General features: G+C 71.9%; 102 protein-coding genes, 5 tRNA genes and 1 pseudogene (2 of these 108 running past the window's edge). 25 read left to right on the top strand and 83 right to left on the bottom strand.

Translation table 11 applies throughout. The features are described 5' to 3' along the window. The 6 genes in view from tkt to pgl are tightly spaced (at most 26 nt apart) and all read left to right on the top strand, a layout consistent with a single transcriptional unit that may run on beyond the window. Positions 1-1,370, top strand: partial view of a transketolase gene (tkt, locus tag RH861_RS09185; protein ID WP_310520725.1) — the 3' portion only. It extends 727 nt beyond the left edge of the window; the window shows 1,370 of its 2,097 coding nt (coding positions 728-2,097); the start codon falls outside the window, past its left edge; its stop codon occupies positions 1,368-1,370. 26 nt (positions 1,371-1,396) lie between these two features. After that, positions 1,397-2,509 carry a transaldolase gene (gene tal / locus RH861_RS09180; protein WP_067947428.1) on the top strand — a complete coding sequence of 371 codons (1,113 nt, stop codon included), beginning with the start codon at positions 1,397-1,399 and terminating at the stop codon, positions 2,507-2,509. After that, positions 2,506-4,110 carry a phosphoglucose isomerase-related protein gene (locus RH861_RS09175; RefSeq protein ID WP_310520724.1) on the top strand — a complete coding sequence of 535 codons (1,605 nt, stop codon included), beginning with the start codon at positions 2,506-2,508 and terminating at the stop codon, positions 4,108-4,110. Before tal ends, RH861_RS09175 begins: the two co-directional genes overlap by 4 nt. 13 nt (positions 4,111-4,123) lie before the next feature. Beyond that, positions 4,124-5,665, top strand: a complete 1,542-nt coding sequence (gene zwf, locus RH861_RS09170) for a glucose-6-phosphate dehydrogenase (RefSeq protein WP_310520723.1) — start codon at positions 4,124-4,126, stop codon at positions 5,663-5,665. Further along, a complete protein-coding gene (locus tag RH861_RS09165) occupies positions 5,662-6,636 on the top strand; it encodes a glucose-6-phosphate dehydrogenase assembly protein OpcA (protein ID WP_310520722.1) in 975 nt (324 codons plus the stop codon). Before zwf ends, RH861_RS09165 begins: the two co-directional genes overlap by 4 nt. After that, positions 6,633-7,403 carry a 6-phosphogluconolactonase gene (pgl, locus tag RH861_RS09160; RefSeq protein WP_310520721.1) on the top strand — a complete coding sequence of 257 codons (771 nt, stop codon included), beginning with the start codon at positions 6,633-6,635 and terminating at the stop codon, positions 7,401-7,403. The genes RH861_RS09165 and pgl overlap by 4 nt, the downstream gene beginning before the upstream one ends. Positions 7,404-7,490: 87 nt before the next feature. Here pgl and RH861_RS09155 read toward each other — a convergent pair whose 3' ends face one another. From RH861_RS09155 to RH861_RS09075, 17 genes are all read right to left on the bottom strand, one after another. Beyond that, a complete protein-coding gene (locus RH861_RS09155; protein WP_067947352.1) occupies positions 7,491-7,856 on the bottom strand; it encodes an RNA polymerase-binding protein RbpA in 366 nt (121 codons plus the stop codon). Between the two features lie 11 nt (positions 7,857-7,867). Next, a complete protein-coding gene (gene secG, locus RH861_RS09150; RefSeq protein WP_067947350.1) occupies positions 7,868-8,119 on the bottom strand; it encodes a preprotein translocase subunit SecG in 252 nt (83 codons plus the stop codon). A gap of 122 nt (positions 8,120-8,241) precedes the next feature. Then, positions 8,242-9,030 (bottom strand): triose-phosphate isomerase, encoded by a 789-nt coding sequence (gene tpiA / locus RH861_RS09145; protein WP_067947348.1) that lies wholly within the window; start codon positions 9,028-9,030, stop codon positions 8,242-8,244. Next, entirely contained in the window at positions 9,021-10,235 is a 1,215-nt protein-coding gene (locus RH861_RS09140; protein WP_310520720.1) for a phosphoglycerate kinase, read from the bottom strand. Before RH861_RS09140 ends, tpiA begins: the two co-directional genes overlap by 10 nt. 11 nt (positions 10,236-10,246) lie before the next feature. Continuing rightward, positions 10,247-11,251 (bottom strand): type I glyceraldehyde-3-phosphate dehydrogenase, encoded by a 1,005-nt coding sequence (gene gap / locus RH861_RS09135; RefSeq protein ID WP_248599716.1) that lies wholly within the window; start codon positions 11,249-11,251, stop codon positions 10,247-10,249. 96 nt (positions 11,252-11,347) lie between these two features. Then, positions 11,348-11,974: a superoxide dismutase gene (locus RH861_RS09130; protein ID WP_310520719.1), complete on the bottom strand. Its 627-nt coding sequence runs from the start codon at positions 11,972-11,974 to the stop codon at positions 11,348-11,350. Between the two features lie 145 nt (positions 11,975-12,119). Then, positions 12,120-13,100, bottom strand: a complete 981-nt coding sequence (gene whiA, locus RH861_RS09125) for a DNA-binding protein WhiA (RefSeq protein WP_067947340.1) — start codon at positions 13,098-13,100, stop codon at positions 12,120-12,122. Between the two features lie 43 nt (positions 13,101-13,143). Next, a complete protein-coding gene (gene rapZ / locus RH861_RS09120; protein ID WP_248599719.1) occupies positions 13,144-14,016 on the bottom strand; it encodes an RNase adapter RapZ in 873 nt (290 codons plus the stop codon). Between the two features lie 45 nt (positions 14,017-14,061). Beyond that, positions 14,062-16,005, bottom strand: coding sequence for an excinuclease ABC subunit UvrC (uvrC, locus tag RH861_RS09115; RefSeq protein ID WP_310520718.1), 1,944 nt, complete (start codon positions 16,003-16,005; stop codon positions 14,062-14,064). A 2-nt stretch (positions 16,006-16,007) separates the two neighbouring features. Beyond that, positions 16,008-18,962, bottom strand: coding sequence for an excinuclease ABC subunit UvrA (gene uvrA / locus RH861_RS09110; RefSeq protein WP_282573658.1), 2,955 nt, complete (start codon positions 18,960-18,962; stop codon positions 16,008-16,010). Between the two features lie 32 nt (positions 18,963-18,994). Next, positions 18,995-21,058 (bottom strand): excinuclease ABC subunit UvrB, encoded by a 2,064-nt coding sequence (gene uvrB / locus RH861_RS09105; RefSeq protein WP_310520717.1) that lies wholly within the window; start codon positions 21,056-21,058, stop codon positions 18,995-18,997. Between the two features lie 72 nt (positions 21,059-21,130). After that, the gene (gene coaE / locus RH861_RS09100) at positions 21,131-21,745 is read right to left on the bottom strand and encodes a dephospho-CoA kinase (RefSeq protein ID WP_310520716.1); all 615 of its coding nucleotides are present in this window, start codon (positions 21,743-21,745) and stop codon (positions 21,131-21,133) included. Positions 21,746-21,881: 136 nt separating this feature from the next. Continuing rightward, positions 21,882-23,330 carry a 30S ribosomal protein S1 gene (gene rpsA, locus RH861_RS09095; protein WP_067947329.1) on the bottom strand — a complete coding sequence of 483 codons (1,449 nt, stop codon included), beginning with the start codon at positions 23,328-23,330 and terminating at the stop codon, positions 21,882-21,884. 180 nt (positions 23,331-23,510) lie between these two features. Beyond that, entirely contained in the window at positions 23,511-25,184 is a 1,674-nt protein-coding gene (locus RH861_RS09090; RefSeq protein ID WP_310520715.1) for a DUF885 domain-containing protein, read from the bottom strand. Positions 25,185-25,249: 65 nt separating this feature from the next. Then, positions 25,250-27,937: a DNA polymerase I gene (polA, locus tag RH861_RS09085; protein ID WP_310520714.1), complete on the bottom strand. Its 2,688-nt coding sequence runs from the start codon at positions 27,935-27,937 to the stop codon at positions 25,250-25,252. A 95-nt stretch (positions 27,938-28,032) separates the two neighbouring features. Then, the gene (ppsA, locus tag RH861_RS09080; protein WP_310520713.1) at positions 28,033-30,366 is read right to left on the bottom strand and encodes a phosphoenolpyruvate synthase; all 2,334 of its coding nucleotides are present in this window, start codon (positions 30,364-30,366) and stop codon (positions 28,033-28,035) included. Between the two features lie 96 nt (positions 30,367-30,462). Continuing rightward, the gene (locus tag RH861_RS09075) at positions 30,463-31,068 is read right to left on the bottom strand and encodes an ANTAR domain-containing response regulator (RefSeq protein ID WP_067947321.1); all 606 of its coding nucleotides are present in this window, start codon (positions 31,066-31,068) and stop codon (positions 30,463-30,465) included. A gap of 36 nt (positions 31,069-31,104) precedes the next feature. Here RH861_RS09075 and RH861_RS09070 point away from each other — a divergent pair. Further along, positions 31,105-31,190, top strand: a tRNA-Leu gene (locus RH861_RS09070). Positions 31,191-31,254: 64 nt separating this feature from the next. Here the strand turns inward: RH861_RS09070 and pyk are convergent. From pyk to RH861_RS08920, 30 genes and pseudogenes are all read right to left on the bottom strand, one after another. After that, complete coding sequence (gene pyk, locus RH861_RS09065; protein WP_067947319.1) at positions 31,255-32,670, bottom strand: pyruvate kinase; 1,416 nt, start codon at positions 32,668-32,670, stop codon at positions 31,255-31,257. Positions 32,671-32,741: 71 nt separating this feature from the next. Next, positions 32,742-34,199: a glutamate synthase subunit beta gene (locus RH861_RS09060; protein WP_310520712.1), complete on the bottom strand. Its 1,458-nt coding sequence runs from the start codon at positions 34,197-34,199 to the stop codon at positions 32,742-32,744. Further along, the gene (gene gltB, locus RH861_RS09055) at positions 34,192-38,715 is read right to left on the bottom strand and encodes a glutamate synthase large subunit (RefSeq protein WP_310520822.1); all 4,524 of its coding nucleotides are present in this window, start codon (positions 38,713-38,715) and stop codon (positions 34,192-34,194) included. The genes RH861_RS09060 and gltB overlap by 8 nt, the downstream gene beginning before the upstream one ends. A 167-nt stretch (positions 38,716-38,882) precedes the next feature. Further along, positions 38,883-39,875, bottom strand: a complete 993-nt coding sequence (lgt, locus tag RH861_RS09050; RefSeq protein WP_374760968.1) for a prolipoprotein diacylglyceryl transferase — start codon at positions 39,873-39,875, stop codon at positions 38,883-38,885. 64 nt (positions 39,876-39,939) lie between these two features. Then, the gene (gene trpA / locus RH861_RS09045; protein ID WP_310520711.1) at positions 39,940-40,725 is read right to left on the bottom strand and encodes a tryptophan synthase subunit alpha; all 786 of its coding nucleotides are present in this window, start codon (positions 40,723-40,725) and stop codon (positions 39,940-39,942) included. Next, a complete protein-coding gene (gene trpB, locus RH861_RS09040; protein ID WP_310520710.1) occupies positions 40,722-41,927 on the bottom strand; it encodes a tryptophan synthase subunit beta in 1,206 nt (401 codons plus the stop codon). Before trpB ends, trpA begins: the two co-directional genes overlap by 4 nt. 1 nt (position 41,928) lies before the next feature. Then, positions 41,929-42,699 carry an indole-3-glycerol phosphate synthase TrpC gene (gene trpC, locus RH861_RS09035; protein WP_310520709.1) on the bottom strand — a complete coding sequence of 257 codons (771 nt, stop codon included), beginning with the start codon at positions 42,697-42,699 and terminating at the stop codon, positions 41,929-41,931. Positions 42,700-42,702: 3 nt separating this feature from the next. Beyond that, a complete protein-coding gene (locus tag RH861_RS09030; protein ID WP_067947304.1) occupies positions 42,703-42,933 on the bottom strand; it encodes a DUF6704 family protein in 231 nt (76 codons plus the stop codon). A 35-nt stretch (positions 42,934-42,968) separates the two neighbouring features. Next, positions 42,969-43,655, bottom strand: coding sequence for a Trp biosynthesis-associated membrane protein (locus RH861_RS09025; RefSeq protein ID WP_310520708.1), 687 nt, complete (start codon positions 43,653-43,655; stop codon positions 42,969-42,971). Positions 43,656-43,659: 4 nt separating this feature from the next. Continuing rightward, positions 43,660-45,195, bottom strand: a complete 1,536-nt coding sequence (locus RH861_RS09020; protein ID WP_067947300.1) for an anthranilate synthase component I — start codon at positions 45,193-45,195, stop codon at positions 43,660-43,662. After that, the gene (gene hisI, locus RH861_RS09015) at positions 45,192-45,620 is read right to left on the bottom strand and encodes a phosphoribosyl-AMP cyclohydrolase (RefSeq protein WP_082847050.1); all 429 of its coding nucleotides are present in this window, start codon (positions 45,618-45,620) and stop codon (positions 45,192-45,194) included. Before hisI ends, RH861_RS09020 begins: the two co-directional genes overlap by 4 nt. After that, on the bottom strand, positions 45,617-46,378 hold the full coding sequence (gene hisF, locus RH861_RS09010; protein WP_067947298.1) for an imidazole glycerol phosphate synthase subunit HisF: 762 nt from the start codon (positions 46,376-46,378) through the stop codon (positions 45,617-45,619). The genes hisI and hisF overlap by 4 nt, the downstream gene beginning before the upstream one ends. Positions 46,379-46,387: 9 nt before the next feature. Further along, the gene (hisG, locus tag RH861_RS09005; RefSeq protein WP_067947296.1) at positions 46,388-47,227 is read right to left on the bottom strand and encodes an ATP phosphoribosyltransferase; all 840 of its coding nucleotides are present in this window, start codon (positions 47,225-47,227) and stop codon (positions 46,388-46,390) included. A gap of 47 nt (positions 47,228-47,274) precedes the next feature. After that, positions 47,275-47,538 carry a phosphoribosyl-ATP diphosphatase gene (locus RH861_RS09000; RefSeq protein ID WP_067947293.1) on the bottom strand — a complete coding sequence of 88 codons (264 nt, stop codon included), beginning with the start codon at positions 47,536-47,538 and terminating at the stop codon, positions 47,275-47,277. A 9-nt stretch (positions 47,539-47,547) separates the two neighbouring features. Further along, on the bottom strand, positions 47,548-48,243 hold the full coding sequence (gene rpe / locus RH861_RS08995; protein WP_067947291.1) for a ribulose-phosphate 3-epimerase: 696 nt from the start codon (positions 48,241-48,243) through the stop codon (positions 47,548-47,550). Positions 48,244-48,252: 9 nt separating this feature from the next. Next, on the bottom strand, positions 48,253-49,644 hold the full coding sequence (locus RH861_RS08990) for an RsmB/NOP family class I SAM-dependent RNA methyltransferase (RefSeq protein WP_310520707.1): 1,392 nt from the start codon (positions 49,642-49,644) through the stop codon (positions 48,253-48,255). 89 nt (positions 49,645-49,733) lie between these two features. Beyond that, a complete protein-coding gene (fmt, locus tag RH861_RS08985; RefSeq protein ID WP_310520706.1) occupies positions 49,734-50,666 on the bottom strand; it encodes a methionyl-tRNA formyltransferase in 933 nt (310 codons plus the stop codon). 65 nt (positions 50,667-50,731) lie between these two features. Continuing rightward, positions 50,732-52,672 (bottom strand): primosomal protein N' family DNA-binding protein, encoded by a 1,941-nt coding sequence (locus RH861_RS08980; protein ID WP_310520705.1) that lies wholly within the window; start codon positions 52,670-52,672, stop codon positions 50,732-50,734. Positions 52,673-52,688: 16 nt separating this feature from the next. Beyond that, positions 52,689-53,882: a methionine adenosyltransferase gene (gene metK / locus RH861_RS08975; protein WP_067947283.1), complete on the bottom strand. Its 1,194-nt coding sequence runs from the start codon at positions 53,880-53,882 to the stop codon at positions 52,689-52,691. After that, positions 53,879-55,162 (bottom strand): annotated as a pseudogene (gene coaBC / locus RH861_RS08970) (bifunctional phosphopantothenoylcysteine decarboxylase/phosphopantothenate--cysteine ligase CoaBC); the annotation flags it as partial. The gene metK and the pseudogene coaBC, both read right to left, overlap by 4 nt. A 7-nt stretch (positions 55,163-55,169) precedes the next feature. Continuing rightward, on the bottom strand, positions 55,170-55,427 hold the full coding sequence (gene rpoZ / locus RH861_RS08965; protein ID WP_067947279.1) for a DNA-directed RNA polymerase subunit omega: 258 nt from the start codon (positions 55,425-55,427) through the stop codon (positions 55,170-55,172). 9 nt (positions 55,428-55,436) lie between these two features. Beyond that, positions 55,437-56,405 (bottom strand): guanylate kinase, encoded by a 969-nt coding sequence (gmk, locus tag RH861_RS08960; RefSeq protein ID WP_310520704.1) that lies wholly within the window; start codon positions 56,403-56,405, stop codon positions 55,437-55,439. Continuing rightward, on the bottom strand, positions 56,398-57,276 hold the full coding sequence (pyrF, locus tag RH861_RS08955) for an orotidine-5'-phosphate decarboxylase (protein WP_310520703.1): 879 nt from the start codon (positions 57,274-57,276) through the stop codon (positions 56,398-56,400). Before pyrF ends, gmk begins: the two co-directional genes overlap by 8 nt. After that, a complete protein-coding gene (gene carB / locus RH861_RS08950) occupies positions 57,273-60,566 on the bottom strand; it encodes a carbamoyl-phosphate synthase large subunit (protein ID WP_310520702.1) in 3,294 nt (1,097 codons plus the stop codon). The genes pyrF and carB overlap by 4 nt, the downstream gene beginning before the upstream one ends. Then, on the bottom strand, positions 60,566-61,762 hold the full coding sequence (carA, locus tag RH861_RS08945) for a glutamine-hydrolyzing carbamoyl-phosphate synthase small subunit (protein WP_310520701.1): 1,197 nt from the start codon (positions 61,760-61,762) through the stop codon (positions 60,566-60,568). Before carA ends, carB begins: the two co-directional genes overlap by 1 nt. Beyond that, complete coding sequence (locus RH861_RS08940; RefSeq protein ID WP_310520700.1) at positions 61,755-62,318, bottom strand: PH-like domain-containing protein; 564 nt, start codon at positions 62,316-62,318, stop codon at positions 61,755-61,757. The genes carA and RH861_RS08940 overlap by 8 nt, the downstream gene beginning before the upstream one ends. Further along, a complete protein-coding gene (locus RH861_RS08935; protein WP_310520699.1) occupies positions 62,315-63,688 on the bottom strand; it encodes a dihydroorotase in 1,374 nt (457 codons plus the stop codon). The genes RH861_RS08940 and RH861_RS08935 overlap by 4 nt, the downstream gene beginning before the upstream one ends. Continuing rightward, entirely contained in the window at positions 63,685-64,638 is a 954-nt protein-coding gene (locus tag RH861_RS08930; RefSeq protein ID WP_310520698.1) for an aspartate carbamoyltransferase catalytic subunit, read from the bottom strand. The genes RH861_RS08935 and RH861_RS08930 overlap by 4 nt, the downstream gene beginning before the upstream one ends. Further along, positions 64,635-65,174 carry a bifunctional pyr operon transcriptional regulator/uracil phosphoribosyltransferase PyrR gene (gene pyrR / locus RH861_RS08925; protein ID WP_067947264.1) on the bottom strand — a complete coding sequence of 180 codons (540 nt, stop codon included), beginning with the start codon at positions 65,172-65,174 and terminating at the stop codon, positions 64,635-64,637. Before pyrR ends, RH861_RS08930 begins: the two co-directional genes overlap by 4 nt. A gap of 163 nt (positions 65,175-65,337) precedes the next feature. Next, entirely contained in the window at positions 65,338-65,868 is a 531-nt protein-coding gene (locus RH861_RS08920) for a DoxX family membrane protein (protein WP_310520697.1), read from the bottom strand. Between the two features lie 228 nt (positions 65,869-66,096). On the opposite strand from RH861_RS08920, the gene RH861_RS08915 reads away from it, so the two are divergent. Continuing rightward, positions 66,097-67,401 carry a nucleotide disphospho-sugar-binding domain-containing protein gene (locus RH861_RS08915; protein WP_310520696.1) on the top strand — a complete coding sequence of 435 codons (1,305 nt, stop codon included), beginning with the start codon at positions 66,097-66,099 and terminating at the stop codon, positions 67,399-67,401. Here the strand turns inward: RH861_RS08915 and nusB are convergent, their stop codons facing one another. The 13 genes from nusB to RH861_RS08850 form a co-directional block, all read right to left on the bottom strand. Next, positions 67,402-67,815, bottom strand: a complete 414-nt coding sequence (nusB, locus tag RH861_RS08910; RefSeq protein WP_310520695.1) for a transcription antitermination factor NusB — start codon at positions 67,813-67,815, stop codon at positions 67,402-67,404. It lies immediately after the preceding gene. After that, complete coding sequence (gene efp / locus RH861_RS08905; protein ID WP_067947260.1) at positions 67,815-68,378, bottom strand: elongation factor P; 564 nt, start codon at positions 68,376-68,378, stop codon at positions 67,815-67,817. Before efp ends, nusB begins: the two co-directional genes overlap by 1 nt. 77 nt (positions 68,379-68,455) lie before the next feature. Further along, positions 68,456-68,893: a type II 3-dehydroquinate dehydratase gene (locus RH861_RS08900; protein WP_067947259.1), complete on the bottom strand. Its 438-nt coding sequence runs from the start codon at positions 68,891-68,893 to the stop codon at positions 68,456-68,458. 40 nt (positions 68,894-68,933) lie between these two features. Beyond that, complete coding sequence (gene aroB, locus RH861_RS08895; protein WP_310520694.1) at positions 68,934-70,022, bottom strand: 3-dehydroquinate synthase; 1,089 nt, start codon at positions 70,020-70,022, stop codon at positions 68,934-68,936. Then, on the bottom strand, positions 70,019-70,558 hold the full coding sequence (locus RH861_RS08890) for a shikimate kinase (protein ID WP_310520693.1): 540 nt from the start codon (positions 70,556-70,558) through the stop codon (positions 70,019-70,021). Before RH861_RS08890 ends, aroB begins: the two co-directional genes overlap by 4 nt. Next, a complete protein-coding gene (gene aroC / locus RH861_RS08885) occupies positions 70,551-71,765 on the bottom strand; it encodes a chorismate synthase (RefSeq protein ID WP_067947255.1) in 1,215 nt (404 codons plus the stop codon). Before aroC ends, RH861_RS08890 begins: the two co-directional genes overlap by 8 nt. Before the next feature lie 24 nt (positions 71,766-71,789). After that, positions 71,790-72,653, bottom strand: a complete 864-nt coding sequence (locus RH861_RS08880) for a shikimate dehydrogenase (protein ID WP_310520692.1) — start codon at positions 72,651-72,653, stop codon at positions 71,790-71,792. After that, positions 72,654-74,039: an endolytic transglycosylase MltG gene (mltG, locus tag RH861_RS08875; protein WP_310520691.1), complete on the bottom strand. Its 1,386-nt coding sequence runs from the start codon at positions 74,037-74,039 to the stop codon at positions 72,654-72,656. A gap of 163 nt (positions 74,040-74,202) precedes the next feature. Next, positions 74,203-74,670 (bottom strand): Holliday junction resolvase RuvX, encoded by a 468-nt coding sequence (gene ruvX / locus RH861_RS08870; RefSeq protein WP_310520819.1) that lies wholly within the window; start codon positions 74,668-74,670, stop codon positions 74,203-74,205. 2 nt (positions 74,671-74,672) lie between these two features. Continuing rightward, positions 74,673-77,330 (bottom strand): alanine--tRNA ligase, encoded by a 2,658-nt coding sequence (alaS, locus tag RH861_RS08865; RefSeq protein WP_310520690.1) that lies wholly within the window; start codon positions 77,328-77,330, stop codon positions 74,673-74,675. A gap of 70 nt (positions 77,331-77,400) precedes the next feature. After that, entirely contained in the window at positions 77,401-77,589 is a 189-nt protein-coding gene (locus tag RH861_RS08860) for a hypothetical protein (RefSeq protein ID WP_067947248.1), read from the bottom strand. 136 nt (positions 77,590-77,725) lie between these two features. After that, positions 77,726-78,349, bottom strand: a complete 624-nt coding sequence (gene rpsD / locus RH861_RS08855; protein WP_067947246.1) for a 30S ribosomal protein S4 — start codon at positions 78,347-78,349, stop codon at positions 77,726-77,728. A gap of 183 nt (positions 78,350-78,532) precedes the next feature. Then, positions 78,533-79,951 carry a replication-associated recombination protein A gene (locus RH861_RS08850; protein ID WP_310520689.1) on the bottom strand — a complete coding sequence of 473 codons (1,419 nt, stop codon included), beginning with the start codon at positions 79,949-79,951 and terminating at the stop codon, positions 78,533-78,535. Between the two features lie 126 nt (positions 79,952-80,077). Between RH861_RS08850 and RH861_RS08845 the strand changes: the two genes are divergently transcribed. From RH861_RS08845 to RH861_RS08835, 3 genes are all read left to right on the top strand, one after another. After that, on the top strand, positions 80,078-80,845 hold the full coding sequence (locus tag RH861_RS08845) for a peptidylprolyl isomerase (protein WP_310520688.1): 768 nt from the start codon (positions 80,078-80,080) through the stop codon (positions 80,843-80,845). 135 nt (positions 80,846-80,980) lie between these two features. Beyond that, positions 80,981-82,213, top strand: coding sequence for a DUF349 domain-containing protein (locus RH861_RS08840; RefSeq protein WP_310520687.1), 1,233 nt, complete (start codon positions 80,981-80,983; stop codon positions 82,211-82,213). A gap of 91 nt (positions 82,214-82,304) precedes the next feature. Then, positions 82,305-82,868, top strand: coding sequence for a hypothetical protein (locus tag RH861_RS08835; protein ID WP_310520686.1), 564 nt, complete (start codon positions 82,305-82,307; stop codon positions 82,866-82,868). Here RH861_RS08835 and RH861_RS08830 read toward each other — a convergent pair. From RH861_RS08830 to pdxS, 14 genes are all read right to left on the bottom strand, one after another. Continuing rightward, the gene (locus RH861_RS08830; RefSeq protein WP_067947240.1) at positions 82,847-85,099 is read right to left on the bottom strand and encodes a RelA/SpoT family protein; all 2,253 of its coding nucleotides are present in this window, start codon (positions 85,097-85,099) and stop codon (positions 82,847-82,849) included. The genes RH861_RS08835 and RH861_RS08830 overlap by 22 nt on opposite strands. A gap of 73 nt (positions 85,100-85,172) precedes the next feature. After that, positions 85,173-86,189 (bottom strand): protein translocase subunit SecF, encoded by a 1,017-nt coding sequence (gene secF, locus RH861_RS08825; RefSeq protein WP_067947238.1) that lies wholly within the window; start codon positions 86,187-86,189, stop codon positions 85,173-85,175. Further along, positions 86,189-87,931 carry a protein translocase subunit SecD gene (gene secD, locus RH861_RS08820; protein WP_310520685.1) on the bottom strand — a complete coding sequence of 581 codons (1,743 nt, stop codon included), beginning with the start codon at positions 87,929-87,931 and terminating at the stop codon, positions 86,189-86,191. Before secD ends, secF begins: the two co-directional genes overlap by 1 nt. Before the next feature lie 66 nt (positions 87,932-87,997). Next, positions 87,998-88,378, bottom strand: coding sequence for a preprotein translocase subunit YajC (gene yajC, locus RH861_RS08815; RefSeq protein ID WP_310520684.1), 381 nt, complete (start codon positions 88,376-88,378; stop codon positions 87,998-88,000). 67 nt (positions 88,379-88,445) lie between these two features. Then, complete coding sequence (gene ruvB, locus RH861_RS08810; protein WP_310520683.1) at positions 88,446-89,489, bottom strand: Holliday junction branch migration DNA helicase RuvB; 1,044 nt, start codon at positions 89,487-89,489, stop codon at positions 88,446-88,448. After that, the gene (gene ruvA, locus RH861_RS08805) at positions 89,486-90,106 is read right to left on the bottom strand and encodes a Holliday junction branch migration protein RuvA (RefSeq protein ID WP_067947230.1); all 621 of its coding nucleotides are present in this window, start codon (positions 90,104-90,106) and stop codon (positions 89,486-89,488) included. Before ruvA ends, ruvB begins: the two co-directional genes overlap by 4 nt. Beyond that, on the bottom strand, positions 90,103-90,717 hold the full coding sequence (gene ruvC / locus RH861_RS08800) for a crossover junction endodeoxyribonuclease RuvC (RefSeq protein ID WP_310520682.1): 615 nt from the start codon (positions 90,715-90,717) through the stop codon (positions 90,103-90,105). The genes ruvA and ruvC overlap by 4 nt, the downstream gene beginning before the upstream one ends. A gap of 4 nt (positions 90,718-90,721) precedes the next feature. Continuing rightward, positions 90,722-91,483 (bottom strand): YebC/PmpR family DNA-binding transcriptional regulator, encoded by a 762-nt coding sequence (locus RH861_RS08795; protein ID WP_067947228.1) that lies wholly within the window; start codon positions 91,481-91,483, stop codon positions 90,722-90,724. A gap of 122 nt (positions 91,484-91,605) precedes the next feature. Beyond that, complete coding sequence (locus RH861_RS08790) at positions 91,606-92,319, bottom strand: hemerythrin domain-containing protein (RefSeq protein ID WP_310520681.1); 714 nt, start codon at positions 92,317-92,319, stop codon at positions 91,606-91,608. Between the two features lie 84 nt (positions 92,320-92,403). Further along, on the bottom strand, positions 92,404-93,135 hold the full coding sequence (locus tag RH861_RS08785; protein WP_310520680.1) for a hemerythrin domain-containing protein: 732 nt from the start codon (positions 93,133-93,135) through the stop codon (positions 92,404-92,406). Positions 93,136-93,266: 131 nt separating this feature from the next. Beyond that, a complete protein-coding gene (locus RH861_RS08780) occupies positions 93,267-93,794 on the bottom strand; it encodes a DUF1697 domain-containing protein (RefSeq protein ID WP_310520679.1) in 528 nt (175 codons plus the stop codon). 25 nt (positions 93,795-93,819) lie between these two features. Continuing rightward, positions 93,820-94,467: a hypothetical protein gene (locus RH861_RS08775; protein WP_310520678.1), complete on the bottom strand. Its 648-nt coding sequence runs from the start codon at positions 94,465-94,467 to the stop codon at positions 93,820-93,822. A 32-nt stretch (positions 94,468-94,499) separates the two neighbouring features. Next, positions 94,500-95,153, bottom strand: a complete 654-nt coding sequence (gene pdxT / locus RH861_RS08770; protein WP_310520677.1) for a pyridoxal 5'-phosphate synthase glutaminase subunit PdxT — start codon at positions 95,151-95,153, stop codon at positions 94,500-94,502. Further along, a complete protein-coding gene (pdxS, locus tag RH861_RS08765; protein ID WP_067947213.1) occupies positions 95,147-96,037 on the bottom strand; it encodes a pyridoxal 5'-phosphate synthase lyase subunit PdxS in 891 nt (296 codons plus the stop codon). The genes pdxT and pdxS overlap by 7 nt, the downstream gene beginning before the upstream one ends. A gap of 112 nt (positions 96,038-96,149) precedes the next feature. Here pdxS and RH861_RS08760 point away from each other — a divergent pair, with 112 nt between their 5' ends. Beyond that, positions 96,150-97,505 carry an aminotransferase class I/II-fold pyridoxal phosphate-dependent enzyme gene (locus RH861_RS08760; RefSeq protein ID WP_310520676.1) on the top strand — a complete coding sequence of 452 codons (1,356 nt, stop codon included), beginning with the start codon at positions 96,150-96,152 and terminating at the stop codon, positions 97,503-97,505. Between the two features lie 7 nt (positions 97,506-97,512). Next, positions 97,513-98,364, top strand: coding sequence for a pyridoxal kinase PdxY (gene pdxY / locus RH861_RS08755; RefSeq protein ID WP_310520675.1), 852 nt, complete (start codon positions 97,513-97,515; stop codon positions 98,362-98,364). 9 nt (positions 98,365-98,373) lie between these two features. On the opposite strand, the gene RH861_RS08750 is transcribed toward pdxY, so the two are convergent. Together RH861_RS08750 and thrS are read right to left on the bottom strand one after the other, a co-directional pair. Then, entirely contained in the window at positions 98,374-98,943 is a 570-nt protein-coding gene (locus RH861_RS08750; RefSeq protein ID WP_310520674.1) for an HIT family protein, read from the bottom strand. Continuing rightward, complete coding sequence (thrS, locus tag RH861_RS08745; protein ID WP_310520818.1) at positions 98,940-100,838, bottom strand: threonine--tRNA ligase; 1,899 nt, start codon at positions 100,836-100,838, stop codon at positions 98,940-98,942. Before thrS ends, RH861_RS08750 begins: the two co-directional genes overlap by 4 nt. Positions 100,839-101,095: 257 nt before the next feature. Between thrS and RH861_RS08740 the strand changes: the two genes are divergently transcribed. Beyond that, the gene (locus RH861_RS08740) at positions 101,096-101,959 is read left to right on the top strand and encodes a sigma-70 family RNA polymerase sigma factor (protein WP_310520673.1); all 864 of its coding nucleotides are present in this window, start codon (positions 101,096-101,098) and stop codon (positions 101,957-101,959) included. On the opposite strand, the gene RH861_RS08735 is transcribed toward RH861_RS08740, so the two are convergent. Continuing rightward, positions 101,956-102,900 carry a glycosyltransferase family 9 protein gene (locus tag RH861_RS08735; RefSeq protein WP_310520672.1) on the bottom strand — a complete coding sequence of 315 codons (945 nt, stop codon included), beginning with the start codon at positions 102,898-102,900 and terminating at the stop codon, positions 101,956-101,958. The genes RH861_RS08740 and RH861_RS08735 overlap by 4 nt on opposite strands. A gap of 87 nt (positions 102,901-102,987) precedes the next feature. Here RH861_RS08735 and RH861_RS08730 point away from each other — a divergent pair, with 87 nt between their 5' ends. Genes RH861_RS08730 through RH861_RS08700 form a run of 7 tightly spaced genes read left to right on the top strand, consistent with a single transcriptional unit; the run spans position 102,988 to position 109,272 of the window. Further along, positions 102,988-103,533, top strand: a complete 546-nt coding sequence (locus RH861_RS08730) for a D-glycero-alpha-D-manno-heptose-1,7-bisphosphate 7-phosphatase (protein WP_310520671.1) — start codon at positions 102,988-102,990, stop codon at positions 103,531-103,533. After that, positions 103,520-104,629 carry a glycosyltransferase family 9 protein gene (locus RH861_RS08725; protein WP_310520670.1) on the top strand — a complete coding sequence of 370 codons (1,110 nt, stop codon included), beginning with the start codon at positions 103,520-103,522 and terminating at the stop codon, positions 104,627-104,629. The genes RH861_RS08730 and RH861_RS08725 overlap by 14 nt, the downstream gene beginning before the upstream one ends. Next, the gene (locus RH861_RS08720; protein WP_310520669.1) at positions 104,626-105,660 is read left to right on the top strand and encodes a glycosyltransferase; all 1,035 of its coding nucleotides are present in this window, start codon (positions 104,626-104,628) and stop codon (positions 105,658-105,660) included. The genes RH861_RS08725 and RH861_RS08720 overlap by 4 nt, the downstream gene beginning before the upstream one ends. After that, positions 105,660-106,907, top strand: a complete 1,248-nt coding sequence (locus RH861_RS08715; RefSeq protein ID WP_425549096.1) for a glycosyltransferase — start codon at positions 105,660-105,662, stop codon at positions 106,905-106,907. Before RH861_RS08720 ends, RH861_RS08715 begins: the two co-directional genes overlap by 1 nt. After that, positions 106,904-107,536: a D-sedoheptulose-7-phosphate isomerase gene (locus RH861_RS08710; RefSeq protein ID WP_310520667.1), complete on the top strand. Its 633-nt coding sequence runs from the start codon at positions 106,904-106,906 to the stop codon at positions 107,534-107,536. The genes RH861_RS08715 and RH861_RS08710 overlap by 4 nt, the downstream gene beginning before the upstream one ends. Then, on the top strand, positions 107,533-108,465 hold the full coding sequence (locus RH861_RS08705) for a bifunctional heptose 7-phosphate kinase/heptose 1-phosphate adenyltransferase (protein WP_310520666.1): 933 nt from the start codon (positions 107,533-107,535) through the stop codon (positions 108,463-108,465). Before RH861_RS08710 ends, RH861_RS08705 begins: the two co-directional genes overlap by 4 nt. Before the next feature lie 60 nt (positions 108,466-108,525). Further along, the gene (locus RH861_RS08700; RefSeq protein WP_310520665.1) at positions 108,526-109,272 is read left to right on the top strand and encodes an SDR family oxidoreductase; all 747 of its coding nucleotides are present in this window, start codon (positions 108,526-108,528) and stop codon (positions 109,270-109,272) included. Here RH861_RS08700 and RH861_RS08695 read toward each other — a convergent pair. Further along, on the bottom strand, positions 109,202-110,350 hold the full coding sequence (locus RH861_RS08695) for a glycosyltransferase family 9 protein (RefSeq protein WP_310520664.1): 1,149 nt from the start codon (positions 110,348-110,350) through the stop codon (positions 109,202-109,204). The two genes, RH861_RS08700 and RH861_RS08695, sit on opposite strands and share 71 nt — an antisense overlap. 171 nt (positions 110,351-110,521) lie before the next feature. Between RH861_RS08695 and rfaE2 the strand changes: the two genes are divergently transcribed. The 3 genes from rfaE2 to RH861_RS08680 all read left to right on the top strand — a co-directional run bounded on the left by rfaE2 (position 110,522) and on the right by RH861_RS08680 (position 113,568). Beyond that, positions 110,522-112,006, top strand: a complete 1,485-nt coding sequence (gene rfaE2, locus RH861_RS08690; RefSeq protein WP_310520663.1) for a D-glycero-beta-D-manno-heptose 1-phosphate adenylyltransferase — start codon at positions 110,522-110,524, stop codon at positions 112,004-112,006. Further along, positions 112,003-112,875, top strand: a complete 873-nt coding sequence (locus RH861_RS08685; RefSeq protein ID WP_310520662.1) for a glycosyltransferase — start codon at positions 112,003-112,005, stop codon at positions 112,873-112,875. The genes rfaE2 and RH861_RS08685 overlap by 4 nt, the downstream gene beginning before the upstream one ends. A gap of 63 nt (positions 112,876-112,938) precedes the next feature. Next, complete coding sequence (locus RH861_RS08680) at positions 112,939-113,568, top strand: hypothetical protein (protein WP_310520661.1); 630 nt, start codon at positions 112,939-112,941, stop codon at positions 113,566-113,568. A gap of 54 nt (positions 113,569-113,622) precedes the next feature. On the opposite strand, the gene RH861_RS08675 is transcribed toward RH861_RS08680, so the two are convergent. The 3 genes from RH861_RS08675 to RH861_RS08665 form a co-directional block, all read right to left on the bottom strand. After that, positions 113,623-113,697, bottom strand: a tRNA-Val gene (locus RH861_RS08675). A 31-nt stretch (positions 113,698-113,728) separates the two neighbouring features. Beyond that, positions 113,729-113,799, bottom strand: a tRNA-Cys gene (locus tag RH861_RS08670). A gap of 52 nt (positions 113,800-113,851) precedes the next feature. Continuing rightward, positions 113,852-113,924: transfer RNA gene (locus RH861_RS08665), tRNA-Gly, on the bottom strand. A gap of 293 nt (positions 113,925-114,217) precedes the next feature. On the opposite strand from RH861_RS08665, the gene RH861_RS08660 reads away from it, so the two are divergent. Beyond that, a tRNA-Val gene (locus RH861_RS08660) sits at positions 114,218-114,290 on the top strand. 58 nt (positions 114,291-114,348) lie between these two features. On the opposite strand, the gene RH861_RS08655 is transcribed toward RH861_RS08660, so the two are convergent. After that, positions 114,349-114,903, bottom strand: coding sequence for a type II toxin-antitoxin system PemK/MazF family toxin (locus RH861_RS08655; protein ID WP_310520660.1), 555 nt, complete (start codon positions 114,901-114,903; stop codon positions 114,349-114,351). Between the two features lie 42 nt (positions 114,904-114,945). Then, on the bottom strand, positions 114,946-115,343 hold the final stretch of the coding sequence (locus RH861_RS08650; protein ID WP_310520659.1) for an ammonium transporter. The gene runs 823 nt beyond the window's last position; the window shows 398 of its 1,221 coding nt (coding positions 824-1,221); the start codon falls outside the window, past its right edge; the stop codon is at positions 114,946-114,948.

The following is a 115,343-nucleotide window of genomic DNA, read 5'->3' as shown; positions in this document are numbered from 1 at the left end:
TCGAGGCCGCGAAGGCCGAGACCGGCAAGCCGTCGATCATCATCCTGAAGACGATCATCGGCTGGCCGGCGCCGAACAAGCAGAACACCGGCAAGATCCACGGTTCCGCCCTTGGAGCGGACGAGCTCGCCGCGACGAAGGAGGTGCTCGGCTTCGACCCCGAGCAGCACTTCGTCGTCGCCGACGAGGTCATCGGGCACACGCGCGGCAACGCCCGCGACCGGGCGGCCGAGGCCAAGCGCGGGTGGCAGCAGGCCTTCGACGCGTGGGCCGAGGCGAACCCCGAGCGCAAGGCACTGCTCGACCGCCTCGAGGCCGGCGAGCTGCCGGAGGGCCTCGAGGAGGTCCTGCCCGTGTTCGAGCCCGGGAAGGACGTCTCCACGCGCGCCGCATCGGGCAAGGTCATCAACGCGCTGGCGGGCCGACTGCCCGAGCTCTGGGGCGGTTCCGCCGACCTCGCCGAGTCGAACCTCACCACGATCAACGACGCGCCGTCGTTCATCCCGACCGAGCACTCGACCCACGAGTTCAGCGGCGACCCCTTCGGCCGGGTCCTGCACTTCGGCATCCGCGAGCACGCCATGGCGGCGATCGTGAACGGCATCGTGCTGCACGGCAAGACGCGCGCGTTCGGCGGCACCTTCCTCATCTTCAGCGACTACATGCGCCCCGCCGTGCGACTCGCGGCGCTCATGGGCGTGCCGTCGATCTACGTCTGGACGCACGACTCGGTCGCCCTCGGCGAGGACGGCCCGACGCACCAGCCCATCGAGCAGCTCTCGAGCCTGCGAGCCATCCCCGGCCTGTCGGTGGTCCGGCCCGCCGACGCGAACGAGACCGCGTACGCGTGGCTCGAGATCCTCAAGCGGCGCGGCGGGCCCGCGGGCATCGCCCTCACCCGGCAGAACATCCCCGTGTTCGAGCGTGGCGAGGGTGCGGCATCCGGCGACACCCTCGCCTCGGCCGCGAACGTCGCCCGGGGCGCCTACGTCCTGGCCGAGGCCGCGTCCGGCGAGCCCGACGTGATCATCCTCGCCACGGGCTCCGAGGTGCAGGTCGCCCTCGCCGCGCGCGACCAGCTCGCGGCCGAGGGCACGCAGGCCCGCGTCGTCTCGGTGCCGAGCCTCGAGTGGTTCGAGGAGCAGGACCCCGAGTACCGCGAGTCGGTGCTCCCGGCATCCGTCACGGCTCGCGTCTCGGTCGAGGCGGGCCTCGCGCTCACGTGGCACCGCTACCTCGGCTCGCGCGGCCGCGCCGTGTCCATCGAGCACTTCGGCGCCTCCGCCGACTACAAGACCCTGTTCCGCGAGTTCGGGATCACGGCCGAGGCCGTCGTCGCCGCCGCGAAGGAATCGCTCGCCTCCGCGTGAGGACGAGCATGAAGGAGACCATCCGCATGAGCACCAACACCCCCACCGCCGCCCTCTCGGAGGCCGGCGTCAGCATCTGGCTCGACGACCTCTCGCGCGAGCGCATCACCTCCGGCGGCCTCGAGCGGCTCATCGCCGAGCGCGACGTCGTCGGCGTGACCACCAACCCGACGATCTTCGCCGCGGCGCTCGCCAAGGGCGAGGCGTACGACCAGCAGCTGCGCGCGCTCGCCGCCGACGGCGCCGACGTCGACCGGGCCGTCTTCGAGACGACGACCGACGACGTCCGTGACGCCGCCGACGCGTTCCGGCCCGTGTACGACCGCACCGACGGCTACGACGGTCGCGTCTCGATCGAGGTCTCCCCCGACCTCGCCAACGACACCGACGCGACCATCGCCGAGGCCCACCGCCTGTGGGAGAAGGTCGACCGGCCGAACGTGATGATCAAGATCCCCGCGACCAAGGCGGGCCTGCCGGCGATCACCGCCGCGATCGGCGCCGGCATCAGCGTCAACGTCACGCTCATCTTCAGCCTCGACCGGTACCGCGACGTCATCGACGCCTACCTCGCCGGGCTCGAGCAGGCCAAGGCGGCGGGCATCGACCTGTCGACCATCCACTCGGTCGCATCCTTCTTCGTCTCGCGCGTCGACACCGAGATCGACAAGCGGCTCGACGCCATCGGCACCCCGGAGGCGCTCGCGCTCAAGGGGCGCGCGGGTGTCGCCAACGCCCGCCTCGCGTACGAGCTGTACCAGCAGCAGTTCGCGACCGAGCGGGCGACCGCGCTGCTCGAGTCGGGCGCCAACCGCCAGCGCCCGCTGTGGGCCTCGACCGGCGTCAAGGACCCGGCACTGCCCGACACCCTGTACGTGACCGAGCTCGTCGCGCGGGGCGTCGTCAACACGATGCCCGAGAAGACCCTCGAGGCCACCTACGACCACGGCGTCGTCGAGGGCGACACGGTGACCGGCGCCTACGCCGAGGCCGGCCGCGTGCTCGATGCCCTCGCGGGCGTGGGCGTCGACTACGACGACGTCACCGAGCTGCTCGAGCGCGAGGGCGTCGACAAGTTCATCGTGTCGTGGCACGAGCTGCTCGACACCGTGCGCGCCGCCCTGGAGGCCGCGCGATGAGCTTCCGCATCTCCGTCAGCGGCGCCGCCGCCGACGCCGTCCGGCGCGTCGTGCCCGAGCTCGTGGCCGACCGCGTCGCCTCCCGCATCACGGCGCTCGACGCCACGCTCTGGGGACCCGGGGCCGAGGACGAGGCGTCGAAGCGCCTCGGCTGGACCGAGGCCGTCGCCGTCTCCCGTCCGCTCCTCGGCGAGATCGCCGCCCTCCGGGACGAACTGCGCGCCCAGGGCGTCGAGCACATCGTGCTGGCGGGCATGGGCGGGTCGTCGCTCGCGCCCGAGGTCATCACGCGTACCGCGGGCGCGAAGCTCACCGTCCTCGACTCCACCGAGCCCGGCCAGGTGCGCGCCGCCCTCGCCGACCGGATCGGCCGCACGGCGCTCGTGGTGTCCTCGAAGTCGGGTTCGACCGTCGAGACCGACTCCCAGCGACGCGCCTACGAGCAGGCCTTCCGCGACGCCGGCGTCGACCCGGCATCGCGCATCATCGTCGTCACCGACCCCGGTTCCCCGCTCGAGGAGTCCGCGCGCGCCGCGGGCTACCGGGTGTTCACTGCGGATGCCACCGTGGGCGGGCGGTACTCGGCGCTCACCGCCTTCGGCCTCGTACCGTCCGGCCTCGCCGGCGTCGACCTCGACGAACTGCTCGCCGAGACGCAGGCCATCGAGCTGGCGCTCGCGGTCGACGCCGAGGAGAACCCCGGCCTCATCCTCGGTGCCGCCATCGCCGCGACCGAACCGCGCCGCGACAAGCTCGCCATCGTCGCCGACGGCACGCACATCGTCGGATTCGCCGACTGGGCCGAGCAGCTCATCGCCGAGTCCACGGGCAAGCAGGGCACCGGCATCCTGCCCGTCGTGCTCGGTGCCGACGCGCCGGAACTCGCCTCCGTCGCCGCCGACGTCCAGGTCGTGCGCCTCGTCGACGACGCGGGCGCGGAGGTGTTCGTCGAAGGCACCGACGGCGAGATCCGCGTGTCCGGCACGCTCGGCGCGCAGCTGCTCGTCTGGGAGTACGCGACGGCGGTCGCCGGCCGCATCCTCGGCATCAACCCGTTCGACCAGCCCGACGTCGAGTCGGCGAAGATCGCCGCCCGCGGGCTGCTCGACGCCCGGCCGGAGCCCGCTCCGGCCGCCTTCGTCACCGACGGCATCGAGGTCCGCGGCACTCCCGACGTGATCGGCGCCGCGAGCGACCTGTCCTCGGCGATCGAGGTGCTCCTCGAGGAGCTGCCCGCAGACGGCTACCTCTCGGTCCAGGCGTACGTCGACCGGGTCGCGCACCCCGAGGTCGAGGAGCTCCGCGACGTGCTCGCCGCGCGCACCGGTCGACCCGTCACGTTCGGTTGGGGACCGCGCTTCCTGCACTCCACCGGCCAGTACCACAAGGGCGGCCCGGCTCACGGCGTCTTCCTCCAGCTCGTGCAGCGCCCGGTGGAGGACCTCGCGATCCCGGATCGTCCCTTCACGTTCGGCGAGCTCATCGCCGCGCAGGCCTCGGGCGACGCGTCGGTCCTCGCCGAGCACGGCCGCCCGGTGCTGACGCTGACGCTCACCGATCCGAGCCGTGACGTCCAGGCGTTGCGCGCCGCGATCGGCTGAGTCGGGCACGCGCATGCAGCCGGTCGAGATCACGGCGACGCACAACCCGCTGCGTTCCCCCAAGGACTACCGCCTGAACCGGATCGCCGGACCGTCGAGCCTCATCATCTTCGGCGTCACGGGCGACCTCTCCCGCAAGAAGCTCATGCCCGCGGTGTACGACCTCGCCAACCGCGGACTCCTGCCGCCCGGCTTCGCGCTCGTCGGGTTCGCCCGCCGGGACTGGGAGGACCAGGACTTCGAGCAGGTCGTGCACGACTCGGTGCAGCAGTACGCACGCACCGAGTTCCGTGAGGACGTGTGGCAGCAGCTCGCCCGCGGCATCCGCTTCGTGCCGGGCGCCTTCGACGACGACGAGGCGTTCGAGCGCCTGCGGCGGACGGTGGACGAACTGGACCGCGAACGCGGCACCATGGGCAACCACGCGTTCTACCTCTCGATCCCGCCGAAGTCGTTCCCGGTGGTCACCGAGCAGCTCAAGCGGTCTGGTCTCACGGAGCAGAAGGACGGCCAGTGGCGGCGGGTCGTCATCGAGAAGCCGTTCGGCTCGGACCTCACGTCGGCGATCGAGCTGAACGACGTCGTCGCGTCGGTCTTCCCGCCCGACTCGGTGTTCCGCATCGACCACTACCTCGGCAAGGAGACGGTCCAGAACATCCTCGCGCTCCGGTTCGCGAACCAGCTGTACGAGCCGATCTGGAACGCCAACTTCGTCGACCACGTGCAGATCACCATGGCCGAGGACATCGGCGTGGGCGGCCGGGCCGGCTACTACGACGGCATCGGCGCGGCGCGCGACGTGATCCAGAACCACCTGCTCCAACTGCTCGCGCTGACCGCCATGGAGGAGCCGATCTCGTTCGACGCCGCCGACCTGCGCGCCGAGAAGGAGAAGATCCTCCGCGCGGTGCGCCTTCCGGCCGACCTCGCGACCGCCACCGCGCGCGGCCAGTACTCGGGCGGATGGCAGGGCGGCGAGAAGGTCGTCGGGTTCCTCGACGAGGACGGGATGAACCCCGACTCGACGACCGAGACCTACGCGGCCATGAAGCTGCTCATCGGCACGCGACGGTGGGCCGGTGTGCCCTTCTACCTGCGGGCCGGCAAGCGGCTCGGGCGCCGCGTGACCGAGATCGCGGTCGTGTTCAAGCGCGCGCCGCAGCAGGTCTTCGCCGACAGCCAGACCTCCCAGCTCGGGCAGAACGCGCTCGTGATCCGTGTGCAGCCCGACGAGGGCGTCACCATCCGGTTCGGATCGAAGGTCCCGGGCGCCGGGATGCAGGTCCGCGACGTCACGATGGACTTCGGCTACGGGCACGCCTTCACCGAGGCGAGCCCCGAGGCCTACGAGCGGCTCATCCTCGACGTGCTGCTCGGCGACCCGCCCCTCTTCCCCCGACAGGAGGAGGTCGAGCTCTCGTGGAAGATCCTCGACCCGATCGAGGAGTTCTGGGCCACGCAGGGTCGGCCCGAGCAGTACAAGCCCGGATCGTGGGGCCCGGACTCCGCCGACGAGCTCCTCGCCCGTGACGGACGCACCTGGAGGCGCCCATGATCGTCGAACTGCCCGAGACCACCACCAGCCAGGTCTCGAAGACCCTCGTCAAGATCCGCGAGGAGGGCGGCGTCGTCGCCCTCGGCCGCGTACTCACCTTGGTCATCGCGACGACCCAGGAGGGCGAGGAGGAGGCCATCGAGGCCGCCAACGACGCGTCGCGCGAGCACCCGATGCGCGTCATCGTGGTGTCCCGCGAGCCCGACGACGGCGATCCCGCCACCGATGACAGCCGCCTCGACGCGGAGATCCGCGTCGGCGGAGATGCGGGCGCGAGCGAGGTCATCATCCTCCGTGCCCGGGGCGACGCGGCGCAGGACGAGCAGAGCCTCGTGATGGGCCTGCTCCTGCCCGACGCCCCAGTGGTCACCTGGTGGCCCGGCGCCGCGCCCGCCGTGCCGGGCGACTCTCCGCTCGGCCGCATCGCGCAGCGTCGGATCACTGACGCGTCGACCCAGCCGGACCCGCAGGCGGCGCTGCACGCGCTCGCCGACAGCTACCAGCCCGGCGACGCCGACTTCGCGTGGACGCGCCTGACGCTGTGGCGTGCCCAGCTCGCGGCGGTGCTCGACCAGCCGCCCTACGAGCCGGTCACGGCGGTCCGCGTGCGCGGATCGATCGACAGCCCGTCAACCACCCTGCTCGCGGCATGGCTGTCCATGCAGCTCGGCGCGAGCACCGACTGCTCGCTGGTCGGGCTCGAGCACGGCTCGCACGGCATCCGCGGCGTGCACCTCGTCCGCTCGACGGGGACCATCGAACTCGTGCGCGACCAGCCCGGGGTGGCGACCCTGCGCCAGCCCGGCCAGCCCGTGCACGACGTGGCGCTCCCCCGCCGAAGCCTCCGCGACTGCCTTGCCGACGAGCTTCGCCGTCTCGACCCCGATGAGTTGTACGGTGAGGTGATCACGAGCGGTCTGTCGCTCATCGCCACGGGCCGGGACACCGACGACGAAGGAGTCACCGCATGACGAACGAGCGCCGCGTGCTCGTCCACCCCGACAAGGACACCCTGGCGGGTGCGGTCGCCGCCCGGTTCATCACGAAGGTGCTGGACCTGCTCGACGACCAGGACGTGGTGCACGTGGTGCTCACGGGTGGCAGCATGGGCGCCGCGATGCTCGAAGCGGTCCGCGACTCCCCCGCCCACAAGTCGGTGGACTGGGCGCGCGTCCACTTCTGGTGGGGTGACGAGCGATGGGTCCCGACGGGGCACGAGGATCGCAACGATCGCCAGTCGCGCGAGGCGCTGCTCGACTCCCTCGGCCTGCCGGACGGCAACCTGCACCCCTTCCCCGCCTCGGATTCCGGGATGTCGCTCGACGAGGCCGCCGAGGCGTACGCTGCCGAGCTCGGCCGGTTCGGCGCCGCCGGGTACCCGCACCCCGTGTTCGACATCGTGTTCCTCGGCGTCGGTCCGGACGGCCACGTCGCGTCGCTGTTCCCGCACCGCTCCGGCATCCAGGTGGTCGACCGACCGGTGATCGCGGTCCGCGAGTCGCCGAAGCCGCCGCCCGAGCGGCTCAGCCTCACGCGCCCGGTGATCAACGCCGCCCAGCGCGTCTGGCTCGTGCTCGCCGGGGCCGACAAGGCGTCGGCGCTCGGGCTGGCACTCGCGGGCGCCAGCCGCGACGAGGTGCCGGTGGCCGGCATCAAGGGGCGGCGCCGCACGGTCTTCTTCATCGACCAGGATGCCGCGGCGGAGGTCCCCGACTCGCTCATCGCGCGGGAGTACTGAGCCGCGACCCGACCGCATGACGAAGGCCGCCCCGGATTCCGGGGCGGCCTTCGTGTTCGTCTCGCGGCGGGCGCAGCGCGCGGGCGGTCAGTCCTTGGACTGGGTGCCGCGACGCTGCCGCAGCTGCTGGAGCGCCTCCTCGAGGAGCGCCTCCGCCTCTTCCTCGGTGCGCCGCTCCTTCACGTACGCCAGGTGGGTCTTGTACGGCTCGAGCTTCGCCACCGCGGGCGGGTTGTCCTTGTCTCGCCCGGCCGGAAGACCGGTGGACGGGCTGTCGATGACGTCGGGGATCTCCTCCTCGGGCAGGTTCGCGGCGAAGTACCGCACCGTCTCGTTGCCCTGGGCGTCCCAGTAGCTGACCGCGATGCGGTCGGCGTGGAAGCCGCGGTCCTGCTCGCCCATGGGGCCGGAGCCGACTCGCGAGCCTCGGATCGCGCTGTTTCCTGATGCCACGGTGACCTCCGTCAGATACCGGCGTCGAACTTCGTGATGAGTCCGAGCACCACGATGCACGTGACCCACACGAGGCCGAGGATGATCGTGATGCGGTTCAGGTTGCGCTCCGCGACCCCGGAGGCACCGAGGTTCGAGGTGACGCCGCCGCCGAACATGTCGGACAGTCCGCCACCACGGCCCTTGTGCAGCAGGATCAGGAGCGTGAGCAGGATGCTCGTGAGGCCGAGCAGCACCTGCAGGACGACCTGGAGAATCTCCACGGTGAAACCTTTCCGGGGCATGACCAAGTGTCGAATGCCGCCAGTCGAGTATAGCCGTCCGCGTCGCCCGGCCCGCGCCGTAGGCGGGCCGGGCGACGCGGAGCGGCGCGGACGTCGGCCGGTCAGGCCCCGACGTGCTTCTTGAAGCGGACGATGCTCGAGAACTCGTCGAGGTCGAGGCTTGCGCCACCCACGAGGGCACCGTCGACGTCCGGCTCGCGCAGGAACGACGCGATGTTCGCGGCCTTGACCGAACCGCCGTAGAGGATGCGCGTGGACGCCGCGACCTCGTCGCCGGCGATCTCGCCGAGGACGGCGCGGAGCGCCGCGGCCACCTGCTGGGCCTGCTCCGGGGTCGCGGCCTTGCCCGATCCGATGGCCCAGACCGGCTCGTAGGCGACCACGAGGCCCTTGCCCGCATCGACGCCGTCGAGGGCGGCACGCAGCTGGGCGACGGGCACCGCGCTCGCGCCGTGCTGCTCGAGGTCGTCGGCCGTCTCGCCCACGCAGAGCACGGGGATCAGCCCGTGACGGTGCGCAGCCTTGACCTTCGCGTTCACGTCGGCGTCGGACTCGCCGTGCAGCGTCCGCCGCTCGGAGTGGCCGATGATGACGTACCGGCAGTCGAGCTTGGCCAGGAACGCGCCCGACACCTCGCCGGTGTACGCGCCCGAATCGTGCTGCGACAGGTCCTGGCCGCCGTAGGCGATCGGCAGGTCGTCGGCCGACACGAGGGTCTGCACCGAGCGGATGTCGGTGAAGGGCGGGAACACGGCCACCTCGGCATCGGCGAAGTCGTGCTTCGCGTCGGCCAGCGACCACGCCAGCTTCTGCACGAAGGCGATCGCCTGCAGGTGGTCGAGGTTCATCTTCCAGTTGCCCGCGATGAACGGGGTGCGGCTCACTGCCATCCGAGGACCTCCAGTCCGGGGAGCTTCTTTCCCTCGAGGAACTCGAGGCTCGCGCCTCCGCCCGTCGAGATGTGTCCGAATGCATCGTCGTCGAAGCCGAGCTGACGCACCGCGGCGGCCGAGTCGCCCCCGCCCACGACGCTGAGGCCGTCGACCTCGGTGAGGGCGGACGCCACCGCGCGCGTGCCGGCGGCGAAGGGCGCGAGTTCGAACACGCCCATCGGCCCGTTCCAGAACACCGTCTTCGCGCCGCGGATCCGCTCGGCGAAGGCCGCTGCGGTGTCCGGTCCGATGTCGAGTCCCAGGCCGGACGCGCCGAACGCGGTCTCCTCGATCCCGTCGGCCGCCGTCACCTCGTGGGCCGCATCGGCCGAGAAGGATTCGGCGACCACGACATCGGTCGGCAGGACGATGTCGACGCCGCGTTCCGCGGCATCCGCGAGGTAGCCCTTGACGGTGTCGATCTGGTCCGCCTCGAGCAGGCTCGACCCGACCTTGTGGCCCTGGGCCGCCAGGAACGTGAACAGCATGCCGCCCCCGATGAGCAGGGCGTCGACCCGCGGGAGCAGGTGCTCGATCACGCCGAGCTTGTCGGACACCTTCGACCCGCCGAGCACGACGACGTACGGGCGCTCGGGGTTCTCGGTGAGTCGGTAGAGCACGTCGAGCTCGTTCGCGATCAGCAGGCCGGCCGCGCTCGGGCGGAGCTGCTCGAGCTCGTAGACGCTGGCCTGCTTGCGGTGCACGACGCCGAAGCCGTCGGAGACGACCGCGTCGGCGAACTCGGCGATCTGCCCCGCGAAGGCGGTCCGCTCGGCCTCGTTCTTGCTGGTCTCGCCCGGGTTGAACCGGAGGTTCTCGAGCACGAGCACCTCACCGTCGCCGAGGGCGGCGACCTTGGCCGCCGCGTCCTCGCCGACGGTGTCGGCGGCGAACGCCACGGGGACCTCGAGGAGCTCGTCGAGCCGCGCGGCCACGGGCGCGAGGCTGTACTTCGGATCCGGCGCGCCCTCGGGACGACCGAGGTGCGAGATGACGATCACCTTCGCGCCCTGGTCGACGAGCGCGGTGATGGTGGGGACCGACGCGCGCACGCGGCCGTCGTCCGTGATGACCCCGTCCTTCAGTGGGACGTTGAGGTCGCAGCGGACGACGACGCGCGTGCCGGCGAGCGGACCCAGGGAATCGATGGTTCGGAGGGTCACGTCGTCGCGCCTCAGAGCCGCTCGGCCACGTACTCGGTCAGGTCGACCAGGCGGTTCGAGTAGCCCCACTCGTTGTCGTACCACGCCGACAGCTTCACCTGGTCGCCGAGCACGCGCGTGAGCCCGGCGTCGAAGATCGCCGAGTGCGGGTCGGTCGTGATGTCGCTCGAGACGATGTCGTCCTCGGTGTACTTGAGGATGCCCTTCAGCGGACCCTCCGCGGCCTTCCGGTACGCCGCCTTGACCTCGTCGACCGTGACGGGACGCGAGGCGGTCACCGTGAGGTCGGTGATCGACCCGGTCGGGACCGGGACGCGCAGCGCGAACCCGTCGAGCTTGCCGCGCAGCTCGGGCAGCACCAGGCCGATCGCCTTCGCGGCGCCCGTGGAGGTCGGCACGATGTTGACGGCGGCCGCGCGGGCGCGACGGAGGTCCTTGTGCGGGCCGTCCTGCAGGTTCTGGTCGGCCGTGTACGCGTGGACCGTGGTCATGAGGCCGCGCTCGATGCCGAACTCGTCGTTGAACACCTTCGCCAGGGGCGCGAGGCAGTTCGTCGTGCACGAGGCGTTCGAGATGATGTGGTGGCTCGCGGGATCGTACGAGTCCTCGTTGACGCCCATCACGAACGTCGCGTCCTCGTCGGTCGCGGGCGCGGAGATGAGGACCTTCTTGGCCCCGGCGTCGAGGTGCTTGCGCGCATCGGCCGCCTTGGTGAAGAAGCCCGTCGACTCGATGACGATGTCGACGCCGAGCTCGCCCCACGGCAGGTTGGCGGGGTCGCGCTCCGCGAAGGCCTTGATGGGCGTGCCGTTCACGATCAGGTGCTCGTCGTCGTAGTCGACGGTGGCGTCGAGGCGACCGGTGATCGAGTCGTACTTCAGGAGGTGCGCGAGGGTCTTGTTGTCGGTGAGGTCGTTGACTGCGACGATCTCGAGGTCGGCGCCCTGGGCGAGGGCGGCGCGGAAGTAGTTGCGGCCGATGCGGCCGAAGCCGTTGATGCCGATCTTGACGGACACAGGTATCTCCCCTGTTGTGATGGGCGCGGCGCGCCTTCGAGATGGATCTGACCGGACGGCGGTGTCCCCGGACGGTGCCCGGGGACACCATCCGCGTTACGACAGTAGCAGCAGCCCTGAGGTCTTCTCAGTCGCCGTCTGGAGGCGCTGCTGGACGTTCTCCCAGTTCACGATGTTCCAGAACGCCTTGACGTAATCGGCGCGGACGTTCTTGTAGTCGAGGTAGTACGCGTGCTCCCAGACGTCGAGCATGAGCAGCGGGACGATGCTCGCCGGGAAGTTCGCCTGCTGGTCGAAGAACTGCACGATGACCAGGCGCTGGCCGATGGAGTCCCACGCGAGGACGGCCCATCCCGAGCCCTGCACGCCGAGGGCGGTGGCTGTGAAGTGCGCGCGGAACTTGTCGAAGGAGCCGAAGTGGTCGTCGATGGCCGAGGCGAGCTCGCCGGTCGGCTTGTCGCCCCCGTCCGGCGACATGTTGGTCCAGAAGATCGAGTGGTTGACGTGGCCGCCGAGGTTGAAGGCCAGGTCCTTCTCGAGCTTGTTGACGTTCGCGAGGTTGTCGGTGTCGCGCGCCTCCGCGAGCTGCTGCAGCGCGGTGTTCGCCCCGGTCACGTACGTCTGGTGGTGCTTCGAGTGGTGCAGCTCCATGATCGTGCCGCTGATCGACGGCTCGAGCGCGCCGTAGTCGTAGGCGAGTTCGGGGAGGGTGTAGTCAGCCATTGCTTCTCCTTGTCAGCAGCCGGGTGAACCGGACCTCTGCCCGGCGGACCGCGGCTTCCTCGATCCTATGCCCGCGACCGGCGCGGGCGATGGGGTTGACGGTGTGCGACACCGGCCGTCCGTTCGCCCTGCGCGATACGGTCGCTCAGTCGACGTCGAGGTCGGCCGGCAGGTTCGCCTCGGTGCCCGGAACGCCGAGCTCGATGGCGCGCTTGTCGGCCATCGCGAGCAGCCGGCGGATGCGGCCGGCGACGGCGTCCTTCGTCAGCGGCGGGTCGGCGTGGTGGCCGAGCTCGTCCAGGCTCGCGTCGCGGTGTGCCAGCCGCAGCTCGCCCGCGTAACGCAGGTGCTCGGGGATCTCGTCGCCGAGGATCTCCATCGCGCGTTCGACCCGGGCGCACGCGGCCACGGCGGCCTGGGCGGAGCGCCGGAGGTTGGCGTCGTCGAAGTTCACGAGCCGGTTCGCGGTCGCGCGCACCTCCCGCCGCTGGCGGAGCTCCTCCCAGTTGCGGACGGTCTCGGTCGCCCCCATGAGGGCGAGCATGCTGCTGATGGCCTCGCCGTCGCGGATGACCACGCGGTGCACGCCGCGGACCTCCCGGGCCTTCGCCGAGATCCCGAGGCGACCGGCCGCGCCGACCAGCGCCATGGCGGTCTCGCTGCCGGGGCAGGTGACCTCGAGCGCTGCGGAGCGACCCGGGTCGGTGAGGCTGCCGCGGGCCAGGAAGGCCCCGCGCCAGACGGCCGCGACGTCGTCGCGCGACCCGGTCGTGAGCTTGTTCGGGAGCCCGCGCACCGGTCGGCGCCGCGCGTCGAGGAGGCCCGTCTGCCGCGCGAGCGTCTCGCCGCCGTCGAGGACGCGCACGAGGTACTGGTTCGTGCGACGGAGCCCGGCCGCGTTGATCACGGAGACGTCGGGCCGCACGCCGTAGAGCTCGCCCAGGTCGCGGGTCACGCGTCGGGCGATCGCGGGCGAGTCCAGCTCGGCCTCGATCGCGATGCGCCCGGAGATGATGTGCAGGCCTCCGGCGAAGCGGAGCACCGAGGCGAGTTCCGCGGCGCGGACCGGGGTCTTGGTCACCTCGGTCCTGGCGAGCTCCTCTTTCACCTCTGCGGTCAGGGCCACGTGGTCGTCCTCTCTGTGGTTCGTGGGCGCGCGGGGCGCCGGGTCATTCTCGCCCGAGGTCGCGGTGCTTGACGCTGACCGCGAGGCCGGGGATGGCTCGGAGGCGCGCCGCGAGTTCCCGCGCCATCGCAACCGACCGGTGCTTCCCGCCGGTGCATCCGATCGCGATCGTGGCGTGCGGCTTGTTCTCGCGCTGGTAACCGGCGAGCACCGGTTCGAGTGCGGCGACGTACGAGTCCAGGAATTCGCGCGCACCGTCCTGCTCGAGGACGTAGTCGCTCACCGCACCGTCCTCGCCGGTCAGGTGGCGGAGGCGCTCGTCCCAGAAGGGGTTCGGGAGGAAGCGGGCATCGGCCACGAGGTCGGCGTCGGCGGGCAGCCCGTACTTGAAGCCGAAGCTCTGCACGGTGACCCGGAGACCGGCGCGACCCGCCTCGGCGAACGTGTCGGTGACGAGGTTCGCGAGCTGGTGGATGTTCAGGTCGGAGGTGTCGACGAGGATGTCGCTGGACTCGCGCACCTCCGCGAGGCGCGCCCGCTCGGCGGTGATGCCGTCGAGCAGCGTGCCGTCGCCCTGCAGCGGGTGCGGGCGGCGGACCGACTCGAAGCGGCGCACGAGCACCGCGTCGTTGGCGTCGAGGAACATCACGCGCACGTTGGTGTGCGAACGCAGGGCGTGCACGATGTCGCGCAGCTCGGAGAAGAATCCCCCGCCGCGGATGTCGACGACCGCGGCGATCCGCGGCAGCGACGTTCCGGCGCGCTCGGCGAGATCGACGAGCGGGCGGAGCATCTGGGGCGGGAGGTTGTCGACGACGTACCAGCCGAGGTCCTCCAACGCGTCGGCGACGGTGGAACGTCCGGCTCCGGACATCCCGGTGACGATGAGCATCTCCTGCCGTTCGCCGTCGGTCATGCGCGTCGCGTTCCCTTCCGTGCGTCGTTCCCCCGAACCACCAGCCTAGTCGGCCGGATCGGGGCCGTCGCCCCGGAGCCGCGCGCGCACGTTCGCCGCGAGGGCCGGTCCGATGCCGGGGACCTCGGCGATCGCGGCCTCGTCGGCGCCGCGCAGGCGGGCGACGGAACCGAAGTGCGTGAGGAGTGCCTTGACGCGGGCGGGCCCGAGCCCCGGCACCTCCGACAGCACGGTGGAGATGTCGCGCTTGCGCCGCTGCCGCTGGTGGCTGATCGCGAACCGGTGCGCCTCGTCCCGGATCCGCTGGAACAGGAACAGGGCGTCGCTGTTCCGCGGCAGGATGACCGGGAAGTCCGAGTCCGGGGTCCAGATCTCCTCGAGGCGCTTCGCGATGCCGCAGAGGGCGATCCCCTCCACGCCCGATTCGCGCAGGGCCCGCTCGGCGGCGGCGACCTGCGGCTGACCGCCGTCGACGACGAGCAGGTTGGGGCGATAGGCGAACTTCTTGCGGCGACCGGATGCCGCGGCATCCGTCGTCGCGTCGCCCGCGTCGCCCTCACCGTCGCCCGGCCCGGTCGCGCCGTCGCCTGCTCCCCCGTCCCCGTCGCGGCCGGCGAGGTACGCGAGGCGCCGGGTCAGCACCTGGTGGATGGAGTCGGTGTCGTCGCTCGAGTTCGGGATGGTGAAGCGGCGGTACTCGTCCTTGCGGGGCAGGCCGTCCTCGAAGACCACCATCGAGGCCACGATGTTCGTGCCGCTGAGGTGCGACACGTCGAAGCACTCGATGCGCAGGGGCGCGTCGGCCATGCCGAGCGCCTCCTGGATGTCCTCGAGGGCGCGCGAACGCGCGGTGAAGTCGGCGCTGCGCCGCGTCTTGTAGAGCATGAGCGCCTGCCGGGCGTTCTGCGTCGCGGTCTCGAGCAGGGCGGCCTTGTCGCCCCGCTGCGCGGCGCGCAGGCGCACCTTGCGGCCCCCGAGGCTGCTCAGCCACGTGGCGAGCGCCTCGGCATCCTCCGGCAGGGCCGGCACGACGACCTCGGACGGCGGCCGGATGTCGTCGCCGTACGCGTGCTGCACGACCGAGTCGACGAGGTCGCCGAGGGACATGTCGAGCTCGGTGTCGACGGTCCACGAGCGCTGGCCGCGGATGCGACCGCCGCGCACCATGAACAGGTGCACGGCCGCGGCGAGCTCGTCGTGGTCGATCCCGAAGACGTCGATGTCGACGTGGTCGCGGAGCACGACCGTGCTCTTCTCGAAGAACTGCTCGGCCGCCTGGAGCTGGTCGCGACGACGGGCGGCGGTCTCGTAGTCCTGCGCGGCGGCCGCCTCGCGCATCTGCTGGGTCAGCTCGGTGATGATGCGTCGGTCCTGGTTCTGCATGAACGCGACGAACCGCTGCACGTTGGCGCGGTGCTCCTCGATCGTGACCTTGCCCGAGCACGGGCCGAAGCACCGGCCGATCTGGCCGGCGAAGCACGGCTTGCCGGTCTGCATCGCGCGCTTGTAGTCGCTGTCCTTGCAGGTGCGGATCGGGAACAGCTTGAGCATGATGTCGAGCGTCTCGTTGACGGCCCAGACCTTGGGATAGGGCCCGAAGTACCGCGCGCCTCGGATGCCGGTGCGGCGCGTGACGATCGCGCGGGGCGCCTCGTCGGCGAGCGTGACCGCGAGGTACGGATAGCTCTTGTCGTCGCGGTACTTGACGTTGAACGGCGGATCGAACTCCTTGATCCACGTGTACTCGAGCTGCAGCGCCTCGACGTCGTTGCCGACCACGGTCCACTCGACGGATGCCGCGGTGGTGACCATGCGACGGGTGCGCTCGTGCAGGGTGCGGAGCGGCGCGAAGTAGTTGGACAGGCGGGCGCGGAGGTTCTTGGCCTTGCCGACGTAGAGGACGCGGCGATCGGCGTCGCGGAAGCGGTAGACCCCGGGCGCGGTCGGGATCTCCCCCGGCTTGGGCCGGTACGCGACGGTGCTGGGCATCGTCAGCTGGCGGCGACGGCCGGCTCCGCCGCAGCGTCGAAGATCTCGCGGAGGAAGTACCCGGTGTGGCTGTCGTGGTTGTCGGCGACGTCTTCCGGCGTGCCGACGGCCACGACCTGACCGCCGCCCGAGCCGCCCTCGGGGCCGAGGTCGATGATCCAGTCGGCCGACTTGATCACGTCGAGGCTGTGCTCGATGACGATGACGGTGTTGCCCTTGTCGACGAGCTTGCCGAGCACCTTCAGCAGCTTCCGCACGTCTTCGAAGTGCAGGCCGGTCGTCGGCTCGTCGAGCACGTAGACGCTGCGACCGTTCGATCGCCGCTGCAGCTCGGTCGCCAGCTTGACGCGCTGCGCCTCGCCGCCCGACAGGGTCGTCGCGCTCTGCCCGAGCTGGACGTATCCGAGGCCGACGTCGACGAGCGTCTTGAGGTAGCGGTGGATCGCCGAGATCGGCTCGAAGAACTCCGCCGCCTCGCTGATCGGCATCTCGAGCACCTCGGCGATGTTCTTGCCCTTGTAGTGCACCTGCAGGGTCTCGCGGTTGTAGCGCTTGCCCCCGCACACCTCGCACGCCACGTAGACGTCGGGGAGGAAGTTCATCTCGATCTTGATCGTGCCGTCGCCCGCGCAGGCCTCGCAGCGCCCGCCCTTGACGTTGAAGCTGAACCGGCCCGGCAGGTACCCGCGGGCCTTCGCCTCGGCGGTCTCTGAGAACAGGGTCCGGATGCGGTCGAACACCCCGGTGTACGTCGCCGGGTTGGACCGCGGGGTGCGACCGATCGGCGCCTGGTCCACGTGCACGACCTTGTCGAGGTGGTCGAGCCCGGTGACCCGCCGGTGCTTGCCCGGCACCTTGCGGGCGCCGTTCAACCGGTTGGCGAGCACCCGGTAGAGGATGTCGTTGACGAGCGACGACTTGCCGGACCCGCTCACGCCCGTGACCGCGGTGAGCGTGCCGAGCGGGAACGCGACGTCGACGCCGCGCAGGTTGTTCGCCTGGGCGCCCTCGACGGTGATCATGCGACCGGGGTCGATCGGACGTCGCTTCGCCGGGATCGCGATCTCCTTGCGACCCGACAGGTAGTCGCCCGTGAGCGACTCGCGGTTCTTCACGAGGTCGGCGTAGCTGCCGCTGTGCACGACCGTGCCGCCGTGCACGCCGGCGCCGGGACCGATGTCGACGATCCAGTCGGCCGTGCGGATGGTGTCCTCGTCGTGCTCGACGACGATGAGCGTGTTGCCGAGGTCGCGGAGCGCGACGAGCGTGTCGATGAGGCGTCGGTTGTCGCGCTGGTGCAGGCCGATGCTCGGCTCGTCGAGGACGTAGAGGACGCCGGTCAGGCCCGAGCCGATCTGGGTGGCCAGGCGGATGCGCTGCGCCTCGCCGCCCGAGAGCGTGCCGGCGGCGCGGGCGAGGTCGAGATAGCTGAGCCCGACCCGGATGAGGAAGTCGAGCCGGAGCTTGATCTCGCGGAGCACCTGTGCGGCGATGGCCTGCTCCCGGTCGGTGAGCTCGAGGCGGTCCATGAACGCGCGGGCGTCGTGCAGGCTGAGCCGGCAGACGTCGGCGATGGACGAGTCGTGGATCAGCACCGAGAGCACCTCGGGCTTCAGCCGGTCGCCCTGGCAGACCGGGCAGGGCACCTCGCGGAGGTACTCGGCCCATCGCGCGCGCTGCACGTCGGTCTCGGCCTGCAGGTACTGCCGTTCGATGTACGGCACGACGCCCTCGAACCCGGACGTGTAGCTCATCTCGCGGCCGTACCGGTTGCGCCAGCGGACCTTGACCTCGAAGTTGTCCCCGCGGAGGACCGCGTGTCGTGCTTCGACCGGCAGGTCCTCCCAGGGCGTATCGAGCGAGAAGCCGAGGTCGCGGCCGAGGCCGTGCAGCAGCTTCTCGTAGTAGTTGTAGAGGCTCTTGCCCTGCGAGGTCCACGGCAGGATGACGCCCTCGTTGATACTGAGCGACGGGTCGCCGAGCAGGAGGTCCTCGTCGACCGACATGCGCGTGCCGAGGCCAGAGCACTCCGGGCACGCACCGAACGGGGCGTTGAACGAGAAGGTGCGCGGCTCGATCTCGGTGAGCGCGATGGGGTGCTGGTTCGGGCAGCTGAGCTTCTCGGAGAAGGTCTGCCACGCCGCATCGCCCTCGCGGTCGACGTAGTTGATCTGCACGACGCCGTCGGTCAACCGCAGGGCGGTCTCGAGCGAGTCGGTGAGCCGGCCGAGGACCTCGTCGGATGCCACGAGCCGGTCGATGACGACGGAGATGTCGTGCTTCACCTGCTTCTTCAGCGTGGGCGGCTCATCGAGGCGGATCACCTCGCCGTCGACGACGGCGCGCGAGTAGCCCTGGCTCGCGAGTTCGCGGAAGAGGTCGACGAACTCGCCCTTCTTCTGCGACACCATCGGGCTGAGCACCTGGAACCGGGTGCCCGCCTCGAGTTCCATGAGCTGGTCGGCGATCTGCTGCACGGTCTGCCGCTGGATGCGCTCGCCGCACACCGGGCAGTGGGGCACGCCGATGCGCGCCCAGAGCAGTCGCATGTAGTCGTAGATCTCGGTGATCGTGCCCACCGTCGATCGCGGGTTGCGGTTGGTCGACTTCTGGTCGATGGAGACCGCGGGGCTCAACCCCTCGATGAAGTCGACGTCGGGTCGGTCGACCTGCCCGAGGAACTGGCGCGCGTACGCCGAGAGGGACTCGACGTATCGGCGCTGCCCCTCGGCGAAGATCGTGTCGAACGCGAGCGAGGACTTGCCCGAGCCGGACAGGCCCGTGAACACGACCATCGCGTCGCGCGGGATCTCGACATCGACGTTGCGCAGGTTGTGGACGCGGGCTCCGCGGACACTCAGGCGCGAATGGGCATCGAGACGTGAAACTGGCACCCTACGAGTGTACGAACGCCCTCCGACACGAACGCCGAGAGCGCACGTGCTGAGAGCGAACATACGTTCGACTCGGCGGGACGAGGGCGGATGCCTCAGCCGAGGTGCCCCGCCTTCTCCATCTGCCTGAGCTCGCGCTTCAGCTCGGAGACCTCGTCTCGCAGTCGGGCCGCGAGCTCGAACTTGAGCTCGCCGGCCGCCTCGAGCATCTGCTCGTTGAGGTCGCGGATCAGGTCCTCGAGGTCGTTGGCTCCGGCCGCGGCGATGCCCTCGCGGCGCATCGGGACCGGCGAGGTCTTCTTCGTGTCGCGTCCGCGCAGCAGCGCCGCGGTGTCGGCCTCCTCGCGCGCGAGGACCTCGGTGATGTCGGCGATCCGCTTGCGGAGCGGCGTGGGGTCGATGCCGTTCACGCGGTTGTACTCGAGCTGCTTGTCGCGGCGGCGGTTCGTCTCCTCGATGGCGGACTGCATCGAGTCGGTCATCACGTCGGCGTACATGTGCACCTCGCCGGAGACGTTCCGCGCCGCACGCCCGATGGTCTGGATGAGCGAGGTGGACGAGCGGAGGAACCCCTCCTTGTCGGCGTCCAGGATCGCCACGAGCGACACCTCCGGGAGGTCGAGCCCCTCGCGGAGGAGGTTGATGCCCACCAGCACGTCGTAGACGCCCGCTCGCAGTTCGGTCAGCAGCTCGACGCGACGCAGCGTGTCGACGTCGGAGTGGAGGTACCGCACCCGGACGCCGGCCTCGGTGAGGAAGTCGGTGAGCTCCTCGGCCATCCGCTTGGTCAGGGTCGTCACGAGCACGCGCTCGTCGCGTTCGGCGCGCGCCCGGATCTCCTCGAGGAGGTCGTCGATCTGCCCCTTGGTGGGCTTGACCACGATCTCGGGATCGACGAGCCCGGTCGGCCGGATGATCTGCTCGACGACGCCGTCCGCGATGCCCATCTCGTACTTGCCCGGCGTGGCCGAGAGGTACACGGTCTGGCCGATGCGGTCCTTGAACTCGTCCCACTTCAGGGGGCGGTTGTCGAGGGCACTCGGCAGGCGGAATCCGTGCTCGACGAGCGTGCGCTTGCGCGACGAGTCGCCCTCGTACATCGCGCCGATCTGCGGCACGGTCACGTGGGACTCGTCGATGACGACGAGGAAGTCGTCGGGGAAGTAATCGAGCAGGCAGTGCGGCGGCTCGCCCGCGGCGCGACCGTCGATGTGCCGGGAGTAGTTCTCGATGCCCGAGCAGAAGCCGATCTGCTCCATCATCTCGAGGTCGAAGGTGGTGCGCATGCGGAGGCGCTGGGCCTCGAGCAGCTTGCCCTCGCGCTCGAGCTCCTGCAGGCGCTCGTCGAGTTCGTCGCGGATCGTGCCGATCGCGCGCTGCATGACGTCGGTGCTCGCGACGTAGTGCGACCCGGGGAACACCGGCACGGCGTCGAGCTTCGCGATCACGGCGCCGGTCAGCGGATGCAGGCTGTAGAGCGCCTCGATCTCGTCGCCGAACATCTCGATGCGGATCGCGTGCTCCTCGTACACCGGGATGATCTCGATCGTGTCGCCGCGCACCCGGAAGTTGCCCCGCGAGAAGTCGACGTCGTTGCGCTGGTACTGCATCGACACGAACTTGCGGATCAGCCAGTCGCGGTCGACGCGCTGCCCCACCTGCAGCGGCATCATCGCGTTGAGGTACTGCTCGGGCGTGCCGAGGCCGTAGATGCACGACACCGTCGAGACGACCACGACGTCGCGCCGGCTCAGCAGCGAGTTCGTCGTCGAGTGACGCAGCCGCTCGACCTCGGCGTTGATCGACGAGTCCTTCTCGATGAAGGTGTCGGTCTGCGGGACGTACGCTTCGGGCTGGTAGTAGTCGTAGTACGAGACGAAGTACTCGACGGCGTTGTGCGGCATGAGCTCGCGGAACTCGTTCGCGAGCTGGGCGGCGAGGGTCTTGTTGTGGGCGAGCACCAGCGTGGGCCGCTGCACCTGCTCGATGAGCCATGCGGTCGTCGCGGACTTGCCGGTACCGGTCGCACCGAGCAGCACCACGTCGGTCTCGCCCGCGTTGATGCGCGCCGCGAGCTCGGCGATCGCCTGCGGCTGGTCGCCGCTCGGCGCGTACTCGCTGACGACCTCGAACGGGCGCACGGAACGGGTCGACTGCATGTGGTCAAGTCTAGGTTCGACCACCGACACCGATCCTGAGAGCGGATGCCGCTCCTGGGGTCTCCGCTGCCGTCAGCGCTTCGCGCGCCGGGTCTTCTCGATGTCGACCCACAGGCCGTCGGCCTGGCTCATGGTGTGCGCAAGGCTGCCGCCGGTGTCGATCACGACATCGGCGATCGCGCGACGGTCCTCGTCGCTGATCTGCGCGTCGACGCGGGCCTCGGCCTGGATCGGGTCGAGCCCCCGCTCCTCGACGAGGCGCTTGACCTGGGCTCGCTTGGGGGCGCTCGTCACCACGATGAGGTCGAACGGGTGGTCGACCTGCGCCTCGACGAGCAGCGGGACGTCGTAGACGACGACCGCGTCCGGGTCCTCCTGCTCGGCCTTCGTGATGAGCTTGCGGGAGAGCTCGCGCACGGCCGGGTGCACGATCGCGTTGAGCCGCGCCCGCGCGTCGTCGTCGCGGAACACGATCTCGCCGAGCTTCGGGCGGTCGAGCGTGCCGTCATGGCGCAGCACCCCGTCGCCGAACTCGGCGACGATGGCGTCGAGGCACGGGCTGCCCGGCTCGACCACGCGACGCGCGAGCTGGTCGGCATCGAGGTGGATCGCGCCGTGCTCGACGAGCCGTCGGGCGACGGTGGACTTTCCGGAGGCGATTCCGCCAGTGAGGCCGATCAGGTACACCAGTCCACCCTATGGGGTGCGTTCCCCCTGACGCGCCCGCTTCGCGTGACGCGATCGGAGCGGTCTCCGGGAATGCCGGAAGGCCGGCCCCTGAGGGGACCGGCCTTCCGTTCGATTCGCCGTACGGAGCGACGGATCAGTTGCTCGAGAGCTTCTCGCGGAGTGCTGCGAGCGAGGCGTCGTCGGCGAGGGTGCCCGCACCGGCGGACTCGCTCGAGAACGACGAGGCGCCCGACGAGAACGAGTCGTCCGAAGCCTGGGCCGCGAGCGACGCGGCGACCTGCTTCTTGTGCGCCTCCCAGCGAGCCTGGGCGGCAGCGTACTCCTGCTCCCACTTCTCGCGCTGGGCCTCGAAGCCCTCGCGCCACTCGTTGGTCTCGGGGTCGAAGCCCTCGGGGTACTTGTAGTTGCCCTGCTCGTCGTACTCGGTGAGCATGCCGTAGAGCGCCGGGTCGAACTCGGTGCCCTCGGGGTCGACGCCCTCGTTGGCCTGCTTGAGCGACAGCGAGATGCGGCGACGCTCGAGGTCGATGTCGATGACCTTGACGAAGACCTCCTCGCCGACCGACACGACCTGCTCGGCGAGCTCGACATGACGGCCCGACAGCTCGGAGATGTGCACGAGGCCCTCGATGCCGTCGGCGACGCGGACGAACGCACCGAACGGCACCAGCTTGGTGACCTTTCCGGGCGTGACCTGGCCGATGGCGTGCGTGCGGGCGAAGACCTGCCACGGGTCCTCCTGCGTCGCCTTGAGCGACAGCGAGACGCGCTCGCGGTCGAGCTCGACGGAGAGCACCTCGACGGTGACCTCCTGGCCGACCTCGACGACCTCGCTGGCGTGCTCGATGTGCTTCCAGGAGAGCTCGGAGACGTGGACGAGACCGTCGACGCCGCCGAGGTCGACGAACGCACCGAAGTTGACGATCGACGAGATGACGCCCTTGCGGATCTGGCCCGGGTGCAGGTTCTGCAGGAAGGTCGAGCGCGACTCCGACTGGGTCTGCTCGAGCAGCGCGCGACGCGACAGGACCACGTTGTTGCGGTTCTTGTCGAGCTCGAGGATCTTCGCCTCGATCTCCTGGCCGAGGTACGGCGTGAGGTCGCGCACGCGGCGGAGCTCGATGAGCGAGGCCGGGAGGAAGCCGCGGAGGCCGATGTCGACGATGAGGCCGCCCTTGACGACCTCGATGACGGTGCCCGTGACGACGCCGTCGGTCTCCTTGATCTTCTCCACGTCGCCCCACGCGCGCTCGTACTGCGCACGCTTCTTCGACAGGATCAGACGGCCTTCCTTGTCCTCCTTCTGGAGAACGAGGGCCTCGACGGAGTCGCCGACGTTGACGACCTCGCTGGGGTCGACGTCGTGCTTGATGGAAAGCTCGCGGGAGGGGATCACACCCTCGGTCTTGTACCCGACGTCGAGGAGGACCTCGTCGCGGTCGATCTTCACGACGGTGCCCTCGATGAGGTCGCCGTCGTTGAAGAACTTCAGAGTCTTCTCGACCGCGGCGAGGAAATCGTCAGCAGATCCGATGTCGTTGATCGCGACCTGCTTGGGCGCCTTGGTCGTTGCGGTTGTCATGTAGTGGATGCTCCGTTAATGGACAAAATCGGGCCCGTCGCGGAAAGAGCGTTGTGTGTGTTCCGCGGCGGGCATGCGGACAGGGATGTCACACGAGTGACGCTCCATCCTATCCTCATCGGCGCTCGGGCGGCAACCGCACCGCGCTGCGCCTGCGGCGCGGCATCCGTCGGGCCACCCTCAGGCGAGCAGCGCACCCTTCAGCGTGTCGAGGCCCACTCCGCCGAGCGCCAGCGCCCGCGAGTGGAACGAGCGGATGTCGAAGCCGTCGCCCTCGCGCCGGCGCACCTCGTCCCGCAGCTGCTCCCAGATGCGCTGGCCCACCTTGTACGACGGCGCCTGCCCCGGCCACCCGAGGTACCGGTGGACCTCGAAGCGCACGAACTCGTCGGGCATGTTCACGTTCGCGCCCATGAACTCGAACGCGTACTCCCCCGTCCACGCCCCGGCCCCGTCGGGACGGGGCTTGCCGAGGTGCACGCCGATGTCGAGCACGACGCGGGCCGCGCGCATGCGCTGCCCGTCGAGCATGCCGAGACGGTCGGCCGGGTCGTCCAGGTAGCCGAGCTCCTCCATGAGCCGCTCCGCGTAGAGCGCCCAGCCCTCCGCGTGCCCCGAGGTGCCGGCGAGCTGCCGGCGCCACGTGTTCAACTGCCCGCGATTGACGACCGCCTGCCCGATCTGCAGGTGATGGCCCGGCACCCCCTCGTGGTACACGGTGGTCTTCTCTCGCCACGTGTCGAACTCGGTGACGCCCTCGGGAACCGACCACCACATGCGGCCGGGTCGCGTGAAGTCGTCGCTCGGACCGGTGTAGTAGATCCCGCCCTCCTGGGTGGGGGCGATGAGGCACTCGAGCGTCCGGATCTGCTCGGGGATGTCGAACTGCGTCGCGCCGAGCTCCGCAACGGCGCGATCGCTCGTCTCCTGCATCCAGCGCTGCAGGGCCTCCGTGCCGACGAGCTTGCGGGCGGGATCCGCTTCGAGGTGCGCGACCGCCTCGGCGACGGACGCCCCGGGAAGGATCTCGCGGGCGACCGCCTCCTGCTCGGCCACCATGCGGGCCAGCTCGTCGCGACCCCACTCGTAGGTCTCGTCGAGGTCGATCGTCGCCCCGAGGAAACGGCGCGACTGCAACGCGTAGATTTCACGGCCGACGGCGTCGTCGTTCCCGGCGCGCGGTGCGAGTTCGTGCTCGAGGAACTCGGCGAGCCGACCGTACGCGGACGCCGCCCCCGCAGCGCCGGCCTCGAGCTCGCGTCGCAGCGAGCCGTCGACGTCCGCCTCGCCCGACGCGGCCTGCTCGACGAACGAGGGGAAGAACCCGTCGGACCTCGCGTGCCGGCGCGCCTGCATGGCCACCTCGCGCACCTGACGCACCGCCGGGACCACCCCCCGGTCGATGCCCAGTCGGAGCGTCTCCAAGTAGCCGTTCACCGCGCCCGGGACCGCGGCCAGCCGAGCGGCGATCCGCTCCCAGTCCTCGGTGGAGGAGGTGGGCATGAGGTCGAACACCTCGCGGATCTCCTGGGCCGGACTCGCGATGACGTTGAGGTCGCGCAGCGGCAGTCCCGCGGCATCCGCTTCGAGGTCGAGGTCGAGCTCGCTGCCGAGGTCGGCCACGGTGATGCGATCGACGTCGTCGACGGGGTCGGCGCGCCGGAGCTCGGCGAGCGTGGCGCGGGTGGCCTCCATCAGCGCGGCGTGGCCGGTCGGCGAGTAGTCCGGAAGCCGGTGGTCCTCGTCGGTGCGCCCGATGTACGTGCCGACCGCCGGATTCAACCGGACGATCTCGTCGACCCAGCCCTCGGCGATGCGGTCGACCTCGGTCGGGGTGCGCTCAGCTGCTGCCATGGGTGCGAGCCTAGGCGAGCCCTCGGGCGGCGTGCCAACCCCCGAGGCCCGCTCAGGTCATGGGCTCAGTGCGCCGCGTCCTCCCAGTCGCGACCGCGGCCGACCTGCACGTCGAGGGGCACCAGCAGGTCGGCGGCGTGCGACATGCGGTCGTGCACGAGCGCCTCGACCTCGTCGCCCTCGCCCGCGACGACCTCGAAGATGAGCTCGTCGTGCACCTGCATGAGCATGCGCGAGCGGAGGTCGCGGGCCTGGAGTTCGCGCTCGACCCCGATCATCGCGAACTTCATGATGTCGGCGGCCGAGCCCTGGATCGGCGCGTTGAGTGCCGCGCGCTCGGCGTTCTCGCGGAGCACCCGGTTCGGGCTGTTCAGGTCGGGGAAGGGACGCCGGCGGCCGAAGATCGTCTCGGTGTACCCGTCGACCTTCGCCTGGGCGACGACCCCGCGCAGGTAGTCGCGGACCGCGCCGAAGCGCTCGAAGTAGTCCTTCATCAACTGGGTGGCCTCGGCCCGGTCGATGCGCAGCTGCTTCGAGAGTCCGAACGCACTGAGTCCGTACGCGAGGCCGTAGGACATGGCCTTCACCTTGGTGCGCATGAGCGGGGTCACGTCGGACGGGTCGACGTCGAAGATCCGGGCGCCGACGAAGCGGTGCAGGTCCTCGCCCGAGTGGAACGCCTCGATGAGGCCCGGGTCCTGCGAGAGGTGCGCCATGATGCGCATCTCGATCTGCGAGTAGTCGGCGGTCAGCAGCTCGGCGTAGTCGGCGCCGTGGGTGAAGGCGGCGCGGATGCGACGCCCCTCCTCGGTGCGGACCGGGATGTTCTGCAGGTTGGGGTCGGTTGAGGAGATGCGGCCCGTGGTGGTGCCCACCTGCACGTAGCTCGTGTGCACGCGGCCGTCGGACTGGATGGACTTGTCGAGCGTCTCGACGATCTGCCGGAGCTTCGTGGCGTCGCGATGCTCGAGCAGGAGTCCGAGGAACGGGTGCGGGTTGGAGTCCTGCAGGTCGGCGAGCGCGCCGGCGTCGGTCGAGTAGCCGGTCTTCGTGGCCCGGGTCTTCGGCATGCCGAGCTGGTCGAACAGCACTTCCTGGAGCTGCTTCGGCGAACCGAGGTTCACCTCGCGCCCGATCTCGGCGTACGCCGCCTGCGCGAGGCCCGCGGCGCGCTCGCCCAGCTGCGCCGAGAGCTCGGCGAGCTTGTCGTGCTCGACGGTCACGCCGCGCAGTTCCATCTCGGCGAGGATGCCGACGATCGGGATCTCGATGTCGGCGAGGACCCGGCGCGAGCCCTCCGAGAGCGCACCGAGCACCACGGGGGCCACGCGGAGGGAGTACCACGCGAACTCGGGTGCGCCGGCGGTCGAATCGGCGTCGGGGACCAGTTGCGCCGGGTCGGCCATGGGGATGGTCTCGCGCAGGTAGCGGGAGACGAGATCGGCGAGGTCCTTCTCGGCCAGGCTCGGCCGGACCAGCCAGCCCGCGACGAGGGTGTCGACGACGAGGCCGTCGAACGCCAGGCCGGATCGGCGCATCGCCTTCAGCTGCGGCTTCGCGTCGGTCATGATCTTCGGCGCGTCGCTCGCGAGCCACGCCTCGAACGGCGCGAGGTCGGCCTGTCCGGGGGTCCACGCGATCTGGAGCGATTCGCTCGACGAGGCGACGCCCGCGCCGATCACGCGGCCGTCGAGCACCTCGAGGCTGAGCCCCAGCCCGGCCGGCTCGGACGCGGCGGCCCGCGCGAGCCAGCCCTCCAGCTCGGCGCCGCGGAGTGCCTGCGACACGGGCGCGGTGGCGGCGGGCTCGGGCTCGGCCGCGAGCGCCGCCGAACCGTCGGCGGTCACGCCGTTGCCCTCGCCGGCCATCTTCACGACGCGCTCGAGCAGCGTCTTGAACTCGAGCCGGTCGAACAGCTCGCGCACGGCCGCCTCGTCCATCGGCTTGGCCTCGAGGTCGGCGATCTCGACGTCGAGCTCGAGATCGCGCACGAGCCGGTTGAGCCGCCGGTTGCGGACCGCGTTCTCGCGCTCACGCCGCAGGTTGTCGCCCACGACGCCCTTGATCTCGTCGATGTGCTCGAGGATGCCGTCGAGGCTGCCGTAGAGCCCGAGCCACTTCACGGCGGTCTTCTCGCCGACCTTCGTGATGCCGGGCAGGTTGTCGCTGGTCTCGCCGACGAGCGCCGCGACATCCGGGTACTGCTCGGGCCGGACGCCGTAGCGCTCGACGACGGCCTGGGCGTCGTAGCGCTTGAGCTGCGAGACGCCCTGCACGTTCGGGTAGAGCAGGGTGATGTCATCGTCGACGAGCTGGATGGTGTCGCGGTCGCCGGAGACGACGAGCACGTCGTACCCCGCCTCCTTGCCGCGCGTGGCGAGCGTGGCGAGGATGTCGTCGGCCTCGTAGTCCTCCTTCTCGAGCACGGTGATGCGCATGGCGCGCAGCGCCTCCTTCAGGAGGCCGATCTGACCCTTGAACTCGGACGGCGTCTCGCTGCGGTTCGCCTTGTACTCGGTGTACTCGCGCGTGCGGAAGGACTGGCGGGACGTGTCGAACGCCACCGCGAGGTGCGTCGGCTTCTCGTTGCGCAGCAGCATGAGCAGCATCGACAGGAAGCCGTGGATGGCGTTCGTGTGCTGCCCGTCACGGGTGCTGAAGCTGTCGACGGGCAGCGCGTAGAAGGCGCGGTAGGCGAGCGAGTGGCCGTCGACGACGAGGAGGGTGGGCTTTGCGGGGGTGGGGTCCGACACCCCCCAAGACTACAAGCGGGCACCGACACCTCCGGGGCGCCGGCGACGCCGCCGGCACCCCGGCGACCGGTGTCCGCCGACGGATGTCGCCGGGCTCAGCCCGCCCCGCCGCCGCGCGCCGCGTCGAGCACGATGCGACGCTCGGCGGCCCCGATCACGCGACGAGCGCGGTCAGCGGCATCCGGGTTGACCGAGATCGAGTCGATGCCGAAGCGCACGAGGTGTTCGGCGAACGCCGGGTCGTTCGACGGGCGCTGCCCGCACAGCGACGAGGTGATGCCGGCCGCGTGGCAGGCGGTGATGATCCGCTCGATGGCGTCGAGCACCGCGGCATCCGACTCGTCGAAGAGCTCGGCGCACAGCTCGGAGTCCCGGTCGACGCCGAGCATGAGCTGCGTGAGGTCGTTGGAGCCGATCGAGACCCCGTCGATGCCCATCGCCGCGTACTCCGGGATCCGGTACGCGATCGAGGGCACCTCGGCCATGACCCAGCGCTTCAGGCCGCGCTGACGGCCGAGCGGGCTGTCGTCGATGAGTTCGAGGCAGGCCTCGAGCTCCCAGCGGGTGCGCACGAACGGGAGCATGACGTGCAGGTTCGGCGTCTCCTCGCGCACCCGCGCGAGCACCTCCAGCTCGAGGGTGAACAGCTCCGGCTCGCGGACGTACCGGTAGGCACCGCGGTAGCCGATCATTGGGTTGTTCTCCTGCGGCTCGAACCGCTCGCCGCCTTCGAGCCCGCGGAACTCGTTCGTGCGGAAGTCGATGGTGCGGTACACCACGGGGCGCGTCCCGAACGCGCGCGTCACCTGGAGCAGCGATCCGCTCATGCGATCGACGAACTCGTCCCGTCGGCCGCGGGCGAGCAGCTCGCGCGGGTGGAGGCCGCCGAGGGCATCGGTGATCATGAACTCGGCGCGCAGCAGCCCGACACCGTCGACGTCCTGCGCGGCGACGTCCGCGGCGCGTTCCGCGATGGCGAGGTTGACGTAGAGCCGGGTCGCAAGCGCCTCGGGCGCCGCGGGTGCCGGGATCGGCGACACCATCGCCGGCGGCGCTCCGGCGCCGGGTGCAGCGGATGCCGCGGCATCCGCGCCCTCGATCACCTCGCCCTTCGCGCCGTCGACCGTGACGAGCTCGTCGTCCCGGAGCGCCGACGTCGCCGTGCGCGCCCCCACGATCGCGGGCACGCCGAGCTCCCGCGCCACGATGGCGGCGTGGCAGGTCATGCCGCCGCCGTCGGTGACCACGGCCGCGGCGCGGCGCATCGTGGGCACCCAGTCCGGGTTCGTCATGGGGGCGACGAGGATCTCACCCGACTGCAGGCGGGGTCCGTCGGCGGGGCTCTGCAGGATGCGCACCCGTCCGGAGACGCGACCGGGCGCGGCGGCGAGCCCGCGCAGCAGGACCGTCCCCGCTGGAGGTCCGCCGGCGACCGGGACGCCGGCCTCCCCCGGACCGCCGCCGAGGGTGGTCACCGGGCGCGACTGGAGCATCCAGAGCCGCCCCGCCGAGTACGCCCACTCGGTGTCCTGGGGCTCGCCGTAGTGCTGCTCCACCTGCAGCCCGAGGGACGCGACGGCGAGCACCTCGTCATCGGTGAGCACGCGCGCGTCGGCACGCACCGGATCGAGGTCCTCGCGCACGACCGTCCCGTCCGATCCGGGCACGAGGGCGTGCGACTGGCGTCCGACGCGCACCGAGATCAGGCGCGGGCCGTCCTTCGCGACGACGTACGTGTCGGGTTCGACCGCCCCGGAGACCACGACCTCGCCGAGCCCCAGCGCCGCCTCGATCACGAGCCGGTCGCGCGCCCCGGTCGACGGGTCGACCGTGAACATGACGCCGGACCGGTCGGAGGCCACCTGCGTCTGCACGACGACCGCGAGCACCGGCTCCTCGTCCATGCGCTGGCTCGCCCGATACGAGATGACGCGGTCGCCGTAGAGCGACGCCCAGCAGTCCCGCAGTCGGGCGAGCACGGCCTCGTCGCCCACGACGTTGTTGTACGTGTCGTGCATCCCCGCGAACGAGGTGCCCGCGGCATCCTCCGAGGTCGCCGACGAGCGCACCGCCACGGCGGCCCCGGCGCCGAGGCGGTGGTACTCCCCCAGGATCGCCTCGCGGACGTCGTCCGGGACCTGGACCGCCCGCACCGTCTCGCGCAGCTCGGCCGCCGCGCGCGCGAGGGCCTCCGGGTCGTCGGCCTCCGCCGCAGCGGCGCGGAAGCGTTCGAGCAGCCGCTCCCGCACCCCCGCCCGCTCCACGGCCTCGAGGTACGCGGACGCGGTGACCACGAAGCCCGGCGGGATCGGCAGCCCGGCCGAGGTCATCTCGCCGAGGTTCGCCCCCTTGCCGCCGACGGATGCCGCGTCGCCGAGACCGACCTCCTCGAAGCGGCTGACCAGTGCAGAACGTCCGTCGCCGAGCATGCGGCCCCCTCACCTCGTCCGAACCGGACCGCCCAGTCCGGGCGGACCCATCGTTCCACGACGGGGTCGGCGGGCGAGGGACGCAAGTCCCGGCGGCTACTTCTTGGGTGCGAGCTGCTCGATGATGGCCTGCGAGACGTCCTTCATGGTGAGGCGACGGTCCATCGAGGCCTTCTGGATCCAGCGGAACGCCTCGGGCTCGGTCAGCCCCATCTTCTCGTTCAGCAGGCCCTTGGCGCGGTCGACGAGCTTGCGGGTCTCGAACCGCTCGACGAGGTCGCCGACCTCGGCCTCGAGCGCGATGATCTGGGCGTGCCGGGCCAGCGCGATCTCGATCGCGGGCAGGAGGTCGTTCGGCGTGAAGGGCTTCACCACGTAGGCCAGCGCGCCGGCCTCGGTCGCGCGCTCGACGAGCTCCCGCTGGCTGAACGCCGTGAGGAGCACGACCGGGGCGATGTGGCCCTTCGAGAGCCGCTCCGCCGCGGAGATGCCGTCGAGCTGCGGCATCTTCACATCCATGATGACGAGGTCGGGGCGGAGCTCGGTCGCGAGTGCGACCGCCGTCTCGCCGTCTCCGGCCTCGCCGACGACCTCGAAGCCGTTGTCGCGCAGGATCTCGACGATGTCGAGGCGGATGAGCGATTCATCCTCCGCGACGACGACGCGGCGCGGCGCTGACTGGGTCTCTTCGGTGTCTGTCACGCAGGAAAGCCTACGGTATTCTGGGCGAGCGCTCCGGCCGGTGTGGCGGAATGGCAGACGCGGAGCACTCAAAATGCTTTGCCCGAGAGGGCGTGTGGGTTCGACCCCCACCACCGGCACCAGCACCTGCGAACGCGAACGAGGCCCGGCCGTCCGACGGACGACCGGGCCTCGTGGCGCGAGCGGCTAGAGCACCTCGCCGACGACGTGCACGCGCACGTCGTTCGTGGTGCCGGGGATTCCGGGAGGCGAACCCGAGATGATGACGACCTTCTCGCCCGCCTCGGCCTTGCCCGTCTTCGCGAGCACCTCGTCGACTTGGCCGACCATCTGGTCGGTGTGGGTGACGCGCTCGACCACGAACGACTCGACGCCCCAGTTCAGCGCCATGCGGCGACGGATGGCGGGATAGGGCGTGAACGCGAGGATCGGGATGTTCGACCGCAGTCGCGTCATCCGTCGCACCGACTCGCCCGACTCGGTGAACACGCACAGGTACTTCGCCTCGACGAAGTCGGCGACCTCGACCGCGGCGAGCGTGATCGCGCCGGCCTGCGTGCGCGGCTTCGTGCCGAGCGGGGGGATGCGCTCGAGCCCGTGCTTCTCGGTGGACTCGATGATGCGGGCCATGGTCTTGACGGTCTGGACCGGGTACTCGCCCACGCTCGTCTCGCCCGAGAGCATGACCGCGTCGGCGCCGTCGAGGATGGCGTTCGCGACGTCCGAGGTCTCGGCGCGCGTGGGGACCGGCGAGTGGGTCATCGACTCGAGCATCTGCGTGGCCACGATCACCGGCTTCGCGAGCCGGCGGGCGATCTCGATGGCACGCTTCTGCACGATCGGCACCGCCTCGAGGGGCAGTTCGACGCCGAGGTCGCCACGGGCCACCATCACGCCGTCGAACGCCTCGACGATGCCCTCGAGGGCGTCGACGGCCTGCGGCTTCTCGATCTTGGCGATGACCGGGAGGCGGCGGCCCTCCTCGGACATGATCTCGTGCACCCGGTCGATGTCGGCGGCGTTGCGCACGAACGACAGCGCGATGAGGTCGGCGCCGAGCTTCAGGGCCCAGCGCAGGTCGGCCTCGTCCTTCTCGGACAGCGCCGGCACGTTCACGGCCACGCCCGGGAGGTTGATGCCCTTGTTGTTCGACACCGGACCCGCGACGACGACCTTCGTGGTGACGACCGTGCCGTCGGTCTCGAGCACCTCGACCCGCACCTTGCCGTCGTCGATCAGCAGGTGGTCGCCCGCCTCGACGTCGTGCGGCAGGCCCTTGAAGGTGGTGCCGACGATCTCCTTCGTGCCGAGGATCTCCTCGGTCGTGATCTTGAAGATGTCGCCCTCGGCGAGCTCGTGCGGGCCGTCGGCGAACTTGCCCAGGCGGATCTTCGGCCCCTGGAGGTCGACCAGCACGGCCACGGCGCGGCCCGAGTCGTTCGCCGCCTTCCGGACGTTCTGGTAGACGCCCTCGTGCACGTCGTAGCTGCCGTGGCTGAGGTTCATCCGGGCGACGTCGATGCCGGCGTCGATGATCGCGCGGATCTGCTCGTAGCTGGACGTTGCCGGCCCGAGCGTGGCGACGATCTTCGCTCTTCTCATGTGGTGTGTGCTCCAGGGGGTTCGCGCGCCGTAGCGCTGGATACGGACTCGTCAGGCGCCCGCGGCGCCGGTCAGACGGCGAAGGCTCGCGCCGTCGCAGGAATGGGACTCGGCAGCTGCGTCTCACCTTCAAGGTACCGGTCGACGGATGCCGCCGCAGCGCGTCCCTCGGCGATCGCCCAGACGATCAGCGACTGGCCGCGGCCGGCATCGCCCGCGACGAACACGCCCGGCTCGGCCGTGGCGTAGTCGGCGTCGCGCGCGAAGTTGCCGCGGTCGGAGGCCTGCAGGCCGAGCTGGTCGTGCGCGGCATCCGTCTCGGGGCCCGTGAAGCCGAGGGCCAGCAGCACGAGGTCCGCCGGGATCTCGCGCTCGGTGCCGGCCTTCGGAACCCGGCGGCCGTCGAGGTACTCGGTCTCCGCCACGCGGATCGCACGGACCTCGCCGGCGTCGTTCGCGAGGAACTCGACGGTCGACGCGAGGTACTGGCGCTGGCCGCCCTCCTCGTGGGCGCTCTGCACCTCGAACAGGGTCGGGTGCATCGGCCACGGCTGCTCCGCGGGCCGCGTCGGGCTGGGCTGCTTGCCGATCGCGAGGTTCGTGACCGAGAGGGCGCCCTGCCGGTGCGCGGTGCCCATGCAGTCGGCGCCCGTGTCGCCGCCGCCGAGGACGACGACGTGCTTGCCCTCCGCGGTGATCTGGTCGAAGACGTCCTCGCCGGCGACCCGGCGGTTCGCCTGGGTGAGGTACTCCATGGCGAAGTGGACGCCGGGCAGGTCACGGCCCGGGATCGGCAGGTCGCGCGGCACGAGCGCACCCGTGGCGACCACGACGGCGTCGTAGCGGCGTCGGAGCTCGTCCCACGAGAGGTCGACGCCGATCTCGACGCCGGCGCGGAAGCGCGTGCCCTCGGCCGTCATCTGCGCGAGGCGTGCGTCGAGGTGCTTCTTCTCCATCTTGAAGTCGGGGATGCCGTAGCGCAGCAGGCCGCCGATGCGGTCGTCGCGCTCGTACACGGCGACCGTGTGACCGGCCCGGGTGAGCTGCTGGGCGGCGGCGAGGCCCGCCGGGCCCGACCCGACCACGGCCACGGTCTTGCCGGTGAGGCGCCCGGGCGGCTGCGGCTGCACCCAGCCGTTGCCGAACGCCTGGTCGATGATCGAGACCTCGACCTGCTTGATCGTCACCGCAGGCTGGTTGATGCCGAGCACGCAGGCGGACTCGCACGGGGCCGGGCAGAGGCGTCCGGTGAACTCCGGGAAGTTGTTCGTGGCGTGCAGCCGCTCGATGGCCGCGCGGCCCTCTCCGCGCCACATGAGGTCGTTCCACTCGGGGATGAGGTTGCCGAGCGGGCAGCCCTGGTGGCAGAACGGGATGCCGCAGTCCATGCAGCGTCCGGCCTGCCGCCGCACCTGGGCGGGGTCGCCCTGCTCGTAGACCTCTTTCCAGTCCATGATCCGCACCGGCACGGGCCGCCGCTTGGGCAGTTCGCGCTCGGTGACCTTCAGAAAGCCCTTCGGGTCAGCCACCCGTCACCTCCAGGATTCGCGTCCAGACGACGTCGCCGTCGGGGTCCAGCCCCTCGTCGACCGCCGCTTGGCGGGTGCGGAGGACCGCGGCGTAGTCGCGCGGAAGCACCTTGGTGAAGCGGTCGAACGCGACGGCACCCTCGGCGAGGAGCGCCGCGGCGACCGCGGAGTCGGTGTGCTCGAGGTGCTGCTCGAGCAGGTCGCGGACGATCTCGTGGTCGGCGCTGCCCAGGGGGTGCAGCTCGAGTTCGCCGCTCGAGAGCGATTCGCGGTTCACGCGCGCCTCGGCGAGGTCGAGCACGTACGCCGTTCCGCCCGACATGCCCGCGCCCAGGTTGCGGCCGGTGCCGCCCAGGATGAGCGCGAGGCCGCCGGTCATGTACTCGAGCGCGTGGTCGCCCACGCCCTCGACGACCGCCGTGGCGCCGGAGTTCCGGACGAGGAAGCGCTCCCCCACGATGCCGCGGATGAACATGCTGCCCCGGGTCGCGCCGTAGCCGATGACGTTGCCGGCGATGACGTTCCGCTCGGCGACGAAGCCGGCCTCGCGCGACGGACGCACGATCACCTGACCGCCGGACAGGCCCTTGCCGACGTAGTCGTTCGAGTCGCCCTCGAGTCGGAGCGTGATGCCGCTCGGCAGGAACGCGCCGAACGACTGCCCGGCCGAACCGGTCAGCGTGACGTCGATCGAGCCGGTGGGCAGGCCCTCCGCGCCGTGCCGGACGGTGACCTCGTGGCCGAGCATGGTGCCGACCGCCCGCTCGGTGTTCTTGATCGGCAGGGTGATCCCGACGCGACCGCCCTGCTCGAGGACGAGGGCGCTGCGCCGGATGAGCTCGTTGTCGAAGTGCTCCTCGAGCTCGTGGTCCTGCGCACGGAAGTTGCGACGCGGCTCGGAGCCGGAGAAGTCCGGACCCACGAGCACGGGGGTGAGGTCGAGCCCCGACGCCTTCCAGTGGGCGACGGCGCGGTCGATGTCGAGCAGCTCGCGCCGGCCGATGACCTCGTCGAGCGAGCGGTAGCCGAGCTCCGCAAGGTACTCGCGCACCTCCTGCGCGATGAACTCGAAGAAGTTCACGACGAACTCGGGCTTGCCCGTGAACCGCTTGCGCAGCTCGGGGTTCTGCGTCGCGACGCCGACCGGGCACGTGTCGAGGTGGCAGACGCGCATCATGACGCAGCCCTCGACGATGAGCGGGGCCGTCGCGAAGCCGAACTCCTCGGCGCCGAGCAGGGCGCCGATGACGACGTCGCGACCGGTCTTCAGCTGCCCGTCGACCTGCACGACCACTCGGTCGCGCATGCCGTTCAGCATGAGCGTCTGCTGCGTCTCGGCGAGGCCGAGCTCCCACGGGGTGCCCGCGTGCTTGAGCGAGTTCAGCGGGCTCGCGCCCGTGCCGCCGTCGTGGCCGGAGACGAGGATGACATCCGCCAGCGCCTTCGCCGTACCCGCCGCGACCGCGCCGATGCCCGACTGGCTGACCAGCTTCACGTGGATGCGGGCCTTCGGGTTCGCGCGCTTCAGGTCGAAGATCAGCTGCTTGAGGTCTTCGATCGAGTAGATGTCGTGGTGCGGCGGCGGCGAGATGAGGCCGACGCCCGCGGTCGCGTGGCGCGTCCGGGCGACCCACGGGTAGACCTTGGTCGGCGGGAGCTGCCCGCCCTCGCCGGGCTTGGCGCCCTGTGCGAGCTTGATCTGGATGTCGTCGGCGTGCGTGAGGTACATGCTCGTCACGCCGAAGCGGCCGGAGGCCACCTGCTTGATCGCGCTGCGCCGGTCCGGGTCGAGGAGTCGCTCCAGGTCCTCGCCGCCCTCGCCGGTGTTCGACTTCGCGCCGAGCCGGTTCATGGCGATCGCGAGCGTCTCGTGCGCTTCCTTCGAGATGGAGCCGTAGCTCATCGCGCCCGTGGAGAACCGCTTCACGATCGACTCGACCGGCTCGACCTCGTCGATCGGCACCGGCGGGCGGACGCCCGTGCGGAGCGCGAACATGCCGCGCAGGGTCATGAGCTGCTCGGCCTGCGAGTCGACCATGTGCGTGTACTCGCGGAAGATGTCGTAGCGACGGTTCCGCGTCGAGTGCTGCAGACGGAAGACCGTCTCGGGGTTGAACAGGTGCGGCGACCCGTCGCGGCGCCACTGGTACTCGCCACCGGTCTGCAGTCGCTCGTGGGCCCGGACCGCGGCATCCGCCGGGTAGGCCACCTGGTGCCGGGCGAGGTTCTCCCGCGCGATGACCTCGATGCCGACGCCGCCGAGCTTCGAGGTGGTCCCGGTGAAGTACTCGTCGATGAACTCCTGCGAGAGCCCGACCGCCTCGAACGCCTGCGCGCCCGCGTACGACGAGATCGTCGAGATGCCCATCTTCGACATGATCTTCAGCACGCCCTTGCCGAGCGCGGTGATGACGTTCCGCACCGCCTGCTCGGGCGTGACGCCCGCGAGCGTGCCCGAGCGGACGAGGTCCTCGCAGGACTCCATGGCGAGGTACGGGTTCACGGCGGAGGCGCCGTAGCCGACGAGGAGCGCCACGTGGTGCACCTCGCGCACGTCGCCGGCCTCGACCACGAGACCGACCTTCATGCGGGTCTCGGAGCGGATGAGGTGGTGGTGCACCGCCGACAGCATGAGCAGCGACGGGATCGGCGCGAGGTCCTTGGTCGAGTCGCGGTCGCTCAGCACGATGAACGAGGCGCCCTCGTCGATGGCCTCGTCGACCTCGCGGGCCAGCTCCTCGAGGCGCGCGCGCAGGCCGTCGGGTCCGTCGTCGACGCGGTACAGCCCGCGCAGCGTCCGGGTGGCGCGCGCGCCCGACGGCGAGGTCATGTGCACGATCTTCGCCAGCTGGTCGTTGTCGATCACCGGGAAGTCGAGCGAGACCTGGCGCGCGTGCTCGGCGCCCGCGGCGAGCAGGTTCCGCTCGGGTCCGAGCGACGTCGACAGCGAGGTCACGACCTGTTCGCGGATCGAGTCGAGCGGCGGGTTGGTGACCTGGGCGAACTGCTGCGTGAAGTAGTCGAAGAGCAGCCGCGGACGCTCGGAGAGCACCGCGATCGGGGTGTCGGATCCCATCGCGCCGAGCGGCTCCTGACCGGTCGCCGCCATCGGCGCGAGGAGGATCTTCACCTCCTCTTCCGTGTAGCCGAAGGTGCGCTGACGGCGGTTGACGGATGCCGGCGGGTGCACGATGTGCTCGCGCTCGGGCAGGTCGGAGAGGCGGATGCGGCCCTCGTCGAGCCACTCCCCCCAGGGTGCGGATGCCGCGAGCTCGGACTTGATCTCGTCGTCCTCGATGAGGCGGCCGGCCTCGGTGTCGACGAGGAACATGCGGCCGGGCTGCAGGCGGCCCTTCCGCACGATGCGCTTCTGCGGCAGGTCGAGCACGCCGATCTCGCTCGCCAGCACGACGAGCCCGTCGTCGGTCACGACGTACCGGCCGGGCCGGAGGCCGTTGCGGTCGAGCGTCGCGCCGACGAGGCTGCCGTCGGTGAAGACGATCGCGGCGGGGCCGTCCCACGGCTCCATGAGCATGGAGTGGTACTCGTAGAACGCCCGGCGCGCCGGATCGATCTCGGCCTGCTTCTCCCACGCCTCGGGGACCATCATCATGACCGCGTGCGGCAGGGTGCGGCCGGCGAGGGTGAGCAGCTCGACGACCTCGTCGAACGAGGCCGAGTCGCTCGCGCCGGGCGTCACGATCGGCATGAGCGGGTCGAGCTCGCCGAGCAGCTCCGACTCGAGCTGCGACTGCCGGGCGCGCATCCAGTTGCGGTTGCCCTGGATGGTGTTGATCTCGCCGTTGTGCGCGATCATCCGGAACGGCTGCGCGAGCGGCCACGAGGGGAACGTGTTCGTGGAGTACCGGGAGTGCACCAGGGCGAGCTTGGAGGCGAACCGCTCGTCGGAGAGGTCGGGATAGAACGGCTCGAGCTGGAGCGTGGTGACCATGCCCTTGTAGACGAGCGTGCGGCTGGAGAGGGAGGCGAAGTAGAGCTCGAGCTCGCGCTCGGCGCGCTTGCGCAGCCGGAAGGTGAGCCGGTCGAGCGCGATCCCGGCGAGGTGCTCGCCCTCGGCCGTGTTCGCCGAGCTCCGCACGTAGAGCTGCTGCACGACGGGCATCGCGGCGCGGGCCAGCGTGCCGAGTTCCTCCGGGCGCACCGGCACCTCGCGCCATCCGAGCACCTCGAGACCCTCGGATGCCGCGATGCGCTGCAGCTGCTGCTTCACCGTCGACCGCGCGGTGGGGTCGACGGGCAGGAACGCGTTGCCCACGGCGTACGCGCCCGCGGGCGGCAGCGGGAAGTCGACGACCTCGCGCAGGAACGCGTCGGGCACCTGCGTGATGATGCCGGCGCCGTCGCCCGTACCCGCGTCGGAGCCGACCGCCCCGCGGTGCTCGAGGTTGCGCAGGCTGTCGAGCGCCGCCTGGATGATGTCGTGACCGGCGGTGCCGCGCAGCGTCGCCACCATGGCGAGCCCGCAGGCGTCCTTCTCGTCGGCGGGGTCGTACATGCCCTGGGCGGGCGGCGTCAGACCGAACCGGGAGTGGGGAGGGGAAAGCGACACGTTGGACCGTCCTCGGTATCTCGTTAGGCAGCGGGGACGACGTCGGCCCACGGAGGGAGGTTCACGGCGCGAGGTGCGGCGCCGAGTCGGAGAACGCGGTGTGGTGGCGTGGCCTACGCGGAGGCCGAGCGGCTCGAGCTTGTGGCTGCCGGCTCGCCGGGTGCGTTCTCACCCTCGACGCCTTCGTCGAGAGAGTCGGAGTCGGACTCGGTGTCGTCCGAGTCTACCTCAGCATCCGCGGGCCTCCATTCACGGCCCGGGCGGTAGACGCTCGGCTCGATGCCGGGGTGCCGGCGTCGCTGCACGAGGATGATGACGAGGCCGATGATGATCGCCGCGAACGACGCCCAGACGTTCGACCGGATGCCGAGGAACATCTCGCTCGGGTCGACGCGGATGGTCTCGAACACCGCGCGTCCCGCGCCGTACCAGATGAGGTAGGCGCCGAACATCATGCCCCAGCGGAGGCGGAAGAAGCGCTCGAGCCCGAGGAGCACGGCGACGCCGACGAGGTTCCACACGATCTCGTAGAGGAACGTCGGGTGGAACAGGGTGCCCTCGGCGAGGCCCTGCGGCCACGCCGGGTTGTCGGAGGGGATCTCGAGGCCCCAGGGCAGGTCGGTCGGCCAGCCGTAGAGCTCGGCGTTGAACCAGTTGCCGAGCCGGCCGATCGCCTGGGCGACGAGGAGACCCGGCGCGAGCGCGTCGGCGAAGGACCAGAAGCGGAGGCCGGTCAGGCGGCAGGCGATGATGACGCCGACGGCACCGCCGATGAGCGAACCGTAGATCGCGTTGCCGCCCTCCCAGATCGCGATGATGCGCCACAGTTCCTGGCCCGCGAAGTAGTCGTCGGGGTGGGTGAGGACGTGGTACAGGCGAGCGCCGATGATGCCGAGCGGCACGGCCCACAGCACGACGTCGAGCACGATGCCCGGTTCGGCGCCCCGCTTGGTGAGGCGACGCGAGGTCATGATCGTCGCGATGACGATGCCCGTCAGGATGAAGAGCGCGTACATCTGAATCGGCAGGATGCCGCCCCACGGCAGCGGGATCTCGAGGGTGCGCCACTCCTCGTCGGGAGTCGGGATGCTGAGCGGTGCGAACACGCCGGCGTCTGCCTTTCGTCGATGGTGCGGGGGCGCCGCGCGCGGCGGCCCCGTCGAGACTACTTCACTTCCGGGCGGTGCCGCGCGCGAGCTCGGCCGCGAGCGCGCCGGCCGCCTCGACCCCGCCATCGGCGAGGGCCTTCACGAGCGCGGATCCCACGATCGCGCCCTCCGCATACTCGAGGACCTCGGCCACCTGCTCGGCGGTCGAGATGCCGAGACCCACGCAGCTCGCCTCGGCGCCCGCCTCGCGGAGTCGCCCGACGAGGCCCCGGGCGGCCTGGTCGACGTCGGTCCGGGCGCCGGTGATGCCCATGGTCGAGACCGCGTACACGAAGCCACGGCTCGCCTCGACCGCCTGGCGGATCCGGGCGTCGGTCGACGAGGGCGCCGCGAGGAACACGCGGTCCAGACCGGTCCGCTCGGAGGCGGCGAGCCAGTCGCCGGCCTCGTCGGGGATGAGATCGGGCGTGATCAGCCCGGCTCCCCCGGCGGCGGCGAGGTCGTCGGCGAACCGGTCGACGCCGTACTGCACGACGGGGTTCCAGTAGGTCATCACGAGGACGGGCGCGTCGACCCGCTCGGTGACCCGGCGCACCGCCTCGAACCCGTGCGCGAGGCGGAAGCCGTTCGCGAGCGCCTGCACGGTCGCGGCCTGGATGACCGTGCCGTCCATGACCGGGTCGGAGTACGGGAGTCCGAGCTCGAGCACGTCGACGCCGTTCTCGACCAGGGCGACGGCCGCCTCGACGCTCTCGTCCAGCGTGGGGAAGCCGACGGGGAGGTAGCCGATGAGCGCGCCGGCGGCCTCCTCGTTGCGGCGACGGATGACGGCGCCCACGTTCCTCATTCGGCGCTCCCGTCGAGCAGCTCGAAGTAGCGCGCGGCGGTCTCCATGTCCTTGTCGCCGCGCCCGGAGAGGTTCACGAGGATCGTGGCGTCGCGGCCGAGCTCACGACCGAGGTCGAGCGCGCCGGCGAGGGCGTGGGCCGACTCGATGGCCGGGATGATGCCCTCGGTGCGCGAGAGGAGGCGAAGGGCCTGCATCGCCGCGTCATCGGTGATCGGCAGGTAGGTGGCCCGGCCGAGTGCGGCGAGCCAGGAGTGCTCCGGCCCGACGCCCGGGTAGTCGAGACCGGCGGAGATCGAGTGCGACTCGATGGTCTGGCCGTCCTCGTCCTGCAGGAGGTAGCTGCGCGCGCCGTGGAGCACGCCCGGACGCCCCTTCGAGATGGTCGCCGCGTGCCGGGGGGTGTCGACGCCGTCGCCGCCGGCCTCGAAGCCGTACAGCGCGACGTCGGAGTCGTCGAGGAACGCGTGGAAGATGCCGATCGCGTTGGATCCGCCGCCCACGCAGGCCGCGACCGCGGTGGGCAGGCCGCCCGTCAGGTGGATGACCTGCTGGCGCGCCTCCTTGCCGACGATCGCCTGGAAGTCGCGGACCATCTCGGGGAACGGGTGCGGACCCGCCACCGTGCCGAAGATGTAATTGGTGGTCTCGACGTTCGTGACCCAGTCGCGCATCGCGTCGTTGATGGCGTCCTTGAGGGTGCGTGAACCGGTCTTGACGGGGATGACCTCGGCGCCGAGGAGGCGCATGCGCGCGACGTTCAGCGCCTGGCGCTCGGTGTCGACCTCGCCCATGTAGATCGTGCACTCCAGGCCGAACAGCGCCGCCGCCGTCGCGGTCGCCACGCCGTGCTGGCCCGCACCCGTCTCGGCGATGACGCGCTTCTTGCCGATGCGGCGCGTGAGCAGCGCCTGGCCGAGCACGTTGTTGATCTTGTGGGATCCGGTGTGGTTCAGGTCCTCGCGCTTGAGGATGATCCGGGCACCGCCCGCGTGCTCCGCGAAGCGGGGCACCTCGGTGATGATCGAGGGCCGGCCGGTGTAGCTCCGGCCGAGCTCGGCGAGCTCCTCGCCGAAGGCCGGGTCGAGCTTCGCGAGGGTGTACGCCTCGGAGAGCTCGTCGAGTGCCGCCACCAGCGACTCGGGGACGAAGCGTCCGCCGAACTCGCCGAAGTACGGCCCGGTCTGGGCACGAAGGGCCATGTCACACCGCCATGAATGCAGAGAGGTTCGAGATGGGGTCGCCGGTGACGAGCGCCTCGCCCACGAGCACGGCATCGGCGCCCGCGGCACGGTAGTGCGCGACATCCGCCGCCGTCAGCACCGCCGACTCGGCCACCCGGATCGCCCCCTCGGGGAACCGATCGGCGAGTCGCCCGAACAGGTCGCGGTCGAGCTCGAAGGTGGTCAGGTCGCGGGCGTTGACGCCGATGAGCCGGGCGCCGAGCTGCGCGGCGCGGTCGAGCTCGTCGGCGGAGTGCGTCTCGACGAGCGCGGTCATGCCGAGCTCGGTGATGAGCGCGTACAGTTCGCGCAGCGTGTCGTCGTCGAGCGCGGCGACGATCAGCAGCACCAGGTCGGCACCGGCCGCGCGGGCTTCGAAGACCTGGTACGGGGTGGCGATGAAGTCCTTGCGCAGCACGGGCAGCGAGACCGCCTGCCGCACCGACTCGAGGTCGGCGAGCGAGCCGCCGAACTTGCGCCCCTCGGTCAGCACGCTGATCGCGCTCGCGCCGCCCAGTTCGTACGTGCGTGCGAGCGCGGCGGGGTCGTCGATGGCCGCGAGCGAACCGCGCGAGGGGCTCGACCGCTTGATCTCGGCGATGACCTTCACGTGCTGCGCCGGACGGAGCGCGGCGAGGGCGTCGATCGCCGCGGGACGCGCCAGCGCCGCCGACTCGACCTCGGCGAGGGGCCGTTCGGCGCGCCGGGACTCGGCGTCGGCGACCGCGTTCGCAGTGAGCTCGGCGAGCACGCGTCAGTGCGCCTTGGGCGCGACCTTGGCGCCGTCGACGCCGTAGCCCGCCTTCGCGAGCGCCCAGCCGACGATCGCGCCGAGCACGAGCAGGCCGGCGGCCGCCCACACGAGCCACTGCACGTCGAGGAAGAACGCGACGGTGCCGATCGCGAACGCGATGAGCATGATCGTCACGGCGGTCCATGCCGCGGGCGAGTGTCCGTGGCCGGGCTCAGCGTGCTCAGTGCTCATGGTGCTCCTTCTGTGCGATGGGGGTCGTGGAGAGTCTACCGGGTGCGGCCGGGTGCCTCGTGGCCGTCGCCCGTGCCCTCGGCGTCGTCGGGAGTCGGCTCCGTCTCGCCGGCGGTGGGGTCGTCGCCGCGGCTGAGCCCGTCCCAGTCGTCGACGGCCTGGTCCGAGGCGGGTACCCCGCCGCGCGGGGCGTCGGGCGCGAGTCGCGCGCCGCCGCCGTATCGGCGCGACGTCGGCCAGGTGCGGCCCGTGACGATCACCACGAGGCCCGCCACGGCGATGAGGACGCCGCCGAGGATCGCGGCGAACGGCCACGCCGAGGCGGCGACGCCGGCCACGAGCTCGGCGGTCGGCTCCGCGCCCGCCACGCCCGTGGCCTCGGCGACGGCCGGGGCAACCGCCCGGACCGGGTCGCCGAGTGCGAGTGCGGACGCGAGGACGACGCTTCCGCCGAGGGCGAGGCCGAGCAGGCCGAGCACCACCCGGATCACGGGCCCCGCGATCGCGAGGGCTCCGGCCAGCGCGAGGCCCGCGAGCGCGAGCGCCGCGAGCGCCGGCGAGGCGACCGCTCCCCCGACCTCGAGTGCGCTCGCGCCGCCCGCGGTGGCCTGGCCGTCGACGAGCCGGGCGGTGAACCAGGTCTGGCTCCACGCGAGCAGGGCGAGGCCCGAGCCGGCCAGCAGGCCGAGGATCGCGGGCAGCTTCATCCGCTCGGGGCGCATGCGCTCAGCCCACCCGCCGCATCGCGTTCGCGACGGCAACGGCGCGCAGCGGCGCCGCCGCCTTGTTGACCGACTCCTGGTACTCCGACTCCGGGTCGGAGTCGGCGACGAGCCCGCCCCCGGCCTGCACGCGTGCGATGCCGCCCGAGATGGTCGCGGTGCGGATCGCGATGGCGAGGTCGGCATCGCCGCCGAAGCCGAAGTAGCCGACGACGCCCCCGTACAGGCCCCGTTGGGCCGGTTCGAGCTCGTCAATGATCTCGAGCGCTCGCGGCTTCGGCGCGCCGGAGAGCGTGCCCGCGGGGAAGGTCGCACGGAACACGTCGACCGCGTTCGCGTCGTCGCGGAGGTCGCCCTCGACCGACGAGACGAGGTGCATGATGTGGCTGAACCGCTCGACACGCATGAACTCGGTCACCTCGACGCTGCCGGCGGTGCACACCTTGGCGAGGTCGTTGCGGGCGAGGTCGACCAGCATGAGGTGCTCGGCCTGCTCCTTCGGATCGGCGATGAGCTCGGCCTCGAGGTCGGCGTCGTCCTCGGGCGTCCCGCCGCGCGGCTTCGACCCGGCGATCGGGTGGGTGTACACCCGGCCGTCCTCGACCTTGACGAGCGCCTCGGGCGACGAGCCGACGATCCAGTACGGTTCGCCGGTCGGGGCCTCGAGGTGCAGCAGGTACATGTACGGACTCGGGTTGAGGCTGCGCAGCACCCGGTAGACGTCGATCGGGTCCGCCGTGGCATCCTGCTCGAACCGCTGCGACACCACGACCTGGAAGATGTCGCCCTCGTGGATGTAGTGCTTCGAGCGCTCGACCGCCGCGAGGAAGTCGGCCTTCTCGGTGCGGTGACGCGGTTCCGGCGCGCGCGCCAGGTCGATCTCGGCGAGGTAGGCCTCGGCGGGCGTCGCGAGCGCCTCCTGCATGCGGTCCAGGCGGGCCTGCGCGTCCGCCCACAGCGTCTCGGCGGGCTCCTCGCGATCGTTCAGGACGGATGCCACGAGCTGCACGGTGCCCGTGCGGTGGTCGATGACGACGAGCTCGGAGACGAACGAGAACGCCTGCCCGGGCATCGCGTAGTCCGCCGGCGGCCGGTTCGGCAGGTGCTCGATCTGCCGGATCGCCTCCCAGCCGATGAAGCCGACGAGCCCGCCGGTGAGGGGCGGCGCACCGGGCACGTCCTCGGTCGCCCAGCGCTCGTGGACCGCTTCGAGGGCGGCGAGCGGGGCCCGGTCCCCGGACGCCTCGCCCAGGGCGCGCTCGCGCGACATGCCGTAGTCGAGCCACTCGACCGCACCGTCGCGCTCCGTGAGCACGCCGTACGAGCCCGCGCCGACGAACGAGTAGCGCGACCAGATGCCGCCCTGCTCGGCCGACTCGAGGAGGAACGTGCCGGGCCGGCCCCCCGCCAGCTTGCGGTAGATGCCGACCGGCGTCTCGCCGTCGGCGAAGAGCTCGCGCACGACCGGCACGACACGGCGTCCCTGCAGCAGGGCGGTGAAGTCGTCGAGGCGCGTGGTCGCGGTTCGGGCGGCCGTCATGGGGTTCCTCCGTCGCGGGCGGGTCCGTCGGGGTGGCCGACGACGACGTCGAGCGGGTCGCCGTCCCAGCAGGTGCGGGTTCCGGTGTGGCAGGCCACGCCGACCTGCTCGACCTTGACCAGCAGCACGTCGGCGTCGCAGTCGAGCGCCGCGGACCTGACGTACTGCGCGTGTCCGGAGGTGTCGCCCTTGCGCCAGTACTCCTGCCGCGACCGCGACCAGAAGGTGACCCGGCCCTCGGTGAGCGTGCGGCGCATCGCCTCGCGGTCCATCCAGCCGAGCATGAGCACCTCGCCGGTGTCCCACTGCTGGATGATCGCGGGCAGCAGTCCGTCGCGGTCGAACGCGGCCCGGTCCACCGCGGTGGCATCCGGCGCCCAGCGCTCGGTCTCCGACTCGAGCTCCTCGTCGCCTGCGTAGGTCATCGGACGGTCCTCCCGTCGGCCTCGAGGGCGCGCTTCACCTCGCCGATGGTGAGCTCGCCGTTGTGGAACACGGATGCCGCGAGCACGGCGTCGGCTCCCGCCGCGATCGCCGGAGCGAAGTGCTCGAGCGCGCCGGCGCCGCCGGAGGCGATCACCGGCACGGAGGACAGCTCGTGCATCAGCCCGACGAGCTCGAGGTCGAAGCCGGCCTTGGTGCCGTCGGCGTCGATCGAGTTCACGAGCAGTTCGCCCGCGCCGAGCTCGATCGCCCGGCGGGCCCACTCGAGCGCGTCGAGGTCGGTCTCGGTGCGGCCGCCGTGCGTCGTGACGACGAAGCCCGACGCGGTGCGGTCGGATCGCTTGACGTCGAGCGAGAGCACGCAGACCTGCGCGCCGAACCGGTCGGCGATCTCGGCGATGAGCTCCGGCCGCGCGATCGCGGCGCTGTTCACGCCGATCTTGTCGGCACCGTGGCCGAGCAGCCGCGCGACGTCGTCGGTCGAGCGCACGCCGCCGCCCACGGTGAGCGGGATGAACACCTGCTCGGCGACGCGCTGCACCATGTCGTACGTCGTCGACCGGTCGTCCACCGTTGCGGTGACGTCGAGGAAAGTCAGCTCATCGGCGCCCTGCGCGGCGTACTTCGCCGCGAGCTCCACGGGGTCGCCCGCGTCGCGCAGGTTGAGGAAGTTCACGCCCTTGACGACGCGGCCGGCGGCCACGTCGAGGCACGGGATCACACGGACGGCCAGCGACATCCGCTCACCTCACAGACGTGCCGCGTGGATGGCGCTCACGAGGATCGCGCGCGCGCCCAGCTCGTACAGCTCGTCCATGACGTGGTTCACGTCGACGCGCGGGATCATGACGCGGACGGCGACCCACTCGGGGTCGTGCAGCGGCGAGACCGTGGGCGACTCGAAGCCCGGCGCGACCGCCGTGGCCGCCTCGAGGTGGGTCACCGGGACGTCGTAGTCGACGAGCACGTACTGGCGCGCCACCAGCACGCCCTGGAGGCGGCGGACGAGGGTCTGGGTGCCGGGCCGCTCGACGCCCGAGCCGATGAGCACGGCCTCGGACTCGAGGATGACGGGACCGAAGATGTCGAGCCCGGCCTTGCGCAGGGTCGAACCCGTGGAGACCACGTCGGCCACCGCGTCGGCCACGCCGAGCCGCACCGCGGATTCGACGGCGCCGTCGAGCTTGACGAGCTTCGCGGTCACGCCGTGCCGGGCGAGGAAGTCGCCCACGAGGCCCGGGTAGCTCGTGGCCACGCGCACGCCCTCGAGGTCGTCGAGCGTGTCGAAGGCGCCGGGCGGACCGGCGAACCGGAACGTCGAGTCGCCGAACCCGAGGGAGGCGATCTCGCCGGCCTCGGAACCCGAGTCGAGGAGCAGGTCGCGCCCCGTGATCCCGACGTCGAGCGCGCCGGAACCGACGTAGGTGGCGATGTCGCGCGGACGGAGGTAGAAGAACTCGACCCCGTTGCGGGGGTCGGCGACGATGAGCTCACGCGAGTCGCGGCGACCGGTGTACCCGGCCTCGTAGAGCATCTGCGCGGCGGTGTCGGAGAGCGAGCCCTTGTTGGGCACGGCGATTCGGAGCATTCCCTGGCTTTCGTGTCGACGGAACTGATCTGCGGTCATGGACGTGATCAGAGATGTCGGTACACGTCGGCCGGCGTGAGCCCCTTCGCGAGCATCAGCACCTGCAGGTGGTAGAGCAGCTGCGAGATCTCCTCGGCCGTGTCGGCGTCGGACTGGTACTCGGCCGCCATCCACACCTCGGCGGCCTCCTCGACGATCTTCTTGCCGATGGCGTGCACGCCGGCGTCGAGCTGGCGCACGGTGCCGGAGCCCGCCGGGCGGGTCCTGGCCTTGTCGCTGAGCTCGACGAAGAGGTCGTCGAAGGTCTTCACCCGTCCAGACTACCGGTGCGCCGCGCCATGCCCGCGCGGGTGCTCGTGCGGGTGCGCGGCCACCGCGGCGCGCAGCGCCTCGATGCGCTCGGCGGGCACGTCGCCGTTGAAGACATGCGAACCGGCGACGAACGTGTCGGCTCCCGCCTCCGCGGCGATGCCGATCGTCTCCTCCGTGATCCCGCCGTCGACCTGCAACCAGACGTCGAGGCCGGCGGCGTGCACGGCGTCGGCGACGCGGGTGAGCTTCGGCATCGTCTCGTGGATGAACGACTGGCCGCCGAATCCCGGCTCGACCGTCATCACGAGCACCTGGTCGAACTCCGGCAGGAGGTCGAGGTAGGGCGCGGCATCCGTGCCCGGCTTCAACGCGATGCCCGCGCGGGCGCCGATGGAACGGAGCTTCCGCGCGAGCGCGACGGGCTCCCCCGCCGCCTCGGCGTGGAACGTGACCGAGAACGCTCCCGCCTCGGCGTACGCCGGCGCCCAGCGGTCCGGGTCGTCGATCATGAGGTGCACGTCGAGCGGGATGGGCGAGACCTCCTGCAGGCGGGTCACCATCTGCAGGCCGAACGTGAGATTCGGCACGAAGTGGTTGTCCATGACGTCGACGTGCACGAGGTCGGCGGTCGCGATGCGCCCGAGCTCGCGTTCGAGGTTGGCGAAGTCGGCAGCGAGGATGCTCGGGTTGATCCGCGTCGTCATGCCGCCAGCCTATCGAGCGGGCTCGTCGCCGGACGGCCGGTCGGACCCGGCGCGACGCACGAGGGCGATGAACATGGCGTCGGTTCCGTGGCGATGCGGCCAGAGCTGCACCGTCCGGCCGTCGCCCGCGAGATCGAGCGGATGCCGCGACAGCGACTGCACCACGTCGGCCGTGTCGAGCAGCTCGGCCTCGGCACCCCACCGCGCGAGCGCGCGCCCCAGGGTGCCGTGCGTCTCGGAGGCGTGCGGCGAGCACGTCACGTACGCGAGCACGCCGCCGGGAGCGAGCGCCCGGAACGCCGAGTCGGCCAGTTCGCCCTGCAGTTCGGTCAGCTCGGCGACATCCGCGGGCGCCTTGCGCCACCTGGCCTCGGGTCGCCGACGCAGCGCGCCGAGGCCGGTGCAGGGCGCGTCGAGGAGGATGCGGTCGAATCCGTCCGGAGCACCGCGCTCGGCCGGATCGAGGTCGCGCCCGTCGGCGACGTCGACCGGAACGTCCGCGGGCACCGCGGCCACCGCGCGGCGCACGAGCTCGGCGCGCGCCGGCACCACCTCGTTCGCGACGACCGACGCGCCGCCGGCGAGCGCCTCGGCGGCGAGCAGCGCGGTCTTCCCGCCGGGACCCGCGCACAGGTCGAGCCACCGCTCCCCCGGGCGGACGGGCGCGACCCGGCTGAGCGCGAGCGCGGCGAGCTGCGAACCCTCGTCCTGCACGCGCACGCGGCCGTCGTGCTCGGCGACGAGGCGGAGCGGCTCGGGCGCCGTCAGGCCGACGGGCGAGTACCGGTCCGGCTCGCCGAGTTCGGCGGGCGGCTCCGCCAGTCCGGGCAGCGAGACGAGGTTCACGCGCGGTGCGGCGTTGTCGGCCTCGAGCAGCGCCACGAGCTCCTCGCCGCGTCCCTCCCGCTCGAGCGCCGTGCGCAGGGCGCGCACCACCCAGACCGGATGGGAGTGGACCGCCGCGAGCGCTTCGTCCGGCGACCCCGCCTCGTCCGCGACCAGGCTCCGCCAGTCATCGGCCTCGCGCCGCGAGACCGTGCGGAGGACCGCGTTCACGAACCCGGCCGCCGCCGGAGCGACGCGCCGCGCGAGTGCGACCGACTCGTTCACGGCGGCGTGCGTCGCCACCCGGGTCGCGAGCAACTGGTGCACGCCGAGTCGCAGGACGTCGAGCACCGGCGGGTCCACCTGCGCGGTGGGGCGGCCGGCGGCGAGGGCGATCACGGCGTCGTAGAAGCCCTGCATGCGCAGCGTGCCGTACGTGAGCTCGGTGGCGAACGCGGCATCCGCTTCGCTCAGGCGCGCCCGCTCGATGCGCGTCGGCAGGAGCAGGTTGGCGTAGGCGTCGGAGTCGCGCACGGCCTCGAGCACCTCGTACGCGACGATGCGGGAGCGCGCCACGCGATCGGGTCGTGCGCCCCGACCCGTGCCGCCTCCGCGGCCGCCGCCCCCGGCCGGTCGACGATCGCTGCGACCGCTGCCCGATGCGCTCATCGGGCCACCGCCCGGTCGACCCCGAGGCCGCGCCACCAGTCGGCCGCGGTCATCGCGGTCCGGCCCGCGGGCTGGACGCGCCGCAGCTCCAGCGCCCCGTCGGCCGTGCCCACGAGCACGCGGCGCCGCTCGCCGCGCACCTCCCCCGGTGCGAGGCGCGGCGGGTCGACGGATGCCGCGGGCCCCGCCTCGAGCACCTTCAGCCGGATCCCGTCGACCTCGGTGTGCGCGCCCGGTTCCGGGGTGACGCCGCGGTACCGCGCGTCGACCTCGGCGGTCGGGCGGGTCCAGTCGAGGCGGCCGTCGTCGATGCTGAGCTTCGGCGCGAACGTGGCGTCGCCCCGCTGCGGGGTGGCGATCGCCGAGCCGTCCGCGATCGCCTCGACGACGTCGGCGACGAGGTCGGCACCGGATGCCGCGAGCGACTCGAGCGCCGCCCCGGCCGTCTCACCCGGCTCGACGGGCCGGGTCCGCACCGCGTAGACGTCGCCCGCGTCGAGCTCGGGCACGAGCCGGAACACGGAGGCGCCGAGTTCCGCGTCGCCGGCGATGAGCGCGCGCTGGACGGGGGCCGCGCCGCGCCAGGCGGGCAGCGCGGAGAAGTGCACGTTGATCCAGCCGTGCGCGGGCGTGGAGAGCAGGGGCTCGCGCACCAGCCCGCCGTACGCGACGATGACGCCGAGGTCCGGACGGAGGGCGGCGATCCGCGCCGTGGCCTCGTCGTCGAGGCGCGCCGCGTCGATCACCGGGATGCCGAGGCGGGTCGCGGTCGCCGCGACGGGCGACGGCGTGAGGACGCGCTTGCGGCCGAGCGGCGCGGGCGGCCGGGTGACCACGCCCACCACCTCGTGCGCGGAGGCGGCGAGCCGTTCGAGCGAGGGGACGGCGGCGGCGGGGGTTCCCGCGAAGACGATGCGGAGCTGGGGCACACTCCATCATCCCAGCCGTCGGGCGGGCCCGCGCCGGCCGGTCCGGCAGCCGGGTCGTCGCCCGGTCACGGCAGGTCGGGATCGTCCATCCGCACCCGCAGCGTCGGCGGACGACCCGGGCGGCGGCCTGCGACGGGTCGCCGCCGCTCGGTCGCGGCGCGGATCGCCTCGGCCTTCAGGGCCGCCGCCACCTCCGCACCCGCGCCGTACCCGAACCGGACGATCGCGCGCTCGAGGCCCTCCTCTGCCGGCACGGGACCGAGCACGTCGACGCCGTCGATCGCGCCGATGCGCTCGAGCGCCCGGGCGAGGCGCTCGGGCGACGACGACACCGACGCCATCCGGACCGCCGGCGGGAACCGCAGGGCCCGCCGGGTCTCCAATTCGCCGGCCGCCCAGCCCGGCTGCGACCAGGTCGCGAGCGCGGTGCCGAGCGCGCCGCCCACGCCGACGAGGTGGACGGGTGCGCCCGGAGCCGCGAGGGCCGCCGCATCGGACCACCACCGCAGGCAGTCCTCGGCGACGCGGAGGGATTCGCGCAGCAGCATCCGCTCACCGTCGAGGAGCAGGACCGCCCGGTAGCCGCCGTCGGCGACCGGTTCGGCCCCGCGCGTCGCCACCACGAGTTGCGGCTCGGGACCGACCCGGAGGATCGGGCGATCGCCGTCGGAGACCACCACGCGCGAACGCGGGAAGGCGCGGCCGAGCTCCTCCGCGGTGCGGCTCGCGCCGACCACGGCCGCGCGGAGCGCGGTCGACTCGCACACCGGGCAGCTCCACCCGGCGGCGCTCGTGCCGCAGAGCGTGCATGCCGGACCTCCGCCCGCTCGCGACACGACGATCGCGCCGCCGCACGCCGTGCATCGCGCCGGCTCGCGGCAGCGGTCGCACACGAGCATCGGCGTGTGGCCGGGGCGAGCCACCTGCACGAGCACCGGCCCCTGCGCCACCGCCTCCTGGGCGTCGCGCCACGCGGTCGAGGGGATGCGGGCACCGCCGCTCGCGGCGGCGGGCTGCTGCTCGGTGAGCACGATCCGGGGTCGGATGCCGCGGCGCAGGGGCACCTCGTGCACCCACCCGAGCCCCACCAGCCGCTGCACCTCGACGCTCCGGCTGTGGCCGAGGAAGACGAGCGCGGCGTCCGACTGCTCCTGCCGGATGAGCGCGGCGTCGCGCGCGTGCACGCCGGGTGCCAGCGGCTCCGCGTGCAGCGGGTCGCCGTCGTCGTAGACCGCGATGAGGCCGAGCCGCGCCGCGGGCGCGTAGACCGTCGACCGGTTGCCGACGACCACGCGGGCCGCATCGCCCGTCGAGTCGAGGAACGCACGGTACCGCTCCTGTCCCGTCTGCCGGGCGTCGGTCCGCAGGATCCGGCGAGGATCGACGACCTCGGCGAGGGCCGCCTGGAGCTGCTCCTGGTCGCGGTAGTCGGGCACCGCCAGCACCGCCGAGCGATCGTCGGCGAGGACGTGCGCGGCGGCCGTCGCGAGCGTGGCCGCCCACACGCCCACCCAGGTACCGGACGCGAGGCGGACCGGGCGCGCATCGGCGATGAGCGCCATCCGCTCGCCCCCGGCCAGGCCGCGTTCGAGGCGACCCGGCTCGTACTGGGCGAACGGCGCGGGACGCTCGGGAAGCGGCCCCGGGTCGCCCGGGTCGGCCAGCCAGGCCTTCTCGGCGCGGACGTAGCGGGCGGGGATCGCCAGCCGCAGGATGTCGCTCGCGTTGCCCGCGGCGCGATCGGCCGCAGCTCGAGCCAGGCGCCACAGCTCGGGCGTGAGCAGGGGCACGTCGCCGACGACGCCCTCGACCTCGCTCAGCTCGCCGCGGAACTCGCTCCGGTCGGCGAGCTCCACGATCCAGCCCTGGGCGATGCGTCCGCCCGACCGGAGCGGCACGCGGACGCGCACTCCCGGGACGGCGGACGGCGCCAGCCGGTCGGGCACCCGGTAGTCCAGCAGCTGGTCCAGCTGCGGCAGGGGCGAGTCGACGAGGACCCTCGCCACCGGCCCCCCGGCCACGTCAGAGCCCGGCGGCGGCGCGGAGGTCGTCGACGCGGTCGAGGCGCTCCCACGTGAAGGCGGGCAGCTCGCGGCCGAAGTGACCGTACGTCGCGGTGTCGGCGTAGATCGGGCGCAGCAGGTCGAGGTCGCGGATGATCGCCGCGGGCCGCAGGTCGAAGACCTCGCGGATCGACTCGATGATGCGGTCCTCGGGCACGTGCCCGGTGCCGAACGTCTCGACGTAGAGCCCGACGGGCGCGGCGGCGCCGATCGCGTAGGCCACCTGCAGCTCGAGGCGGTCGGCGAGCCCCGCCGCGACGGCGTTCTTCGCGACCCAGCGCATGGCGTACGCGGCCGAACGATCCACCTTCGACGGGTCCTTGCCGCTGAAGGCGCCGCCGCCGTGGCGGCTCGCGCCGCCGTACGTGTCGATGATGATCTTGCGGCCGGTGAGCCCGGCATCGCCCTGCGGACCGCCGATCTCGAATCGACCGGTCGGGTTGATGAGCACCTTCAGGTCGGGCCGGGCCAGTTCGACGGTGTCGAGCACGGGCCGGATCACGAGTTCCTCGACCTCGGCGCGGAGCTGCTCGGTGGAGACGCTCGGCGAGTGCTGCGTCGACAGCACCACCGTCTCGATCGTGCGGGCCGTCTGCCCCTCGTAGCCGATGGTCACCTGCGTCTTGCCGTCGGGACGCAGGTAGTCGAGCTCGCCCTGCTTGCGCACGCGCGCCAGCCGCTCGGCGAGGCGGTGCGCGAGCCAGATCGGCACCGGCATCAGCTCGGGCGTCTCGCGGACCGCGTAGCCGAACATGATGCCCTGGTCGCCGGCGCCCTGCCGGTCGAGCTCGTCGATGCTCGCGCCCTCGCGCGACTCGTAGGCGTGGTCGACGCCCTGCGCGATGTCGGGCGACTGCCCGCCGATCGACACCGACACGCCGCACGACCGTCCGTCGAACCACACGTCGGAGGAGTCGTAGCCGATCGACGTGATGCGGTCGCGGACGATCGCCGGGATCTCGACGTAGCCGGACGTCGACACCTCGCCGGCCACGTGCACGAGCCCCGTCGTGACGAGGGTCTCGACTGCCACGCGCGCGTGCGGGTCGACCGAGAGCAGCGCGTCGAGGATCGCGTCGGAGACCTGGTCGCAGATCTTGTCGGGGTGCCCCTCGGTGACGGACTCGGACGTGAACTGGCGCAGTGCGCTCATGCGGGGTGGGGTTCCTTCGTGCTTGCGGCGCCGGGCGCGAGCCGACCGGCGATGACGTCGAGGATGCCGTGGGCCACCGACATCTTGCTGCCGGACGCCTCGGCGACGATCGCGTCGTCGGGGCCGACGACCGCGACCGTGTTCTCATCGGCCGCGAAGCCCTGCGACCAGCCGACCCGGTTCACGACGAGGAGGTCGGCGCCCTTGGCCCGGCGCTTGGCCCGCGCGAGCTCGAGGAGCCGATCGCGGTCGGCCTCGGTCTCGGCCGCGAAGCCGACGAGCAGCGTGCCGTCATGGTCGCTCGCGCCGAGCTCGGCCAGGATGTCGGGGTTGCGGACGAGTTCGAGGGTCAGGTGGTCCTGGCCGTCGACCTTCTTGATCTTCGCCTCGCTGACGGCGGCCGGACGGTAGTCCGCGACCGCCGCGGCCATGACCACCGCGTCCGCTCCGACGGCCGCCTCGCGGACGGCGTCGCGCAACTCGAGCGCACTCGAGACGTGGCGGATGCGGCATCCGCCGGGCTCGGCGACCTCGAGGTTCGCGGCGACCAGCGTCACCTCGGCGCCGCGTGCCGCAGCCGCCTCGGCGATCGCGACCCCCTGCTTGCCGCTCGAGCGGTTGCCGAGGAAGCGCACGGGGTCGAGCGGCTCGCGCGTGCCACCGGCCGAGACGACGATGCGTCGTCCGGCCAGGTCGTGCGCGCCTCGAGCGACGTCGGCCGGAGCAGACCCGTCGAGCCCCCGCCGTTCGGCGACCTCGAGCGCCGCCCGCACGATCACGTCGGGCTCCTCGAGCCGGCCGGGGCCGCTGTCGGACCCGGTGAGCTGCCCGACCGCCGGGCCGACGATCGTGACGCCGCGCTCGCGGAGCGTGGCGATGTTGGCCTGCGTGGCGGGATGCCGCCACATCTCGGTGTGCATGGCCGGCGCGATGACGACGGGCGCTTCGCTGGCCAGCACGGTGTTCCCGAGCAGGTCGTCGGCCAGGCCGGCGGCGAGCTTCGCGATGCTGTTGGCGGTCGCCGGGGCGATCACGATGAGATCGGCCGCCTGGCCGATGGCGACGTGCCGCACCTCGGCGACCCCCTCGAAGAGGTCGGTGTGCACCGGGTTCCGGGAGATCGCCTCGAGCGTCGGTCGTCCGACGAAGCGCAACGCCGAGTCGGTGGGCACCACGTGGACGTCGTGCCCGGCGAGCACGAGCGAGCGCACCACCGAGACGGCCTTGTACGCCGCGATGCCGCCGGTGATGCCGACGACGATGTTCAGCGCCATGCGCGCCTGCCGGCTACTCGCCGATCGGGCGGAGGCGCAGCTTGTCCTCGTTGATCTCGTGGAGGGCGACCGAGAGCGGCTTGTCGTCGATCGACGAGTCGACGAGCGGTCCGACGTTGTCGAACAGGCTGCCCTCGTGGAGGTCGGCGTAGTAGTCGTTGATCTGGCGCGCGCGCTTGGACGCGAAGATCACGAGCTGGTACTTCGAGTCGACCTTCGAGAGCAGGTCGTCGATGGGCGGGTCGATGATTCCGGACAGCTTCTCGGCCATGGCGGCTCCTTACGAGTGAGGCGCACCCTCGGTGCGCGGAAGATCTTGGCGGAGGGCAGCATGACGCCGACCCTTTCGAGGCCGCATCAAGTCTACGACCTTTTGCGCGGCCTCGCGGACCTCGTGGTTCACGACCTGGTGATCGAACTCCTCGACGGCCGCGAGCTCCACCTTCGCGGTCTCGAGTCGGCGCTGCTGTTCGGCGGGGCTCTCCGTGCCGCGGCCCACCAGGCGGCGCACGAGCTCGTCCCACGTCGGCGGCAGCAGGAACACCAGCGTCGCCTCAGGCATGGCGCGTCGCACCGACCGGGCTCCCTGGATGTCGATCTCGAGCAGCACGCTGCTGCCCGCGGCGATGGCCTCCTCAACCGGGCGTCGCGGGGTCCCGTACCGGTACGCGTTGTGGACGGTCGCCCACTCGAGCAGTTCGCCCCGCTCGACCATCCGGTCGAACTCCTCGTCGGAGACGAAGTAGTAGTGCTCCCCCTCGACCTCGCCGGGACGCGGCGCGCGGGTGGTCGCCGACACCGACAGCTTCACCTCGGGGTGGTGTTCCCGGATGTAGCCGGCGACGGTGCCCTTGCCGACCGCGGTCGGCCCGGCGAGCACCACGAGCCGGTCCCCGGTGCCGCCGTGGTCGGCGATCCACTCGGCCGTGAACTCCCGCAGCCGACGCCGCTGCAGCCGGCCGAGTCCGCCGAGCCGCTTCGACGCGGCGATCTGGAGTTCCTCCATGATGCGGGTGCACTTCGTCTGCCCGATCGCGGGGATGGCGGTGAGGAACTCGGTCACCCGGAGGCGGCCCTCCACGCCCTCGGGCTCCTCGTAGGCGGCCCGCAGCACGTCGAGCGGGCTCCGACCGCCGGCGGCCATCTCGCGCTTCACCGCGGCGCGCGCGCGACGGGCGGCGACCGCCGCGCGCGAGGCGGCGACGCGGTCGACCTCGGGGGGTGCGGATGCCGCGGCGCGGTCAGACACGTGCGGCTCCGATCTCGTCGGCCCGGCGCACGATGGCTTCGGCGATGCCATCGGGTCCGGCGCCCAGCAGCGAGCGCGACTCGCTCACGATGACGCCGGCCGACAGCGTGCCGTAGATCGCCTCGAGGTCGCGGACGTCGGCGCCCTGGTGCCCGAAGCCCGGCGCGAGCACGGGCAGCACCGGCTCCGCGGGGTCTGCCGAGACGTCGATGCCGGACGCCGCGAGGTCGACGGTCGCGCCGAGCACGACGCCGATGGATCCGAACGGCCGGTCGGCGGCATCCTCGCGGGCGGCGTTCCAGGCCGCCACGCCCGAACAGATCGCACCGGCCACCGTCGAGCCCTCACGGCTCGACTGCTGCAGCACGGCGCGCTGGATCGCGGCGGCCTCCGGGTTGGAGGTCGCCGACAGCACGAAGAGGCCCTTGCCCGTGGCATCCGCTCGACGCATCACCGACTCGATCGACCCGAGCCCCTGGTAGGCGCTCACCGTCATGGCGTCGGACTCGAGGCCGGAACCCGGACGCAGCCAGGCCTCGCCGTACGCGTCGACGCTCGTGCCGATGTCGCCGCGCTTGACGTCGGCGATGACGAGGAGGCCGGCGTCGCGCGCCTCGGCGAGGACCCGCTCGAGCGCGACGTACCCGGCCGCGCCGTGGCGCTCGTAGAACGCGACCTGCGGCTTCACGATGCCGGCGCGCCCGGCCGCCGCGCCCACGACGCGGAGGCCGAACTCGCGGACGCCCGCGGCCGTGTCGTCGAGACCCCACTGGTCGAGCAGCGACGCGTGCGGGTCGATGCCGACGCACAGTCGGCCGTACCGTTCGAGGGCGCCGTGGAGGCGATCGCCGAACGCGACGGGGGCGGTCACGCGACCACCGCGGCCGTGCGTCGGCTCGCGTACTCCTGCAGGCTGGTCACCTCGAACCCGCCCTTGACCGCGTCGAGGGAGGCGACGGCCGCCGAGAGCTCGGCGATCGTCGTGAACAGCGGGATGTCGGCGGCCACCGCCGCGGCCCGGATCTCGTACCCGTCGGCGCGCGCCGAGCGACCGCTCGGCGTGTTCACGACCACGTCGATCTCGCCCCGGTGGATCAGCTCGACGACCGACGGATCGGACTCGTCGTGCGCCTCGCTGAACTTCAGGACGGTGCCCGTGCCGATGCCGTTGCGGCGCAGCACCTCGGCCGTGCCCTCGGTCGCGACGATCTCGTAGCCCAGCTGCTGCAGTCGCAGCACCGGCAGGATGATCGCGCGCTTGTCGCGGTCGGAGACCGACACGAACACGCGGCCCGAGATCGGCATGCCGCCGTACGCCGCGAGCTGGCTCTTCGCGAACGCGGTCGGGAAGTCCTTGTCGATGCCCATGACCTCGCCCGTCGAGCGCATCTCGGGACCGAGCACCGAATCGACCATGGTGCCCTCGGCGGTGCGGAAGCGGTGGAACGGCAGCACGGCCTCCTTCACCGCGACGGGCGCATCGAGCGGCACCCGGGAGCCGTCGACCTCGGGCAGCATGCCCTCGGCGACGAGCTCGCGGATCGACGCGCCGACCATGATGCGCGAGGCGGCCTTCGCCAGGGGGATGCCGAGGGCCTTCGAGACGAACGGCACCGTGCGGCTCGCCCGCGGGTTGGCCTCGAGCACGTAGAGCACGCCCGCGCCGACCGCGAACTGCACGTTCAGCAGGCCCTGCACGCCGATGCCCTCGGCGATCGCGCGGGTGGCCTCGCGCACGCGGTCGATCTCGGCGCGGCCGAGCGTGACGGGCGGCAGGGTGCAGCTCGAGTCGCCCGAGTGGATGCCGGCCTCCTCGATGTGCTCCATCACGCCGCCGACGTACAGCTCGGTGCCGTCGTAGAGCGCGTCGACGTCGATCTCGATCGCGTCGTCGAGGAATCGGTCGACGAGCAGCGGATGCGTCGGCCCGACGATGCCCTGGCCCTCGATGCGCGCGAAGTAGTCGGTGAGCGACGGGGTGTCGTACACGATCTCCATGCCGCGCCCGCCGAGCACGTAGCTCGGGCGCACGAGCACCGGGTAGCCGATCTGCTCGGCGACCTGCACGGCGCCCTGCAGGTCGACCGCGGTGCCGTTGCGCGGCGCGACGAGGCCCGCGCTCTCGAGGATCGCCGCGAACTGGCCGCGCTCCTCGGCGGAGTCGATGGCGTCGGGGCTCGTGCCGAGGATCGGGACCCCGGCCGCCTCCAGGCCCTTCGCGAGGCCGAGCGCGGTCTGGCCGCCGAGCTGCACCACGACGCCGACGAGCTCGCCGGACTGCGACTCGGCGTGGATCACCTCGAGGACGTCCTCGAGCGTGAGGGGCTCGAAGTAGAGCCGGTCGCTGGTGTCGTAATCGGTCGAGACGGTCTCGGGGTTGCAGTTGATCATGATCGTCTCGAACCCGGCGTCCGAGAGCGCGAACGACGCGTGCACGCACGAGTAGTCGAACTCGACGCCCTGGCCGATGCGATTCGGGCCCGAACCGAGGATGACGACCTTGCGGCGCTCGCTCGGCGCCACCTCGGTCTCGAGGTCGTAGCTCGAGTAGTGGTACGGCGTGAGGGCCGGGAACTCCCCCGCGCACGTGTCGACCGTCTTGAAGACCGGTCGGATGCCGAGGATGTGGCGCACCTCGCGCGCATCGGCCTCGCCGAACCCGCGGAGCTGCCCGATCTGCGCGTCGGAGAAGCCGTGGTCCTTGGCGAGCAGCAGGGTGTCGGTGTCGAGCGCCTCGGCGGCGGCGACCTGCGCGGCGACCTCGTTGATCAGCACGATCTGGTCGAGGAACCACGGGTCGATCTTCGTCGCCTCGAACGCCTGCTCGACGGTCGCGCCCTTCCGCAGCGCCTGCTGCACGAGCACGATGCGCCCGTCGGTCGGGACCGTCGCGGCCTCGAGCAGCTCGTCGACGGATCGCGGCTCGTCTTCCCAGTGGAAGCTCGATCCGCGCTTCTCGAGCGAGCGAAGCGATTTCTGCAGCGCGGTCGTGAAGTTGCGGCCGATCGCCATCGCCTCGCCGACCGACTTCATGGTCGTGGTCAGGGTCGGGTCGGCCGCCGGGAACTTCTCGAACGCGAACCGCGGCACCTTCACGACGACGTAGTCGAGCGTCGGCTCGAACGACGCCGGCGTCACCTTCGTGATGTCGTTCGGGATCTCGTCGAGGCGGTAGCCGATGGCGAGCTTCGCCGCGATCTTCGCGATCGGGAAGCCCGTCGCCTTCGAGGCCAGCGCCGACGACCGCGACACGCGCGGGTTCATCTCGATGACGATGACGCGCCCGTCGGCGGGGTCGACGGCGAACTGGATGTTGCAGCCGCCGGTGTCCACGCCCACCGCGCGGATGATGTCGATGCCGATGTCGCGGAGCTTCTGGTACTCGCGGTCCGTGAGCGTGAGCGCCGGCGCGACGGTGATCGAGTCGCCCGTGTGCACGCCGACCGGGTCGACGTTCTCGATCGAGCAGACCACGACGGTGTTGTCGGCCGTGTCGCGCATGAGCTCGAGCTCGTACTCCTTCCAGCCGAGGATGGACTCCTCGAGGAGCACCTCGGTGGTCGGCGAGTCGTGCAGGCCCTGCGTCACGATGCGGACGAGGTCCTCCTCCGTGTACGCGAAGCCGGAGCCGAGGCCGCCCATCGTGAAGGACGGACGGACCACGAGCGGGTAGCCGAGGTCCTGGGCGAACTCCTTCGCCTGCTCGAGGGTCGTCGCGACGTGCGAGCGGGCGACATCCGCGCCGGCCGCGATCACGAGGTCCTTGAAGAGTTGCCGGTCCTCGCCCTTGCGGATGGCCTCGACCTTGGCGCCGATGAGCTCGACGCCGTGCTTCTCGAGGATCCCGGCCTCATGGAGTGCGATGGCCGCGTTGAGCGCGGTCTGGCCGCCGAGCGTCGGCAGCACCGCGTCGGGGCGCTCCTTCACGATGATGGACTCGATGACCTCGGGCGTGATCGGCTCGACGTACGTCGCATCCGCGAAGCCCGGGTCGGTCATGATCGTCGCCGGGTTGGGGTTGACGAGGATGACCCGCACGCCCTCGGCGCGGAGGACGCGGCACGCCTGGGTGCCGGAGTAGTCGAACTCGGCCGCCTGGCCGATGACGATCGGCCCGGAGCCGATCACGAGGACGGAGTTGATGTCGTCGCGCTTGGGCATTACTCGCCGTTCTCCTTGCTCTGCTTGCTCGCGATGACCATGTCGCGGAAGCGGTCGAAGAGGTAGTTCGCGTCGTGCGGGCCTGCGGCCGACTCGGGGTGGTACTGCACCGAGAACGCGGGGATGTCGAGGCAGTTGAGTCCCTCGACGACGTCGTCGTTCAGCCCGACGTGGCTGACCTCGACGCGGCCGAAGCCCGCGGCCGAGTCGCTCACGCGATCGGTGGGCGCGGCGACGGCGAAGCCGTGGTTGTGCGCCGTGATCTCCACGCGACCGGTCTCCTTGTCGAGCACGGGCTGGTTGATGCCGCGGTGGCCGAACGGGAGCTTGTAGGTCTCGAACCCGAGGGCGCGGCCGAGGAGCTGGTTGCCGAAGCAGATGCCGAAGTACGGCAGGCCCAATCGCAGCGTCGTGCGGAGCAGGTCGACGTGCCGGTCGGACGCCCCGGGGTCGCCGGGACCGTTCGAGAAGAACAGCGCGTCGGGCGCCAGTTCGAGCACCTCCTCGGCCGTGACCGACTGCGGGAGCACGTGCACGTCGAAGCCGCGCTCGGCGAGGTACTTCAGGGTCGACGTCTTCACGCCGAGGTCGAGCACGGCGACCGAGCCGACGTGCTCGCCGACGGCGTCGAGCGTGTACCGCTCCCCCGTCGACACCGATCCGGAGAGGTTGCGGCCGGTCATCTGCTCGCCGCCCTGCACGAGCTCGAGCTGCTCACCGGGTGAGAGGTACGCGTCCTCGCCCGAGAAGACGCCCGCGCGCATCGCGCCGAGCGACCGGATGTGCCGGGTGACCGCCCGCGTGTCGATCCGGCTGATGCCGACGATGCCGGCGGCGGCGAGGTCGTCGTCGAGGCTCCGCTGGGAGCGGAAGTTCGACACGACGCGGGAGGGGTCGCGGACCACGAACCCGGCGACCCAGATCTTCGCCGACTCCATGTCGTCGTCGTTCATGCCCGTGTTGCCGATGTGCGGCGCCGTCATGAGCACGATCTGGCCGGCGTACGACGGGTCGGTCAGCGTCTCCTGGTATCCGGTCATCCCGGTCGCGAAGACCGCCTCGCCGAGCGTGCGGCCGCGGGCGCCGTACGCGCGTCCCTCGTAGCGGGTGCCGTCCTCGAGGACCAGGACGGCACGGTCGAGGTCGACGGCGGCCTGGGCGGCCTGCTCGTCGACCGGGGTCGGGGTCTCAGTCATCCGACGCCTCGCTCTCTTCGTTGTCTGCAGTGGGCCGCGACGCGGCGGGCGTCGCGGCGATCTCGTTCACGGCGGCGACGAGCCGGGCGCTGTCGCCCGGGTACCGGCACCGCAGGTAGCTGTCGACGCGTGTCGGGACCTCGGGGTCCGAACGGTCGTCCACGATCCAGGTGAGGGCGACGAGCCCCTCGGGCTCGACCCCGCGATCGATGGCGTAGGTGGCCGTACCGGCACCCGCGATGCGGTCGGCCGGCATGTAGCTCGGCACCTCGCCGGCGATCCGGAGGAGAACCCCCGTCGGGTGCACCTCGACGTGCGCGGCGCCGCGGAATGCGAGCCCGTCGACGGCGAGTCGCTCGAGCGGTTCGGCCTCCGGCGTCGTCGCGACGTAGAGCGCCTCGACCTCGAGCACGGGTGCGCCGAGGTCGGCCGGCGGCGCGTACGCCCCGAGCGACTCGTCGCGCACCGCGCGCCGTCGCCACGAACGCAGCATCAGCAATCCGATCACGGCCACGACCGCCACGGCGGCGAGCACGCCGACCCACCACTCGGTCACGCGACGCCTCCTCGGGCGGCGCGAGCGGATGCCGCAGCCACCTCGTCGGCGGGCCGGAGGACGCCCTCGAGGACCGTGGGCACCCCGCGGTGGAAGGTCGCGACCACGCGGCCGGGCAGCGTGCGGCCGAGGTACGGCGAGTTCACACTGCGACCCGCCAGCCGCTCGGTGCCGAACGCCTCGGTCGCCGCGGGGTCGACCAGCGTGAGCTCCGCCGCCGAGCCTGCCGCGACGGGCTCGCCGTGACCGGCGATCCGGCCGATGCGGGCCGGCGCCGCGGAGAGCACCCGGGCGACATCCGCCCAGCCGATGAGGCCCGTGTCGACCATCGCGTGCTGCACGACGGAGAGGGCGGACTCGAGGCCGACCATGCCGTTGGCCGCGGCGTCCCACTCGCACTCCTTCGCCTCGACGGGGTGCGGGGCGTGGTCGGTCGCGACGATGTCGATCGTGCCGTCGGCGAGCGCCGCGCGCAGGGCCTCGACGTCCTCCCGGCGGCGCAGGGGCGGGTTGACCTTGAACCGCGGGTCGTACGCGGCGACCGGACCGACCCCGTCGCCGCGGCCGGCGATGAGTTCCTCGGTGAGCAGCAGGTGGTGGGGGGTGACCTCGGCGGTGACGTCGATGCCGCGCGCCTTGGCCCAGCGGATGACCTCGACGGACCCCGCGGTGGAGACGTGGCACACGTGCAGGCGCGAGCCGACGTGCTCGGCGAGGAGCACGTCGCGCGCGATGATCGACTCCTCGGCCACGGCGGGCCACCCCGCCAGGCCGAGCTCGCCCGACAGGGCTCCCTCGTTCATCTGCGCGCCCTGCGTGAGGCGGGGCTCCTGGGCGTGCTGGGCGATGACGCCGTCGAACGCCTTCACGTACTCGAGGGCGCGCCGCATGAGGAGCGGGTCGAAGACGCAGAAGCCGTCGTCGCTGAAGACGCGCACGCGGGCGCGCGAGGCGGCCATCGCGCCGAGTTCGGCGAGCTGTTCGCCCCGGAGTCCGACCGTGACCGCGCCGATGGGCTGCACGGTGGCGTAGCCCGCGGCCTCGCCGAGCGAGAGCTCCTGCTCGACGACGCCCGCCGTGTCGGCGACGGGCGAGGTGTTCGCCATCGCGAAGACGGCCGTGAATCCGCCCGCGGCCGCGGCCTGCGTGCCGGTGAGCACGGTCTCGCTCTGCTCGTATCCGGGCTCGCGGAGGTGGGTGTGCAGGTCGACGAGGCCGGGCAGGGCGATGAGGCCCTCGGCGTCGACGACGGTCGCGCCCGCGGCATCCGTAACCGAGCCCACGTCGGCGATGCGACCGCCCTGCAGCAGGAGGTCGGCGCGCTCGCCCGTGGGCAGGGTGGCGCCGCGGATGAGGAAGGACTCGCTCATCGGGCCTCACCCCGTTCGCCGGACAGCAGCAGGTAGAGGGCGGCCATTCTCACTGATACTCCGTTCGCAACCTGCTCGCGCACCGTGGACTGGGGGGAATCGGCGACGCGAGCGGCGATCTCGAACCCGCGGTTCATCGGGCCGGGATGCATCACCATCGTAGTCGTGGGCAACCGCCCGAACCTGAGGTCGTCGAGTCCCCAGGTGCGCGCGTACTCGCGGCTGTTCGGGAAGAACGCGCCGTGCATGCGCTCCGCCTGGACGCGCAGCATCATGACGACGTCGGGCGCGGCGGCGAGCGCGTGGTCGAGGTCGTAGTCGACGGATGCCGGCCAGCCGGTGACGTCGACCGGGACGAGGGTGGGCGGGGCGACGAGGGTGACCTCGGCTCCGAGCGTCGCGAGCAGCCACACGTTCGAGCGCGCGACGCGCGAGTGCAGGATGTCGCCGACGATGACCACGCGCACGCCGTCGAGGTCGCGACCGCGTGAGGCCGCACCGTGCAGGCGTCGCCGCATGGTGAACGCGTCGAGGAGCGCCTGGGTCGGGTGCTCGTGGGTGCCGTCGCCGGCGTTGACGACGCCCGCGTCGATCCACCCGCTCGTGGCGAGGCGCTGCGGTGCGCCGGACGCGTGGTGGCGGATGACGACGCCGTCGGCGCCCATGGCCTGCAGGGTCTGCGCCGTGTCCTTCAGGCTCTCGCCCTTCGACACGCTGGAGCCCTTGGCGCTGAAGTTGATCACGTCGGCGGAGAGCCGCTTGGCGGCCGCCTCGAACGAGATGCGCGTCCGCGTGCTGTCCTCGAAGAAGAGGTTCACGACCGTGCGGCCGCGGAGCGTGGGCAGCTTCTTCACCTCGCGCTCCTGGACGGCCGCCATGTCCTCCGCGACGTCGAGCAGCGCGATCGCCTCGTCGCGTGCGAGGTCGCGCGTGCTGAGCAGGTGCCTCATGCGTCGCTCCCCTCGATCGTCACGGCGTCGTCGCCGTCGACCTCCGCGAGGCGCACGTTGATGCGCTCGCGCGTGGAGCTCGGCAGGTTCTTGCCGACGTAGTCGGCGCGGATCGGGAACTCGCGGTGGCCGCGGTCGACGAGCACGGCGAGGCGGACGGCGCGGGCGCGGCCGAGGTCGGCGAGGGCATCGAGGGCGGCGCGGATGGTGCGCCCGGAGTAGAGCACATCGTCGACGAGGACGACGACGCGGCCGTCGACACCGTCGCCCGGCACCTCGGTCGGGTGCGTCGCGCGGACCGGATTGCGGCCGAGGTCGTCGCGGTACATGGTCACGTCGAGGGCGCCGGCCGGCACGTCGACGCCGGCGATGCGGGTGATGATCCGCGCCAGGCGTTCGGCGAGTGCCACGCCGCGCGTGGGGATTCCGAGGAGGACGAGATCGTCGGGGCCCTTGTTGGCTTCGAGGATCTCGTGCGCGATGCGGGTCAGCGCCCGTTCGAGGTCAGCCTGCTGCAGCACGGTGCGCACAGCCATGCGGACTCCCTTCTCCGCCTCACGGGACGGACTTCAAGGTTGTCGGTCGATCGATGCTACCAGCGCCACGCGGTCGTCGACGGCGCCGCGACCCGGGCCGCGATCATGCGGACGGGGTGGGACGCGACGCGTCCCACCCCGTCTGGCGACCGGCACCGCCGGCTCACTCGGTCGAGCGCGGACCGCGGAGCACCCGGGAGGCGACGACGAGCGCCGCGGCGACGAGCACGACGTTCTTCGCGATGTACTGGCCGAGCAGCGTCGGGCCGGCGGCCGTGACGAGCTCGCTCGTGAAGAACACGATGGGCGAGAAGATCCCGACGAACGCGACGGCGAGCATGACGAGGCCGAAGCGGGCGAAGACGCCCGAGATGAGCGCGACTCCGGCGACGGTCTCGATGACGGCCGTCAGCACCATCGCGAGCTGCCCGCCGACGAGACCGAACGTCAGGACGCCCCACGTCGCCTGGACGAGCGGCTCGACGGGACTCACTCCCGGGATGAACTTCAGGACGCCGAACGCGACGAACACGGCGCCGAGTGCCACGCGCAGCGCGGGGATGCTCCAGCGCAGCAGGAAGGCCTTCAGTACGGCCTCGGCGGCCGAGGCCCGAGCGAGTAGCGGCGCGAGACGGTCGGCCGGGTCGCGGTGCGGGACGGGGTGCAACCCGGTGTGGGCGGAGAGGGTGGACATGGCGGTGCTCCTTCCAGAGCGATCGTTTCGGTGGCGGCCGCCGCGAACGGGCGACCACTCCAGTGAATCGACGCCCGGACGGCGGTGGATCCTGGCTCGCGCGGGTCTTCGGCGAGGGCTGGTCCGGGCCGCCCGGCGGGGCATGCCCCGGTCGGCGCTCAGGGCGGACACGGCGTTCCACCCCGTTCGGGGGCCGCCGCACGCCGCCCGGTCGTGGTGCGATCGCTCATGGCCGACGTGATGGTCGCGGCGATGCCGTTCCACGGGCACGCGGGGCCGCTCGCCGCCGTCGCCGGCGCGTTCGTGGCGGGCGGCCACCGCGTTCGCGCCTACACCGGCGCCGCCTACGAGTCGGCGTTCTCGGCGGTCGGCGCGGACGTGATCCTCTGGCGGTCGGCGCGCGATTTCGACGAGCACGACCCGTCCGGGTCGTACCCGGAACTGGCGGGCCGGCGCGGGCCGAGGCAGATGCTCGCCAACGTGGAGCACCTGTTCGTGCGGTCGGGCGCCGGCCAGTGCGCGGACCTGCTCGAAGCGTGGAGGGGGCGCCCGTGGGACGCCGTCGTGGCCGATGCGACCTCGCTCGGTGCCGCCTTCGCCGCGGAACGCACGGGCACCGCGTGGGTCTCGGTGAGCACCACCCCGCTGGCGCTGCCGAGTCGGCGGCTTCCGCCTCCCGGGCTCGGGATCGCACCCGCCCGGAACGCCGCCGAGCGAGCGCGCGACGCAGCGCTCCGGCGTGCAGCGCGGTCGGCCACCCGCGGCATCCAGCGCGCCTATCGCGACGAGCGGACCCGGGCCGGCCTCGGACCGGGCAGGGCCCGGTTCGATGAGGCGACCGCGTCACCGGACCTGGTATGCGCCGTCGGGGTTCCGGAACTGGAGTACCCGCGCGAGGATCCGACCGGTCGCATCGTGTTCGTGGGCGAGCTCGCGAGACGTTCCCCGACGCCCGGACCCTCCCCGGCGCTCCCCGAGTGGTGGTCGGAGGTCGTGCGGTCCGCAGTGCCCGTGGTGCATGTCACCCAGGGCACGCAGAACCTCGACCCTTCCGACCTGATCGCTCCGACGTTCGCCGCGCTCGGCCGCCAGCCGGTGCTGGTCGTGGCGACCACCGGGCGGCCCGACGCTGCACCGCTCCCCTTCCCGGTGCCGCCGAACGCGCGCGTCGCGGGGTTCGTCCCGCACGCGGCCCTCCTCCCGCACGTGGACGTGATGATCACCAACGGCGGATGGGGCGGCGTGCTCGCCGCGCTCGCGCACGGCGTGCCGCTCGTGGTCGCCGGCGGCGACCTCGACAAGCCGGAAGCGGCGGCGCGCGTCGCCTGGGCGGGCGCCGGGATCGACCTGCGCACGGGACGACCGCGACCACGCGCCATCCTCGACGCGTGGCGCCGCGTGTCCCGGGACGCCGCGATTCGTGGCCGGTCGCGTGAGCTCGCCGCGCGGTTCGCCGAGCACGACGGCCCGGCGGAGGTGGTCGCGCACACGCTCGCGCTCATCGACCGCGTGCGCGCACGCGACCGCGGGTGATCAGCCCTTCGAGTGGGAGATCGCCGCGAGCAGGCCGTTGACGAAGCCCGCGGAGTCGTCGGTCGAGAGCACCGTCGCGGCCTCGACCGCCTCGGAGATGGCCACCGCGTCGGGGACCTCGTCGTTGTAGAGGATCTCCCACACGCCGATGCGCAGCAGCGCTCGGTCGACGGCCGGCATGCGCTCGAGGGTCCAGCCCCGCGAGTTCGTCGTGATGACCTCGTCGATCTCGTCGCGGTGGTCGACGACGCCGTCGACGATCTCGCGCGCGTACAGCCAGGAGGCCTGACGCTCCGGTTCGTTCACCGCGCGCTCCGCCTCGGCGGCGAGCAACTGCTCGACCGGCATCTGGCGCAGGTCGGCGGCGTAGAGCAGGTCGAGGGCGCGCTTGCGCGCCTTCGTACGGGCGCTCACTAGTCGTTCACGCGGCCGAGGTAGTCGCCCGAGCGGGTGTCGACCTTGACCTTGGTGCCGGTCTCGAGGAACAGCGGCACCTGGATCTCGTAGCCGGTCTCGACGGTGGCGGGCTTGGTGCCGCCGGTGGAGCGGTCGCCCTGCAGGCCGGGCTCGGTGTAGGTGATCTCGAGCACGACGGACGCGGGCAGCTCGATGTAGAGCGGGTTGCCGTTGTTCAGCGCGATGGTCACGGCCTGGTTCTCGAGCATGAAGTTCTTGGCGTCGCCGACGACCGTGGCGGGGACCGTGAGCTGGTCGTAGTCGGTCTGGTCCATGAAGACGAAGCCGTCGCCGTCGCTGTAGAGGTACGTGAAGTCGCGACGGTCGACGTTCTCGATGTCGACCTTGGCGCCGGCGTTGTAGGTCTTGTCGACGACCTTGCCGGTGACGACGTTCTTCAGCTTGGTGCGCACGAACGCACCGCCCTTGCCGGGCTTGACGTGCTGGAACTCGACGACGCTCCAGAGCTGGCCGTCGATGTTGAGGACGACGCCGTTCTTGATGTCAGCGGTGCTTGCCATGGGTGATCCGTTCGGTGGAGGACGGGGAAGTCGAAGGCGCACGACGCGGCGTGCGACCGATCGAGTCTAGTCGAGAGCTACGGATGCCGCAGGAGCCAGTCGATCGCGAGGCGGTACGACTCGGCACCGAAGCCCGCGATGACGCCCGTCGCGACCCCGGAGATGACGCTCGTGTGCCGGAACGCCTCGCGCGCGTGCGGGTTCGACAGGTGCACCTCGACGAGCGGCACCCCGGCGGTCTTCAGCTGGGCCGCGGCATCCCGCAGTGCGTAGCTGTAGTGCGTGAACGCGGCCGGGTTCAGCACGACCGGCGTGCGACGGTCGACGGCCTCGTGGATCCAGCGAACGAGCTCGGCCTCGTCGTCGGTCTGGCGCAGGTCGATCTCGACGCCCTCGGGCACGGATGCCGCGAGCCGGTCGCCGATGTCGGCGAGCGTCTCAGCGCCGTACACCTCGGGCTCGCGCGAGCCGAGTCGGCCGAGGTTCGGCCCGTTGAGCACGAGGATCGTCGTCATGCTCGAAGCCTAGCGGCGCGGCATCCGTCGCCCCGGTCGCTCAGGACGCGATCTCCTGGTAGGCGGCGAACAGCAGCGACTGGTCGGGCGCGAGCATGACCGTGGGCTTGGCGAGGTCGTCGAGCACGATGAACCGGAGCTGGCCGGCCCGCGCCTTCTTGTCCCGCTGCATGGTCGCGAGGAGGGTGTTCCAGCGGCCGGCCGGGTACGAGGTGGGCAGGCTCAGCAGGTCGAGCACGCGCTTGTGCCGGTCGGCGACCTCGTCCGACAGACGCCCGGAGAGGCGGCCGAGTTCGGCGGCGAACGCGAGGCCCACCGCCACGGCGGCGCCGTGGCGCCACTGGTACCGCTCGGCGTGCTCGACCGCGTGGCCGAGGGTGTGGCCGTAGTTCAGGATCTCGCGGAGCCCGGCCTCCCGGAAGTCCTCGGAGACGACCTCGGCCTTCATGCGGATCGCGAGCTCCACCACCCGGCGGAACTCCGGCGTCGTCGGGTCCGTCGCGGCATCCGGGTCGGCCTCGATCACCTCGAGGATCTCGGGGTATCGGATGAACCCGGCCTTCACCACCTCGGCGAAGCCCGCGAGGATCTCGTTGCGCGGCAGGGTGTCGAGCAGTTCGAGGTCGCAGAGCACCGCCGCCGGGGCGTGGAAGACGCCGACGAGGTTCTTGCCCTCGTTGGTGTTGATGCCGGTCTTGCCGCCGATCGCCGCATCGACCATGCCGAGGACCGTCGTGGGCAGCTGCACGATCCGGACGCCGCGGAGCCACGTCGCCGCGACGAAGCCCGCGAGGTCGGTGATCGCGCCCCCGCCGAAACCGACGATCACGTCGGTGCGCGTGAAGTCGGCCTGGCCGAGGATCTGCCAGCAGAACGCCGCGACCTCGACGCGCTTGGCCTGTTCGGCGTCGGGCACCTCGGCGAGCAGCACCTCGTAGCGACCGGCGAGCGACTCGCGCAGCGCTGCCGCGCGCGCGCCGAGCGTCGGCGGGTGCACGATCAGCACCTTCGCCGCGGCCGAGCCGATCGCGTCGCCCACGCCGGCCAGCAGGTCGCGGCCGATCACCACGTCGTACCCGGCGTCGCCCTCACCGCCCACTCGGATGGTGGTCGCTCCGGTCTCGCTCATGCACGTGCCCCTGCCCACTCGGTGATGCGGTCGACGATCCGCGCGACCGAGCGACGCGAGGTGTCGATGGTGAGTCCCGCGACCTGCTCGTACAGCGGGCGCCGCTCGTCGCGGATGCGGATCCAGCGGTCGAGCCCGCCGTCGGCCAGGAGCGGTCGGGTGCCTCCCGAGAGCCGGGGTGCGACGGCCTCGGCCGACACCTGGAGCCAGACGACCGGAACGCTCGCGAGGTCGTCGCGCGTGTCGGCGTCGAGCACGGCGCCGCCGCCGAGGGAGACGATCGCCTCCTCGCGGAGCGCCTCCGCCACGACCTCGCGCTCGATGATGCGGAAGTAGTCCTCGCCCTCCCGGGCGAAGATCTCGTCGATGGGTCCGTAGCGCTCGACGATCCGCTGGTCGGTGTCGACGAACGGCGCACCGACGGATGCCGCGAGCCGGGCGCCCACGCGCGACTTGCCGGCGCCCATGGGCCCCACGAGCACGATCGGCAGCGGCACGACCCGCGGCGCGCCGGTGCCCGGCGTCGACTCAGGCACGGACCGCATCGGACGCCGCCACCTGGCTCGCGAGCGAGTCCGGGATCGCGGCGAGGTACGCCTCGAGGTTGCGGCGGGTCTCGGCGACCGAGTCGCCGCCGAACTTCTCGAGCACGGCGTCGGCGAGCGTCAGCGCGACCATGGCCTCGGCGACCACGCCGGCCGCGGGGACCGCGCAGACATCCGACCGCTGGTGGTGCGCCGGCGCCGGCTCGCCCGTCGCCACGTCGACCGTGGGAAGGGCGTGCGGCACGGTGGCGATGGGCTTCATGCCGGCGCTCACGCGCAGGACGGTGCCCGTCGACATGCCGCCCTCGGTGCCGCCGGCGCGGTCGCTCGCGCGGACGATCCGCCCGTCGGCGAGGTGCAGTTCGTCGTGCGCGGCGGAACCGCGTCGCGTCGTGGTGAGGAAGCCGTCGCCGACCTCCACGCCCTTGATCGCCTGGATGCCCATGAGGGCGGCCGCGAGCCGCGCGTCGAGGCGGCGATCCCAGTGCACGTGCGAGCCGAGCCCCGGCGGCAGGCCGTAGGCCAGCACCTCGACCACGCCGCCGAGGGTGTCGCCGTCCTTGTGCGCGGCATCCACCTCGGCGACCATGCGCTCGCTCGTCGCCGGGTCGAAGCAGCGCAGCGGGTCGGCGTCGAGCGCGTCGACGTCGGACGGCATCGGCAGCGCGCTGCCCTCGGGCACGCGGACGGGCCCGATCGCGACGGTGTGCGACACCAGTCGGATGCCGAGCTCCGCGAGGAACGCGCGCGCGACGGCGCCGAGCGCGACTCGGGCCGCGGTCTCGCGGGCGCTCGCGCGCTCGAGCACCGGCCGGGCCTCGTCGAAGCCGTACTTCTGCATGCCCACCAGGTCGGCGTGGCCCGGACGCGGACGGGTCAGCGGCGCGCCGCGGCCCTTGCCGAGCGTCGCGGGGTCGACCGGTTCGGCGCTCATGACCTGCTGCCACTTCGGCCACTCGGTGTTGCCGATGCGGAGCGCGACGGGGCTGCCGAGCGTGAGCCCGTGCCGGACGCCGCCGGAGATCGCGAGCTCGTCCTGTTCGAACTTCATGCGGGCGCCACGACCGTAGCCGAGCTTGCGGCGCGCCAGGTCGGCGCGGATGTCGTCGAGGGTGACCGGGATGCCGGCGGGGAGTCCTTCGAGGATCGCGACCAGCTCGGGGCCGTGCGATTCACCCGCGGTGAGCCAACGGAGCATGCCCACCATCCTCCCACAGCCCGGTCAGGCGGCCTGCCGCATGACGTCGAGCACGGCCGCCTCGTCGGGGAGCTCGGCGAGCGGATCGCCCGTGAGGAAGACCCGCACCTGGAGCAGGGCCTGGTGGATGAGCATGCCGAGTCCGTGGGCGACGGCGCCGCCGCGCTCGGTCCACGCCGCCGCGAGCGCCGTCGGCCACGGCGCGTAGGCGACGTCGAGGAGCGGGGCCGCGGCGAGGTCGTCCGACGGCGCGACGCCGAGGTCGGTCCCGCCGGGGACGGTGCTGATCACGAGGTCGGCTTCGGCGCGGGAAGCGAGGTGGTCGAGCGGCCGCACGTCGACGACGAGGCCGAGCGCGTGGCCGAGATCGACGACGGATGCCGCCCGGCCGGCGTCGCGCACGCACACGTCGACGCTCACGGCGCCGAGCTCGGCCATCGCCACGAGGGCCGATGCGGCCGTGGCTCCCCCGCCGACGAGCACGCCGTGTCGGATGGCGTGGACGCCGGCGTCGCCGAGCGCGCGCACGATCCCGCCGATGTCGGTGTTGAAGCCGAGCCGCCGGCCGTCGGGCGAGAGGAGCAGCGTGTTGACCGCACCGGCCCGCTCGGCGAGGCGCTCCACCTCGTCGGCGAGCACGAGCGCCTCGCCCTTCAGGGGCATCGTGAGCGACAGCCCGCGCCAGTCCGGGCCGAGACCATCCACGAACCGTGCGAGGCCGCCTTCGCCCACCTCGATCCGGTCGTAGGTCCAGTCGAGCCCGAGCCGCTCGTAGGCGGCGCGATGGAGGGCCGGGCTCTTCGAGTGCGCGATGGGCGAGCCCAGCACCGCGAGGCGGCGCCGGGCGTCACCGGCGCCGGGCGCCGGCGTCGCGGCATCCGTCGGCATCTAGCCGTTCTCCTCGAGGTACTGGTAGAACCGCTGCACCGCCTGCTCGTGCTCGGCGAACGTCGCGGAGAACACGGTCTCGCCGGTCTCGAGGTTCACGGTCACGAAGTACAGCCACGGCCCCGGCTCGGGGTTCTGGGCGGCGTCGATGGCGACGTCGCCCGGGTTGCCGATCGGCCCCGGCGGCAGCCCCGGATGCACGTAGGTGTTGTACGGGTTCGACGCGTCGGCGCGCTCCGCGTCGGTCGTGGTGACGACCGAGTCGTCACCCGTGCCGTAGTGCACGGTCGAGTCGAACTGCAGCAGTCCGCTGTCGAACTGGGCCGGATCGAGGCGGTTCTGGATGACGCGCGACACCTTGTAGGAGTCGGCCTCGGAGCCGGACTCGCGCTCGATGAGCGAGGCGATGATGATGGTCTCCCAGCGGTCCTCCGGGGCCACGCCGGCGGCGTCGAGCGACTGGAAGGTCCGATCGACCAGGGTCTGGATCAGCTGCTCGGCCGTGACATCGGGCCCGAAGGTGTAGGTGGCCGGGAAGAGGAAGCCCTCCACGGACTTCGCCTCGGCGGGCAGCCCGAGCGCCTGGGGGTCGGCCGCGGCGGCCTGCAACTCCTCGAGCGGGATGCCCGTGGCCGCCGATGCCGCCTCGAGGGCGTCGCGCGCCCAGAGGCCCTCCTGGATGACGAAGGTGTTCTCCATCTTCGACGCGGGGTGGAGCAGGGCGTCGAGCGCGGCTTCGGCGCTCATCTGGTTCGCCATCCGGTACGCGCCCGGGTAGAACGTCGGCGCGGCATCGCGTGCGCTCATCTCGTCGATGAACGCCTCGGCGGAGGCCACGATGTCCTGTTCGGCGAGGTTCGCGGCGATGGTCTCGCCGCCGTCGCCGTCCTCGATCATGAAGACGACCTCGCCCGAGCCGGACCCGCTGTAGTCCTCCGGCGGCTGGAAGCGGTCGAGCACCGAGTTGATCGGACCCTGCAGGAAGAACACCGCGGCGACCACGAGGCCCGCGAGCACCAGGAACGCCACGAGGCATCCGAGCGCGCCGCGACCGCGCCGGCGCTGCTCGACCTCGTGCTCGTCGAGGTCGAGGTCGGCGAGGGCGCGCCGGTCCGCTCGGGAGGAGCGCGGCGCCGGGTCGTCATCCCAGGGGTTCAGAAGGTCGGGTTCCGGACGCGTCCGCACCGGTTCCCGCCGGACGCGGGATTCGGGTTCTGCGGAGGAGACCAGGCGCTCGCGGGGCTCACGGGGCTCGCGGCCGTCCGGCACGGGCGCCCGCTCGAACTCGTGCTCGGCGGTCCGCCGCTGCTCGGCCTCGGCGGCTCGCCGCTGCTCGGCCTCGCGGAGTTCGCGTCGGCTGCGTGGCGGCGGCGCGTCGTCCGGCATGGACGCCGAGGGCGCCGCGGGCTCCGGGCGGCGCTGCGGTGGAGGCTCTGGCACCCCCCTCGGCGGCGTGGGCGGAGCGCTGCCCGACAGGATGGCATCCCAATCGGAGGGAGGCTGCGGGTCGGAGCCGCGTCGTTGCTCTGGGGGGAGCTGGGTCACGGGGTCAGAGCCCTTCGTCGGCGGAGATCGTTCGTCCGGGAGCGGTGCCGGATGCCCGCTCGGCATCGATGGCGTGTTGCAGAATGATAACGGCTGCCGCTTGGTCGATGATGGGACGCTGCTTGCGCGACGACTTGCCGGCCGACCGCAGCGCCTGCTGCGCGCTCACCGTCGACATCCGCTCGTCGACGAGCCGGACCGCTGCACCGGCTGCCGCGAGCCGCTCGGCGAACGCCACCGCATCGTCGGTCGAGGCCGTCGACGTGCCCGACAGCGACAGCGGATTGCCGACCACCAGTTCGATCGCCTCGTGCTCCGTCGCGAGTTCGAGGATGCGACGGATGTCGTCGTCGCCGTCCGCGTCGCGCGCCACGGTCTCGACGGGGACCGCGAGGATCGCCGACGGGTCGCAACGGGACACGCCGACGCGCGCCCGGCCCACGTCGATGCCGAGTCGCGCGCCGGGCCGCAATGTCATCGCGTGATCGCCGACCGTGCCGCCTCGAGCGCGGCGGGGACGGCCGAGAGGTCGTTGCCGCCGCCCTGGGCCAGGTCGGGCTTGCCGCCGCCTCCCCCGCCGAGCGCGCCCGCCATCGCCTTCGCGATCGAGCCCGCGTTCGCGCCGGCCTCGCGCGCGGCGGGCGAGGTGGCCGCGATGGCCAGCGGCTTGCCGCCGACCTCGCCGACGAGCGCGACGACGGATGCCGCATCACCGAGTCGACCGCGCACCGCGGTCGCGAGCGACCGGAGCTCGTCGCCCGAGCCGAGCGCGCCCACGGGCTGGACCACCGCGAGCAGGTCGCCGAGTCGCTCGGCCTTGCCCGCGAGGTCGGGCACGCGGTCGTTCAGCGCCTTCGTCTCGAACTGCTGGATGCGCTTCTCGGCGGCCTTCAGGCTCGACACCAGTTCGCCGATCCGGTCGACCAGCTGCTCGGGGCGCGTCTTGAGCGTCGAGGTCAACTCGTTCACCAGGGCGCGCTCGGCAGCGAATCGACGGAACGCGTCCTGTCCGACGAGCGACTCGACGCGACGGTTCGAAGCGCCGACCGACGACTCGCCGATGATGTTGATCATCCCGATCTCGGCGCTGCGCGTGACGTGCGTGCCGGCGCAGAGCTCGCGCGACCACGGACCGCCGATGTCGACGACGCGCACGACGTCGCCGTACTTCTCGCCGAACAGCGCCATGGCGCCGAGCGCCTTGGCCTCATCGATCGGCATCTCGCGCGTGACGACCTCGAGGTTGTCGCGCACGGCGTCGTTGGCGATCTCCTCGATCTCGCTGCGCGTGGCGGTCGACAGCGCCTGGTTCCAGCCGTAGTCGAGCCGCAGGTAGCCGGCCTTGTTGAACGAGCCGGACTGATGCGCGTTGGGACCGAGCACCTGCCGGAGCGCGGCGTGCACCAGGTGGGTGCCGGAGTGCGCCTGGGTCGCGCCGCGGCGATAGTGCTCGTCGACCACCGTCGTGGCGGGCACGCCGACGCCGACCTCGCCCGACGTGACCTTGACCGTGTGGCTGATGAGGCCCTTGACCGGCTTCTGCACGTCGAGCACCTCGAGGTCGAACCCGTCGCCGACGATGCGGCCCTGGTCGGGCGCCTGACCACCGGACTCGGCGTAGAGGGAGGTCTCGGCGAGGATGACCTCGGCGGTCTGCCCCTGGGTGGCCTTCGTGGCGGGCCGACCGTCGACGAGGATGCCGAGCACGGTCGAGTCGGTCAGGAGGTCGGTGTACCCGGTGAAGACCGTCTCGCCGCGAGCCCGCAGGTCGGCGTAGACCGAGAGGTCCGCGAGGACCTTCTTCTTCGACTTCGCGTCCGCCTTCGCGCGCGATCGCTGGTCGGCCATGAGCGAGTCGAAGGCGTGCCGGTCGACCGACAGCCCGGCCTCCTCGGCCATCTCGAGGGTGAGCTCGATCGGGAAGCCGTAGGTGTCGTGCAGCAGGAAGGCGGTGTCGCCCGCGAGCAGGTCGGAGCCCGTGCCCTTGGTCTTCGCCACGGCCTGGTCGAGGATCGACGTGCCGGCGCTCAGGGTGCGAAGGAACGTCTCCTCCTCGCCGAGCGCGAGCTGCTCGATCTGGCGGTAGTTCTCGGCCACCTCGGGGTATGCGGCCTTCATCGCGTCGCGGGACGCCGCGAAGAGGCGCTCGAAGGTCGGTCCTTCGACGCCCAGCAGGCGCATGGCCCGGATGCTGCGACGGAGCAGGCGGCGCAGGATGTACCCGCGGCCCTCGTTCGACGGCGTGACGCCGTCGCTCATGAGCATGAGCGCGGACCGGATGTGGTCGGCGATGACGCGCATGCGCACGTCGTCGTCGTGGTCGGCGCCGTAGCGTCGGCCGGACAGGTCGGCGGCAGCGTCGAGGACCGGGCGCACCTGGTCGATCTCGTACATGTTGTCGACGCCCTGCTTGATGAACGCGACGCGCTCGAGGCCCATGCCGGTGTCGATGTTCTTCTTCGGCAGTTCCTTGACGATCCGGAAATCGGTCTTCGACCGCACGTCGTCGATGAGGTACTGCATGAACACGAGGTTCCAGATCTCGACGTACCGGTCGTCGTCGGTGGCGGGGCCGCCGTCGGCGCCGTACTCGGGCCCGCGATCGAAGAAGATCTCGGAACACGGTCCGGCGGGGCCGGGCTGACCGGTGTGCCAGTAGTTCGTGTCCTTGCCGAGGCCCTGGATGCGGTCGTCGGGCAGCCCGGCGACGCGGCGCCAGATCTCGCGCGCCTCGTCGTCGTCCTCGTACACCGTGACCCACAGGTCGGCCGGGTCGAAGCCGTAGCCGCCGTCGGCCTCGGGCGTCGTGAGGAGCTCCCAGGCGTACTGGATCGCTCCCTCCTTGAAGTAGTCGCCGAACGAGAAGTTGCCGTTCATCTGGAAGAACGTGCCGTGGCGCGGCGTCTTCCCGACCTCTTCGATGTCGTTCGTGCGGATGCACTTCTGCACGCTCGTCGCCCGGTCGTAGGGCGCTGGCACCACGCCGGTGAGGTAGGGCACGAAGGGCACCATGCCGGCGACGGTGAAGAGCAGCGAGGGGTCGTCGGACACGAGGGAGGCCGACGGCACGACCGTGTGGCCGCGAGCGGCGAAGAAGTCGAGCCAGCGCTGGCGGATCTCGGCAGTCTGCATGGTTCCGTTCTGGATCAGGGGGTGGCGGAGCGGCCCGCACGGCGGGCGAGGGCGTCGTCGCGCCCGAGCGTCAGGACTGCTCGGCGGCGCGGAGCTCGGCCTCTCGGGCGTGGTAGCCCTCGGCGACAGCGCGGCCGAAGGCGCGCGCCTTCGCGTCGAGGCCCGCGAAGAACTCCCGGCCCTGCGCGGTGCGGTTGACCTGGTGCGCGACGGCGAAGCCGGTCGCGACGCCGACGGCGAACCACAGGATGCTCTTCACGTCTCACTCCTCGAGAGGTCGGGCGTTGCGGCGTGCGATGCGCACGCGTCCGTCCAGTCTAGGGTGTGCGCGGCACTCCCCGCCGGGACGACGAACGGGGCCGCGGCGAACCGCGACCCCGTTCCGAAACCGCCGACTAGCGGGCGGCGTAGTACTCGACGACGAGCTGCACGTCACAGGTGACGGGCACCTCGACGCGCTTCGGGCGACGCACGAGCTTCGCCTGCAGCTTGTCGAGCTCGACCTCGAGGTAGCCCGGGACCTTGGGGAGCACGTCGACGTGGCCGCCGGCCGCGGCGACCTGGAAGGGCTCGGTGCCCTCGGAGCGCTGCTTGACGCCGATGATCTGGCCCGGCTTCACGCGGAAGGAGGGGCGGTCGACGATGCGGCCGTCGACGGTGATGTGGCGGTGCACCACGAACTGGCGGGCCTGCGAGATGGTGCGGGCGAAGCCGGCGCGGAGCACGAGCGCGTCGAGGCGCATCTCGAGCAGCTCGACCAGGTTCTCACCGGTCAGGCCGTCGGTGCGGCGAGCCTCGTTGAACGCGATGCGCAGCTGCTTCTCGCGGATGCCGTACTGGGCGCGCAGGCGCTGCTTCTCGCGGAGGCGGACCGCGTAGTCGGAGTCCTGCTTGCGCTTGGTGCGGCCGTGCTCACCGGGAGCGTACGGGCGCTTCTCCATGTACTTGGCGGCCTTCGGGGTGAGGGCGACGCCGAGCGCGCGGGAGAGGCGGGTCTTGCTTCGGGACTGGCTGGTCACGATGTCCTTTCGGAGGATTCTCGAACGGTGTGGTTCCGGGCGCGCGAGGCGCCGGAAAGACTTGTCAGAGGGGTTCGCCACGGGCGGACCGGCTACAGGTCGCGCCCTTCGCCGTGGAAACCGCGCAGCCGCACGCGAGAATCTGGCTTCAGGCCAACGGAAATGCTACCACGAACGCCCGGCTCAGCGTTCACCGCGCACGATGCGCCGCAGCTTGCCCAGTCGGGACGACACGTCGCGCTCATTGCCGTGCTCGGTCGGCGTGTAGTACACCGCCCCGCGCAGCGGGTCGGGCAGGTACTGCTGCGGGACGACGCCGATGGGGTCGTCATGCGGGTAGACGTACCCCTTGCCGTGCCCCAGCCGCTTCGCGCCCGGGTAGTGCGCATCGCGGAGGTGCTTCGGGACCCGGCCGGCCTTGCCCGCCCGCACGTCGGCGATGGCGCGGTCGATGCCCAGGTACGCCGCGTTCGACTTCGGCGCGGTCGCGAGGTGGACGACCGCCTGCGCGAGGGGGATGCGCCCCTCCGGCATCCCGATGTACTGCACCGCGTCGGCGGCCGCGACCGCGACCCCGAGGGCCGTCGGGTCGGCCATGCCGATGTCCTCGGAGGCCAGGACGATGATGCGTCGCGCGATGAAGCGGGGGTCCTCCCCTGCCTCGATCATGCGCGCGAGGTAGTGCAGGGCCGCGTCGACGTCGCTGCCGCGGACCGACTTGATGAAGGCGCTGATCACGTCGTAGTGCTCGTCGCCGTCGCGGTCGTACCGCAGGAGCGCGCGATCGACCGCGCGGGCGACGGTCTCGGGCGTGATCACGGGGACGGCGGGCTCGTCGCCGTCGACGGATGCCGCGGCATCCGCGTCGTCGTCGCCGTCGGCCGACGCGGCACCCGAGCCCCCGGAGCGTTCCGCCTCGGCCCCGGCCGTCGCGGACAGCGATGCGGCCTCGAGCGCGGTCAGGGCGCGTCGGGCGTCGCCGGAGGCGAGCCGGATGATCGCCGCACGCGCCTCGGGCTCGAGCGCGACCCGCCCGGCGAGGCCGCGGGGGTCGGCGACCGCTCGGTCGACGAGCATCCCGAGGTCGTCGTCGTCGAGCGTCTCGAGGGTGAGCAGCAGCGACCGCGACAGGAGCGGCGAGATCACGGAGAACGAGGGGTTCTCGGTCGTCGCGGCGACGAGGATGACCCAGCCGTTCTCGACGCCGGGCAGCAGGGCGTCCTGCTGCGCCTTGGTGAAGCGGTGGATCTCGTCGAGGAAGAGCACGGTCGAGACGCCGTACAGGTCGCGGTTGGCCCGCGCCTCCTCCATGACCTGGCGGACGTCGCGCACGCCGGCGGTCACGGCCGAGAGCTCGACGAACTTGCGCCCCGACGACCGCGCGATCGCCTGCGCGAGCGTCGTCTTGCCCGTGCCGGGCGGCCCCCAGAGGATGACGGAGACCGCGCCGGACTCGCCCGTCCGGTCGGCGGCGAGCGCGACGAGGGGCGAACCGGGTGTGAGCAGGTGGCGCTGACCGGCCACCTCGTCGAGGCTCCGCGGCCGCATGCGCACCGCGAGCGGCGTCGCGCCCGAGCGCAGGCCCGCAGCCGTATCCACCATGCCGACCAGCGTAGCCGCGGCATCCGACAGCGCTTCCCGGCCACCGCTCGGCGGAGGCCGCGGCGATTGGCACCCCGATGCCGCCGTTGCGTAGAGTTCCGTCGCAGGATCCCGAGAAGGAGCAGCGTGGCAACGAACGACCGTCAGGCGCGCGAGGCGCGCGCGAGACTGCGCACCTACCAGGCACGGCAGGAGGTCCACGCCCGCTCCGTCCGACGTCGGCGGCGCGACAACGTCATCGCGGGCATCGCCCTCGTCGTCGTGCTGGCGCTCGCCACCGCCGCGCAGCTCCTCTACTTCGACGGCGGCCCCGGCTCGCCCGAGGCCGAGCCCACGGCCACGCCCGCAGCGACCGAGACGCCCCAGCCGGTGCCCTCCGCCGAGCTCGCGGGCGACCGCACGTGGGTGGGCGCGCTCACGCTCAACGACACCACCCTGTCGATCGAGTTCGACGGCGCGGCCGCCCCGCAGGCGGTCTCCAGCACGATCAGCCTCGTGCAGTCCGGTTTCTACGACGGCCTCGGGTGCCACCGACTCACGACCGAAGGCCTGTTCGTGCTGCAGTGCGGCGACCCGAACGGCGACGGCACCGGCGGCCCGGGCTACACGTACGGTCCCATCGAGAACGCGCCCGAGGACGGCGTCTACCCGGCCGGCACCATCGCGATGGCCCGTCAGGCCGGCGACGCCGAGAGCCAGGGCAGCCAGTTCTTCATCGTCTACGAGGACACGACCCTGACCGCGGACGAGGCGGGCGGCTACACGGTCATCGGGCGCGTGACCGACGGCCTGGACGCGCTCCGCAGCGAGATCATCGACTTCGGCACGGTCGACGAGGCACCGGACGGCCAGCCCGTCCGACCCGTCACCATCACGTCCTTCGACGTGGAGTGACCGACCGGCGAAGCGCCCTCCGCGCCGCCCCGACGCGGGGGTCCGCCACCGGCCGCCCACGATTCTCGGGGTGCAATAGGCTTGATGCCGTCATCCGCCGCGCATGCGGCATCCGACCGACGACAGGGTGAGTCCGTGACCGATTCAGCACAGCAACCGTGGGGCCGCGTCGACGAGACGGGCACCGTCTTCGTGCGGACCAGCGAGGGCGAGCGCGAGGTCGGGCAGTACCCCGACGCCACGCCGGAGGAGGCGCTCGCGTACTTCGAGCGCAAGTACTCCGACCTGGCGGGCGCCGTGGCGCTCCTCGAGCAGCGCGTGCGTCGCGGTGCACCGGCAGCGGATGTCGCCAAGGCCGTGGCCACGCTGCAGGCCAACGTGGCCGACGCGCACGCGGTCGGCGACCTCGAGTCCCTCCAGCGCCGCCTCGAGGCGCTCTCCGGTACCACCCAGGAGCTCACCGCCCAGCAGCAGGCGGAGGCGAAGGCCGCGGTCGAGGCGGCGATCGCCGAGCGCACCCGCATCGTCGAGCAGGCTGAGGCGCTGGCCGCGCAGGACCCGGCGAAGACGCAGTGGAAGCAGACGAGCGCCGAGCTGGACGCACTGTTCGCCGCCTGGCAGAAGCACCAGCAGGAGGGCCCGCGCCTGCCCAAGGGCGAGGCCAACGACCTCTGGAAGCGGTTCCGCACCGCGCGCTCGACGATCGAGCAGCACCGCAAGGCGTTCTTCGCCGAGCTCGACGCCGCCCACCGCGACGTGCGCCAGCGCAAGCAGCGCCTCATCGAGCGCGCCGAGGCGCTCGCGCCGCGCGGTGCCGACGGCGTGGCGGAGTACCGCTCGCTGCTCGACGAGTGGAAGCTCGCGGGTCGCGCGGGCAAGAAGGTCGACGACGCCCTGTGGGCGAAGTTCAAGGCCGCCGGCGACGTGCTCTTCCAGGCGAAGGCCGAGATCGACGCGAAGGACGACGAGGAGTACCGCGCGAACCTCGAGCAGAAGCTCGCACTGCTCGACGAGGCCGACGCGTTGCTCACGGCGAAGGACCCGCGTTCCGCCCGCACCACCCTGAACGGCATCCAGCGCCGCTGGGACGAGATCGGTCGTGTTCCGCGCGACCAGGTGCGCACGATCGAGGACCGCCTGCGCAAGGTCGAGAATCACGTCCGAGCGCTCGAGGACGAGCGCTGGCAGCGCGAGGACCCCGAGAAGAAGGCGCGCTCCGAGGGCATGCTCGGTCAGTTGCACGACGCCATCGCCAAGCTCGAGGCGGAGCTCGCCGACGCCGAGGCCACCGGCGACGCGAAGGCCGCGGCCGAAGCCCGCGAGGCGCTCGAGGCGCGCCGCGCCTGGCTCAAGGCCGTCGGAGGCTGAGCGCTCCCCCACGCATCGCCTCGGCGCCCGGTTCTCCACAGGGAGGACCGGGCGCCGTCGCGTGGGGCGACGGGTGCGGCACGATGGCGGCATGGCGCGACTCCCCGCGGTGCTGTGCACCGATGACCTTCCCCTCCCCGAGCTGTGCGCGGCGCGTCTCGACGGCGAGCTCATGGCCATCGGGGGCGGCTGGTGCCCGGTCGACGAACCGGACCTGCCCGCCCTGCGCGCCGCCGCGGTCGCCCCCGTCCCGCCGGGCCGGCTCATCGTCGAGCGTCGTTCGGCGGCATGGGTGCACGGTGCCCTGCCCGCGCCGCCCGCCGTCGCGGAGTACTGCATCCCCTACGCCGACCGCGGCTCCTCCTGGATCGACCCGTCGTGCATCGTCCGCGAGGTGGTGATCGAGGCCGCCGAGGTCGTCGAGATCGGCGGCATCCGCTGCACGACGCCGACCCGCACCGGATTCGACCTGCTGCGCGATGCCGAGGCCGACGACGCGGAGGTCGCGTGGGTCGTCAGCGCACTGCTCGAGACGACGCCCGGACTCGACGAGCGACTACGCACTCGGGTCGCGGCGGCGCACCGGCTCCCCCACAAGTCCCGCGCGCTGGCGCGGTTGGATGCGGCCGTGCGTCAGCCGTCGCTGACGCGATAGACGTCGTAGACGGCGTCGATGCGGCGTACGGCGTTCAGCACCCGGTCGAGATGCGTCGTGTCGCCCATCTCGAACACGAAGCGGCTGATGGCCAGCCGATCCGTCGACGTCGAGACGTTCGCCGACAGGATGTTGACGTGGTGCTCGGAGAGCACGCGGGTGACATCCGAGAGCAGGCCCGCCCGGTCGAGGGCTTCGATCTGGATCTGCACGAGGAAGACGCTCTTCGAGCTCGGTGCCCACTCGACGTCGATCATGCGCTCGGGCTCGCGGAGCAGCGACTGCACGTTGTGGCACGTCGCCTGGTGGACGGAGACCCCGGAGCCGCGGGTGATGAATCCGACGATCTCGTCGCCGGGGACGGGCGTGCAGCAGCGTGCGAGCTTGACGAGGATGTCGGGCGCGCCCCGGACCAGCACTCCGGAGTCGCTGTTGCGCGGCAGCGAGCGCGACCGCGTGGGCAGCGGCAGGGCGGGCTCCTCGACGTCGTCCTCGTCCTGGACGAGTGCGAGGACCTTCTCGATCACCGATTGCGTGGAGACGTGTCCCTCGCCGACCGCGGCGTAGAGCGCCGAGACGTCTTCATAGCGCAGCTGGGCGGCCACCTCGGCGAAGGAGTCCTGGCTCATCAGCTTCTGCAGCGGCAGGTTCTGCTTGCGCATCGCTCGGGCGATCGCGTCGCGACCGTGCTCGATGGCCTCGTCGCGACGTTCCTTGGTGAACCACTGGCGGATCTTGCTCCGCGCGCGTGGGCTCTTGACGAAGTTGAGCCAGTCCTTGCTGGGTCCGGAGTCCGGGTTCTTCGACGTGAAGACCTCGACGACGTCGCCACTCGTCAGCACGCTCTCGAGCGGGACCAGGCGGCCGTTCACCTTCGCCCCCATGGTGCGGTGCCCGACCTCGGTGTGCACCGCGTACGCGAAGTCGACGGGCGTCGCTCCCGAGGGAAGCCCGATCACACGGCCCTTCGGCGTGAAGACGTAGACCTCCTTGGCACCGATCTCGAAGCGGAGGGAGTCGAGGAACTCGCCCGGGTCGGCGGTCTCGGCCTGCCAGTCGGAGATGTGCGCGAGCCACGCCATATCGGCGTCGTCCTTCGGGCCGCCCACCTCGGCGCGGCCGCCCGCCATCCGCTCCTTGTACTTCCAGTGCGCCGCGACGCCGTACTCGGCGCGCTGGTGCATGTCGTGGGTGCGGATCTGGATCTCGACCGGGCGGCCCTTCGGGCCGATCACGGTCGTGTGGAGCGACTGGTACAGGTTGAACTTCGGGGTCGCGATGTAGTCCTTGAACCGCCCGGGCACCGGGGTCCAGCGTGCGTGGATGGATCCGAGCACCGCGTAGCAGTCGCGCACCGAGTTCACGAGCACGCGGATCCCGACGAGGTCGTAGATGTCGTCGAAGTCGCGGCCTCGCACGATCATCTTCTGGTAGATCGAGTAGTACTGCTTCGGACGCCCGACCACCTTGCCGCGGATCCGCGCGCCCTTCAGGTCGTCGGAGACCATGTCGATCACCGACTGCACGTACTCCTCGCGCTGCGGCGTCCGCTGCTTCACGAGGCTCTCGATCTCGGCGTAGAGCTTCGGGTAGAGCACCGCGAACGACAGGTCCTCGAGCTCCCACTTGATCGTCTGGATGCCGAGGCGGTGCGCGAGCGGCGCGTAGATCTCGAGCGTCTCGGTCGCCTTGCGCGCGGCCGACTGAGCCGGCACGAATCCCCAGGTGCGGGCGTTGTGCAGCCGGTCCGCGAGCTTGATGATGAGCACGCGGATGTCCTTCGACATCGCCACGATCATCTTGCGGACGGTCTCGGCCTGGGTGGAGTCGCCGTACTTGACCTTGTCGAGCTTGGTCACGCCATCGACGAGCATCGCGATCTCGTCGCCGAAGTCGGCTCGCAGCTGGTCGAGCGTGTACGCCGTGTCCTCGACGGTGTCGTGCAATAGTGCCGCGGCCACCGCCTTCGATCCGATGCCGAGGTCCGCGAGGATCTGCGCGACGGCGATCGGGTGGGTGATGTACGGCTCGCCGCTCCGACGCTTCTGTCCCTCGTGCGCGCGCTCGGCGACGGTGTAGGCCCGCTCGATGACCGCGAGGTCGGCCTTCGGATGGTGCATGCGCACCGTGCGGATGACCGCATCGACGGCGCCGGACGGGACGGCCTTCGAGAAGATCCGGGGCACCAGACGGCGCAACGATGCCGTCGAGTTGACTCCGGTCTCAGTCATCGCCGCCGCACCTCCAGACCTCAATTATCACTGCTCGAGTGCGGGGCGCGCGCCACGAGCTCCGAGCGGACGCTCAGGAGGCGGTGACGGCGGTCGACGCGCCGGCGACACCGGCTCGCTCCCGCTCCTTCAGCACGCGCTGGTCGTGGCGCTTGATCGCCGGCTCGCCCTCGCGGAGCTGCGAGTAGAGCGGCGCGGCGATGAAGACCGTCGACCAGGTTCCGACGATGATGCCGATCAGCAGGGCGAGCGAGATGTCGCGGAGCGTGTCGGCCCCGAGCGCACCCGCGCCGATGAAGAGGATGGCGGCGACCGGCAGGGCCGCGACCACGCTCGTGTTGATCGATCGCACCAGGGTCTGGTTCACGGCGAGGTTGACCGACTCGGCGAACGTGCGCCGGGACTCCTCGCCCTGTTCGGCGGTGTTCTCGCGGATCTTGTCGAACACCACGACCGTGTCGTAGAGCGAGTAGCTGAGGATCGTCAGGATGCCGATCATCGCCGCGGGCGTCACCTCGAAGCCGACGGCCGCGTAGACGCCGGCCGTGAGGACGAGGTCCCCGATGAGCGACAGGATCGCCGCCACCGACATCTTCCAGGTTCGGAAGTAGAGCGCCATCACGATGCCCGCGAGCAGGAGGAAGGCCAGGAGGCCGAGGATCGCCTGACGGGTTACGTCGGCACCCCAGCTCGCCCCGATGAAGGACGAGGTGACCTCGCTCCGGTCGACGCCGTAGGCGTCGGCGAGGGCGACGACGAGTTCCTCGGACTCCGTCTTCTCGAGCTGCTCCGTCTGGACGCGCACGCCCGAGTCGCCGACGACCGTGATGCGAGCCACGGTGCCGGGGGCGACCTGCTCGACCGCTTGGGCGGCCGGGTCCTGCGTCGCCTCGGCGACGCCGGTGATCTGGAACTGCGAGCCTCCGCGGAACTCGATGCCGAAGTTGAAGCCGCGGACGACCATCACGAGCGCCGACAGGATCAGCAGCACGGCGGCGATCGTGTACCACTTGCGACGCCCGCCGATGAAGTTGAACGAGCGCTTGCCCGTGTAGAGGTCGTTGCCGAAGGTGGTGAGGCGGTTGGCCATCAGGACTCCTTGCTCTCGCCGGCGCCCACGGTGGCGTCGACCTGTGCCGCCTTGCGCTCGGCGATCGTCTGTCGGCGCTGCGCCTCGCGCGAGCTCGAAGCGACCTTCGTCGCGGGAACCTGGACGGGCTTCCGGAACTCGGCGCGACCGCGGTAGACCGCGCCCAGCGCCTTCGGGTCGAGGCCCGACCAGGGGTGGCCGCTCGAGAAGAAGCGGGTCTGCGCGAGCAGCTGCAGCATCGGGTGGGTGAAGAGGATCACGACGATCACGTCGATCACGGTCGTGAGACCGAGGGTGAAGGCGAAGCCGCGCACGCTGCCGACCGCGAGGATGAACAGCACGATCGCGGCGAGCAGGTTCATGCCCTTCGACGAGAGCACCGTGCGGAGCGCGCGCTTCCATCCGGCCTCGACCGCGCCGACGAGCGGCCGGCCGTCGCGGAGCTCGTCGCGCACGCGTTCGAAGTACACGATGAACGAGTCGGCGGTGAAGCCGATCGCGACGATGAGTCCGGCGATGCCCGCGAGCGAGAGCCGGTATCCCTCGCGCCACGACAGGATCGTGATCGTGAGATAGGTGATCACGCCCGCGATGATGAGCGAGGCGATCGTCACCGTCCCGAGGAGGCGGTACTGGAACAGCGTGTAGATGACGACGAGGACGAGGCCGATGAGGCCGGCGACGAGACCCGCCTGCAGCTGCGACGTGCCCAGCGTGGCGGAGATCGTGTCGGAGGACTGGACCTCGAAGCTGATGGGCAGGGCGCCGAACTTCAGCTGGTCGGCGAGCGCCTTGGACGACTCCTGCGTGAAGCTGCCGGTCACCTGCGGACGGCCGTCGGTGATGACGCCGTTCATCTGGGGGGCGGAGAGCACCGCGCCGTCGAGCACGAACGCGAACTGGTCGCGCGGGGTCTGCCCATTCAGCGCGAACAGCCGCTGGCTGACCTCGGCGAACTGCTCGGCGCCGCGCTCGTTGAAGATGATGTTCACGGCCCACTGGCCGGTCGTGGCGCCGGTCTGGGTCTGCACCATGCCGTTCGTCGCGTCGACGATGTCCTCGCCGCCGACCTCGACCGGACCGAGGAGGTACTTGATGGTGCGCGTCGCGTCGCAGGTGACGAGCGGCTCGTCGGCGGGGGCGACGTTCGCACCGCTCTCGTCGACGGCGGCGCAGTCGAAGGTGTCGAACTGGTCCTGCAGCGCCGGCGTGACCCAGGCCGGGTCGCTCGCGTCGGTCGGCTCGGCCGTGGGCGTGGACTCGAGCTCCTCCTCGGCGCCATCCTCGGGCTCGGGGCTGGCGCTCGGGTCGATCGACTGGTTGGTCGCCGCGTCGGCGAGCAGCACCGGCCGCAGCTCGAGCTTCGCGGACGACTCGATCCGCGCTCGGGTCTGCTCGTCGAGCTCACCCGGGATCGCGACGACGACGTTCTGGCCGCCCTGAGTGTTGATCTCCGCCTCGGAGACGCCGGACGCGTCGACGCGCTGGCGGATGATCGACACGGCCTGGTCGAGCTGCTCCTGCGAGACCGATTCCCCGTCGGCGACCGACGGCTCGAGGATGATCTGCGTGCCGCCCTCGAGGTCGAGCGCGAGCTTCGGCGTCCACGAGCCGTCGCCCCAGATCACGCCTGCGGCATTGATGCCGAAGAGCGCGACGATGAGGACGCCGAGCCAGGTGAGGGAGCGCCAGGCCTTACGGACGGGCGTGGGTCGCGAGGACCGCTTGGATGGTGCAGCCACGTGTTCTGCTTTCTGTGCAGGAGTCCGCGCAGCATCGCGCGGGCCGAGCGTCGGGTTTCGGGTCGCTCAGCCTTCGGACTTCTTGGTGTCGGGGGTGTCGTCGCGAGGCGTCTCGGCGGCGCGCTCGCCGAACTCCGGCTCGGTCTCGATGACGGGCGTCGAGCCGGCGACGGGCGCCTCGACCGCGTCGACGACGCGCGCGATGGTCTGGCGGTGCACGGTGAGTACCGTGCCGGGGCCGGCCTCGAGCTCGACCTTGTTCTCGTCTTCGTCGATGGAGAGGATCGTGCCGAACACCCCGAAGTTCGTCATCACCTGCGCACCCGGCACGACCTTCGACTGGAGGTCGCGCATCTCCTGCTGCCGCTTCCGCGAATTGCGGAACATGAAGAAGATCAGGACCGCCAGGACGGCGAGCATGATGATGGTGAACGGATCGAAGACCATGGGGTGGGAACCTTCCGGAGTGCGCGGTGCACACAGTCAAGGGCGGGGAGGCTGGAGCCTCCAAGGATTATAGGTCATCGATCGGGAGCGTCGCGGCGGCGTCCTCGCCCTCGCGGACGAGTCCGAAGTGCCGCCAGGCCTGGGGCGTCGCCACCCGGCCGCGCGGGGTCCGCGTGATCAGGCCGATCCGGACGAGGAACGGCTCGACGACCGCTTCGATGGTCTCGGCCTCCTCGCCCACCGAGACCGCGAGGGTGTTGAGGCCGACCGGCCCCCCGCCGAACCGGGTGAGGATCGTCATCATCACGGCGCGATCGAGACGGTCGAGCCCGAGCGGGTCGACGTCGTAGAGTTCGAGGGCGGCCCGGACTGCGTCCACGTCGGCGCGACCTCCATGCACGAGCGCGTAGTCGCGCACCCGGCGGAGCAGCCGGTTCGCGATGCGGGGCGTGCCGCGGCACCGTCCGGCGATCTCGGCGACGGCCTCGGCGCCGATGGGCAGGCCGAGCATGGTCGCCGCGCGGGCGAGCACCTGCTCGAGCTCGGCCTCGTCGTAGAACTCGAGGTGCGCCGTGAACCCGAAGCGATCGCGGAGCGGATTCGGCAGCAGCCCCGCTCGCGTGGTCGCGCCGACGAGCGTGAACGGGGCGAGGTCGAGCGGGACCGAGGTCGCGCCGGCGCCCTTGCCCACCATGATGTCGATGCGGAAGTCCTCCATCGCGAGGTAGAGCATCTCTTCGGCCGACCGTGCCATGCGGTGGATCTCGTCGATGAAGAGCACCTCGCCCGGCACGAGGGACGACAGGATCGCCGCGAGGTCGCCGGCGTGCTGGATCGCCGGCCCGCTCGACATCCGGAGCGGCCGGCCGCCCTCGTGGGCGACGATCATCGCGAGGGTGGTCTTGCCGAGGCCCGGGGGCCCGGCGAGCAGGATGTGGTCGGGCGTGCGCTGCTGCATGGCCGCCGCGGAGAGCAGCAGCTGCAACTGTCCGCGCACGCGGGTCTGCCCGACGAACTCCTCGAGGCTGCGCGGGCGGAGGGCGCCCTCGAAGGCGAGCTCGGCCTCGGACGCGAGCTCGGGGTCGGTCAGGTCGAGGTCGGCGTCGCTCATCGCGCCCTCGCGGCCTGCTGGGCCGGCCCGAGCCTGGCCAGGGTGAGTCGGAGCAGCGCGGGCACGGATGCCGCCTCGGCGGGGTCGGCCGCCTCGAGCGTCTCGGCGATCGCCTCGCCCGCGAGCTTCTCGGACCAGCCGAGCCCGGTGAGCGCCGCGAGCACGTCGTCGGCCACGCCCCCGGATGCCACCGGGGCGCCGGCCGCCCCCGCGGTCGGAACCGCGACCTTGCCCGCCAGCGAGACGGTGATGAGCTTCGCCGTCTTCGGCCCGATCCCGCTGACCCGCCGGAAGGCGGCGTCGTCGTCGTCGTGCACGGCCCGCGCGACCTCGGCGGGCGACATAGCGGAGAGCACCCCGAGCGCCGACTTCGGCCCGACGCCGGTCACCCCGATGAGGAGCTCGAAGACGTCGAGCTCGTCGCGCGAGGCGAAGCCGAAGAGCGTCATCGCGTCTTCGCGCACGATGAGCGCCGTGTGCACGAACACCTCGTGACCCTCGCGACTCGAGAGCACGAAGGCCGGCGTCGCGTTCACGAGGTAGCCGACGCCGGACACGTCGATCACGAGGGTTCCGCCGGAGGCGGAGGCGACGCGGCCGCGGAGGGAGGAGATCACTCCTTCAGCCTACGGGCGGCTCCCGACACCGACGCGGCACGCTCCGCGGCGAGCCACGCCCGCTGCGCTGGAGTGAGGCCGCCGGCGGGTGCGGCGCCTCGTCCGGCGGCCGCATCGGCGACCGCCGCCCCGGCGACGCCGCCGGTGCGCCAGGCGTGGCAGATCGCGAGGGCGAGCGCGTCCGCGGCATCCGCCGGCTTGGGCACCGCGTCGAGACCGAGGATGCGCGCGACCATCGCCCCCACCTGCTTCTTGTCGGCGCGACCGTAGCCGGTGATGGCGGCCTTGACCTCGCTCGGCGTGTGGAGCGCGACCGGGAGCGCCCGCCGCTCGGCGATCAGCATGGCCACACCGGAGATCTGCGCGGTGCCCATGATGGTCGACACGTCGCTGCGCGCGAACACGCGCTCGAGCGCCACCGCATGCGGCCGGTGCTCCTCGACGATCGCCTCGAGGCCGTCAGAGATGCGCGCGAGCCGACCGGGCGTCGCGAGGTCGGCGGGCGAGCGCAGCACGACCACGTCGACCAGGACCGCGGAACGGTCGGGCGCCACGTCGACGACGCCCACGCCGCAGCGGGTCAGCCCGGGGTCGATGCCGAGCACCCGCATGGCGCTACTCCGACTCGTTCTCGAGCTCGGCCTGCACCTCGGGCGTGAGGTCGAAGTTGCTGTAGACGTTCTGCACGTCGTCGCTGTCCTCGAGCGCGTCGATCAGCCGGAAGACCTTCTTCGCCGTCTCGGCGTCGATCTCGACCTTCAGGTTCGGCACGAACTCGATGTCGGCCGACTCGTAGTCGAGCCCGGCCTCCTGGAGGGCCTTGCGGACCTCGACCATGTCGGAGGGGTCGGTGACGACCTCGAAGCCCTGCGCGTGCGGCTCGACCTCCTCGGCGCCGGCCTCGAGGGCGGCCATCATGACGTCGTCCTCGGTCGTGCCCTCGCCGCTGACGACGATGACCCCCTTGCGGGTGAAGTTGTACGCGACCGAGCCCGGGTCGGCGAGCGTCCCGCCGTTCCGGCTGAGCCCCGTGCGGACCTCGGCGGCAGCGCGGTTCTTGTTGTCGGTGAGCACCTCGATCATCATCGCGACGCCGTTCGGGCCGTACGCCTCGTACGTGATGTTCTGGTACTCGACCGCCTCGCCGCCGATGCCCGCGCCGCGCTTGATCGCGCGATCGATGTTGTCGTTCGGGACCGAGGTCTTCTTGGCCTTCTGCACGGCGTCGTACAGGGTCGGGTTGCCCGCGAGGTCGGCGCCGCCGAGCTTGGCCGCGACCTCGATGTTCTTGATGAGCTTGGCGAACGACTTCGCGCGGCGCGCGTCGATGACGGCCTTCTTGTGCTTGGTCGTCGCCCACTTGGAATGCCCGGACATGCGTCTCCCGTAACGGTGATCAGTACCCCGTCATTCTAGGCGGTCGCGGGCGCACGCCCCTGAGCGACGCCCTCCGGCGGCCGAGTGCCTCACCTTCGGCGGATGCCGCGGCCGCCCGCCCGTCACACGAGCGCCGGCATGCCCTCGGGGAAGAGTTCCCGCTGCCAGGCGGTGTAGCGCCGCTTGAGGAGGATCGCCCACAGGAGTCGGATCGGGAAGGGAAGGTGACCCCGCGACCATTCCGCCCGCTCAGCCGGCGGAAGGGCATCCATCATGAGGCCGAGCTGGATCGGCATGCCGTCCTTGGGGAAGCTCTCGCGTCCGTGTTCGCCGAGCGCGTCCCATTCGCGCTGGCTGAACTCCTCGGCCGCGACCGGGATGACGTCGTCCTCCTCGTCGTGGAGGTGGACGCCGAGCACCGTTCCGATCTCGTCGAGCGCGGCGGCGAGCCGCTCCGCCGCGCGGCCGTCGGCGGAGTCGCGCCAGGCGGCCGAGAGCGGCTCCGCACGACCGAGGAGCTCGGCGACGTGACGATGCTGGTCGCGCATCAGGTCGATGGTGGCGGCGCAGGCCGGACGTCGCGCCTCGACCTTGCCGAACAGCAGCAGGTCCTCGGCCTCGTGGTGGACGTGCAGGCCCAGCAGCACGAGGTCGACCGAATCGGCCACGGTCGCGGTCCGCGACCGATCGCCCGGCGGCGCAGCGCGGACCAGCCGGGGCATCTCGCGGAAGCCCCAGCGGAAGATCCGGTGCACGAGGAGGATGTCCGACGTGTCGCATCCGGCGGTCTCACCCTCCGGCAACGGATCGGAGGTGCTGGGAAGTCGCTCGGTCATGGGCTCATCGAACTCCTCCACGGTCCCGTCCGCCAGAGCGAGCGAGCCGGAGCGAGCCCCCACTTCGGGGGCGGCGTCCCGAGATCAGGCGGTGGCCGGAGCCCCGGCGCCCGTCGCGCGGGTCGGGCGGAGGCGCCGCACGGCCCGCTCGTACTGCGGGCGGCCTACGACGCGGTAGGCCGTGCGGATCGGCGCCGGCAGCTGCGTGGCGACCCACTGGTCGCGCTCCCCCTCGGGCACGCTCTCGATCATGAGTCCGAGCAGGACGAAGATCGGCAGCGGCGGCTTGTGCCGACGGGCATGCCGGTGGATGTCGTCCCACTCGGCGTCGGAGAGGATCCGGTCGAGCACCGGGAACGCCTCCCGCTCCTCGTCGGCGAGGTGCTCGACGAGCAGCCGATCGACCTCGTCGAGCTCGATCGCGAGGCGGGCGGCCGTCGCGGCATCCGCTGCCCTCGACCACCGGTCGACGAGCGCGTCGACGAGATCGAGCCGATCGGAGACCGCACCGTGCTGGCGACGCATGAGCTCGACGTGGAGGCCGCACGCGGGCGCGCGCTCGGTCATGCGGTCCCAGAAGAAGTCGTCCTCGGTGCGGTGGTGCACGTGGAGCAGCGCGGTGATGCCGTGCAGGTGCTTCGCCAGGTACCGCGCGCGGTCCGTGTCACCGGGCGAGACGGCGCGGACGAGGCCGGGCGCCTCGGCGAACAGCCGGCGGAAGAGGCGGTGGATCATCACGACCTCGTCGCTGCGGCAGGTCGTGGCGGGGGCGGCGGTCGGCGCCGGCGCGCCGGTGCCGGGAAGTCGTTCGGTCATGTCGGCAAGGCAAGCGGATGCCGCGGTCCGCCGCGCCCGTGCGAGCCCCCGGATCGCCCCGGGGTCGTCCCCCGTCCGCGAGCCGGGGATCACCCTGAGACCGCCCCACGGGGAGGTCGCGGGCGCCGTCGTCAGCCGAGCAGCTTCTCGAGCGTGCGGAGGTTGCGGTTGGTCGTCGTCGGCTTGAACACGGGCCTGGCGAGCACCTTCGCGAACGCGGTGTCGACCGAGGTGCCGACGAGCGGATGCCAGTACACGACCCCGTCCCCGCGCTCGAGCGGATCGGCGTGGGGGTCCGGCTCACCGGCCGCCGCCATGAGGTCGTCGACGACGGACGCCTCGGAGGCGAAGACGACGTAGGGCTGGCGCGACGCGTCGGAGGCGTCGAACGGGAAGGCGCCGACGATCGCTCCGAGGCGCTCGCGCGTCAGCAGCACGATCCACGCCTCGTAGCCGAAGCGGTCGGCGAGGGCCCGCTCGATGTCGCGCTTCAGCGCGGCGGCATCCGTTCGATCGCTCTCGAAGGCGACGTTGCCGCTGGCGAGCACGGTCCGCACCCCGCTGAACCCGAGCCCGGCGAACGTCTCGCGCAGTTCGGCCGACCTCACCGTGGTGCCGCCGACGTTGACGCCGCGGAGCAGTGCGATCCACTCGGTCATGCGGCCAGCGTAGGGCGGGCCGCCGTCATGCGCGCGGACTCCCCGCGGGGCGGATCGTGGCGGACGGAGCACCGGACAGCCGCACGCCGACCGCCCGGGCCTCCAGCGCGGCCAGCGCGCGGATCGTCTCCGGGTCGCCGCGTCGCCATCCGCCTGCCGCGTCGGCATCGGCAGCGAGCACCTCGAGCGGGTTCCGGTCGGTGAGCGCGCGCAGCGCGAGCAGGTCGGCGCCGCCCGGGCGTGCGAACACCGCGGTCGTGCGCTGGGCGCGAACCGCGCGGACGACTCGGGGCGCGACCCACAGCAGGAGCACCGCCGCGACGGGCAGGGCCGCGATGCCGATCGCCGCGACCACGGCGATCCAGCCCACCACGTCCTGCTGGCCCCGACCGACGGACTCGAGCGTCGCGCCCGCGGCGCTCGCGCCGTCGAACGGCTCGGCGATCCCCGAGCCGATGAGCGGGACGCCCGCGAGGGTGCTCCCGATGTCGGTCATGCTGCCACGGAATCCCGTGCCGGCCTCCTCGAGTCGCCGGCCGAGGGCGGCGAACTCGGTCACGAGCCCGTGGACGACCACGGCGGCCCACACCGACGCGACGATGAGCCCGAGCGCGAGGAGGTCGCCGACGACCTGCACCGCGCGCGGTCCGCGGAAATCCGAGTACAGCTTCATGCCCCCACTCTGGCGCGGGCGGGGCCCCGTCGCTACGGGGTCGACGACGCGGCACTCGCGCGGGCGCGCACCTTGCCGAGGAAGTACTCGTGGAACCGGTGGTCGCCCTGGATCTCCGGGTGGAAGCTCGTGCCGACGAGGTCGCCCTGCTCCACCGCGACCACGCGGCCGTCGGGCAGCGACGCGAGCGGGGTCGCCTTCTCCCCCACCGACTCCACGACGGGCCCGCGGATGAAGACGGCGTGCACGGGCGGCTCGCCGAGGGCGGGCACCGGCAGGTCGGTCTCGAAGGACTGGTTCTGCGACCCGAACGCGTTCCGGCGCACGACGACGTCGAGCCCGCCGAGGTTCTGCTGCCCCTCGATCGTGTCGAGCAGCGTGTCGGCGATCATGATGAGCCCGGCGCAGGTGCCGTACACGGGCAGGCCCTCGGCGATGCGGCGCTTCAGCGGCTCGGCGACGCCGAACGCGCGGGAGAGCTTGTCCATCACGGTCGACTCGCCGCCGGGGATGACGAGCCCCTCGAGGCCCTCCAGGTCTTCGGGGCGGCGGACGAGCACGACCTTCGCGCCGAGCTCGCCCAGCACGCGTGCGTGCTCGCGGAAGTCGCCCTGCAGGGCGAGGACGCCGACCGTCGGACCGGTGGCGTCCGTCGCCCCGAGCGACTCGTCGCGGAGGGTCACCATCCGCGCTCGGCGAGGCGGTGCGGTGCGGGCAGATCGCCGACGTTGATGCCGACCATGGCCTCGCCCAAGCCGCGCGACACCTCGGCGATGACCTTCGGGTCGTCGTAGAACGTGGTCGCCTTGACGATGGCGGCCGCGCGCTGCTCGGGGTTGCCCGACTTGAAGATGCCGGAGCCGACGAAGACGCCGTCGGCGCCGAGCTGCATCATCATGGCCGCGTCGGCGGGCGTCGCGACGCCGCCAGCGGTGAAGAGCACGACGGGGAGCTTGCCGGTCTCGGCGACCTCGAGCACGAGCTCGTAGGGGGCCTGCAGCTCCTTGGCGGCGACGTAGAGCTCGTCGCGCGTCATCGACTTCAGCTGGTTGATCTCGGAGGTGATCTTGCGGATGTGCTTGGTCGCCTCGGAGACGTCGCCCGTGCCGGCCTCGCCCTTCGAGCGGATCATGGCGGCGCCCTCGTTGATGCGGCGAAGCGCCTCGCCGAGGTTGGTCGCACCGCAGACGAAGGGCGTATCGAAACCCCACTTGTCGATGTGGTTGACGTAGTCGGCCGGCGAGAGCACCTCGGACTCGTCGATGTAGTCGACGTCGAGCGCCTGGAGCACCTGCGCCTCGACGAAGTGGCCGATGCGCGCCTTCGCCATGACGGGGATCGACACCTCGGCGATGATCGCCTCGATGAGGTCGGGGTCGCTCATGCGGGCGACGCCGCCCTGGGCTCGGATGTCGGCGGGCACGCGCTCGAGCGCCATGACGGCGACCGCGCCGGCGTCCTCGGCGATACGCGCCTGCTCGGGCGTGACGACGTCCATGATGACGCCGCCCTTCAGCATTTCGGCGAGGCCGCGCTTCACGCGGCTGGAGCCGGTCTGGGCAGTGCTCATCGGGGATCCCTTCGACGGATGACGCGCTCGGATCGCGCGACGCTCGGAACAATCAGGTGGCTTGGCCTAGGCCAAAAGATAGCATGGACCGTGCCGACCATCGGAGCCGCCCATGTCACATGACCTGACCCTCGAGATCACCGGCCGTTCGGCCGCCGACATCGCCGCGAACGTGCGCGCCCTCATCGAGCGCGGCGCGCTGCTGCCGGGCGACCCGCTGCCGCCCGTGCGGAACCTCGCCGACCGGCTCGGCGTGAACCGCAACACCGCCGTCGCCGCCTACCGGCAGCTCACCGCGGCGGGCGTCGTGGTCACCCGTGGGCGCGGCGGCACGCACGTCGCCGACCGCTCGGCGGTCGCGCAGGAGGGGTTCGCCGCCGACAGCGTGCTGCGCGACGTCGCCACCGGCAACCCCGATCCCGACGTGATCCCGGATCCGTCGCGCGCGCTCGCCGGGATGGCGGGTCGACCGGTGCTCTACGGCGAGCCCGTCATCGACCCCGGCCTCGAGCGGTGGGCGCTGGACTGGATGCGCGCCGACCTCGCGCCCGACGACCTGCGCCTCACGATCACGAGCGGAGCAGCCGACGCGGTCGAGCGCCTCCTCGCCCAGGCGCTCGTCCGCGACGACGCGGTCGCCCTCGAGGACCCCTGCTTCCTCACGAGCATCCACACCGTCCGCGTGGGCGGCTACCGGGCCGTTCCGGTCCCCGTCGACGACGAGGGCATGACGGTCGACGGGCTGCGCGCCGCGCTCGAGCAGGGCGTGCGCGCGGTCGTCTGCACGCCCCGCGCGCAGAATCCGACGGGGGCGAGCCTGTCGGAGCGGCGGGCCGCGGAGCTGCGCGAGGTGCTCCGCGCGCACCCGTACGTGCTCGTGATCGAGGACGACCACTTCTCGATGCTCTCCCGACGGCCGTTCCGTTCGCTCATCGGCCCCGAGCATCGACGGTGGGCGCTCGTCCGCTCGGTCTCGAAGTTCCTGGGTCCCGACATGTGCCTCGCGGTCACCGCCTCGGACTCGGACACGGCCGAGCGGCTCGCCATGCGACTGACCCCGGGCACGACGTGGGTCAGCCACCTGCTGCAGCGACTGGTGCTCGCCCTCGTCACCGATCCCGACGTCACTGCGGCCATCAGCGCGGCGGGCGAGCACTACGCCGCGCGGAACGACGCGTTCGCCGCACGGCTCACCGCGTCCGGGGTTCCCGCGTCGGCGGGCGACGGCCTCAACCTGTGGGTGCCGATGCCCGTGCCGGCGCGCGACGTCTCCGAGCAGCTCATGCGACGCGGCTGGCTCGTGCGGGCCGGAGACGAGTTCGCCCTGGCCGACGCGCCGGAGGCGAGCCGTCGCCTGCGGCTGACGGTGCACGACCTGAACGCGGCCGACGCCGACCGGCTCGCCGAGGACATCGCGGCGGCCGTGCGTGCCGCCGGCGGACGGCTCGCCGCAGCGGGGATGGAATGATCGAGGGGTGAAGGTCCTCTCGATCCAGTCCGCCGTCGCCTACGGCCACGTCGGCAACTCCGCCGCCGTCTTCCCGCTCCAGCGCATCGGCGTCGAGGTCATGCCGGTCTACACCGTCAACTTCTCGAACCACACCGGCTACGGCGCGTGGCGCGGACCGCTCATCAGCCCGGACGACGTGCGCGAGGTCATCAACGGCATCGAGGACCGCGGCGCGTTCCCGAAGATCGACGTGATCCTCTCGGGGTACCAGGGCTCGGAGGGCATCGCCGACGTCATCCTCGACGCGGTCGCCCGCATCAAGGAGGCGAACCCCGCCGCGGTGTACTCCTGCGATCCGGTCATGGGCAATGCGAAGAGCGGATGCTTCGTGGCGCCGGCGATCCCCGTCCTGCTGCGCGACCGCGTGGTGCCCGCCGCCGACCTCATCACGCCGAACCAGTTCGAGCTCGGCTACCTCACCGAGACCGAGCCGGACTCGCTCGAGTCCACGCTCGCGTCGGTCGACCTCGCGCGGGCGTCGGGTCCCCGCACGGTCCTCGTGACGAGCGTGGAGCGTCCCGACCGGGAGCCGGGCACGATCGAGATGCTCGCCGTCGACGACCGCGGCGCGTGGATCGTCCGGACTCCGCTCCTCCCCATGAAGGCCAATGGCTCGGGGGACGTCACGGCGGCGCTCTTCACGGCCCACTACCGACGCACCGGCGACGCGGCCGACGCCCTCGCACGTACGGCGTCGAGCGTGTTCGACCTCCTCGCGAACACCCACGAGTCGGGCGAGCGCGAGCTGCAGCTCGTCGAGTCGCAGGAGGCGTACGCGAACCCGCGCATGCAGTTCGAGGTGCGACAGGTCCGCTGAGCGGCCGGCTCAGCGAGGCCAGGCCTCGGCGATCTCCTGGCGCACCTCGCCGAGCAGGCGCGGCAGCGCCTTGGTGCCGGCGATGATCGGGAAGAAGTTCGAGTCGAGCGCCCACCGCGGCACGATGTGCTGGTGCAGGTGCTCGGCGATGCCCGCGCCGGCGATCCGTCCCTGGTTCATGCCGATGTTGAAGCCGTCGCACTTCGACACCTGCTTCACGGTGCGCATGGCGACCTGCGTGAGTTCGCCGATCTCTGCGACCTCTTCCGGCGTCGCCTGGTCGTAGGTGGCGATATGCCGGTACGGGCACACGAGCAGGTGCCCGCTGTTGTAGGGGAAGAGGTTGAGCAGCACGTACGCGTGCTCGCCGCGCGCGACGATCAGCGACTGCTCGTCGTCGAGCTCCGGCGCCCGGCAGAACGGGCACGAGTGCTCGTCCGGCTGCTGTCCGTGCTGGATGTAGACGAGCCGGTGGGGCGTCCAGAGCCGTTGGAAGGCGTCCGGCACGCCCGCGAGGTCGGCCGCGGCATCCGTCTGCACGTCGTCGCGGTCGAACTCATCGGACCGGTAGTGGGTCATGCGAACAGGTCGTCCCTCGTGGTCACCTGGCGGCGGTCGGCGATCGCCTCGAGGATGCGCCGCTCCGCCTCGGCGATCGAGACGCCGTTCTCCTGCGTGCCGTCCCGGAAGCGGAAGCTCACGGTCTCGCCGGACCGGTCGTTCTCACCGGCGATGAGCTGGATCGGCACCTTCTGCGTGGTGTGGGTGCGGATCTTCTTCTGCATGCGGTCGTCGCTCGTGTCGAGCTCCGTGCGGACGCCGGCGCCGGCGAGCTGGGTGAGGATGGCGCCGAGGTAGGGCGCGTACTCGTCGGCGACCGGGATGCCGACCACCTGCACGGGCGACAGCCACACCGGGAAGGCCCCGGCGTAGTGCTCGGTGAGCACGCCGAAGAAGCGCTCGATGGAACCGAACTTCGCCGAGTGGATCATGACCGGCCGCTGGTGCGTGCCGTCGGCGGCCGTGTACTCGAGTCCGAAGCCCTCGGGCTGGTTGAAGTCGTACTGGATCGTCGACATCTGCCAGGTGCGGCCGATCGCGTCGCGCGCCTGCACCGAGATCTTGGGGCCGTAGAAGGCGGCGCCGCCCGGGTCCAGCACCAGCTCGAGGCCGGACGCCTCCGCCACGTCGCGGAGGACGCCGGTGGCGACCTCCCACTGCTCGTCGGTGCCCTTGAACTTGTCGGAGTCGGCGTCGCGCGTGGAGAGCTCGAGGTAGTAGTCGTCGAGGCCGAAGTCGCGCAGCAGGCCCAGCACGAAGTCGAGGAGGTGCTTGATCTCGCCGGGCGCCTGCTCGGGGGTCACGTAGCTGTGCGAGTCGTCCTGGGTGAGGCCGCGCACGCGCGTGAGGCCCTGGACGACGCCGGACTTCTCGTACCGGTACACGGTGCCGAACTCGAAGAACCGCAGCGGCAGCTCCCGGTAGGAGCGACCGCGCGAGCGGAAGATGAGGTTTTGCATCGGGCAGTTCATCGCCTTGAGGTAGTACTCGGAGTTCTCGAGCTCCATCGGCGGGAACATCGTGTCCTTGTAGTACGGCAGGTGGCCCGACAGCTCGAAGACGTGCGCCTTCGTGATGTGCGGGGTCGAGACGTACTGGAAGCCCTCCTCGATGTGGCGCCGGCGGACGTAGTCCTCCATCTCGCGCTTGATCACGCCGCCCTTGGGGTGGAACACCGGCAGGCCGGACCCGATCTCGTCGGGGAAGCTGAACAGGTCGAGCTCGACGCCGAGCTTGCGGTGGTCGCGGCGGGCGGCCTCCTCGAGCCGGTGCTGGTAGGCGCGCAGCTCGTCCTTGGTCGGCCACGCGGTGCCGTACACACGCTGGAGCTGCGGGTTCTTCTCGGATCCGCGCCAGTACGCGGCGGCCACGCGCATGAGCGCCCAGCCGTTGCCGATCATGCGGGTGCTGGGCAGGTGCGGACCGCGGCAGAGGTCCTTCCACTGCACCTCGCCCGACTTCGGGTCGACGTTGTCGTAGATCGTCAGCTCGCCGCCGCCGACCTCGACGTTCTCGTTGTCGTCACCGGATGCCGCGGCGCCTTTCAGCCCGATGAGCTCGAGCTTGTACGGCTCGTCGGCGAGTTCGGCCCTGGCCTCGTCGTCGGAGACGACGCGGCGCACGAAGCGCTGGCCGGAACGGATGATGCGGGCCATCTCCTTGTCGAGCGCCTTCAGGTCCTCGGGCGTGAACGGCTCGGCGACGTCGAAGTCGTAGTAGAAGCCGTCGGTCACGGGCGGGCCGATGCCGAGCTTCGCGTCGGGGTTGATCTTCTGCACCGCCTGGGCGAGGACATGGGCGGTGGAGTGGCGGAGGATCGCGAGGCCGTCGGGCGAGTCGATGGTGACCGGCTCGACCACGTCGGCCTCGGCGACCGTCGTCGCGAGGTCGCGGAGCTCGCCGTTGACGCGCATCGCGACAACGGATCGATCGGTGAAGAGCTCGAAGCCGTCGGCCAAGTGGATCCACTCCCTGCAGTGTGAGACGCAACCCCTCAACTGTAGTCGCGTGGATCGGCGCGCGATCACTCCCGGGGGCTCTCGCCTCGGGCCGTCTCCACCGGCGACTACTCCTCCTCCTCCTTCTTCGCAAGCACCTTCCCGGTTCGGAGAAGCGCTGCTTCTCTTCGAAGCGTGGGAATCCGGGGGACGACGACGGAAGGAGGCGAAGAATGGACGCGAGGACGATGGATTCGGACAGCGGGCGGCGCGACGACTGGCGGCGCCGTCAGCGCTGGACGCAGGCACGGCTCGGCGAGCTGCCCGGGATGCACGGACGGCGGCGACGCAAGGCCGAGGAGGCCATCGTCCTGCGCCACCTCGACCTCGTCGACGGCATCGTCCGCCGCATGGCCTCCGGCTACCGTGAGCAGGGCGATCTCCGGCAGGTGGGATGCGTCGGCCTGGTCCACGCGGTCCGCCGCTACGACCCGAACCGGGGCGACAGCTTCCTCGCCTTCGCCGTTCCCACCATCTCCGGCGAGATCAAGCGGTACCTGCGGGACTGCGGATGGTTCGTCCGTCCGCCGCGGCGCCTGCAGGAGGTCGCGGCGCGGGCGTCGGACGCGACTTCGGATCTCGCGCAGCGGCTGGGCCGGGAACCGCGCGTCGGCGAGGTCGCCGAGGCCCTGGGCCTGTCGCCGCAGCTCGTCTCGGAGGCGCTGGGCGCCCGGGAGAACATGCGGCCGGTCTCGCTCGATCTCGCCCTCGACGAGGATGACGACCCGCTGATCACATCACTGGGGGCGCTCGACGAGCACCTCGAGCGCGCGGACCTCCGACTCGCCCTGCGATCCGCCCTCGCCCGGCTCACGTCCCGCGAGCGTCGGATCGTCTACCTGCGCTTCATCGAGGAGCGGACTCAGCGGGAGATCTCCGCCGAGGTGGGGGTCACGCAGATGCAGGTCTCGCGCCTGCTGGCGGCCATCCTCCGACGTCTCCGATCCGACCTCGACGGCGGAGCTCAGCCGGTCCTCCCCCCCGACCCGCCATCGGGGCCGCTGCGGATGCGAACGGCGACGGCGGTCGCCGCCTAGTGCGCGAGCAGCCGCTCGACGGCGTCCAGCACGTCGTCGGCCTGCACGGCGAGCAGCGCCGGGTCGGGGTCCTCGACGAACACCTCGCCGACCCGGCGGGAGGCGTCCGTGAGCACGACGTGAGGGCCGTTCTTCGGCGGACCCCACTCCTCGGGCGGCGCTGGCCCGAAGATCACGACTGACGGCCGCCGATACGCGGAGGCGAGGTGCGCGGCACCGGTATCGGCCGAGATGACGAGGCGCGCGTCTGCGATGAGCGCGGCGAAGCCGGCGAGGTCGACACGGCCCGCGAGCACGGCGTCCTCCGGGAGGTCGGCAGCGCGCGCGACCGCCTCGGCCCGTTCGCGCTCCTCGCCGCCGGCGGAGATGACCACGTCATGGCCGCGGCGCTCCAGGCCGACGGCGACCTCGGCGAAGCGATCGACCGGCCACCGGCGGGCGCCGTAGAACGCGCCCACGTGGAGCACCGACACGCCGGGGGCCGCCGACGGCACGGCGGGTCGGGCGATCGTCACATCGTCGGCGTCGGCGTCGAGACCCCAAGCACGCACCAGTCGCACCCAGCGCTCGCGCTCGAGCATGCCGTCCACCCACACCGGTCCGTCCGGCGCGTCCGGCGCGTGGGCGATGAGCCGGCGCGGCGAAACGGCGGTGAGCAGCCTTCCGCTCTCCGGGCCGCGACCGTGCAGGTTCACGGCGACGTCCACTTCGCGGCCGCCGAGATCGAGGAGGTGGTCGAGGCCCGCCGCCGGAAGCAGCTCGTCGACCGCGTCGACGAGGTCGACGAGGGGGCGGAGCCATTCGGTCGTCGCGAGGACGATGCGGTGGTCGGGGAACCCGCGGCGGAGCGCCTGGAGCGCCGGCACCGCGACGAGCAGGTCGCCGAGCTTCAGCGCGCGCAACGCGAGCAGGATCGGACGGGGATCGACGGGCATGCCCATCGCGACAGCCTCGCAGGATCGGACGGACGGCGGGAACCCCCCGGGCGACGACGTTTCGCTTCGGTCGAAGTGGGTATCGAACACCGTATGGCGAACCGCATCCCGCGCGCAGTGCTCTTCGATCGCGACGGCACGCTGATCCGCGACGTCCCATACAACGGCGACCCGTCGCTGGTCGAGCCCATGCCGACGGCCGCGGAGGCGCTGGCCGAGCTCCGGGCCCGCGGCATCCGCATCGGCGTGGTCACGAACCAGTCGGGCATCGCCCGCGGCCTGCTCTCGAGCGAGGAGGTCGACGCGGTGAACGCGCGGGTCGATCGCCTCCTCGGACCATTCGACGTCTGGCGGGTGTGCCCGCACGGCGTGGACGACGGCTGCACCTGCCGCAAGCCCGCACCCGGCATGCTGCGCGCGGCCTGCGAGGCACTCGCGATCTCCCCGGAGGAGGCGGTCATGATCGGCGACATCGGCGCCGACATGGCGGCCGCCACCGCCGCGGGCATGCGCGGCGTCCTGGTGCCCACAGCGGTCACGCGTCCGCACGAGATCGCGGCGGCCGCCCACGTCGCGTCCGACGTGATGGCCGCGGTGCGGCTCGTGCTCGCCGAGGGAGGTGCGGATGCCGCCGCATGAGCGCCGATCGCGCGTCCTGGTCGCGAGGCTCGACAGCCTCGGCGACATGCTCCTCTGCGGGCCCGCGATCCGTGCTGTGGCCGCCGATGCCGAGGTCCACGTGCTCTGCGGTCCGCGCGGTGCGCCCGCCGCGCGGCTGCTTCCCGGGGTCGCGGGCGTGGAAGTGTGGGACGCGCCGTGGATCGCCGACCCCGCGCCCGCGATGACGGAGGATTCCGCCGCCGACCTGCGCGGGATCCTCGCAGCCATCCGACCGGACGCTGCCGTGATCCTGACCTCGTTCCACCAGAGCCCGCTGCCGCTCGCCCTGATGCTGCGCCTCGCCGGTGTGCGCGGGATCACCGGCGCGTCGGTCGACTACGCCGGATCCCTGCTCGACGTGCGCCTGCGGCCGGGAGAGGATTTCCCTGAGGAGCAGTCGGAGGTGGCACGCGCGCTCGCGATCGTCGGCGCCGCCGGCTTCCGGCTGCCGTCCTGCGATCCGGGCCGCCTCGCCATCCGCCTGCCGGAGGGGGCCTCACCGGTCACGACCGGTGATGACGGCTACGTCGTGGTGCACCCCGGCGCGGCGGTGGAGGCGCGCACGTGGCCGGCGCAGCACCACCGGGAACTGGTCGAACGGCTCGCCACCGCGGGAGTGCGCGTCGCCGTCACGGGCTCCGACGGCGAGCGCGAGCTCACGCGCGCGGTGTCGGGCGACCGGGCCGTCGACCTCGGCGGCTCGACGCCGCTCGCCACGCTGGCACGCGTGGTCGCGGACGCGGACGTCGTGGTCGCCGGGAACACCGGAGCGGCGCACCTCGCGGCGGCGGTGGGCACCCCCGTGGTCAGCCTGTTCTCGCCCGTGGTGTCGGAGCGGTGCTGGCGCCCGTTCGGCGTGCCGACCGTCGTGTTCGGGGCCGAGGACGCCGCGTGCGCGGGGTCGCGGGCGAGGAGCTGCCCGGTCCCGGGCCATCCGTGCCTGGCCTCGGTGCCGCCCGCCGCGGTGGCGCAGGCCGTGCTGGCGCTGAGGCCCGCGCGTCCCGGGTCGAGGACGACGGGCTCTCACCCCGGCGGCGCGGGGGCGGGCTCGACGACCGAGGCGGTGCCCGCATGAGGATCCTGCTCTGGCACGTGCACGGCGGATGGACCGATGCGTTCGTCCGCGGCGCCCACGAGTACCTGCTGCCGGTCGACGCCGCGCGAGGCCCCTGGGGTCTCGGCACCGGCGGACGCGACTGGCCGGCGGCGCGCGAGGTCCCGCTGAACGAGCTCCACCGCGAGCACGTGGACCTCGTCGTGCTGCAGCGCACCGAGGAGCTCGTCCTCGCGGAGGCGCTCCTCGGGAGACGACCGGGGCGGGACGTGGCGGCGGTCTTCGTCGAGCACAACACGCCGAAGCCCGAGGCGGTCACGGCGCGGCATCCGCTCGCCGGCCGCGATGACCTGACGATCGTGCACGTCACGCACTTCAACCAGCTCATGTGGGACGACGACGGCACCCCGTCGGTGGTGGTCGAACACGGCGTCCCCGACCCCGGCCACCGGTACCGCGGCGATCTCGAGCGGATGGCGGTGGTGGTGAACGAACCCGTCCGGCGCGGACGGATCACGGGCACCGACCTGCTCCCCCGCTTCGCCGACGCGGGCGGCATCGACGTGTTCGGCATGGGCGTCGCGGCGCTGCCGGCCGCCCTCGGACTGCCGGATGACGCGGTGCGCCCGAGCGGGGACCTGCCGCCGACGCAGCTGCACGAGGCGATGGCCGAACGGCGCCTCTACCTGCACACGCCGCGGTGGACCTCGCTCGGGCTCTCGCTCATCGAGGCCATGCACCTCGGGATGCCCGTGGTCGCGCTGCAGACGACGGAGGCGTCGCGAGCGGTGCCGCCCGGCGCAGGCTTCCTCTCGACGAACGTCGGGGAACTCGTCTCCGCCGCCCGGCTGCTGCTCGAGGACCGCGACGAGGCCGCGCGCCTCGGCGCCGCGGCCCGCGATGCCGCGCTCGACCGGTACCGCCTCGCGCGGTTCCTCTCGGACTGGGACGTGCTCGTCGCCGACCTGGTCGAACGCTCCCCCGGCCGGGGCCGGCTCATCGCCGTCGGCGGCGAGCGCGGCCCTCGGTCGGCCCGATGGAAGGAGTCATGATGCGCATTGCGATGGTGTCGGAGCATGCGAGCCCGCTCGCCACGCTCGGCGGTGAGGATGCGGGTGGCCAGAACGTGCACGTGGCGGCGCTCTCACGGGCGCTGGCCCGCCGGGGCCACCAGGTGCGGGTCTACACGCGGCGGGACGACCCGACGCTGCCGCGCACCGTGGCGTTCGCGCCGCGCGTCGATGTCGTGCACGTCACGGCCGGGCCCGAGGAGCAGATACCCAAGGACGACCTGCTGCCGCACATGGCGGCGCTCGCCGAGGGGATCGCGGACGACTGGCGGTCGTGGCCGCCCGACGTCGCGCACGGCCACTTCTGGATGTCGGGGATCGCGACGCTGGACGCGGCGGCGATGATCGCCTCGCCGCCGGCGGTCCTGCAGACCTTCCACGCACTGGGCGTCGTCAAGCGGCGCCATCAGGGGCCGGATGACACGAGCCCGCGCGAACGCGAATGGCTGGAGCCCGACGTGGGCCGGCGTGCGGACCGGGTCGTGGCCACGTGCTCGGACGAGGCGTTCGAGCTGAAGAAGCTCGGCGTGCCGCGGGACCGGATCTCGGTGATCCCGTGCGGGGTGGATCTGCACCACTTCCAGCCGGAGGGCGAGCGCGAGGCGCCACGCCGGAGGCATCGAGTGGTGAGCGTCGGGCGGCTCGTGCCGCGCAAGGGCGTGGGCACGGTGATCGAAGCCGTCTCGCTCCTCGCGGCTGAGGGCGTCGACGTCGAACTCGTGGTCGTGGGCGGGGCGGCGCCGTCGGGCGGTACCGATCCGGAGCTCGAGCGCCTCGCGGCGCTCGCGGGGCGGTTCGGCGTGACCGACCGGGTGGAGCTGCGCGGTCAGGTCTCCCAGTCCGAGCTGCCCCCGGTCTACCGTTCCGCGGACGTCGTCGTGTGCGCGCCCTGGTACGAGCCGTTCGGCATCGTCCCGCTGGAGGCCATGGCGAGCGGTCGACCGGTGGTCGCGTCATCCGTCGGGGGGCTCATCGACACCGTGGTGCACGGCGGCACCGGCGTGCACGTGCCGCCACGCGACGCAGCGGCCGTGGCCGCCGCGATCCGCGAGCTGCTCGAGGATCCCGAGCGGGCCGAGCGACTCGGCGCGGCCGGACGGCGGCGCGTCGCCTCGCGGTACTCGTGGGACCGTGTCGCCGCGGACACCGAGCGCGCGTACCGCTCGACGCTCTCGCGGCCGCGGGTCCGGTCGACGGCGGGCTCCTCGGCCGAGGGGGTGCTGCGATGACGTCCCTGACGGAGACCCTGACCCGCCGAGGCGTGCGGGGGGCGCCGACCGCCGCGGCCGCCGGCTCGGTGCGAGAGCACCTCGCCGGCGCGACCGACGTGATCGCGGCCCTGGACGCGGAGTCCGAGCGGATCGCCCGCTGGGGCGCCGAGCTCGCCGTCCGCCTGCCGGCCGGCGGCCGACTGCTCGTCGCCGGCAACGGCGGCTCCGCCGCGGAGGCGCAGCACCTCGCCGCCGAGTTCGTCGGGCGGTTCCGGGACGACCGTCCGCCCTACTCGGCGATCGCCCTCCACACCGACACCTCGGCCGTGACGGCCATCGGCAACGACTACGGCTTCGACGAGGTCTTCGCACGGCAGGTGCGGGCGCACGGCCGTCACGGGGACGTCCTGCTGCTGCTCTCCACGAGCGGCGTGAGCGCGAACCTCCTGCAGGCCGCAGCCACCGCCGCCGAGGTCGGCGTCCTGCGCTGGAGCCTCACGGGCAGCGCCCCGAACCCGCTCCACGCCGCCTGCGACGACGGGATCGCCCTTCCAGGCGCCTCGGCGAACGTGCAGGAGGCGGAGCTCGTCGCGCTGCACGCGCTGTGCATCGCGTTCGAGCGTTCACTCGAGGAGGCGCCGTCGTGAGCGCGCGGATCGTGGTCGTGGGCGACACCCTCCTCGACGTGGACCTGAACGGCACAGCGCAGCGGCTCTCGCCCGACGGGCCGGTCCCGGTCGTCGACGTGAGCGGCCGACTCGAGCGTGCAGGGGGCGCCGGGCTCGTCGCGACGTTCCTCGCGCTCGAGGGTACGGAGGTCACGCTCGCAACGGCCCTCGCACGCGATGCCGGCGCCGGCCGGGTCCGCGCGGCGCTCACGGGGGTGATCCTCGCCGAGGCCGCGCTCCCCGGCCCGACGCCGACCAAGACGCGGATCCGGGCCTCCGGGCAGCCCGTCGCGCGCATCGACGAGGGATGCGGCCCGCCGGAGCCAGTGGGCGGGACCGGGCGGATCGTCGAGGCGATCCGCGCGGCCGACGTCGTGATCGCCGCCGATTACGGACGCGGCCTGCTCGCGGACGGCGCCGTCCGCGCGGCACTCGAGGAGTGCGCACTCTCGGTCGCGGTCGTCTGGGATCCCCACCCGAGGGGGGTGGAGCCGGTGCCAGGATGCCGCGTCGTGACCCCGAACCGGTCCGAGGCCGCCGCGCGGACGGACCGGCCGATCGACGATCTCGAGGCGGCCCTCGACGTCGCCGAGCGCCTCCGCCGCCATTGGGACGCCGAGAGCGTGGCCGTGACCCTCGATTCGGACGGCGCCGCCGTCGCCCTGCGCGACCGGCCCCGACGGGTCATCCCCGCGGATGCCGTCGACGTCGCGGACGCCTGCGGCGCGGGCGACCGGCTCGTGGCCTCCGTGGGGCTCGAGCTCGTCCGGGGCGCCGACGTCGCGGACGCGCTGGCTCGCGGCGTCGCGCACGCCACCGCGTACCTCGCGGCCGGCGGCGTGGCGTCGCTGCCCACTTCGCCGCCCGAACGCCCCTCCCGCACCAGGCCGCTGGCCGCAGTGGGCTGACGCGCCATCCACCCGATCATCACGACCCAGACGCCGCCACCGGCGGCGGGAAGGAGCACCATGTCGGAGACCATCACCTCGGAGAGCACCAGGAACGCCCCCGCCGAGCAGCGGCGCGAGCCGGGCGGTCCGGGCCGCACGATCATCACGGGCGGGGCTTCGGGCCTCGGCGCCGCAATCGCCCAGGCCGTCGCGGCGGCGGGCGGCACCCCCATCGTCCTCGATCTCGCGCCCTCGGCGGACGCGCACGAGTCGCACGTCGCCGACGTCTCGGACACCAGGGCGCTCGAGCGCACTATCGCCGAGGTCGCCGAGCAGCACGGCGGGCTCGACGCCATCGTCACTGCGGCGGGCATCGATCGCTGCGGCCCACTGGACGGCGTCGACGCGGTGGAGTGGGAACGGGTCATCGCGGTGAACCTGCTCGGCACGGCCGCCGCCGTTCGCGCGGCGCTCCCCCACCTCGAGGCCTCCGGCGGACGGGTGGTCACGGTCGCCTCGACGCTGGCGCTCAAGGGCGCCGCGGATGCCACGGCCTACTGCGCCTCCAAGTTCGGGGTGCTCGGATTCAGCCGCGCTCTCGCCGCCGAGACCAAGGGACGCGTCGGCGTCACCACCCTCATCCCGGGCGGCATGCGGACCGCCTTCTTCGACGACCGCGACGAGCAGTACCGGCCCGGCGCCGACGCGAAGCTGAACGATCCCGCCGACGTGGCGAACGCGGTGGTGTTCGCACTCAGCCAGCCACCCGGATGCGAGGTGCGGGAGCTCCTGGTGTGCCCCGCCGAGGAGACGTCCTGGCCATGATCTGACGGGCGTCCGCGAGCACGGCGTCCGCGTCGACCCGGTCGACGAAGGAGACGTCGTGCTCGCAGCGGTCGGCGGTCCAGCCCACCTGGGTGACATCCGTCCCGCAGACGGGACACCTCGTCGTGAACGAGAGGTGGACGCGGTGGCGGCCGCGGCCGAACGGCGCCGCGTTCACCACGTTGCCGAACCAGAAGATGCCGACGGTCGCCGCGCCCACCGCCTGGGCCAGGTGACGGGGACCGCTGTCGTTCGCGACCACGACGGCGGCCCGCTCGAACACGGCGGCCGTCTCGCCGAGTCCCGACCGGCCGGCGAGCCGGTGCAGACGTCCGCCGGAGGCACCGAGCGACGAGGCGAGCTCCGCCTCGATGCGGCGGTCCGAGGGGTCCCCGACCAGCGCCACCTCCGCCCCGTCGTCGAGGAGCGCCCCGACGACGTGCGCGAACCGCTCGACCGGCCACCGCCGACGCGGGTCGGTCGCCCCGGGGTGCACCACGACGAGCGGGCCGTCCAGTGGTCCGAGGAGCGCGTCCGCGCTTCGGCGCTCCTCGTCGAGCACCTCGATCGCCGGTTCGAGGTCCACCGGCGCCGCGCCGGCGAGTCCCGCGACCTCGAGGCCGCGCACGACCTCGTGCTGGTAGTACACGTACGGCAGCGTGCGCTCGAGCGGTGCCGCATCCTCCGTCGCGGAGCCGACGGTGTGGCGTGCGCCGAGACGGAGCAGGAAGGGGTTGGAGTTGCGCCCTCCGCCGTGGAGCTGCACCGCGAGGTCGAAGCGGTGGCGGCGCAGTCGCGCGACGAAGTCGTCCACGGGCTCGGATGCCGCGCCGCCGGCCTCCCTGATGCCCGGCGCATCCGGCAGCACCTCGACGCGCGCGACCGGGCCCGGCCGGCCGGAGAGCAGTTCGGCGTGCATGGGCGTGCCGAGGAGCACGAGCTCGGCGTCCGGGTACGCCGCGGCGAAGGCGGAGATCGCGGGCATCGCGAACAGCAGGTCGCCGAGTCCCCCGCCGCGGAGGACGGCGATGCGGCGGATGTCGCGGAAGGTCGGCTCGAGCGGCGCGTACGCGGGCATGCGTCCTCCTGTCGGTGGCGGAGATCGTGCAGGGACTCCTTCCCGGCAAGAGCCGCCCCGAAACGTCCGACTGCGGAATCCGTCGCGAATCGTGCCGGCCCGGCCGCGGCATCCGCATCGCACGCATGCATGCATGCATATCCGTCCCCCGCTGTGGGTAGGCACCGCGGCATGGAGATGACCGCAACCGCCGCCGAACGTATCCGCCAGGTCGCCCCGCGCGTCGTCGTGGTCGGCGACGCCATCCTCGATCGGTGGTGGGGCGGGCACAGCAGGCGGCTCAGCCGCGAAGCCCCGGCCCCGGTCGTGGAGCTGCGCGAGGCGGTCGAGGTCCCCGGCGGCGCGGGGAACACCGCCGCCAATCTCGCCGCGCTCGGCGCCCGCGCCGAGCTCGTGTCCGCGATCGGGAGGGATGCCACGGGCGAGGCGCTCCTCGCCGCGCTCGTCCAAGCCGGCGTCGGCACTCGGGGCGTGCTGCAGCGCGCGGACCGGCGCACGGTGTCGAAGACCCGCATCGTCGCGGACGACCAGGTGCTGGCCAGGGTCGACGATGCGCCCGATAGGGATGTCGCGGGCCGGCCGGCGACGGTGCGGGCTCTCGTGGAGGCGCTCATCGCCGCGCTCGCCGACGCGGACGCCCTCGTCGTGAGCGACTACGGCGCAGCAGAACTCCCCGAGGTCGTCGTGGAGGCGCTGGCCGTCGCGGGCCGCCCCAGCCACCTCGTCGTCGACGCGCACGACCTCCGCCGCTGGCGCGGCATCGGCCCTGATGTCGTCGTCCCGAATGCCGAGGAGTCGGCCAAGCTGATCGCGCGCCCGCTCGGCGAGGGACGCGACCGGCGGCGAGCGGCGAGCGAGGTCGCGACCGACCTGCTCGCGGCATCCGGAGCGGGCGCGGTGATCGTCACGCTCGATCGCGACGGTGCCGTGCTGCTGCGCGAGGGCGCGCCGCCCATGGTCACCTCCGCGCATCCGGTCTCCGAGCGCTTCGCCGCGGGCGCGGGCGACACCTTCGCGGCGGCCATCGCCGCGGCGGCGGCTGTGGGCGTCCCCCTCGAGACGGCCATGCGGCTCGCGCAGGGTGCGGCGGATGTCGCGCTCGCCCACGAGGGCACATCGGTGTGCCGCGGCGACGAGCTGATCCGCCGCCTCGCGCATCCGCCGGCCGCACTGCTCGACTGGACGGCGCTGCGCGAGCGCATCGACGCTCACCGGCGGGACGGGCGCCGAGTGGTCTTCACGAACGGCTGCTTCGACGTCCTCCACGTGGGGCACACGACCTACCTCCAGCAGGCCCGCGACCTCGGCGACGTGCTCGTCGTCGGCGTGAACGGCGACGACTCGGTCCGTCGGCTGAAGGGACCGGAGCGTCCCCTGAACCCGGCCGTCGACCGAGCCGGACTGCTTGCCGCGCTGGAGTGGGTCGACTACGTGACCGTCTTCGACGAGGACACCCCCATCGATCTCATCGAGACCCTGCGCCCCGACGTCTACGTGAAGGGCGGGGACTACAGCCCCGAGATGCTCGCGGAGACACCCGTGGTCGAGGCCTACGGCGGCGAGGTGCACGTCGTGGACTACGTACCCGACCACTCGACGACCCTGCTCGTCGACCGCATCCGGTCGACGAGACCGACCTCGCAGGGTGTGTCGTGACGACCTCGAGCCGCCGCTGGTCGGGCGAGTGGGGGCACGACGCGCCGCCGCCGGAGTCGGTGGAGGTCGACGTGCTCATCCCCACGATCGGCCGTGCCGCCGAACTCGCGGTGACCCTCGCCGGGCTCGCCGCGCAGGACGCCCCCGCGTTCCGGGTGGTCCTGAGCGACCAGTCGACGGATGCCGCGGCGACCGCGCACCCGGCCGTGAACGCCATGCTCAGGGTGCTGCGTGCCCAGGGGCGTCCGGTCGACCTGCTGCGCCATGCCGAGCGCCGCGGGCTCGCGGAGCACCGCCAGTTCCTGCTCGATCGCTCCAGCGCCCCCGCGGTGCTGTTCCTCGACGACGACGTGTGGCTGGAGCCGACCGCCCTGCAGCGCATGCACGACGCCCTCCGGGAGCTGCGCTGCGGGTTCGTCGGTCAGGCCGTTCAGGGCCTGTCGTACCTCGACGACCGCCGTGACCACGAACGCCACGCCTTCGAACTGTGGGACGGCGATGTCGTGCCGGAGCGGGTCCGGCCGGGCACGTCGGCGCACGACCGTTGGCCGCTGCACAACGCGGCCAACCTGGCCCACGCCGCGGCGGAGCTCGACATCCCGCCGGCCGGTTGGCGGGCCTACCGGATCGCGTGGGTCGGCGCATGCGTGCTGTTCGATCGTGCCGCGCTCATCGCCTGCGGCGGATTCGACTTCTGGCGCGACCTGCCCGAGTCGCACGCCGGGGAGGACGTCGTCGCCCAGTGGCGGGTCATGGAACGCTTCGGTGGCGCGGGGATCCTGCCGAGCGGGGCCGTGCACCTCGAGTCCCCCACGACCATCACCGATCGGCGCGTCGAGGCCGCGGACGTGGTGCTCGCCCGACCCTGACGACGGATCATCGGGAATCGCCGCCCTCGACGCGGCACGCGGGCCCGGTCAGGGTGTGCACGGATGCCGCACATCGTCACCATTTCTAGAGTGATGCTCATGTTCAGTGCACCAGATGACGCCGCGGACCACCCCGCACGATCCGACGCGTTCGCCGAATTCGAGAGCGATCTGACCGCCGAGGACTGGATCGCCAAGTACCGGGCCGGTGACCTCGTCCGGGGCCCGCTCCACTGGTCGACGCTCGAGGTGATCTCGCCCACCAGGACGATCGGCCGCGGTCGGACCAACCTGACCCTCATCCGCCCGACCATCCTGCAGACCGACGCCGCCGAGCCGTTCGCCGGCTTCGACCTCCGGGAATCGCCGAACCGCAATCCGGCCGTCTCCGTGCACTTCCGGCCGTCGGCGTACGGTGCGACCGGAGTGGCCACGTACGTGTTCACCTTCGCGGTCGACGCTCCCACCCGGGCGCACTTCACGCCCGGCGGCTACGCCGGGTCCGGAACAGTGGATGCGGCGGGGTCGATCCGCTTCAGCGGGCGGCGCGCCATCACCGTGATCCTCCGCGACGTGCCGCCGGGCCTGGACGCCTCCGCCTCGATCGAGCAGACGGACGGCGCGAGCTGGTCGTGGTTCAGCACGCGCATCAGCCTTCCGCCGATCGTCATCGGGCCCATCGCCGACGGATGACGCGGAGAGCCGGTGAAACGACGAACGCCCCGGCGAGCCGGGGCGTTTCTCATGTGGTGGGCGATACTGGGATCGAACCAGTGACCTCTTCCGTGTCAGGGAAGCGCGCTACCGCTGCGCCAATCGCCCGGGTTTGAGTGAGCTGCGAGGGGCTCATTCGAGGTGGATACGGGATTCGAACCCGTGTATACGGCTTTGCAGGCCGCTGCCTCGCCTCTCGGCCAATCCACCGTTGCTTGGGTTCACCACCAAAGAACAAACCGGCTTGCGCCGGCCTGGTCAGAGCGGATGACGAGACTCGAACTCGCGACCCTCACCTTGGCAAGGTGATGCGCTACCAACTGCGCCACATCCGCGTTGCCCGCTGTTTTGCGTGCAGAGAGACTCTAACGGATGACGTGAACGAATGACAAACCGAGCGGGTCGCGTGGCACGTCGTGGCCGATCAGGAGCCGAATCCGACCGTGCACGCCGGGCGTGTCGCCCGTTCGGGCGCCGGCTCGGGCACGCGTCGACTCCGACCCACGGACCTCGGGCGGCACCGTCCACCCTCGACGCGCCCGGGCCCGCCGTCGATGTGCGCCGGAGGCCACGCGTGGGCTAGTATCGAGTCCGCGGCACCGGCGAGTCCCGGTCCGCGACACCTGATGGGCGATTGGCGCAGCTGGTAGCGCGCTTCCTTCACACGGAAGAGGTCGTCGGTTCGAGCCCGGCATCGCCCACACGAACAGAACCCCCGGTCCAGCCGGGGGTTCTTCCGTTTCCCGACGCGTACGCGCGTCAGTCCCACCCGTACCGCGCGCGCAGCGCCTCGGTCACGCGCGCGTAGCGGGCAGCGTCCAACGATGCGGCCTCGCGCCGCATCCCGACGGCGTGCACCCGGAAGAGCCGGTCCACGCGGGCCCAGCTCGCACGCCCCTCGCCGTCCCAGGCGCCGCTTCCGAGGGGAACGAGGTCGCGATCGCCGTCGCGACCCTTGCTCGTCAACTGCACGGCCAGGAACTCCCCCGGACCGCCCGCGGCCACGATGACGACCGGCCGGTCCTTCCCGCGACCGTCGTTCTCCTCGTACGGCACCCAGGTCCAGACGACCTCGCCGGGGTCCGGTGCGCCGTCGCGATCTGGCGTGTAGGCGAAGCGCACCCGCCGCACGCGCGCCGGGTCGACCTCGACGGTGGCGTGCGGGCCCGAGCGGCCGGGCCAGTCGTCGCGGTCGTCGGGGCGGCGGGCCGGCGCGGCATCCGGCACCCGGTTCGCCGGCCGCACCCGGGCGGGTCCGGCGATCGAGCGGATGGCACGCCGAAGGGCGGTGAGGAAGCTGCGGGTGTCGTGCACCCCCGCAGACTATCCCCACCGCCCTCGCGGTGATCGTGCGGATCAGACGGTCTCGAGCTTGTAGCCCTCCTCGCCGTGGACGATGGTGTCGATGCCCGCCAGCTCGTCCTCGTTCTTCACGCGGAAGCCGATGGTCTTCTCGATCGCGAACCCGAGGACGAAGGCGACGACGAAGGAGTAGGCCAGCACGCCGAACGCGGCGATCGTCTGGACCGCGAGCTGACCGAGGTCGCCGCCGACGAACAGGCCGGTGTCGATCGCGAAGAACCCGAGGTACAGCGTGCCGATGAGGCCGCCGACGAGGTGGATGCCCACGACGTCGAGCGAGTCGTCGAAGCCGAGCTTGAACTTCAGCTCGATGGCGAGGGCGCAGACCGCGCCCGCGACGGCACCGAGCAGGAGCGCCCAGCCCGGCTCGAGGTTGGCGCAGGCGGGGGTGA

The sequence above is a fragment of the Agromyces indicus genome (genome assembly GCF_031432295.1).
In the GTDB taxonomy this organism is placed as follows: Bacteria; Actinomycetota; Actinomycetes; order Actinomycetales; family Microbacteriaceae; genus Agromyces; species Agromyces indicus.
Note: the sequence above shows the minus strand (reverse complement) of the source record. Positions and strands in the feature narration are given on the sequence as shown.

Coding starts and splice junctions, on each gene's coding strand:
- tal (WP_067947428.1), top strand. CDS start 1,397: ATGAGCACCAACACCCCCACCGCCGCCCTCTCGGAGGCCGGCGTCAGC.
- RH861_RS09175 (WP_310520724.1), top strand. CDS start 2,506: ATGAGCTTCCGCATCTCCGTCAGCGGCGCCGCCGCCGACGCCGTCCGG.
- zwf (WP_310520723.1), top strand. CDS start 4,124: ATGCAGCCGGTCGAGATCACGGCGACGCACAACCCGCTGCGTTCCCCC.
- RH861_RS09165 (WP_310520722.1), top strand. CDS start 5,662: ATGATCGTCGAACTGCCCGAGACCACCACCAGCCAGGTCTCGAAGACC.
- pgl (WP_310520721.1), top strand. CDS start 6,633: ATGACGAACGAGCGCCGCGTGCTCGTCCACCCCGACAAGGACACCCTG.
- tpiA (WP_067947348.1), bottom strand. CDS start 9,030: ATGGCAGTGAGCCGCACCCCGTTCATCGCGGGCAACTGGAAGATGAAC.
- RH861_RS09130 (WP_310520719.1), bottom strand. CDS start 11,974: ATGGCTGACTACACCCTCCCCGAACTCGCCTACGACTACGGCGCGCTC.
- rapZ (WP_248599719.1), bottom strand. CDS start 14,016: ATGACCGACGGCGAACGGCAGGAGATGCTCATCGTCACCGGGATGTCC.
- uvrC (WP_310520718.1), bottom strand. CDS start 16,005: ATGCCCAGCACCGTCGCGTACCGGCCCAAGCCGGGGGAGATCCCGACC.
- uvrA (WP_282573658.1), bottom strand. CDS start 18,962: ATGTTCGCTCTCAGCACGTGCGCTCTCGGCGTTCGTGTCGGAGGGCGT.
- uvrB (WP_310520717.1), bottom strand. CDS start 21,058: ATGCAGTCGACCCGTTCCGTGCGCCCGTTCGAGGTCGTCAGCGAGTAC.
- rpsA (WP_067947329.1), bottom strand. CDS start 23,330: ATGACAACCGCAACGACCAAGGCGCCCAAGCAGGTCGCGATCAACGAC.
- RH861_RS09090 (WP_310520715.1), bottom strand. CDS start 25,184: ATGGCAGCAGCTGAGCGCACCCCGACCGAGGTCGACCGCATCGCCGAG.
- ppsA (WP_310520713.1), bottom strand. CDS start 30,366: ATGCTCGGCGACGGACGTTCTGCACTGGTCAGCCGCTTCGAGGAGGTC.
- pyk (WP_067947319.1), bottom strand. CDS start 32,670: ATGAGAAGAGCGAAGATCGTCGCCACGCTCGGGCCGGCAACGTCCAGC.
- gltB (WP_310520822.1), bottom strand. CDS start 38,715: ATGTACGACCCCGCCGACGAGAAGGACGCCTGCGGGCTCGCCATGGTG.
- trpA (WP_310520711.1), bottom strand. CDS start 40,725: ATGAGGAACGTGGGCGCCGTCATCCGTCGCCGCAACGAGGAGGCCGCC.
- trpB (WP_310520710.1), bottom strand. CDS start 41,927: ATGGCCCTTCGTGCCCAGACCGGGCCGTACTTCGGCGAGTTCGGCGGA.
- RH861_RS09030 (WP_067947304.1), bottom strand. CDS start 42,933: ATGAGCACTGAGCACGCTGAGCCCGGCCACGGACACTCGCCCGCGGCA.
- RH861_RS09025 (WP_310520708.1), bottom strand. CDS start 43,655: ATGCGCCCCGAGCGGATGAAGCTGCCCGCGATCCTCGGCCTGCTGGCC.
- RH861_RS09020 (WP_067947300.1), bottom strand. CDS start 45,195: ATGACGGCCGCCCGAACCGCGACCACGCGCCTCGACGACTTCACCGCC.
- hisI (WP_082847050.1), bottom strand. CDS start 45,620: ATGACCTACGCAGGCGACGAGGAGCTCGAGTCGGAGACCGAGCGCTGG.
- hisF (WP_067947298.1), bottom strand. CDS start 46,378: ATGTCGCTGGCCGTCCGTGTGATCCCGTGCCTCGACGTGGCCGCCGGC.
- hisG (WP_067947296.1), bottom strand. CDS start 47,227: ATGCTCCGAATCGCCGTGCCCAACAAGGGCTCGCTCTCCGACACCGCC.
- rpe (WP_067947291.1), bottom strand. CDS start 48,243: ATGACGACGCGGATCAACCCGAGCATCCTCGCTGCCGACTTCGCCAAC.
- metK (WP_067947283.1), bottom strand. CDS start 53,882: ATGAGCGCACTGCGCCAGTTCACGTCCGAGTCCGTCACCGAGGGGCAC.
- rpoZ (WP_067947279.1), bottom strand. CDS start 55,427: ATGGCCGAGAAGCTGTCCGGAATCATCGACCCGCCCATCGACGACCTG.
- carB (WP_310520702.1), bottom strand. CDS start 60,566: ATGCCCAAGCGCGACGACATCAACTCCGTCCTCGTGATCGGCTCCGGG.
- carA (WP_310520701.1), bottom strand. CDS start 61,762: ATGACTGAGACCCCGACCCCGGTCGACGAGCAGGCCGCCCAGGCCGCC.
- RH861_RS08935 (WP_310520699.1), bottom strand. CDS start 63,688: ATGAGCGAGTCCTTCCTCATCCGCGGCGCCACCCTGCCCACGGGCGAG.
- RH861_RS08930 (WP_310520698.1), bottom strand. CDS start 64,638: ATGAGGCACCTGCTCAGCACGCGCGACCTCGCACGCGACGAGGCGATC.
- pyrR (WP_067947264.1), bottom strand. CDS start 65,174: ATGGCTGTGCGCACCGTGCTGCAGCAGGCTGACCTCGAACGGGCGCTG.
- RH861_RS08920 (WP_310520697.1), bottom strand. CDS start 65,868: ATGTCCACCCTCTCCGCCCACACCGGGTTGCACCCCGTCCCGCACCGC.
- RH861_RS08915 (WP_310520696.1), top strand. CDS start 66,097: ATGGCCGACGTGATGGTCGCGGCGATGCCGTTCCACGGGCACGCGGGG.
- efp (WP_067947260.1), bottom strand. CDS start 68,378: ATGGCAAGCACCGCTGACATCAAGAACGGCGTCGTCCTCAACATCGAC.
- RH861_RS08900 (WP_067947259.1), bottom strand. CDS start 68,893: ATGACGACGATCCTCGTGCTCAACGGGCCGAACCTCGGCCGACTCGGC.
- aroB (WP_310520694.1), bottom strand. CDS start 70,022: ATGAGCGAGACCGGAGCGACCACCATCCGAGTGGGCGGTGAGGGCGAC.
- aroC (WP_067947255.1), bottom strand. CDS start 71,765: ATGCTCCGTTGGCTCACCGCGGGTGAATCGCACGGCCCCGAGCTGGTC.
- RH861_RS08880 (WP_310520692.1), bottom strand. CDS start 72,653: ATGCCGACGGATGCCGCGACGCCGGCGCCCGGCGCCGGTGACGCCCGG.
- mltG (WP_310520691.1), bottom strand. CDS start 74,039: ATGCCGGACGACGCGCCGCCGCCACGCAGCCGACGCGAACTCCGCGAG.
- alaS (WP_310520690.1), bottom strand. CDS start 77,330: ATGCAGACTGCCGAGATCCGCCAGCGCTGGCTCGACTTCTTCGCCGCT.
- RH861_RS08850 (WP_310520689.1), bottom strand. CDS start 79,951: ATGGTGGATACGGCTGCGGGCCTGCGCTCGGGCGCGACGCCGCTCGCG.
- RH861_RS08835 (WP_310520686.1), top strand. CDS start 82,305: ATGGCGCGACTCCCCGCGGTGCTGTGCACCGATGACCTTCCCCTCCCC.
- RH861_RS08830 (WP_067947240.1), bottom strand. CDS start 85,099: ATGACTGAGACCGGAGTCAACTCGACGGCATCGTTGCGCCGTCTGGTG.
- secF (WP_067947238.1), bottom strand. CDS start 86,189: ATGGCCAACCGCCTCACCACCTTCGGCAACGACCTCTACACGGGCAAG.
- yajC (WP_310520684.1), bottom strand. CDS start 88,378: ATGGTCTTCGATCCGTTCACCATCATCATGCTCGCCGTCCTGGCGGTC.
- ruvB (WP_310520683.1), bottom strand. CDS start 89,489: ATGAGCGACGCCGACCTCGACCTGACCGACCCCGAGCTCGCGTCCGAG.
- ruvC (WP_310520682.1), bottom strand. CDS start 90,717: ATGCGGGTGCTCGGCATCGACCCCGGGCTGACCCGCTGCGGCGTGGGC.
- RH861_RS08795 (WP_067947228.1), bottom strand. CDS start 91,483: ATGTCCGGGCATTCCAAGTGGGCGACGACCAAGCACAAGAAGGCCGTC.
- RH861_RS08790 (WP_310520681.1), bottom strand. CDS start 92,319: ATGACCGAGCGACTTCCCAGCACCTCCGATCCGTTGCCGGAGGGTGAG.
- RH861_RS08785 (WP_310520680.1), bottom strand. CDS start 93,135: ATGACCGAACGACTTCCCGGCACCGGCGCGCCGGCGCCGACCGCCGCC.
- RH861_RS08780 (WP_310520679.1), bottom strand. CDS start 93,794: ATGACCGAGTGGATCGCACTGCTCCGCGGCGTCAACGTCGGCGGCACC.
- RH861_RS08775 (WP_310520678.1), bottom strand. CDS start 94,467: ATGAAGCTGTACTCGGATTTCCGCGGACCGCGCGCGGTGCAGGTCGTC.
- pdxT (WP_310520677.1), bottom strand. CDS start 95,153: ATGGTGACCCTCCGCGACGAGTCGCTCGGGGCGACGGACGCCACCGGT.
- pdxS (WP_067947213.1), bottom strand. CDS start 96,037: ATGAGCACTGCCCAGACCGGCTCCAGCCGCGTGAAGCGCGGCCTCGCC.
- RH861_RS08760 (WP_310520676.1), top strand. CDS start 96,150: ATGTCACATGACCTGACCCTCGAGATCACCGGCCGTTCGGCCGCCGAC.
- RH861_RS08750 (WP_310520674.1), bottom strand. CDS start 98,943: ATGACCCACTACCGGTCCGATGAGTTCGACCGCGACGACGTGCAGACG.
- thrS (WP_310520818.1), bottom strand. CDS start 100,838: ATGCGCGTCAACGGCGAGCTCCGCGACCTCGCGACGACGGTCGCCGAG.
- RH861_RS08740 (WP_310520673.1), top strand. CDS start 101,096: ATGGACGCGAGGACGATGGATTCGGACAGCGGGCGGCGCGACGACTGG.
- RH861_RS08735 (WP_310520672.1), bottom strand. CDS start 102,900: ATGGGCATGCCCGTCGATCCCCGTCCGATCCTGCTCGCGTTGCGCGCG.
- RH861_RS08730 (WP_310520671.1), top strand. CDS start 102,988: ATGGCGAACCGCATCCCGCGCGCAGTGCTCTTCGATCGCGACGGCACG.
- RH861_RS08725 (WP_310520670.1), top strand. CDS start 103,520: ATGCCGCCGCATGAGCGCCGATCGCGCGTCCTGGTCGCGAGGCTCGAC.
- RH861_RS08720 (WP_310520669.1), top strand. CDS start 104,626: ATGAGGATCCTGCTCTGGCACGTGCACGGCGGATGGACCGATGCGTTC.
- RH861_RS08715 (WP_425549096.1), top strand. CDS start 105,660: ATGCGCATTGCGATGGTGTCGGAGCATGCGAGCCCGCTCGCCACGCTC.
- RH861_RS08710 (WP_310520667.1), top strand. CDS start 106,904: ATGACGTCCCTGACGGAGACCCTGACCCGCCGAGGCGTGCGGGGGGCG.
- RH861_RS08700 (WP_310520665.1), top strand. CDS start 108,526: ATGTCGGAGACCATCACCTCGGAGAGCACCAGGAACGCCCCCGCCGAG.
- RH861_RS08695 (WP_310520664.1), bottom strand. CDS start 110,350: ATGCCCGCGTACGCGCCGCTCGAGCCGACCTTCCGCGACATCCGCCGC.
- rfaE2 (WP_310520663.1), top strand. CDS start 110,522: ATGGAGATGACCGCAACCGCCGCCGAACGTATCCGCCAGGTCGCCCCG.
- RH861_RS08680 (WP_310520661.1), top strand. CDS start 112,939: ATGCCGCACATCGTCACCATTTCTAGAGTGATGCTCATGTTCAGTGCA.